This window comes from Bradyrhizobium sp. 87 (assembly GCF_023073015.1).
Lineage (GTDB): Bacteria > Pseudomonadota > Alphaproteobacteria > Rhizobiales > Xanthobacteraceae > Bradyrhizobium > Bradyrhizobium canariense_D.
The window spans coordinates 339,432-453,945 of record NZ_JADPIQ010000148.1 but is presented as its reverse complement, the minus strand read 5'-3'; the positions used below and the strand labels follow the sequence as shown (position 1 = coordinate 453,945).

The following is a 114,514-nucleotide window of genomic DNA, read 5'->3' as shown; positions in this document are numbered from 1 at the left end:
GCCACGCACCGGCAAGAGCGATATCGGTTCGATCCTGTTCGACAATGCGATGTACCAGATCGAGAGTGCGGTGCGCTTTGCCGGCAACATCCCAACCATGGTCAAGAGCGTCTCGGACGTGCTCGGCAAGATATCCGATCCAAAATCGCGCGAGAGCCTCGCCAGCATGGTCTCGCCGCCGACCATGCTCAACAAATCGATCTCGTCCGAGCGCAGCTTCGCCGGTGTCTCGATTTCGCTGTCGCGATCCAAGGCGCTGGCCAAGCAGGCCGGCGGCAAACTCAACGACGTCGTGCTGGCGCTCGCTTCCGGGGTGGTCCGGCGCTACCTGCAGCAACATGGAACGCTGCCGGCGAAGTCCTTGACCGCTGCCGTACCGATCTCGCTGCGCGAGGAGGGCAACACCGACGCCAACAACCAGGTGTTCGGCATGATCTGCTCTATCGCAACCAACATCGACGATCCCAAGGCACGCCTGGAAGCCATTATCGCGCAATCGACCAAGTCCAAGGAGATGTCGCATCCACTGCGGGCTCTGATGCCGCAGATCTCCAATATCTCGATGCTGGGCGCGCCGATTGTCGTGCAGATCATGGCGCTGCTCTACAGCCGCTCCGACTTGTCGAATGTGTTGCCGCCGGCTGCGAACATTACGGTGTCCAACGTGCCGGGGCCGCGGCAGACGCTCTACGCCGCGGGCGCGGAGCTGTTGCACATCTTCCCGGTATCGATCTCGACGCACGGACAGGCGCTCAACATCACCGTGCAGAGCTATCGCGACCAGCTCGATTTCGGCTTCATCGTCGGCGCCAACATCATTCCGCACGTGCAGGTGATGTGCGACATGCTGCCGGAAGAATTCGCCGCGCTCGAGGCTGCCTATGCTTCGCCCGCGGCGGACATAAAGGGCGCCGCTGAGTAGGAATGTTCCGATGATTGAAATGCCACCGCTCAAGTTCGTACAGACGAACGGAATCCGCATGGGCTATTACGAGGCGGGCCCGGTCACAGACAAGCCGCCGATGGTGCTGTGCCATGGCTGGCCCGAACTCGCATTTTCCTGGCGCCACCAGATCAAGGCGCTGAGCGAGGCCGGCATCCGCGTGATCGCGCCGGACCAGCGCGGCTACGGCGCGACCGACCGGCCAGAGCCGGTCGAGGACTACGACATCGAGCACCTGACCGGCGATCTGATCGGCCTGCTCGACCATCTTCAGATCGACAAGGCGATCTTCGTCGGCCATGACTGGGGCGGTTTTATCGTCTGGCAGATGCCACTCCGGCACATCGACCGGGTCGCCGGCGTGGTCGGCATCAATACGCCTCATACCAACCGCGCCTGGGCCGATCCGATCGAACTCCTGCGCGCGCGCTTCGGCGAAAAGATGTATATCGTGCAGTTCCAGGATCCCGCGCGTGAGCCCGACAAGATCTTTGGCAGTCGCGTCGAGCAGACCTTCGATGCCTTCATGCGCCAGCCCGTAGCGCGCCCGGCAGATGCTCCGGCGGAGGAAGTCGTCGCGGGTGTCGGTGCCTCCCCGCGACTGAACCTGGCATTTCCGCAGATGATCGCGGGCTACGATGCGAAGCACGATCCTCGCACGCCGATCCTGTCGCCCGAAGAGAAAAAGGTGTTCGTGGACAATTTCACCAGGACGGGCTTCACCGGCGGCATCAACTGGTACCGCAATATGTCCCGCAACTGGATGCGCGCCGAAGGGCTCGATCATACGGTGCGCGTGCCGTCGCTGATGATCATGGCCGAGAACGACGCGGTGTTGCCGCCGTCTTCCGCCGATGGCATGGACAAGCTGATCCCCGATCTGGAAAAATATCTGGTCCGCGACAGCGGCCATTGGACGCAGCAGGAGAAGCCGGAGGAAGTCAGCGCCAAGCTGATCGAATGGCGTAGAAGGCGGTTTGGCTAGCTCGCAACGACGGCGTTGAATACCGAGGCAGGGGAAGCACTTTTAATGTCATCGAAGAACCGTCTGGACCCGATCCCGCAGCCGCCGACCAAGCCGGTGGTCGGCAACATGCTGTCGCTGGATTCGGCCGCACCGGTGCAGCATCTGACCCGGCTTGCCAAGGAGCTGGGGCCGATCTTCTGGCTCGACATGATGGGCTCGCCGATCGTGGTCGTCTCCGGCCACGATCTCGTCGACGAGCTCTCCGACGAGAAGCGTTTCGACAAGACGGTGCGCGGTGCCCTGCGGCGGGTGCGCGCGGTCGGCGGCGACGGCTTGTTCACGGCCGACACCAGGGAGCCGAACTGGAGCAAGGCGCACAACATCCTGCTCCAGCCTTTCGGCAACCGCGCCATGCAGTCCTATCACCCGAGCATGGTCGACATCGCGGAGCAGCTCGTGGGCAAATGGGAACGGCTCAACGCCGACGACGAGATCGACGTCGTCCACGACATGACGGCGCTGACGCTGGATACGATCGGCCTGTGCGGCTTCGACTACCGCTTCAATTCGTTCTACCGGCGCGATTACCACCCCTTCGTCGAGTCGCTGGTGCGCTCGCTCGAAACCATCATGATGACGCGCGGCCTGCCGTTCGAGCAGCTCTGGATGCAGAAGCGGCGCAAGACCATGGCTGAAGATGTCGACTTCATGAACAGGATGGTCGACGAGATCATTGCGGAGCGCCGCAAGGGAGGCGAGGCGACCGACAAGAAGGATATGCTTGCGGCGATGATGACGGGCGTCGATCGCTCGACCGGCGAGCAGCTCGACGACGTCAACATCCGCTACCAGATCAACACGTTCCTGATCGCAGGCCACGAGACCACCAGCGGCCTGTTGTCCTGCGCGCTCTATGCGTTGCTCAAGCACCCCGACATTCTCAAAAAAGCCTATGACGAGGTCGACCGCGTCCTCGGTCCCAATGTCGACGTGCGTCCGACCTATCAACAGGTCACGCAGCTCACTTATATCACGCAGATCCTCAAGGAGGCGCTGCGGCTATGGCCGCCGGCGCCGGCCTATGGCATCTCCCCACTGAACGACGAGGCTATCGGCGGCGGCAAGTACAAGCTCAGGAAGGGCACGTTCACCACCATCCTGGTGACCGCGCTGCATCGCGATCCCTCTGTCTGGGGTCCCAACCCGGATGCGTTCGATCCGGAGAATTTCAGCCGGGAGGCGGAAGCCAAACGGCCGATCAATGCCTGGAAGCCGTTCGGCAACGGCCAGCGCGCCTGCATCGGCCGCGGCTTCGCCATGCACGAGGCCGCGCTCGCGCTCGGCATGATCCTCCAGCGCTTCAAGCTGGTCGACCACCAGCGCTACCAGATGCATCTGAAGGAAACGCTCACGATGAAGCCGGAAGGCTTCAAGATCAAGGTCCGTCCGCGCGCCGATCGCGAGCGCGGCGCCTATGGTGGACCTGTAGCGGTGTCGTCGGCGCCGAAGGCACCGCGCCAGCCCACCGCGCGCCCCGGCCACAACACGCCGATGCTCGTACTTTACGGCTCCAATCTCGGCACCGCCGAAGAGCTGGCGACGCGGATGGCCGACCTTGCCGAGATCAACGGCTTTGCCGTGCATTTGGGGCCGCTCGACGATTACGTCGGCAAGCTGCCGCGGGAGGGCGGCGTCCTGATCATCTGCGCCTCCTATAACGGCGCGCCGCCGGACAATGCGACACAATTTGTCAAATGGCTCGGCGACGAGCTGCCGAAGGATGCGTTTGCCGATGTGCGCTACGCCGTGTTCGGCTGCGGCAACAGCGACTGGGCCGCGACCTATCAATCGGTACCGCGCTTCATCGATGAACAATTATTGGCGCATGGTGCGCGCGCGGTCTATCCGCGTGGCGAAGGCGATGCGCGCAGCGATCTCGACGGCCAGTTTCAGAAATGGTTCCCGGCGGCCGCCCAGGTCGCGACCAAGGAATTCGGCATCGACTGGAATTTCACCCGTACCGCGGAGGATGATCCGCTCTACGCGATCGAGCCGGTCGCGGTGACCGCCGTCAACACCATCGTCGCCCAGGGCGGCGCGGTGGCCATGAAGGTGCTGGTCAATGACGAGCTTCAGAACAAGGCCGGTTCCAATCCGTCGGAGCGCTCGACGCGCCACATCGAGGTGCAGCTGCCGTCCAACATCACGTATCGCGTCGGCGATCATCTGAGTGTGGTCCCGCGCAACGATCCGACGCTGGTGGATTCGGTTGCCCGTCGCTTCGGCTTCCTGCCGGCCGACCAGATCAGGCTTCAGGTCGCCGAAGGCCGCCGCGCGCAATTGCCGGTCGGCGATGCCGTGTCAGTGGGCCGCCTGCTCAGCGAGTTCGTCGAGCTCCAGCAAGTGGCGACACGAAAGCAGATTCAGATCATGACCGAGCATACGCGTTGTCCGGTCACGAAACCAAAACTGCTGGCCTTCGTTGGCGAGGAGCCTGAAACACTCGAGCGTTATCGCAGCGAGATTCTGGCCAGGCGAAAATCGGTGTTCGATCTGCTGCTCGAATATCCGGCCTGCGAATTGCCGTTCCACGTCTATCTGGAAATGCTCTCGCTGCTGGCGCCGCGCTATTACTCGATCTCGTCTTCGCCGTCGGTCGACCCGGTTCGTTGCAGCGTCACGGTCGGCGTGGTTGAAGGACCGGCCGCCTCCGGCCGCGGCACGTACAAGGGTATCTGCTCGAACTATCTCGCCAATCGACGCGCGGGCGACGTTATCCATGCAATCGTGCGTGAGACCAAGGCCGGCTTCCGGCTCCCGGACGATCCATCCGTGCCGATCGTCATGATCGGCCCGGGCACGGGACTGGCGCCGTTCCGCGGCTTCCTCCAGGAGCGCGCCGCGCGCAAGGCCAACGGCGCCGCGCTCGGCCCGGCCATGCTGTTTTTCGGCTGCCGTCATCCCGGTCAGGATTTTCTCTACGCGGACGAGCTGAAGGCGCTGGCGGGGAGCGGCATCACCGAGCTGTTCACGGCGTTCTCGCGCGCGGAGGGGCCAAAGACCTACGTGCAGCACGTCCTCGCTGCGCAGAAGGACAATATCTGGCCGCTGATAGAGCAGGGCGCGATCGTCTATGTCTGTGGCGACGGCAGCAAGATGGAGCCCGACGTGAAGGCGGCGCTGGTCGCGATCCATCGCGAGAAGAGCGGCAGCGATGCCGCCACGGCTGCCCGCTGGATCGAGGAGATGGGTGCAAAGAACCGGTATGTTCTGGACGTATGGGCGGGTGGATAACCCGGCAGCCGGACGTGCTAAAGCTCTCGCATGATTCCCTGGGAAAAGATCGATACCGCCAAAATCCCCGGCTCCGATGAAGAGCTTCGCCTGATGCGGCGAGGCAAGGAGTTCTCCATCAAGCTCGGCACCAACGAGCTGATGAACAACCGCCTGTCGGGCTCGGAGGCCGCGCTCGCCACGCTTGCGGCGAAGCAGATCGAGACGGTCGCAAAACCTGTCGTCCTCATCGGGGGCCTGGGCATGGGTTTTACGCTGCGTGCTGCGCTGACCGTGCTCGGAAGCAAGGCGAAGATCGTGGTTTGCGAGCTCGTGCCGGCGGTGGTCGCCTGGGCGCGGGGTCCGATGGCGCAGGTGTTCGGCGACAGCCTCGATGACTCCAGGGTGAGCATTCGGGAAACCGACGTTGGCGAAATCATCCGGGCGCAGCGGTCGGCATTCGATGCCATCCTCCTCGACGTCGATAACGGGCCGGAAGGGTTGACCCGGAAGGGCAATGATGCGCTCTACAATGCGAGCGGGTTGAAGGCGGCGAAGACGGCGCTGCGGACGGGCGGCGTGCTCGCGGTCTGGTCCTCGGGGCCCAACCCGGCCTTCACCAAGCGGCTCGGGAGCGCCGGATTCGACGTCAACGAAGTCAATATCCGCGCCACCGGAAGAGGCGGTGGCGCACGTCACGTGATCTGGATGGCGAGGAAGAGCTAGGCCGCTTGCCCAGCAACCGGTTCGATCGTCAGAACATCGTGTTGTTGTTCGCCGGATTTTCCGGGATCGGTTGCACGACGTCCCAGTGTTCGACAACCTTGCCGTTCTCCAGCTTGAAGATGTCGACGATCGCATTGCCCCTGCTGCCGGGCTCGCGTACCGCGTGAACGTGCAGGATGACGTAGTCGCCATCCACGAAGCTGCGCTTGATCTCGCTGTGCGAGTTCGGGAATTTATCCCGGAGGAAGCCGATGAACTTTCGGAATCCGTCCGGACCATCGGCCGCGTTTGGATTGTGCTGGACGTAGCGGTCGCCGACATAGGCGAGGGCTGCATCGGCGTCCTTTTGGTTGAGCCCCTTCTCGTAGAACGCAAGGACAGTTTTGCGATTGGCTTCTTCTTGCGCGCCACCCGCCATCGCGGCGCCGCTGGCGAGGGACAGCGTGAGGACTGAAGCAGCGACGATTGCGGCCGACCGGACGATGAGATGCATGTGAACTCCGAGAGGCCGCGGCCTCTTTGTTGGCGATTGAGGTTCTCAGCGATTGAAGGAGGCCTGTATAGCTTTCGCACCGGCACGCGTTAAGAGAGTAACCGGCAGCTCACATGGTCACCGTGAGGAGACTGTCTGCGTCGGTCAATCTACGCCGCCTGCACCTCCGCGCCATGGGCGTGCTTGGCGATGGCGTCGATGATGTCCGGCCAGAACCGCATCGGCAGCGCGTGGCCCATGCCGTCGATCATCAGCAGCTTGGCCCCCGGAATTGACTCTGCCGTGTCCCTGCCGCCCTGGGGGCGGACCAGCGGATCGACGGTGCCGTGGATGACGAGTGTCGGCGTCTTGACGCCATGCAGCCGCTCCTTGCGGCTACCCGAGGCGAGCACCGCGCGGAGCTGCCGGCCGACACCGGCCGGATTGAGCCCGCGCGCGAACACGCGCTCGGCACGACCGGGATCGAGCGCCTCTTCCTCCGGGAAGGACCCGGCCCGCAACACGTTCCAGGTCTGGCCGTAGCGGACGATGAACTCCTCCTTGCTGCGCGGCGGCGGCGCCATCAGCATCGCGGCGGCCTCGCGTGTCGGGGGCGGCAGGCGCGGATTGCCGGTCGTCGACATGATCGAGGTGAGCGAGCGCACCCGCTCGGGAAACGACAACGTCACTTCCTGCGCAATCATGCCGCCCATGGACGCCCCGACCAGGTGCGCCGACTTGACGCCGAGCGCATCCATCAGCCCGACAGTGTCTTTTGCCATGTCGATCAGCTTGTAGGTTGCGGCCACGGGAATCCTGAGAAACCGGAGCTTCAACAGCTCGAGCGGCGTCAGACGCTTGCCGCCTGTGAGATGGCTCGACTTGCCGATGTCGCGATTGTCGAACCGGATGACGCGAAAGCCGTGCGCGGCGAGCTGCTCACAGAACGCATCGTCCCAGTGGATCATCTGGGCGCCTAACCCCATGATCAGAAGCAGCGGCTCGGCACTGTCGTTGCCGAAAGTCTCGTAACAGATGTCGATGCCGTTGGCGTGGACGGTTTGCGGCGGATGATAGGCGTTCACGGGTGCGTTCCCTCGGCTTTTGATTAATGCTGTATCGCACGGTTTCCCCTCGCAATGAAGCCGCGTCCGCGACACCGGACCCGCTGCTTGCTGGTTGACCGGCACCGCGCAACGGTGTGGTATGGCGAAAAAGGAAGGGCATCGAAGCTCTCGCTTTCAGGAGGACGCCGATGACCGACAAAAGCAACGACCCCATTGCCATGTGGCAGAAGATGGTTGGCGAGATGGAGAAGGGGTTCAACTCCTTCGCCAATCAGGCCATGTCGTCGCCCGAGTTTTCGCAAGCCGTGAACCGGGCCGGCGGCGTTGCTGCAGGTGCTCAGAAGCAGCTCGGCGACCTCATGGAGAAATATCTGGTCTCCATGAATCTGCCGAGCCGGGACCAGGTCACCGGCCTTGCGGAACGGCTACAGTCCATCGAAGGACAGATCGGTGAGATCAAGTCGATGCTGAGCCAGATGGCGGCAAGTTCCGGAATTTCTCAGGGCTCCGATACTGCATTGCGCCCGCCGCGCACCAAGCGCCCGCCGTCTGAAGGCGGAGAGAAGACATGAATGCACCCGCCGGATTAGACTTCGCAGGGATCCCGGAGCGCATCCAGTCCGAGGTGCAACGCGCCATCCAGAGAAGCATCAAGGGCGTCGAATATTTCTCGACGTCCGGCCCCACGCTCGGGTCGACGCCGAAGGACGTGCTGCATTCACGCGGCACGATGAGCCTCTACCACTATCGACCGATGTCCGACGAGATCTATCGAATTCCGATTTTGATCGTGATGGCGACCACCAATCGCGGTTACATTCTCGACCTCGTGCCCGGCCAGAGTTTCATCGAGTTCCTGTTGAAGCGCGGCTACGACGTCTACATGCTCGACTGGAGCGCGCCACGGCCGGAGGAGAAGAGCCTCCGCATGGAGGATTATGTCCTCGACTTCATCCCGGACTGCATCCGCCGCGTGCAGCAGGATTCCGGCGAACAGGACGTCTCCGTCATCGGCTATTGCTTCGGCGGCGTGCTGTCGCTGCTCTACGGCTCGATCCACAAGGATGGGCCGATGAAGAATTTGATCTGCTTCACCACGCCGATCGACTTTCGCGAGATGAAGCTGTTCTCGAACTTCTCCGACCGTCGCTATTTCGACGTCGATCGCCTCGTCGACAGCGTCGGCAACGTGCCGCCCGAGATGATCCTGTCGTCGTTCGAGATGCTGCGCCCGGCCTCCCGCACCGTCAGCCAGATCCAGCTCTGGGAAAACATCTGGAACGACGAGTTCGTCAAATCCTACCGGATGTTCGACCGCTGGGCGACCGACACGCTGCCGCTGGCCGGCGAATATTTCCGCACCATCACCAAGGACCTGATGTGGGACAACAAGCTGTTCAACGACACCATGTCGGTCGGCGGCCGTGCGGCGAAGCTCGAGGACATCAAGGTGCCGTTCCTGCATGCGGTCGCCGAGCATGACCACATCGTGCCGTATGAGGCGGCAAAGCACCTGATCGCCAAGATCGGATCGGAGGACAAGGAGGAGGTGATGCTGAAGGGCGGTCACGTCTCGCTGGTCGCCGGCGCCAATGCGGTGAAGCGGCTGTGGCCGAAACTGGATTCCTGGCTGGGGAAGAGATCGACATGAGTGAGCAGCGTTCCTATCCGCGCCATGTGAAGACGGACGCGGGCGATATCGAGATCCGCCTGATGTCCCCGGCGGACGAAGCCGCGGTGCTCGCCTTCGGCAAGGGCCTGCCGACCCACGACCTGTTGTTCCTGCCGCGCAACATCAGTGAGCCGAAGGTGCTCTCCGCCTGGGTCAAGGAGATCGCGCGCGGCGCGATCACGAGCCTGCTCGCGGTCAGGGACGGCACGGTCGTCGGCTGCGGCACGCTGGTGCGCGATCCGCACTCCTGGTCGCCTCATGTCGGCGAGATCCGGATGGTGGTTTCGCTCGACGTGCGCGGGAAGGGGGTGGGAAGGACGCTGTCGCAGGAGACCTTCGCCCTCGCGCTCGGGGCCGGCCTCGAGAAGCTCTCGGTCCAAATGACGGTCGATCAGCAGGCGGCGATCACCCTGTTCGAGAGCCTTGGCTTCAAGGCCGAGGCACTGCTGCGCGACCATGTTCGCGACGTCGACGGAAAGACCCACGATATCGTCGTGCTCGGGCACAACATCGCGCAGGTCCAGGCCCAGATGGAGGCCTATGGGCTGCCTGGCGCCGTCCAGCATTGAGAACCGCTGGACGGTGTTCGGGAACCCGGATGGTCAGGGAGGCGCCAGATGCCTCTCAACATGGCTATTCACGGTTTCGTGATATCGCACTGCAATATGGATATTGCGTCGCACAATTAACTATGGCATATAAGCCGTGCCCCGGGCCAAAACCGGACGGGGTGAGCCCATAGCTCAACCAATGAGGATGGAGAGACCCCCAATGACCACCGAAACCAACACCGTTTTCGAAGGCTTCAAGGACGCGTTCAAGAACATCCAGAACCTGGAAGTTCCCGAGGCCGCCCGCGAGTTCGTCAAGAAGTCCGCCAACACTGCCAAGGATCGTGCTGCCGAGGTGTTCGCTGGCTCCGAGCGCGTGACCGCCGCCGTCGAAAACGCGGTGACCGAGACCGTCACCGAAGCCGGCAAGATCAGCCGCAACATCCAGCAGGCGATCTACGAGGACGCCGAGGCATTCTTCGCGGGCATCGACAAGCTCGCGTCCGCCAAGTCGTTCAGCGAAGCTGTCGAGATCCAGTCCGGCCTGCTCCGCGCCCGCGGCGAAGCGTTCGTCTCGCGCGCCAAGGCGACCACCGACTATTTCGGCAAGCTCGCCGCTAACGGTGCGAAGTCCGCTCAGGACAATTTTGCCAAGGTCTACAACAAGACCGCCTGATACGGCCCCCTGAGTAAAAACTGAATTTGAGGCCCGCTTCGGCGGGCCTTTTGTTATTCCGCCGTAGCTGTCATTGCGAGCGAAGCGAAGCAATCCAGTCTGCCTCCTTGGAAAGACTCTGGATTGCTTCGCTTCGTTCGCAATGACGGATAGGGTGATGCTGTGATGACTCCATCAGGCGCCTTCTCTTTCGACACTCCCGGCGATGCCGAACGCGCAGCCGAATTGCGCCGCGTGAAAGCGCTGGCGACGCTGGTGCTGGGCTCGACGCTTGTCCTGTTCGTCGTTGCGAAATGGCTGCTGCCCGTACATCCCGTGTTCGGATTCATCGCGGCCTTCGCCGAAGCCGCGACCATCGGCGGGCTCGCCGACTGGTATGCGGTGGTCGCGCTGTTCAAGCGTCCACTCGGCCTGCCGATCCCACACACCGCGATCATCCAGAGCAACCAGGCCCGTATCGCCGACAAGCTCGGCGAGTTCATCCAGGTGCATTTCCTCGAGGCCGCTCCCGTCGAGGCCAAGCTGAAGGAGATCGATTTCGGCTCCTTCGTCGCCGACTGGCTGCGCGATCGCAAGCGCAGCGATGACCTCGCGCGCTTTGCGCTGCGCCTGCTGCCGGAGGCTGTCTCCGCGACCGAGAGCTCCGGTCTGATGACCTTCATCATCCGCCGCATGTCCTCGCAGCTCCAGGCCGTCGATCTGGCGCCGCTCGCGGCCGGCACGTTGCGCGGCTTCGTCGCGGAAGGGCGGCACCAGATCCTGTTCGACGATCTTCTGCGCGTGATGCACGAGACGCTGAACCAGACCGAGACGATGGCGATCATCCGCGAGAAGGTGCGCGCGGAATTGCCGACCTTGCTCAGGCTCTATCGCGCCGACAAGTTTCTGGTGAACAAGATCGTGGCCTCCGCCACCGCGTTCTTCAATGAAGTGCGCAGCGATCCCAAACATCCTTTTCGCGGCGAGTTCGATCGCATGGTGCTGAGCTTCGTCGACCGGCTCGGCACCGACCAGGCCTATATCGACCGCATCGACGGCTTGAAGCGCGATCTGCTCGCGCGTCCCGAGCTTGCCGATCTCGCCCGCACCGTCTGGGCCAATACGCGGTCCTTCATCGAACGTAGTGCAAGCGGCGAGACGCAGGTGCTGCAGCATCATCTCGCGGGCATGTGTGTCGCGGCGGGCGAAGCGCTTGCGGGCGATGCCGAGCTGCGCGGCGAGATCAACAAGGGGCTGGTCGCGGTGCTGCGCAGTTTCGTCGCGGACCAGAAGAGCGGCGTCTCGACCTTCATCTCCGACCAGGTCAAATCGTGGGATATGGCGCAGCTGATTTCGCTGATCGAAATCAACATTGGCCGCGACCTGCAATACATCCGCTTCAACGGCTCGCTGATCGGCGGGCTGGCGGGTCTTGCGCTTTACTCCGTAGAATTCCTGCTTCGATTGTTGTGACTTTTGCGTCACGGACGTCAGCATTAACGCGCGGGCCTATTGTGGCCCGGAGTGTCTCCCGCTTGAATGTCGGGAACCCGCTGCCTAGCTGATTCATGTTGCGTTGCGGAACGATCAAGAAGCCGGCGTGTTGGAATCCCATACCCATTTGCCGGCAAACAACCGGTGGCCTTTTCAGCAATTTTCCCAAGGGGACCATTGATGACCGCTACTGCCCAGACGCTGAGCCCGCCGTCTCGCACCCTGATGTTCCTGGAAGGGCGAGCGATCCACGAGTTCGGCGCCTTCCTCGGCGCGCTGCCGCTGCTCAGCCTCGCGCCGCGCGGCGATGGGCATCCGGTGCTGGTTCTGCCGGGCCTCGTGGCCTCCGACGGGTCCACGCGTGCACTGCGCACCTTTCTGTCCGGCAAGGGCTATGCGGTGAGCGGCTGGCGCCAAGGCCGCAACTATGGCCTGCGCGAGGGCGTGCAGCACGCGATGGTGGATCTGGTTCAGGAGCTCAGCGACAGGCACGGCCGCAAGATCAGCCTGGTCGGCTGGAGCCTCGGCGGTCTCTATGCGCGCCAGCTCGCCAAGATGATGCCCGACCGCGTACGCCAGGTGATCACGCTCGGCAGCCCCTTTGCCGGCGATCCGCATTCGACCAATGCCTGGCGAGTCTATGAATGGGCGAGCGGCCGGAAGTCCAACGAGGTCGACCCGCAGTTCGGCGGCGATCTCGCCGTTCCGCCGCCGGTGCCGACCACGGCGATCTTCAGCCGCACCGACGGCGTCTGCGCCTGGCAGGGCTGCATGGAGAAGACGGGCGCGCAGACCGAGAGCATCGAGATCGAGAGCAGCCATTGCGGCATGGGCCATCATCCCGCCGCTGTCTTCGCGGTGGCTGATCGCCTTGCGCAGAAGGAAGGCAGCTGGCGGCCCTTCGACCGCAGCGGCTGGCGCAGCGTGGTCTATCCCGATCCGCATCGGTAATTCTTTGCCTCTCTCCGTAAGAACGGGGCAAGGGAGAAGAGCGTCGCACCCGTCCATTGTCGTGCCCGCACCAAACGCGCTATGCCTCGCGCATGGCGCATCCGTTGTCCCGCATCATCGATCAGCTCAAGCGCGAGCCGTCGCGCACCGGCTCTATCGTCATCACGGTATTCGGTGATGCCATCGTGCCGCGTGGCGGTTCGGTATGGCTCGGCACGCTGCTGGAATTCTTCGAGACCCTGGACATCGACAGCGGCGTGGTGCGTACCGCGATGTCGCGGCTTGCTGCCGATGGCTGGCTGACGCGCGAAAAGGTCGGCCGCAATAGTTTTTACCGCTTGGCCGACAAGGGCCGCCAGATCTTCGAGGCCGCGACACGCCATATCTACGATCCGCCGCCATCCGACTGGACCGGGCGCTTCGAGCTGCTTCTGATCGGCAATGGCGAGGATCGCGATGCCTCGCGCGAGGCGCTCCGCAATGCCGGCTTCGGCAGCCCGCTGCCGGGCGTGTGGGTCGCCCCGTCAGGCGTGCCAGTGCCCGGCGAGGCCGCGGGCGCCATCCGTCTGGAGGTCTCGGCCGAGGATGACAGTGGTCGCCGGCTGCTCAGTGCGAGCTGGCCACTGGATCGCACCGCGGACGCCTATCTCAAGTTCATGAAGACGTTCGAGCCGCTGCGCGCCGCGATCGCGCGCGGCAGCGACTTGTCCGAGGCCGACGCCTTCACGGCGCGCATCCTCCTGATCCACCATTATCGCCGAGTCGTGCTGCGCGATCCGCTGCTGCCCGAAAGCCTGCTTCCGGCGAACTGGCCAGGCAAGGCCGCCCGTGCGTTGTGCGGCGACATCTATCGCGCGCTGCTTGTCCCATCGGAACAATGGCTTGATGGTCGTGGGACCAATGAAAAGGGGCCATTGCCGCTGGCGCGGAAACTCCTGGAGAGGAGATTCGAGACTTGATTGTTATGTTACAGAAATATCTTGCGTGATCTGATTCTTGTTATATATTGCTCAATAAAATGGGAGGATGCGCATGTATACCCAGGCGCTGAACACGGCCGAGACCGATGATCGCGGCCTCGAGGATGCGGCCAAGGCTGCGCAGTTCCAGACGCGCATCGATGCCGAGGAGCGCATCGAGCCGAACGACTGGATGCCGGCGGCTTATCGCAAGACGCTGACCCGCCAGATCTCCCAGCACGCTCATTCCGAAATCGTCGGCATGCTGCCCGAAGGCAACTGGATCACCCGCGCGCCGTCCTTGCGCCGCAAGGCCGCGCTGCTCGCCAAGGTGCAGGACGAGTGCGGCCACGGGCTCTATCTCTATGCCGCGGCCGAGACGCTCGGCACTTCGCGCGAAGAGCTGGTCGACGCCATGCTCGCGGGCAAGGCCAAATATTCCTCGATCTTCAACTACCCGACCCTCACCTGGGCCGACATCGGCACCATCGGCTGGCTGGTCGACGGCGCCGCGATCATGAACCAGATTCCGCTGTGTCGCTGCTCCTATGGTCCTTACGCGCGCGCGATGATCCGCGTCTGCAAGGAGGAGTCGTTCCATCAGCGCCAGGGCTATGAGATCATGCTGACGCTGTGCCGTGGCTCGGACGAGCAGAAGGCGATGGCGCAGGATGCCTTGAATAGGTGGTGGTGGCCGGTGCTGATGATGTTTGGCCCGCCCGATGCCACCAGCCAGCACAGCGACACCTCGACGAAGTGGAAGATCAAGCGCTTCTCCAATGACGAGCTGCGGCAGAAGTTCGTCGACGCCACCGTGCCGCAGGCGCAATATCTCGGCCTGACCATTCCCGATCCCGGCATGATTCAGGACGCCGATGGGCACTGGCGCTACAGCGAGATCGACTGGACCGAGTTCAAGCAGGTGCTCGCCGGCAACGGCCCATGCAACCGGGATCGCATCGCGGCACGCCGCAAGGCGCACGATGAGGGCGCCTGGGTGCGCGAGGCGGCAGCTAGCTATGCCGCAAAGCGCACGCAGCGTCGAACTGCACAAGCGGCAGAGTAGGGAGATTGCGATGGCCACGCCGAACACGCCGCTGTGGGAAGTCTTCATTCGCAGCCGCAACGGGCTCGCGCACAAGCATGTCGGCTCGCTGCATGCGAGCGACGCCACGATGGCCTTGCAAGCCGCCCGCGATATCTACACGCGTCGCGGTGAGGGCCTTTCGATCTGGGTGGTGCCGTCGACGGCGATCACCGCAAGCGATCCCGCCGAGAAGGGCATGATGTTCGAGCCGGCGGAATCAAAGATCTACCGCCACCCGACGTTTTACGAGGTGCCTGAGGAAGTAGGACACATGTGATGGCGAACATCGAGGTCTCCGAAACACCGCTGGTGCTCTACGCATTACGCCGCGCCGACGACGCGCTGATCCTCGGCCACCGCCTGTCGGAATGGTGCGGGCATGCGCCGATGATGGAAGAGGACATGGCGCTCTCCAACATCGCGCTCGACCTCATCGGCCAGGCCCGCGAGCTCTACACCTACGCAGCCAAAGCCGAAGGCAAGGACAACGACGAAGACAAGCTCGCCTACCTTCGCGATGTCAGGCAGTATCGCAATCTGCTGCTCCTCGAGCAGCCGAACGGCGACTTTGCCCAGACGATGGTGCGGCAGTTCTTCTATTCCGCCTTCGCCGATCTCTACTGGCGCGCCATGATGACCTCGCGCGATACGACGCTCGCTGCGATTGCCGCGAAGTCGGAGAAGGAGAGTGCCTATCATTTGCGGCATTCCTCGGAGTGGATGATCCGGCTCGGCGACGGCACCGACGAGAGCCATGCCCGCGCGCAAGCTGCGATCGATCATCTCTGGGCGTTCACCGGCGAGATGTTTGCCGTCGACGACGGCGAGCGCGCCTTGATCCATGCCGGTATCGCCGTAGACCCAGGGACCTTGCGGGGTCGCTGGCTGACGACACTTTCGGATGTGATCGGCGAAGCAACGCTCAAGCTGCCGCAGAACGACTGGATGCAGCAGGGCGGTCGCGTGGGCCGGCACAGCGAGCATCTCGGCCATCTCCTCTCAGAGCTGCAATCGATACAGCGTACCTTCCCGGGGCAGACATGGTGACGGTGCTGGAGCCCCATAGCGACCTGCGCCGACGGGCCTGGGATGCCGCGGCGAGCGTGGTCGATCCCGAAATCCCGGTTTTGACCATCGCCGATCTCGGGGTGCTGCGTGATGTCGTCCTCGACGGCGATCAGGTCGAGGTCGCGATCACCCCGACCTATTCGGGCTGTCCGGCCATGAACATGATCGCGCTGGAAATCGAGGTCGCGCTGGAGCGCGCCGGTTTCCGCAGTCCAAAGGTCCGCACCGTGCTGTCGCCGGCCTGGACCACCGACTGGATGAGCGAAGAGGGCCGCCGGAAGCTTCATGCCTACGGCATCGCACCGCCGCAGGCCTCGAATTCACGCCGCGCGCTGTTCGGCGAGCAAGCCGTTGTGTGCCCGCAATGCGGCTCGGCGAATACCGAGCTGCTGTCCGAATTCGGCTCCACCTCCTGCAAGGCACTCTGGCGCTGCATGGCGTGCCGCGAACCCTTCGACTACTTCAAGTGTCATTGACCATGTCAGCAGTCGCACCACGCTTTCATCGCCTGGCCGTCAACGACCTCCGCCGCGAGGCGTCGGACGCCATATCGCTGACATTCGCCATCCCGACGGAGCTTGCGACCGACTACGCTTTCATGCCCGGCCAATACCTCACACTCCGCACCATGCTGGATGGCGAGGAAGTGCGCCGCTCCTATTCGATCTGCTCCGGCCCCGACGACGGCGAGATACGGATCGCCGTCAAGAAGGTTGATGGAGGCGCGTTTTCGAGCTGGGCAGCGGACGATTTGAAGTGTGGCGACGCGCTGGACGTGATGACGCCCACGGGACGCTTCGGCGTGATCCCGCCGGCCGGCGGCGGCCGCATCCATGTCGGCTTTGCCGCTGGGTCCGGCATCACGCCGATCCTGTCGATCGTCAAGGGCGTCCTCGCGCGCGAAGCCGACAGCCGCTTCTTCCTGTTCTACGGCAATCGCACGACCGACAACATCATGTTCCTCGAGGCGCTCGAAGAGCTCAAGGATCGCTTCATCGACCGCCTCTCGATCTTCCACGTCATCTCGGGCGAGGAACAGGACATTCCGATCCTGCACGGCCGGCTCGACGGCGACAAGGTGAGGGTGCTGCTGCGCTCGCTGGTACCGGCGGAAAGCGTCGATCACGTCTTCATCTGCGGTCCGTCCGGCATGAGCGAGGACATCGAGGCGACCTGTCGCGATCTCGGCATCGCGGAGGAGCGTATCCATGTCGAGCGGTTTGTCTCGGAGTTCGGTGGCAAGCCGCGGCCGAAGAAGATCGTTGCGCCGGACGCGCCGCCGAAAGCGATCGCGTCGCTGATCATCGACGGCAAGCGCCGCGACGTGCCGGTGGCAGAGGACGAGGCGATCCTCGATGCCGCGCTACGCGCCGGTGTCGATCTGCCCTTCGCCTGTAAGGGCGGCATGTGCTCGACCTGCCGTGCCAAACTGGTGGAGGGCGAGGCGCCGATGGAGATCAACTACTCGCTGGAACCCTGGGAGCTGAAGGCCGGCTTTGTCCTGACCTGTCAGGCCAAGCCATCGTCGGAGCGGGTCGTGGTCGACTACGACCACGTTTGACAGTTTTAGCCAGGCAGCAGAACATCGTGTCCAAACAATCGGACGGGAGAAGCGCGTGAACGTCAAAGCCGCCTTGTCGCCCGAGGATATTGCCCGCGCCTGCGGCGATGCGATGTGGGCGGAGGACGATGCCTCCAAAGGACTCGGCATGGAGATCGTCGAGATCGGCCCGGGGTTCGCGACGCTGGCGATGAATGTGCGGCCGGATATGGTCAACGGTCAGCGCATCGTCCATGGCGGCTTCATCTTCACGCTGGCCGATTCCGCCTTCGCTTTCGCGTGCAACTCGCACAACGACCGCGTCGTGGCGGCGCAGGGACAGATCACCTTCATCAAGCCGGGCAAGCTCGGCGATCGCCTCGTCGCAAAGGCCCGCGAGGTCACGCGTGGCGGCCGCTCCGGCATCTATGACGTGCGCGTCACCGCTGGCGATACAGTCATCGCCGAATTCCGCGGGCATTCGCGGGTCATTCCCGGAAACTGGCTGCCGGCGCAGGATCAATAAAGGAAAGCAATGATACGGGGAAACGAGGATGGCTCTGACGAGGCTCAAGGAAGGTGGCAACACCTATAAGGCCGAGCTGGATGCGCACGAGCGTGCATCGCGCGACGAGATCATGGCACTCCAGGTGCAGCGGCTGGCCTGGTCGCTGAAGCACGCTTACCACAACGTCGCGCACTATCGCAAGGCCTTCGACGCGGCCGGCGTGCACCCGTCCGACTTTCGCGAGCTCTCGGATCTTGCGAAATTTCCGTTCACCGTAAAAACGGACCTGCGCGACAATTATCCCTTCAACATGTTTGCCGTGCCCCGTGAGAAACTGGTGCGCGTGCATGCGTCCTCCGGCACGACGGGCAAGCCGATCGTGGTGGGCTATACGCAACGCGACATCGACACCTGGTCGGACGTGATGGCACGCTCGATCCGCGCCGCGGGCGGCCGCACCGGCATGATCATCCACAATGCTTATGGCTACGGTCTTTTCACAGGCGGGCTTGGCGTGCACTACGGCGCCGAAAAACTCGGCTGCACTGTGGTGCCGATCTCCGGGGGCATGACCGAGCGGCAGGTGCAGCTCATCAACGATTTTCGGCCCGACATCATTACGGTGACGCCGAGCTATATGCTGGCGATCCTCGACGAGTTCAAGCGTCAGAAGCTCGATCCGCGCCAATGCTCGCTCAAGGTCGGCATCTTCGGCGCGGAGCCGTGGACCAATGCGATGCGCGGCGAGATCGAAGATGCCTTCGACATGGATGCGACCGACATCTACGGTCTCTCCGAGGTGATCGGCCCCGGCGTCGCGCAGGAATGCATCGAGACCAAGGACGGCCTGCATATCTGGGAGGATCATTTCTATCCCGAAGTGATCGATCCCGACACCGGTGCGGTGCTGCCCGACGGGGAGAAGGGCGAACTGGTGTTTACATCGCTCACCAAGGAAGCCTTTCCGGTGATCCGCTATCGCACCCGCGACCTGACGCGGCTTCTGCCGGGCACGGCGCGGCCCGGCATGCGGCGGATGGAGAAGGTCACGGGGCGCTCGGACGACATGATCATCCTGCGCGGCGTCAACCTGTTCCCGACCCAGATCGAGGAGGTTCTGCTCGCCACCGACTGGTGCGGCGGGCATTTCATTCTGGAATTGACTCGGGAAGGACGCATGGACGAGTTGACCATCATCGCCGAGGCGCGGCCGGAGAGTTGGGATGGCCGGGGTCTCCTCGACCATGCCGATCGGATCTCAACCCATATCAAGAACACGATCGGGATCAGCTCCAACGTGCGGGTGGTTGCGCCTGCGACGCTGGAACGCTCGCTCGGCAAGGCGAAGCGGCTCTACGACAAGCGGCCGAAGGATTAAGTTGACGGGATTGACTTGACGGATTGACTTGACTGCCCTCAGAGGCGACAAGGCCCGCGAGAAATCGCGGATCTTTTCCATGTCGTCAGCCAATCCCAAAGCCGTCGAGGCGCGCTGCGTCCGCGTCAATGCCAAGGCCGAGAACGCCGCTGGGATTGCACCTCGCGTCGAGCCTCATACGCTCGCGCGCGGTCCGAACGATCTCCTGATCGAGATCAAGGCCGCCGCCGTCAATCCGTCCGACGTCAAGGCCGCGACTGGGCTAATGGCCTATGCCATCTTCCCGCGCACGCCGGGGCGCGATTACGCCGGCGTGGTGATCGACGGGCCGGCCGGTACGATGGGCCGCGAGGTGTTCGGCTCCTCCGGCGATCTCGGCATCCGCCGCGACGGCACTCACGCCAGCCATCTCGTCGTTGAATCCGACGCGGTGGTGGAGAAGCCGAAGACCGTGTCTTGGGAGGAGGCCGCCGGCATCGGCGTGCCCTTTGTCACCGCCATGGAGGGTTTTCGCCGCGCCGGCATTCCAAAGCCCGGGGAAACGGTGCTGGTGTTCGGCGCCAACGGCAAGGTTGGTCAAGCGGCGGTGCAGATCGCGACGTGGCAGGGTGCGCATGTCATCGGCGTGGTGCGCAAGGCGGAACCTTATGAGGGCCACACCAATGCATCCATCGAGGTGATCGACGCTTCCGCGACCGACGTCGCCACACGCGTGCGCGAGTTGACCGATGGCAAAGGCGCCGACATCGTCTTCAACACGGTCGGCGATCCCTATTTCCAGGCGGCGCACAAGTCGCTCGCGCTTCGCGGCCGCCAGATCCTGATCGCCGCCATCGACCGCATCGTGCAGTTCAACATTCTCGAATTCTACCGCGGGCAACACACCTATGTCGGCGTCGACACGCTCGGCCTGTCGTCGATCGCGACAGGCGCTGTGCTGCGTGACCTCGGCCCGGGCTTCGCGAGCGGGCACCTGAAACCGTTTCCGATCAAGGCGAACGCCGTCTATCCGCTCGAACGCGCGAAGGAGGCCTATGTCGCCGTTGCAGGCTCCTCGCGGGATCGCGTGATCCTGAAACCTTGATCATGGATTCGTCTCCACAACTCATCATCCTCGCCGGCCTCGTCGTCGGCCTGGTCTACGGCGCTGTCGGCCTGCTCAGCGGCTTCTGCCTGATGAGCAGCATGCGCGGCTGGTTGTCGGAGGGGGATGGGCGGTTGGTCCGAACCTATGCGCTGGCGATCGCGGTTGCGACCACAGCGAGCCAGTTCCTCGCCGGCACCGGCATGGTCAATCTCGGCAAGTCGATTTACCTGCAACAGTCCTTCTCGATGCCGGTGCTGTTTCTCGGCGGACTTCTGTTCGGATACGGCATGGTACTGTCCAACGGCTGCGGTTCGCGCGCGCTGGTGCTGCTCGGTCGTGGCAATCTCCGCTCCTTCGTCGTGGTGGTCGTGCTCGCCATCGCCGCGCAGATGACGCTCAAGGGCCTGATCGCGCCGGCGCGCATCGCCGTGGTCCAGGCCTCGCAAACCACGGTCAACGTGAATTCGCTGCCGTCATTGTTCGCCATGTTCGGTCCGGCTGAAGCGCTTTCGCGCGCAATGGCTGCTGCTGTCGTTGTCGTCACGCTGATCCTGTTTGCTTTCGCGCACCCAGCGTTCCGACGTTCGCCCGGCCAGATTGCAGCCGGTGTCGTCGTCGGTCTCCTCGTCGCCGGGGGCTGGTTCGTCACCGGCTATCTCGGCGCGGATGATTTCAACCCCGTCCCCGTGACCTCGCTTACCTTCGTCGCGCCGATCGCGGACAGCCTGCAATATGCCATGCTCTCGACGGGCCTGACGCTGAATTTCGGCATCGCGACGGTTGCAGGTGTCTTCGCCGGCAGTCTGGTCACCGCGCTTGCGACGGGCCGTTTCCATCTCGAAGGCTATTCCTCGCCACGCCATATGCTGCGATCGGCGGCTGGCGCCGCACTGATGGGCATCGGCGGCGTGATGGCGTTCGGCTGTTCGATCGGCCAAGGGCTCACCGGCGTGTCGACGCTCGCGCTCGGCTCATTCGTCGCCGTCGCCGGCATCCTGCTCGGCACGACGGCGGGATTGCGCGGGATGCTGCGCGTTCAGCCCTTCGCGGTAGCCTGACCACGCAGCAGGCGATCGCCGAGCGTTGCGAGACCGATGCCGGTGATGATCAGCGCGGCCGCTGTCACCAGACTCATGTCGATCGGCTCGCCCAGCAGGATCGCGGCGCTGGCGATGCCGACGAGCGGCGTTGCGGTGGTGCCGAGCGAGGTCGTCAGGGCCGAGATGCTCTTATTCACCATCGACATCGCCCAATAGGCGAGCACCGTCCCGATCAGCCCGGAATACAGGAACAGCAACACGAGTCTCCACGACCACTCCACATGCGGCAGGCCATCCGCGATGGTCGCGCTCACCGATAGCACGATGGTTGCCACGAGCACTTGCCAGATCAGAAGCTGGAGCGGCGAGGCAATCCAGCGATGGGCGCGGATATAGATAATGTTCGCGGCCCATGAGATCGCGGCCAGGATCACCATGCCGGCGCCGAGCACGACATTGGTGTTGGTCCAGTCGATCGAGGCCGGGTTCAGGATGACGATCAGGCCGATCAGGCCCAGCAGCGCGCCGGCGAGCTTCGGCGCCGTCAAAGTGTCCTTCCCGAGTAGCGGCGCGGCGATCGCGACCCAGAGTGGCGTGGTGTAGCCGAGCACAACGGCCTTGCTCGCGGGTAGGAAGCGCACACCGGCCGCAACCAGGACCGAGAACACGGTCATGTGCAGCAGTGCAACGCTCAGGACCACCGGGATGTCGCGACGCTCCGGAATCATCAGATTGTTGCTGAGCCCGAGGATCACGAACAATCCAGCCAGCGCGATCCAACTCCGGATCGCTGAAGCCCACAGTGGTGGAAGGAATTGGACGAGTTGCTTCGTCACCGACCAGTTTATGCCCCAAGCCAGCACGACGATGAGAAACAGGCCAACGGCTGCGCGGGGGGATAGGGAGTTCATTTCGGAGGTCCTTGAAGCAGTCCAGTCCAGCGGATAGCATCTCGTCTGGCACCTGAAACAGTGCCAGATCGGAAAGGAATAGGGTGCCAGTTCCGGACAGCATGATCTCCGCCCTGATCGACCTGAACCGGGCCGACGACGAGGGGCTGGTGGCTCAACTGACGAGCCAGCTCCGAAGCTTGATCGCGACCGGGCGTCTCGTCAAAGGCCGCACGCTGCCGTCGAGCCGTGGGCTTGCGAGCGATCTCGGCGTCTCGCGCAACACCGTCAGCTATGCGTTCGAGCAACTCGCCGCCGAGGGATATCTCGAAGCCTCGCACGGCCGCCGTCCGATGGTTGCGGTCGACGGCGGCGAGCGCGTCACAGAGGCTGGCGCCGTCGCATCTCGCATACGCCCTGGCAAGCCGCGGCTTTCGCCCTGGGCGTCGAGCCTCACGCAGACCGACTGGCCGATGTCTTATCAGGCGCGACTGAGACCCTTGCGTCCCGGACATGGCGATTTCAGGGAGTTTCCCAACGAGGTCTGGGCGCGCTGCCTGCGCCGCAGCGCTGTGCGCGCGGCGAGGCGCGAGCTCGGACCGGTCAATCGGCCGCGCCTGCGCGAGGCACTGGCGCATTATCTTGCGACCAGCAGGGGCGTGCGCGCGACGGCGGATCAGATCCTGATTCTGCCGAGCGCGCAGGCTGCGCTGACCCTGATCGCGGCCGCCGTCATCACCCCCGGCGACGATGTCTGGGTCGAGGATCCCGGCTATCCCGGCGCCGCGGCCGCCTTCCGCGCATCCGGTGCGCGCGTGATCGGGATGAGTTTGGACGAGCAGGGCATGCAGCGGATTCGTGGCTTGGCGGCCCCGACCTTGATCTTCATGACGCCGTCGCATCAGCACCCGACCGGCCGCCTGATGTCGCTCTCGCGCCGCACGGAGTTTCTTGGCCTGAGCAGGCCCGGCAAGACCTGGATCGTGGAGGACGATTACGACGGCGAATTCCACTATGATAGCCGGCCGGTGCCGGCCTTGCAGGGACTCGATGCCCACGGCCGCGTGTTCTATGTCGGCACGTTCTCCAAGGTCATGACCTCGGATATCCGGCTTGGCTACCTCGTCGTACCGCCGGCCATGGTCGGTACTCTCGAGATCGTACAGCGGCACATCGGACTGATCGCCGCGAGCCACATCCAGGAGGCGCTGGCCGAGTTCATTGCCGACGGGCATTTCCTGGCGCATCTGCGCCGGGTGCGCCGGATCTATCACGCCCGCCGCGATCACCTCGTGGAGGGATTGGAGCGCCATTTGGGCGATGTGCTCTCTGCCGAAGTGCCCCCCGGTGGCATTCAGCTCGTCGCGCGTCTCAAGCGCGGTCGCGCTGATCAGGTGGCGGTCAAGCGGCTGGTCGAAGCGGGCGTTGAAACGCGTGCCCTGTCCGGCTTGGCACTGGGCAGGCCGCGCGACCACGGCCTGCTGCTCGGCTTCGCGGCCTGGCGCGAGAGCGAGATCACCGCGGCGGTGCGAACAATGGCGTCGTGCTTCTAGCGCAGTCGCGCTAATCCACGGCCTTGGTCACGATGCGGATTTCCGACGTCAGCGTCCGGTGCACCGGGCACTTGTCGGCGATCTCCATCAATTTCTTGCGCTGCTCGGGATCGAGCGCGCCGTCCATCGCGATGTCGCGCTCGATCTGGTCGAGCATGCCATCGCGCGTCTCGCATTCCGCGCAGTCTTTTGCATAGATCTTGGAATGCTTCAGTGAGACGGTGACACGATCGAGCGGCAACGACTTGCGGTTGGCATAGAGGCGCATGGTCATCGAGGTACAGGCCCCGAGGCCAGCGAGCAGGAGATCGTAAGGACCAGGGCCGGCATCCTCGCCGCCGGCGGCGACCGGCTCGTCCGCGACGAGCTGATGCGGACCGACGGAGATGGTCTGGTTGAACTTGCTCTTGCGGGTCTCCTGCACCACGACCCGGCGCGGCGCCTCGGGGAGATCCATCGCCTTCGCAGGTTTGGCCGCGTCGATGTACCGGCTCGCCCAGGCCGCGATCACGTCGGCTGCATAGAGCGCGTCGGCCGGCTTGGTCAGGAGATGATCGGCATGGTCGAGCGAGACGAAGCTCTTGGGATGCCTGGCGGAGACGAAGAGCTTCGTCGCATTGTCGATACCGACGGTATCGTCGACCGGAGAATGCATCACCAACAGCGCCTTGTGCAGGCCGGCGACGTCTTTCATCAGCTCGTGCTCGGCGACGTCGTCGAGGAATTCGCGCTTGATCCGGAACGGGCGTCCCGCAAGCGAGACTTCGACCTCACCTTGCGTGCGAATGTCGCCGAGATGCTCTTTGAAAAGGCCGGTGACGTGGGCGGGATCGGATGGTGCCGCAATGGTCACAACCGCCTTGGCTTCCGGGATTCGTCCTGCTGCCGCAAGGATCGCGGCGCCGCCGAGGCTGTGACCGATCAGAATCGACGGCGCCTTGCGGACGCTACGCAGATGATCGGCGGCGCGCACGAGATCGGCAACGTTGGAGGAAAACGTCGAATTGGCAAAATCCCCCTCGCTGGAGCCGAGCCCGGTGAAGTCGAAGCGCAGCACCGCGATGCCCTTGGCGGCCAGCGCGACCGAGATGCGTTTGGCGGCCAGCGTGTCCTTGCCGCAGGTGAAGCAATGCGCGAACAGCGCGAAGGCCCCGGGCTCGCCGTCGGGTAGCTCCAGCGCGGCCGAAAGCTGATGGCCGCCTTCGCCGGTGAATTGAAAGCGCTCTGTCGGCATGGGTTTCCCCCGTTCCTTGCTGAACCTAGTCGCCCGAATAGCGTTGCTCTGCCCAGGGATCGCCGCGGTTATGGTAGCCACGGACTTCCCAGAAGCCCGGCGCGTCCTCGGTCAGGAATTCGATCGACTGAACCCATTTGGCGTCTTCCAGAAATACAGATGCGGCACGACCAGCCGTACCGGGCCGCCATGTTCGGCCGACAATGGCTCACCGGACCAGCTATGGGCGAGCAATGCGTCCTCGGCGGCAAAGTCGTCCAGCGCGAGGTTGGTGGTGTAGCCATCATGGGAATGCAACACGACGAAGCGCGCGTCCGGGCGCGGCTGGCAGGCCGCGAGCAGCTCGCGCGTGGCGAGCCCCTCCCACTCATTGTCGTAGCGCGACCAGGTGGTGACGCAGTGGATGTCGGAGATGAACTGCGCCTGCTTCTGGGCGGCGAACTCGGCAAAGGTCCAGAACACGGGGTTCTCGATCGCGCCGTAGACGTCGAGGCGCCAGTGCTCGCGCGAAATCGGCGGTACGACTCCGAGATCGAGCACCGGCCAGTCCTTTGTCAGATGCTGACCGGGCGGCAGGCGCTGATCTTCCGGGCGCGTGATCTTGCCTGTCAAAAAGCGGCCCTCGCGCGCCCATTTTTCCTTGGTGCGCGTCAGCTTGCTGTCGGGCGGCTCGTTGTCTTCGGCCATCGGCTACTCGTGGCGGTGCAAGTCCGGCCTCTCCGTATCACTGTTTGGAGAGGTCTACATCGCCTTTCCAAGCAAAAATGGCAACTGGCGGGGGCCTCTGACGGTTCCTTGGGACCAGGTCACCGTGCCTGCCGGATCGAGGGCGAAGTCCGGAATGCGCTTCAGCCATTCCTCCAGCGCAACCTGCATCTCCATGCGCGCAAGGTTCGAGCCGACGCAGCGGTGGATGCCGAGGCCGAAGGCGGCGTGGCGGTTCTCGCGGCGGTCAATTACGACCTTGTCAGCATCCGGAAACATTTTCGGATCCCGGTTGGCGGCCGGGAAGGACAGCAGCACCATGTTGCCTGCCTTGACCGGGCAGCCCGAAATCGTGGTCTCCTTGACCACTTCGCGCGCCATCGTCACCGGCGAATAGGCGCGCAGCAGCTCCTCCACCGCGGTCGGGATCAGCTCGGGCTCTGCAACCAGGCGCTCGCGGTCGGCGGGCGTCCGGGCAAGGTGCCAGAGCGAGGAGCCGATCGCGCTCCAGGTGGTGTCGATGCCGGCAATCAGGAGCAGGCGCAACGAGCCCAGCACATGCGAATCCTCGAGCGGATTGCCGTCCTTGTCCCTGGCATTCATCAGGTAGGAAATCAGATCGTCGGTTGGCTTGTTCTTGCGCGCTTCGATATGGGCGCTGAAATAGGCGCTCATCTCGTGCACCGCCTGGAGCAACGTGTTTTCGTCCTTGATGCCAAGTTCCAGGATCATGTGGATCCATCGGATGAAGAGATCGCTGTCCGTCTCGGGGATGCCGAGCATGTGTGCGATCGCGCGAACCGGAATGTGCTTGGTGTAGCGCTCTGCCGCGTCAAGTCGGCCTTCAGTGATGAAGCCGTCGATCAACTCGTTGCAGATCGCGCGCACCCGCGGCTCCAGCTTCTTCATCGCGTCCGGCGTGAACGGCGGCAGCAGCAATTGCTTGGCTGGCTTGTGCACCGGCGGATCGGACGTGATCGGCGGGGCGGAGTTTCTGCTGGTGATCTCCGGCCGAACGTCCCGGACGATGATGCGGCGCGAGGAGAAATGCTCGCTGTCGTTGGCGATCTCGCGCACTGCCTCATAGGTCGTCGGCATGTAACAGCCGAGGAAGCGTTCGGTATGCACGACCGGGCTTGCGGCGCGCAGCTCGTCCCAAATCGGGAAGGGATCTTCCGTCCATTGCGGATCGGTGTGGTCGAAATCATGGACCCAGTCGGTCACGGGCGGATGGGCGGTGGGCTGGCTGATGTCGGACATCTCGAAATCCCTTGAAATCCCTTGGGGGCTCGTGGTCGCGGAAGGCACGCGGGCAGAAGCGGGCGCGCTACTCCTCGATCACGTCGATCGCGATTTCCGGGCAATTGGACTTGGCGAGCCAGGCCTTGTCTTCGAGGCCGGGCGGGACCGTGCCGTCGCCGGCTTCGTGGGCGTTGCCGTATTCGTCCAGCTCGAACAGCTCCGGCGCCAGCGCCTTGCAGCGCGCGTGCCCCTGGCATTTGTCGGGATCAACGTGAACCCTCAGTCGCTCTGTCATGGCGGCTTCCTCGATCGTGTGCACTCCGGCCCGAAGGCGGCGCGCGCTCCCATTTGAGTTTTTGTTCAAGTTATAGGCTATTACATTCGCCGGCAGGCTTCCCCTGTCAAGCGCAAACTTATAGGCTCTGCGCAACATGCGTTCACAACTTGCCCGCAAGCCCGAGAATACCTACCACCACGGCGATCTCCGCGACGCCTTGATCAAGGCCGCGCTGCGCGAAGCCGAGCAGGGCGGGACGGAGGCGATCAGCATCAAGGCGCTGGCAAAGCAGCTGGGTGTTTCGCAGCCGGCGCCCTACCGGCATTTCGCCGATCGCGAGGCGCTGCTTGCGGCGGTGACGGCGGAGGCGTTCCGGCAGCTCAACGGGATATTGCGGGCGGCGATGGCAAAGCCGTCGAAGCGGTCGAAGCTGTCGCTGCTGGCGCAGGCGACGCTGGATTTCGGCTTACGCCGCAATGGCATCTACCGCTTGATGTTCGCCTCGCGCACGGTGTCGTGTGCGGCGAAAGGCAGCGAGCTGCACGAAGCGACCCGCGAAACCTTTGCGCTCGTGGTCGACGCATTGGAAGCCCCGGCCGTTGATTATCTGCGCGAGCGGCAGGCGCTCAAGATCTGGGCGGCGGTGCACGGCGTGGTGATGCTGGCTGAGCAGGGACTGTTCACCGGCGAGGCGGCCCATGCCACGCGCGAAGACCTGGTCGAGGATTTTGTCAGTGAAACCAAGGCCGCGCTTGCGGCGGCGATCAAAGGCGCGCGGCGCCGGAAACAGGCTGGCGCTTAAGCCCTCGCCGCCAACAGCTTCATCAGCTTCTCGACGGCGCTGTCGGGCGTGGTCACGACAGGGCGGCCGGTGGCTTCTGCCACGAGAGGCGCGGTTGCCGCGATGCTGAACTGCGCGAGCGCGACGACGTCGCAATCGCGCAAATCGCGTGCGGCTTCCACGATCAGCCGGTCATGCGTAGCGCGGTCGCCACGGTCGAGCGCGGCCAGCGCGCCTTCGGCGAGTTTCGGCACGATCTGGACGGAGGCCGGAAATTCCGGCGGCATCGAAGCCAGCGTCGGCGGGAAGGTCGAGAGCAGGCCGATCCGCCGGCCCATCGTCATCGCGCGCTCGATCATGGCTTCGTTCGGCTTGAGCACCGGCATCGGCGCATGTGCGCGCGCAACCGCCTCGATGCAGGAACCGAAGGCCGAGCAGGTGAACAGGATCGCGTCCGCGCCTGTCGCCGCGGCGTAGTGGCCGAGCGCAAGAAAGCGTTCGGTCATGGCATCGTTGAGCTTGCCGTCACGCGCCAGATCCGACGACAGGCTGTCGTCGAGCAGGTTCATCAGCCGCGCTTCCGGCCACACCTTCGCGAACGCAGCTTCGATCGGGGCGATGGAATGCTTGAGGGCGTGGATCAGCGCGATGCGAGGAGACTTCGTCATTGAACGTTACCTGATGGAAGGTCGCGAGCCCCGGACGCAACGCGTCCGGGACACGCAAAACGTTTACTTGAACGGCACCGCGTACATCAAGCCGCCCTTGCTCCAGAGACCGTTGAGGCCGCGCTCGAGCTTGAGCGGGCTCGCCTTGCCGACATTGCGCTCGTAGATCTCGCCGTAATTGCCGGTGGCCTTGATGGCCGTGACCAGCCATTTGTTGTCGAGCCCGAGCCGCGAGCCGAGATCGCCGGAGGCACCGAGCAGGCGTTGGATCGCGGGCGTCTGCGACTTCGCCATCTCATCGACATTGCCTTGTGTGACGCCGAGCTCTTCGGCCTCGATCAAGCCGTAGTGCAGCCAGGTGATGATGTCGCTCCAGACCTCGTCGCCATTGCGGGTGAAGGGGCCGAGCGGCTCCTTGCTGATGGTCTGCGGCAGCACGACGTAGTCGGCCGCGTTCGGCGCCGCGGTCGTCACGGCGCCAGCAAGCGCGGAAGCGTCCTGGGTCATGGCATCGCAGCGGCCGCCGAAGAAGGTCTGGTACATGGTGTCGACGCGGTCGAACACCAACGGCTTCCAATCGATGCCGTTGGCGCGGCCGTAATCGCCGAGCGTGACCTCATGCGTGGTACCCTGCGCGACGCAGACGGTGGCGCCCTTGAGGTCCTTGATCTCCTTCACGCCGAGGTCTTTCTTCACGACAAAGCCCTGACCGTCGTAGAAGTTGATTGGACCTTGCCGCAGGCCCAGCGTGACACCGCGCAGATAGGTCTGCGTCGAGTTGCGGTAGAGCACGTCGATCTCGCCGGACTGGAGCGCGGTGAAGCGGTTCTGCGCGGTCAGCGAGACGTAACGCACCTTGCTGGCATCGCCGAGCACGCCGGCGGCGAGCGCGCGGCAATAATCGACGTCGAGACCCTTGTAGTTGCCTTGCGAATCCGGTGCGGAGAAGCCGGCGAAACCGGCGCTGACGCCGCATATCAGCGTGCCGCGGCTCTTCACCGTGTCGAGCGTTGCCGCCGACGCCACCACCGTCGACGCCGCGAGCACGCCGGCTATGATAACCACTTTCCTCATCATGCTTTTCTCCCCTCAGTGATTGACACGACGCAATACGCTGTCGACGGCCGTGCCGAGCTTGTCGACGATCAGATCGATCTCCTCCGCGGAGGTGATATAGGGCGGCGCCAGCAGCACGTGGTCGCCACGGATGCCGTCTGCGGTGCCGCCGCCGGGATAGCAGCCGAGGCCGTTGGCGAAGGCCTCCGCCTTGATCTTCTGATTCAGCTTCAGCGCGGGATCAAACGAGGTTCGGCTGGCGCGATCGGCGACGAGCTCGATGGCCCAGAACAGGCCGCGGCCCCTGATGTCGCCGATATGGCGGTGATTGCCGAAGCGCTCGGTGAGCCGCTGCTCGAGCTGCTTGCCGCGCTCCTTGACCCGGTCGAGCAGGCCGTCCTCGCGGATCACGTCCTGCACCGCGAGCGCGGCGGCGCAAGCGAGAGGGTGCGCCAGATACGTGTGGCCGTGCAGGAAGGCGCCCGAACCTGAGCGGATTGTGTCGATGATCCTGCCGCTCGCGAGCATTGCACCGATCGGCTGGTAGCCGCCGCCGAGACCCTTGGCGATCGCCTGGATGTCGGGTGCCACGCCTTCCTGCTCCCAGGCGTGCGTGGTGCCGGTGCGGCCCATGCCGCTCATGACCTCGTCGAGGATGAGCAGCGCGCCGTGTCGGTCGCAGATCTCGCGCACCGCCCTGAAGTAGCCGTCCGGCGCCGTGACGGCACCTGCGGTGGCGCCGACGACGGGCTCTGCGAGGAACGCGGCGACGGTGTCGGGGCCAAGCCGCTGAAACTCGGCTTCGAGTTCGGCGGCGAGCCGCGCCACGAACTGCGCGTCCGATTCACCATCGTGCTTCTCGTGATAAGCGAAGGCCGGGGTCACATGGCTGAAGGCGTCGGAGAGCAGCGGCGCATAGGGCGCACGCCGCCAGGCATTGCCGCCGGCGGCCAGTGCGCCAAGCGTGTTGCCGTGATAGCTCTGGCGCCGAGCGATGAAATGCTGCCGCTGCGGCTCGCCGCGTTCGATGAAAAATTGCCGCGCGAGCTTGATGCTGGCCTCGATCGCTTCCGATCCGCCGCTGACGAAATAGGCGTAGGCGAGGCCACCGGGCTCGTGGCCGACCAGCGTCTCGGCAAGCGCCTCCGCCGGCTCCGACGAGAAGAAGGCTGTGTGGGCATAAGCGAGGGTCGAAGCCTGCTTCGTGATCGCTGCGATCACGCGTGGATGCTGGTGGCCGAGGCAAGAGACCGCCGCGCCGCCGGAGGCGTCGATCACGCGGCGTCCGTCCTCGGCAAAGAGATAGACGCCTTCGCCGCCGATTGCCTTGGGCGGCGTTTCGCGCAGCGAGCGATGCAGCACGCGGCTGGTGCGGGCGGCCATGGGTCAACCTTTCTCTGATACGTAAGTTGAAGCCGCGGCCAGCCGGGCCTCGGTATTCTCCAGGCGCTTTTTCGCGGCCGTGCCGCCGAGCGAAAACGTCACGGCGGCGAGCGATTGCGCGATCGCGATGGCGCCGGTGAGGCTCGGGAAAAAGCCGGGAGAGGAGGCCGCCTCGAACAGCAGCACGTGGTCGGCACCTTCAGCCATCGGCGCCGATGGGCTATCGGCGATCGCGATCAGGGCCGCGCCGGCGCGATAGGCGGCCTGCGCGACCCGGACGCTCGCGTGGGTGTAGGGCATGAAGCCGATGACGATGACGGCCTCGCCGGGCCGGAACGCGCCCATATCGAGATCGTCGGGGCCGGACGCGCCGACGAGCTGCACCTGTTCGGGACGAAACAGCCGGAGCTCGTAGTTCAGCAATTCCGCGACGCTGCGGCAGCTTCGGTAGCCGGTGATCCAGATCCGCTTGGCGTGGTGGAGTGCGCGCGCCGCCTCCGCGATCGGCCGGGCCGGGATGCGCGGAAGGCCGGCGGCCTCGGCCTCCAGCTTGTCGGTGATGAGCGCGACATCGGCGTTCGGGCCGTGGCAGCGGCCCTTGGCGCGGCCGGAGAAAGGCGCTAGCTGCGAGGGCCGCCGCGCCTCCGTCAACGCCGCGCGCAATTCATCCCAACCCGAATAGCCGATCGCCTTGGCAAGCCGCGTGAACGCGGCGGGATCGGCGCCGGCAACCGCTGCGAGATCGCGCATCGAACGCGTGGTGGCGTCGTAATCGTTGGCTGCGACGAAACGCCCGACCTCCTGCAACCGCATCGGAAGCGATGGCAATGCAATGCGCAGTTCGCTCAGTGGCGAGGATTTCGCGGGCTCGGCCATGAAACATTTGTTGCACGAAGCTGAGTTTGGTGCAACAGTTGACGTGCGCTGCCGGAAATCGCCGTCTTGAGAAGGATTTTTGTGCTGTGACGTCAGACGGTCCGAGACCGCCGCCGCGCCGTCGCTTCTTCGGCGCCTTCGGGCAGCGCGAGCTGAAAGGCCTGTTCTGGCAGGTTCTGGTGGTGGGGATCGTAGTCGCGGTCATCGTGTTCCTCTGGTCCAACACGGTCACCAATCTCTCCGTGCGCCGCATCACGACCGGTTTTGCCTTCCTCGGCCGTGAGGCCGGCATGCCCATCGCCGACAGCCTGCTCGCCTACAATCCGAGGGACTCATATCTCTGGGCCTTTGTCGTCGGCATCGCCAATACCCTGCGCGTCGCCGTGATCGGAATCGTGCTTGCAACGATCCTGGGCACGGTGATCGGCATCTCGCGGCTGTCGGCCAATTGGCTGCTGTCGCGGCTCGCCGCGGTGTACGTCGAGACGCTCCGCGACATCCCGCTGCTGCTCCAGCTCCTGTTCTGGTACGTGCTGATGCAGGCGCTCCCGGCCGCGCGCGCGGCATGGCGGCCGATTGAGGGCGTGTTCCTGTCCAATCGCGGGTTGATCCTGCCGGCGATTCCCATCGGGACGCCGCAGCTTTGGGTGCTCGGCACGGCAGTGCTCGGACTTGTCGTGTTCTATGTGATCCGGCGGCGGCTCATCGCGCAGCAAATGCGCGACGGCAAGCCGCGGCCGGCCTGGCCTTTTGCACTCGGCTTGCTCGTTGTGCTGCCTGCGGCGGTGTCCGTGCTGCTGGGCGTGGCCTGGACGATCGAATGGCCTGAGTTGCGCGGCTTCAACTTCGTCGGCGGACTGACGCTCGCGCCGGAATATTTCGCGCTGCTGATCGCGCTCGTCACCTACACCTCGGCCTTCATCGCCGAGATTGTGCGCAGCGGCATCCAGTCGGTGCCGCGCGGCCAGTGGGATGCCGCCAACGCGCTGGGACTGCGCCGCAGCTTCATGCTGCGGCAGATCATCCTGCCACAGGCGCTACGCGTCATCGTGCCGCCAATGACGAGCCAGTACCTCAATCTGACCAAGAACTCTTCGCTCGCGGTGGCGATCGGCTATCAGGACGTGGTCTCGATCGCCAACACGACATTGAACCAGACCGGGCAGGCGATCGAGGCCATTGCCTTGATCATGGCGGTGTTTCTCACCATCAGCCTCGGCATCAGCTTTTTCATGAACTGGTACAATTCGCGCATCGCGCTGGTGGAGCGCTGACCATGACGGCGATCGCCGACATTCCGGAAGCACCGCGCGCCGCCCGCCGCCCGCAGATTGGTAACCCGGTGCTGCGCTGGCTGCGCACCAATCTGTTCTCGTCGATCCCGAACGGCATCCTCTCGGTTGTGTTGCTGGCGGTGCTCGCAAAGGGCCTTTTCAGCTTCGTGCAATGGGGTATCGCCAATGCGGTCTGGGTCACCCCGGCGAACGATTCCAGCGCCTGCCGCGCGGTACGCGGACTCGGTGCATGCTGGGCAATCATCCCCGAAAAATACCGCTTCATCCTGTTTGGCACCTATCCGTTCGACGAGCAGTGGCGGCCGGCACTGGCGGTGCTGCTGTTCATCGCCCTGTTCTATCTCTCCAGCCGCCGCGCCTTATGGCGACGCGAACTGGCCTATCTCTGGATCGGAGCGCTCGCGCTGATCAGTATGCTGATGTGGGGTGGCATACTCGGTCTGTCGTTCGTGTCGCAGGACCGTTGGGGTGGTTTGCCGGTGACGCTGATCCTGGCGACCTTTGGTCTGGCCTTCGGCTTCCCGCTCGGCATCCTCGTCGCACTAGGCCGGCGCTCAAAACTGCCGGCGATCCGCTCGCTCAGCGTGCTCTATGTCGAGCTGATCCGCGGCGTGCCGCTGGTCAGTCTGCTGTTCATGGCGAGCGTGATGTTTCCGCTGTTCATGCCGAACGGATTCAACATCGACAAGCTCTTGCGCGCGCAGGTCGCGATCATCCTGTTCGCGGGTGCCTATCTTGCCGAAGTCATCCGCGGCGGCCTCCAGGCCGTGCCCCGCGGGCAATACGAGGCCGCCGAGGCGCTCGGCCTGTCCTACTGGCGCAAGAACCGGCTGATCGTCCTGCCGCAGGCGATCCGTCACGTCATCCCGCCGCTGGTCAACACCTTCATCGCCTTCTTCAAGGACACCAGCCTCGTTCTGATCATCGGTATCTTCGACCTGCTCACCACGGCCAAGACCGCGATCATCGATCCGGCGTGGCAGCAATTCTCCGTCGAAGTCTACATCTTCGTCGCCGTGATCTATTTTGTCTTCTGCTTCGCGATGTCGCGGTATAGCCGGAGCCTGGAGGCGACGAGCGGAAGGTGAAGGCCGCGCGTGTTCCGGACAAGGTGCGGCGCAAAGCGCTGCACCGCAGAGCCGGGACCCAGGGATACACGGGAAGTCCTGGAGACTTGGGCCCCGGCTCTGCAGCGCACCGCCGAAGAGGCGCTGCGCCGCGTGCGGGGCACGAGAGCGGGAACCTAGTTCTTCACCCGCGGATCAATCGGCGTCGTGCCACGCACGCCCAAAATATCCTCCAGCGTCTTCGCGCCGGCGATCACCTGCGCATCCGCGCGCGGAGCCCCGACGACCTGCAGGCCGACCGGAAGTCCCGATGCGGTGAAGCCGCACGGCAACGACAGCGCGGGACAGCAGGCGAGCGTGATGGCATAGACGATGCCGAGCCACTCGACGTAATTGTCGAACTTCTTGCCGGCGCATTCGGCGACATAACGGTGCTCGATCGGGAAGGGCGGCACGATCGTGGTCGGTACCAGCAGCAGATCGTAGCGCTTGAAGAACTCGATCGCACGCGCTGTCATGCCGACGCGCTGCGCCTCGGCGCGTTCGAGCTGCTCGGTCGTGAGCTTGAGGCCTTCCTCGATGTTCCAGATCACCTCGGGCTTGAGCAGGTCGCGCTTGGTGCGCAGCAGCTGCGCCTTGCTGATCGCGAAGTCGAACGCGCGCAGCACGTGGAAGCACTCATGCGCATCGCGCCAATCCGGATGCGCCTCCTCGACGATGGCGCCGGCTTCGGCAAAGCGTTCCGCCGCTTTCCGCGTGATCGCTTTGACTTCGGGATCGACCGGTGTGATGCCGAGATCCGCCGAATAGGCGATGCGCTTCGGTTTGCTGCCTGACTGCGCCGCCGAGAGAAACGACGTCAAGGGCGTCGGCAGCGACAGCGGGTCGGCGGCATAGTCGCCGCTCATGGCGTCGAGCAGCAGCGCGAGATCCTCGACGTTGCGTGCCATCGGACCGACGACGCCGAGGTTACGATCGATGGCCGCTTTCGGCGTGTGCGCGACGCGGCCGATGCTCGGCCGCATGCCCACGACGCCGCAGAAAGCTGCCGGACTGCGCAGACTGCCGCCCATGTCGGAGCCTTGCGCGAGCCAGGCCATGCCGGTGGCGAGCGCAACGGCCGCGCCGCCTGACGAGCCGGCTGCCGATTTGGACGTATCCCAGGGATTGAGGGTTGCACCGAACACCTCGTTGAAGGTGTTGGCGCCCGCACCGAATTCCGGCGTGTTCGACTTGGCATAGACGACCGCGCCGTTGGCCTCGAGATTTTCGACCAGGATGTCGGACGTCGCCGGGATGTTGTCCTTGAAGATCGGCGAGCCCTGTGTGTTCAGCACACCTGCAACATCGGTCAGATCCTTGATCGGCACCGGCAGGCCTGCGAGCAATCCGCGCGCACCGGCCGGCTTCCGCATCAGCGCCTTTGCGCTATCCCGCGCGCGATCGAAGCACAGCGTCGGCAGCGCGTTGACCTTGCCATCGACTTCGGTGATGCGCTTCTCCAGCACATCCAAGAGCTCCAGCGGCGAGACGTCGCCGGAGCGCAGCTTGTCGACGACGGCGCAAGCGGATTCGCGGATCAGGTCCTGAGACAACTATTCTACTCCTGTGCTTATTTTAGGCGTTATTGCGAGGAGCGAAGCGACGAAACAATCCAGACTTTTGCCGCAGATACATTCCTGGATTGCTTCCGCCTTCGCTAAAGCTTCGGCGGACAAGTCGCTGCGCTCGCAATGACGAGGATAAGTTAACCCCATCCTGCGCTGATTCCGCCATCCACCGTATAGATGACCCCCGACGTATAGCCCGCGCGATCCGACGCCAGGAACGCCATGAGATCGCCGATCTCGCGCGCATGCGCAGGCCTGCCGAGCGGCAGGCTCTTCTGGAATTCCTTGTAGCGGCTCTCGTCGCCGAACTGGTGGTTTGCCCGCATCTTCAGCAGGGTGACGTGACGGTCAGTGCCAACCGGGCCGGGATTGATGCCGACCACACGGATGTTGTCGGCGAGGCTCTTGCCCCCGAGCGCGCGGGTGAAGGCCATCAGCGCGGCATTGCCGGCGCTGCCGCAGATGTAGTTGGCGTCGAATTTCTCGCCGGCGGCGCCGATGTCGTTGACGATCACGCCGCCGCCCTTCGCCTTCATCTGCGCATAGATCATACGCGTGAGGTTGATGTAGCCGAACACTTTCAATTCCCAGGCGTGCCGCCAGGTGGCCTCGTCGATCTTGTCAATGGAGCCGGCGGGAATGTCGCCGGCATTGTTGACGAGCACGTCGATGTCGGCGGCTTCCTTGGCGAGGCGCGTCAAATCCTCGCTCCTGCGCAAATCCACAATGCTCGTGGCGGCATCGATCTGGTGCGCCGAGCGCAAGCGCTCGGCCAAAGCCTTGAGCTGATCGCCATTGCGGGCGGCGAGGAGGAGATGACAGCCTTCCTCGGCAAAGGCCTCGGCGGCGGCTGCGCCGATACCCTTGGACGCGCCCGTGATCAGGACGCGCTTGCCACGCAGGTGCAGATCCATGGGAGTTACTCGCAGGAGAGGAACGGGAATAAAATCAGTAGGCGGTCGGCCGCGCCATGGTCAACATTGCAGTGCAGCGTTGCACTGCCGTCGCGTTTGGTCCATTGCAGTGCGGTCAAAAAGACGGCGGCTGCCGGACCAATCAAGGACGTTCTCGATGAGCAAGAAACAATACCGGATCGCGGTCATTCCCGGCGACGGCATCGGCAAGGAAGTGATGCCCGAGGGCCTGCGCGTTCTGGAGACCGCGGCGAAGAAGCACGGCGTGTCCCTTCATTTCGATCATTTCGACTTCTCGTCGTGGGACTATTACGAGAAGCACGGCCAGATGATGCCGGACGATTGGAAGGATCAGATCGGCAAGCACGATGCGATCTATTTCGGCGCGGTCGGCTGGCCGGCCAAGATTCCGGATCACGTCTCGCTCTGGGGTTCACTGATCAAATTCCGCCGCGAGTTCGACCAATATGTGAATTTGCGCCCGGTGCGGCTGATGCCGGGCGTGCCGTCGCCGCTGGCCAACCGCAAGCCCGGCGACATTGATTTCTGGGTCGTGCGCGAGAACACCGAAGGCGAATATTCCTCCGTCGGCGGCCGCATGTTCCCGGACACCGACCGTGAATTCGTGACGCAGCAGACGGTGATGACCCGCATCGGCGTCGATCGCATCCTGAAGTTCGCATTCGAGCTCGCGCAGTCGCGGCCGAAGAAGCACCTGACCTCGGCGACCAAGTCGAACGGCATCTCCATCACCATGCCCTATTGGGACGAGCGCGTGGAGGCGATGGCGAAGAAGTATCCAAGCGTGAAGTGGGACAAGTATCACATCGACATCCTGACCGCGAACTTCGTGCTGCATCCGGATTGGTTCGACGTCGTGGTCGGCTCCAATTTGTTCGGTGACATCCTGTCGGATCTCGGCCCGGCCTGCACCGGCACCATCGGCATCGCGCCGTCCGGCAACATCAACCCCGACGGCAATTTCCCGTCGGTGTTCGAGCCGGTGCACGGCTCGGCGCCCGACATCGCGGGGCAGGGCATCGCCAATCCGATCGGCGCAATCTGGTCCGGCTCGATGATGCTCGAGCATCTCGGCGAGAAGAAAGCCGGCAAGTCGATCGTCGATGCGATCGAGCGCACGCTGGCAGAGCGCACGCTCCGCACCAAGGATCTCGGCGGCAATGCCGACACTACGGCTTGCGGCAAGGCGGTCGCGGATATGGTGGATTAGAGCGCTGCTTTCCCTCCCCCCTTGTGGGGGAGGGTGGCTTCGATGCGAAGCATCGAAGACGGGTGAGGGGTTGTCTCCGCGGAGACAGACCTCTCAATTGTGCATTTCCCTTCGCGGACAGAACCCCTCATCCGGCGCTTCGCGCCACCTTCTCCCACAAGGGGAGAAGGGAAGAGCACCGTGCTCCGCCTCACTACCCCGCGATCTTCTCGATCGCCGCCTGATCCAGCCCGAACTTCTTTCCGGCCTCCAGAATCTCCTGCCAGGTGGTCGGATCGACAGGGATGCCTTCCGCGAGCCGCTTCTTCTTCGTCGCGCGCTCGGGCTCACCCGCGATCTTCACCTTGTCGACGCCTGGGGCCGGAGGTGAGCCGGTGTGCCAGGCGACGAAGCTCTCGACTTCGCGCGCGAGATTCTCCGCGGTGCCGAGCTTGCCGGGGTCGATGATGATCGAGAGCATGCCGTTGAGGACGTTGTGCTTGCCATCGGACGGACCCTTGACCACCTGCCCGCCGGAGAGCGCGCCGCCGAGGATTTCGCAAACCAGCGCGAGCCCTGAACCCTTGTGCTCGCCGAACGGCAGGATGGCGCCGTATGGCGGGATCACGGTGTAGCGCGGGTTGGTGGTCGGCTTGCCCTCATTGTCGATGATCGTGCCGGGCTCCAGCTCGACGCCCTTGTTGTGGGCGACGCGGGTCTTGCCCTGCGCGATCCTGCTGGTGGCGAAGTCGAGCACGATGGGGTCCTTGCCCGCGCGCGGGATGCCGACGCAGAACGGGTTGGTGCCGTGGCGCGCATCGCTGCCGCCCCAGGGCGCCACGATGGGACGCGAGATCACGTTGACGAAGTGGATCGAGACCAGCCCATGGTCGATGCACTGCTCGGCCCAGTGGCCGATGCGGCCGATATGGTGCGAGTTTGAGAGGCCGACGAGACACACGCCGTTGCGCTTGGCGCGCTCGGCTGCCAGCTCCATCGCTTCATGGCCGATCACTTGGCCGTAGCCGGTGAGCCCGTCGAGGGTGAGAAGCGGACCGGTGTCGAGCACGACCTTGACGTGCTGGTTCACGGCGAGGCCGCCCGTGGTGACGCTCTGGACATAGCGCGGGATCATGCCGACGCCGTGCGAATCGTGTCCCTTGAGGTTGGCCTCGACCAGATTGGTGGACACGAGCTCGGCCTCGCGGTCCGTAGACCCGCCGGCCTTGACGATGGCGCTGATAGCTTCGATGAGCGGCTGTGCCTTGATGGTGCGGTAATCGGCCATTGTTGTTGCTCTTATTCCTTCACGATCCGGCGGCAGTGCTCCCATGCCGCGCCAATCAGGTTCTCGCTCGCCTCCGGGGTCCGGAACGCCGAATGCGCCGACAACGTCACGTTCGGCAGTTTTGTCAGCGGATGATCGCCGGGCAATGGCTCGATATTGAACACGTCGAGGCCGGCATGGCGGATGTGGCCCGACTTCAGGGCATCGATCATGGCGGCCTCGTCGACGACGGCGGCGCGGGCGGTGTTGATGAGGATGACGCCCGGCTTCATCTTCGCGATCATCTCGCGGGTGATCATGCCGCGCGTCTCGTCGTTGAGCAGCAGATGCAGCGATACGACGTCTGCTCTCGCCAACACCGTGTCGAGATCGGCGAATTCCACGCCCGGATAGCTCTTCGGCGAGCGGTTCCACGCGATCACCTTCATGCCGCTGCCCAAGGCAATGCGCGCGACCTCCGCGGCAATACCGCCGAAGCCGATCAGGCCGAGCGTCTTGCCAGTGAGTTGCATGCCGTCTTCGCGGAGCCAGTTTCCGCCGCGCATCTCGCGGTCCATCATCGCGATGACGCGGGCCGAAGCCCACATCAGCGTGATCGCGCATTCCGCGACCGCCGTGTCGCCATAGCCCTTGATCAGGTGCACGGAGATGCCGAGCTCAGCGAGCTCCTCCGGGTTCATGTAGCTGCGCGCGCCGGTGCCGAGGAACACGACATGCTTCAACCCTGTGCACTTCTTTGCGACGTCGGTAGGCAGCGCGGTGTGGTCGACGATCGCGATCTCGGCGCCGTCGAGGATTTCAGGATATTGTTCGGGTTTGATGTCGGGATCCCTGTGGATCCGCACCTTGGGATCGCCGGGCTGCTCCAGCCGCTCCATGATCACGGCGAGAGTTTCATTGGCGTCGACGAAAACTCCGCGCATGGTTCTCTCCGGTCAGGATGCGACGCCGGCGATCGCCAGCACCGTGTGCATGAGGACGTTGGTGCCCGCGGCGCAATCGGGCTGCGTGGCGTCTTCCAGCTCGTTGTGGCTGATGCCGTCCTTGCAGGGCACGAACACCATTGCGGCCGGCATGATTGTGTTGAGATTGCAGGCGTCGTGGCCGGCGCCGGAGGTGATGCGGCGAGAGGAGTAGCCGAGCGTCTTCGCCGCGTTCTCGACTGCGGCAATCAATTTGGGATCGAAATGCGTCGGCGGCTTGCGCCAGACCAGGTCGATCTTCACCTCGACCTTGCGGCGTGCGGCGATCTCGGCAATCGCGCTGCGCAGATCGCGATCTAGCGCATCCATGATCGCGCCATCCGCACTGCGGCAATCCATCGTGAAGGCGATCTCGCCGGGAATGACGTTGCGCGAGGGGTTTGCGATCACGGCCTCGCCGATGGTACCGACGGCCTTCGGCCCGTACTTCCTCGCAATGGCCTCCATCGCCAGCACGATCTCGGACAGCGTCGCCAACGCGTCGCGCCGCAGCGGCATCGGCGTCGATCCGGCATGGCTCTCGAAGCCGGAAATCTTGCCGTCGTACCAAAGCACGCCCTGGCCGGAATCGACCACGCCGATGGTCTTGCCTTCGGCCTCCAGGATCGGGCCCTGCTCGATGTGCAATTCGACGAAGGAACCGAGCTTCTGGAACCCGACCGGCTTGTCGCCGCGATAACCGATGCCATCGAGCGCCTGGCCGACGGTGGTGCCATCAGCGTCCTTGCGCGACAAGATGTCATCGGTGGTGAAGTCGCCGACATAGGCAGCGGAGGCCATCATCGCGGGAGCGAAGCGCGAACCCTCTTCGTTGGTCCAGTTGACGACGCAGATCGGCGCCTCGGTTTCGATCCCGGCATCGTTCAGCGTGCGGATCACTTCGAGCGCACCGAGCGTTCCCAGAATGCCGTCATACTTGCCGCCGGTCGGTTGCGTGTCGAGATGCGAGCCGATGCCGACGGGCGGCTTCGACATGTCGCGTCCCTTGCGCAGCCCGAACTGCGAGCCGAGCGCATCGGTGTGCACCTCCAAGCCGGCGTCCTCGCAGGCCTTGCGGAACCAGTCGCGTACCAGCTTGTCCTCCGCGCTCAGCGTCAGCCGCCGCACGCCGCCCTTGGCCGTCGCGCCGAACTGCGCGGTCTCGTGGATGGAGCCCCAGAGGCGGGCGGAATCGATTTGCAAATTGGTGGCGGCTCGGCTCATGCGGTCAGTCTCTCAATTGTCCGGCGCCTGTTTCAATGACGCGCCGGCGCGGGCGCGTCAACTGCGAGGCTGCTCTGCGCAATCTGACATGCAAGCTCTGCGACCCGCTCCACCGCCACGACATCGGGCGAGGCGAGCCAGCTCGCGGTGAATGTCAGCGGCGCGATTTTGAGATCGGTGTCGAGCAGTTGCAACCGCCCGTCTGCGAGCTCGTTCTCGACGATGGCGTCGGGGATCACGGCGATGCCGAGGCCCTCGACCGCCATGTGGATGACGGTCGCAAGCGAGGCGGAGGCGTGCAGCCGGATCGGAGGCAGCTCCGGCCGGTCGAACACTTCGCGCACGACCTCGTAGGGACGCGTCTTCCGCGGGAAGGTAATGATCGGAAACCGCGCGAGCTCAGCCCGCGTCACCGGTCCATCGCCGAGGCCGAGCGAGGGGCTGGCGAGAAAACCGATCGGATAGTCGGCGAGGACGCGATTGTGCACCCCGGAGGCCGAGAGCGGACCGACGACGAAGGCAAGCTCGATCTCCTGCGCAAGCAGGCGCGCGGTCAGGTTCGGCGTGATGTCGACCTCGATCTCCAGCGACAGGTTTGGGTAGACCTCGTTCATGCTCTTCACCAGCCGCGGCAGCCAAGTGTGCACGATGGTTTCGGCGACGCCGAGTCGCATCACGCCGCGCATCGCCGAGCGGTCGCCGATCTCGGCGATCATCGCGGCGCGCAGGCCGATCAGCTTCTCCGCATAGACCATCATCTGTCGGCCGCTCGGTGTCGGCGAGGCCACGCGGTGGTCGCGATTTAGGAGCTTCACCCCCATCTCGCGCTCGAGCTGGGCGATGCGCTGGGAGATCGCCGGCTGAGTCGTGTTGAGGCGTGCTGCGGCGCCGCGAAAGCTGCCGAGCTTCACAACCCAAAGGAACGTCTCGATCGATCTGAAGTCCAGCATTGGAAGGATTTTCCCGTCCGATAAATGAAATTTATCGATATTGATTAGAAAGGAAGATTAGACTTTATAGCACGCGTGGTGTTGGCTTGTCTTTGTCGAGTTTATAGGCAGGTCGATCCCATGACTGTTTTGGTGGCAGTGCAGCAAACTGAAACGCCCGACACGCTCCCGAGCCGCAAGGCGCGGCTTGCCTACCGCGAGGGGCTGGTCGCCTCCACCGCCGGCGTTGCCCCCGGCTTCGTCCAGGGCAATCTGGCAATCTTGCCGGCGGAATATGCCGGGGCGTTCCATCGCTTCTGCCAGCTCAATCCCAAGCCGTGCCCGATCATCGGCATGTCCGATGTGGGCAGTCCGCACATCCCGGCGCTGGGCGCCGATCTCGACATTCGCACCGACGTGCCGCGCTATCGCGTCTGGCGCGACGGCGAAGTCGTGGACGAGCCGACCGATGTCACCAAATACTGGCGCGACGATCTCGTGACCTTCGTGCTCGGCTGCTCGTTCTCGTTCGAAGAGGCGCTGCTCGACGAGGGCATGCCGATCCGCCACATCGAGCACAATGTGCGCGTGCCGATGTATCGCACCAACATCGCTTGCGGCGAGTCCGGTCCCTTTGCCGGTCCCATGGTGGTGTCGATGCGTCCGTTCAAGCCGGCGGATGCGATCCGTGCGGTGCAGATCACCTCGCGCTATCCGGCCGTGCACGGCGCGCCCGTGCATCTCGGCCATCCGCACCTGATCGGCATCAAGGACATCGCCAAGCCCGATTACGGCGATCCGGTGCCGGTCGCCGACGACGAGATCCCGGTGTTCTGGGGCTGCGGCGTGACACCGCAATCGGTCATCAACGCTGCCAAGCTGCCGTTTGCGATCACGCATTCGCCCGGCCTGATGCTGGTGACGGATCTCAAGAACAGGACCATGGCCGTGATTTAGTGGGCAGCGTTTGCTGCTTCTTCGAGCTTTACCGCATCCATCAATCGCTTCATTCGATCGGCTGAAATTCAGTAACAGGGGACTTTGCCATGACGATCACTCGCCGCGACGTATTGTTGGGAGCCACCGCTACGGCCGCGCTAGTGCCGCTGGCAGCGCGCGCACAGACTTCGGAAGTCGTGATCGGCGTGATCTATCCGTTCTCCGGCGGCAGCGCACAGCAGGGCGTCGACGCGCAGAAGGCCTATGAAACCGCGCTCGAGGTCATCAACAAGGACACCGATTTCGACCTGCCACTGGCGAAGGGCGAGGGCCTGCCGGGTCTCGGCGGCGCAAAGGTCCGCCTCGTTTTCGCCGACCACCAGGCCGATCCGCAGAAGGGCCGCGCCGAGGCCGAGCGCCTGATCACGCAGGAGAAGGTCTCCGCCATCATCGGCACCTATCAGAGCGCGGTCGCCGTCACCGTCAGCCAGATCTGCGAGCGCTACCAGATCCCGTTCGTCTCGGCCGACAACTCCTCGCCCAGCCTGCATCGCCGTGGCCTGAAATATTACTTCCGCGCCGCGCCGCATGACGAGATGTACTCGGCCGCCATGTTCGACTTCTTCGATGCCTTGAAGAAGAAGGGCACCAAGATCGAGACGCTATCGCTGTTCCACGAGGACACCATCTTCGGCACCGATTCCGGCAACGCCCAGGCCAAGATCGCCGGCGAGCGCGGCTACAAGATCGTCTCCGACATCAAGTATCGCGCCAACTCGCCCTCGCTCTCGGCCGAGGTGCAGCAGCTCAAGAGCGCCAACGCCGACGTGCTGATGCCCTCGAGCTACACCACTGATGGCATCTTGCTGGTGAAGACCATGGGCGAGCTTGGTTACAAGCCGAACGCGATCGTGGCGCAGGACGCCGGTTTCTCCGAGAAGGCGCTCTACGACGCTGTCGGCGACAAGCTGGAAGGCGTGATCTCGCGCGGCACCTTCTCGCTCGACCTCGCGCAGAAGCGTCCGATGGTTGGCAAGATCAACGAGATGTTCAAGACGCGGTCGGGCAAGGATTTCAACGACCTCACCTCGCGTCAGTTCATGGGCCTGATCATCCTCGCCGACGCCATCAGCCGCGCCAAGTCGACTGACGGCGAGAAGATCCGCGACGCGCTGGCCGCCACCGACATCCCGGGCGAGCAGACCATCATGCCCTGGAAGCGTGTCAAGTTCGACGAGATGGGCCAGAACAACGACGCCGACCCGGTGCTGCTGCAATATGTCGGCGGCAAGTTCGTCACCATCTTCCCGCCGCAGGCCGCGATCGCCGAGGCGATCTGGCCGATGAAGTAAGACACGGCGAGCGGGAGCACAGATCGTAGCTCCCGCCCTCATCCTGAGGAGCGGGCGCAGCCCGCGTCTCGAAGGACGAGGGCTGGGCCATCCTTCGAGACGCGCGGTGCGCGCTCCTCAGGATGAGGACGTAGTTCGGGGGACAGACTTTTGACAGCCCAAACCATTATCCAAAGTCTCGCGAGCGGCCTCCTCATGGGCCTGCTCTACGGACTGATCGCCGTCGGCCTCGCGCTGATCTTCGGCCTGATGGACGTCGTGAACTTCGCTCACGGGGAGTTCCTGATGATCGCGATGTATGTGAGCTTCTTCCTGTTCACGTTCTTCGCCATCGACCCCTTGCTGTCGGCGCCGCTCGTGGCCGCCGCGCTGTTCGTATTCGGAGCGGTCGTCTATCTGTTGATCGTGCGCTTCGCCATGCGGGCCAAGGCCAACGCGGGCATGGTGCAGATCTTCTCCACCTTTGGCCTCGCCATCGTGATGCGCGGCCTCGCGCAGTTCTTCTTCACGCCTGACTATCGCAGCGTTCCGCAGTCCTGGCTCGGCGGCAAGACGATCTCGATCGCCGGCGTCTTCCTGCCGGAGCCGCAGCTCATGGGTGCGCTGGTTTCGATCCTGGCCTTTGCTGGCCTCTACTTCTTCATCCATCGCACCGATTTCGGTCGCGCGCTGGAGGCCACCCGTGAAGATCCCGGCGCGGTGGCCCTCGTCGGCATCGACAAGAACCGCGTGTTCGCGCTCGGCTGGGGGCTTGGTGCCGCGCTGGTCGGCCTCGCCGGAGCGATCATGGCAAGCTTCTTCTATATCTATCCCGACGTCGGCGCGTCCTTTGCGCTGATCGCCTACGTCACGGTCGCGCTCGGCGGCTTCGGCAGCGTGTTCGGCGCGTTCGCCGGCGGGATCATCGTGGGCCTCGTCGAGGCCACCACCGCGCTGGTGCTGCCGCCGTCGCTGAAATCGGTCGGCATCTACGCCGTCTACCTGCTGGTCGTCTTCATCCGGCCGCGTGGCCTGTTCGGATCGATGTGATGGACAAGGATTTTGCCGCGCGGCGCCGCCGCGACCTCATCATCGCCGCGGTGCTGACCGCCCTGGCGGCGCTCGCTCCGCTGTTCATCAAGGACGTCTACGTCCAGAACATCCTGATCCTGACCTTGATGTATGCGGCGCTGTCGCAGAGCTGGAACATTCTCTCTGGCTATTGCGGGCAGATCTCGCTGGGACATGCGCTCTATTTCGGCATCGGCGCCTACACCACCGAACTCCTGTTCACCAAGTTCGGCGTGCTGCCATGGTTCGGTATGCTCGCCGGCGGCGCGGTCGCGGCCGCGATTGCGATGGGGCTCGGCTATCCCTTCTTTCGGTTGCGCGGCCATTACTTCGTGATCGCGACCATCGTTATCGCCGAGATCGGGCTGCTGTTGTTCCAGAATTGGGAATGGGCGGGGGCTGCGATGGGAATCACCATTCCGGTGCGCGGCGACAGCTGGCTGAAGTTCCAGTTCATGCGCAGCAAGCTGCCTTACTTTTATTTCGCGCTGGTGCTGTGCAGCCTCGCCTGGTTCGTCACCTGGTGGCTGGAGGACTCCAAATGGGGCTTCTGGTGGCGCGCGGTAAAGGACAATGCGGAAGCGGCCGAGAGCCTCGGTGTCGTCGTGTTCAACTCCAAGATGGGCGCGGCCGCCGTCTCCGCTTTCCTCGTCGCCATCGGCGGCGCCTTCTATGCCCAGTTTCTCGCCTATATCGATCCTGAAAGCGTGATGGGCTTCCAGTTCTCGCTGCTGATGGCGTTGCCCGCCGTGCTTGGCGGCATCGGCACCCTGTGGGGACCCGTGTTAGGGGCGGCCATCCTGATCCCGATGACGGAGCTGACGCGCTCCTATATCGGCGGCTCCGGCCGCGGCGTCGACCTCATTGTCTACGGCACGCTGATCGTGCTGATTTCGCTCGCCCTGCCGCAGGGTCTGGTGAGCCTGTTCTCTCGTGCGAAGCGGAAGGGAGCCACGCGATGACCCCGCTGCTTGAAACCCGCGGCGTCTGGCAGCGTTTCGGCGGCCTCGTCGCCAACAGCGACGTCTCGATCTCTGTGGGTCGCGGCGAGATCGTCGGCCTGATCGGCCCGAATGGTGCCGGCAAGTCGACGCTGTTCAATCTCATCGCCGGCGTGCTGCCGCCGACGCAAGGCTCGATCTGGTTCGACGGCGAGGATGTCACCAGCATGCCGGCCGCCGAGCGCTGCCAGCGCGGCATCGGGCGCACCTTCCAGGTCGTCAAGAGCTTCGAGACCATGACGGTGATCGACAACGTCATCGTCGGTGCGCTGGTGCGCAACACCGTGATGCGCGAGGCACGCCGCAAGGCGCATGAGGTGCTCGAATTCACCGGCCTTGCTGCGCGCGCCAACGTGCTCGCGAGCGACCTCGTGCCGGCCGAAAAGCGCCGCCTCGAAGTCGCGCGCGCGCTTGCGACTGAACCAAAGCTGCTGCTGCTCGACGAAGTCCTCACTGGTCTTACGCCGACCGAGGCGCAGACCGGTGTCGCGCTGGTGCGCAAGGTGCGTGACGCCGGCATCACCGTGCTGATGGTCGAGCACGTCATGGAGATCGTGATGCCGCTGGTCGATCGTGCCATCGTGCTCGACCTCGGCAAGGTGCTGGTCGAGGGCAAGCCCACTGAAATCGTCCGCGATCCCAAGGTGATCAGCGCATATCTGGGAGATCGTCATGCTGTCGGTGCGTGAAGTCACGACCGCCTATCAGGGCCTGGTCGCGATCTTCGCGGTCAGCATCGAAGTCGCCAAGGGCGAGATCGTCTGCGTCGCCGGCGCCAACGGCGCGGGCAAGTCGACGCTGCTGAAATCCATCGCCGGCGCCGAGCGCCCGCGCTCGGGCACGGTGACGTTCGACGGCAAGCGCCTCGACGGCATGGCGCAGCACCACATCACGGCGACCGGCATCGCCTATGTGCCGGAGAACCGACGCTTGTTTCCGCGCCTCTCCGTGCGCGACAATCTGCGCCTCGGCAGCTATCTCTACCGCGGCGAGGCCGACCGCGAGAGCCCGCTCGATCTCGTGTTCCAGCTATTTCCGCGCCTCTCCGAACGCCTCGAGCAGCGCGCCGAGACGCTAAGCGGCGGCGAGCAGCAGATGCTCGCGATCGGCCGTGCGCTGATGACGCGCCCGCGGCTGTTGATGCTGGACGAGCCCTCGCAGGGCATCATGCCGAAGCTGGTCGACGAGATCTTCCAGGCCGTCAAGCGCATCCGCGACGCCGGCATGACCGTGCTGATCGTGGAGCAACGCATGGCGGAGTGCCTGGAGATCGCCGACCGCGCCTACATCCTGCAAACCGGCCGCGTGCTGATGCAGGGCGCCGCAAGCGAGATCAAGGGCAATCCCGACGTGCGCAAGGCGTATCTGGGGCTGTAGCCGCGAAGCGTTGGGCACGTCGCGCAACACACTCGGCGTCATCGCCCGCGAAGGCGGGCGATCCAGTATTCCAGAAGCCGCTGTGATTGAGCCGAGAAGCCGCGGCGTCTGGATTCCCCGCCTTCGCGGGGAATGACAGCGGTGAGTAGGGCGGTGTTAGTTCGCCCACGGCTGCACGAGGCTCAATGCCCATGCTCCGGCAGCGATACCCCAAACACCTTCACCAGATCATTCACCTGCGCCGGCGACAGGTAGCGCGGGTTCATCCCGCGCAGCAGCAGGTACAGCCTCGCCGTCTCCTCCAACTCCTCGGTCGCGAACACCGCTGCTTCCAGCGTGTCGCCAGCGACGACCGGGCCGTGATTGGCGAGCAGCACGGATGAGTATTTTCCCGCCAGCCCTTTGATCGCATCGGCGACCGCGGGATCGCCGGGGCGATAATAGGGGACGAGCGCGGTGGCGCCGCATTTCATCAGATAATAGGCCGTCATCGGCGGCAGCGCGGCGCGCGGGTCGATCTCCGGGAGCATCGACAGCGCGACCGAATGGGTGGAATGCAGGTGCACGATCGCCCTTGCGCTCCCGCGCGTGGCGTAGAGTGCATTGTGCAGCGGAACTTCCTTGGTCGGCGCATCGCCCGAAACCAGTCGGCCCTGATCGTCCAGCCGCGACAGTTTTGCGGGATCGAGGAAGCCGAGCGAGGCATTGGTCGGCGTCACCAGCCAGCCGCCGCCGTCCAGCCTGGCGCTGATATTGCCGGAGGAGCCGGGCGTCAGCCCACGCTCGAACAGGGACCGTCCGAAGCGGCAAATGTCTTCGCGCAGCAATGTCTCGTTGCTCATGGCCGTCATGTCCGTTTGTCTCACGCTTTGGCAGCGCGGCCAAGCCGTGTTATTCGGTTGCCAAGCTGCCGCAAAAGGCGGCCGTCCGGGAAACGTTGCAAGGATCAGTTGTATGTCCGCCTCCACGTCACAGAATCAGCGCATCGCCGTCATCGGGCTCGGCTCGATGGGGTTCGGCATGGCGAGCTCGCTGAAGCGCGCCGGTCATGTCGTCACCGGCTGCGACGTCTCGGCTGATGCGGTCGCGCGCTTCGTGACGGAGGGCGGCGCCGGCGCCAAGACGCCGGCCGAAGCTGCCAAGGGCGCCGACATCGTCGTCAGCGTCGTCGTCAATGCCGCGCAGACCGAGACGATCCTGTTCGGCAAGGATGGCGTCGCCGAAACCATGGCGAAGGACAGCGTCTTCCTGTCGTCGGCGACTATGGATCCCGACGTGGCTCGGCGTCTCGCCAAGCAGCTGGAGGCGACCGGCCGGCACTATCTGGATGCACCGATCTCCGGCGGGGCGCAGCGCGCAGCGCAGGGCGAGCTGACGATCCTTGCCTCCGGCAGTCCGGCTGCGTTTGAGAAAGCGCGGCCCGCGCTCGATGCCATGGCCGCGAAGCTCTACGAGCTTGGCGATGCCGCAGGCCAGGGCGCCGCCTTCAAGATGATCAACCAGCTGCTCGCCGGCGTGCATATCGCCGCTGCCAGCGAGGCGATCGCGTTCGCGGCCAAGCAGGGTCTCGACATCCGCAAGGTCTATGAGGTGATCACGGCGTCCGCCGGAAACTCCTGGATGTTCGAGAACCGCATGCCGCACGTGCTCGACGGCGATTACACGCCGCGCAGTGCGGTCGAGATCTTCGTCAAGGATCTCGGCATCATCCAGGATATGGCGCGCAGTGCCAGATTCCCGGTTCCGGTCTCCGCCGCAGCACTTCAGATGTTCTTGATGACGGCAGCCTCCGGCATGGGCCGCGACGATGATGCGTCGGTGGCGCGGATGTATGCGCGGGTCACCGGCGTGAAACTGCCCGGCGACAAGTAAAGGATAAGAGGATTCCGATGCCCCGTTTTGCCGCCAATCTCTCGATGATGTTCACCGAGGTGCCGTTCCTCGACCGCTTCGACGCCGCTGCCGCAGCCGGCTTCACCGCAGTCGAGTTTCTCTTTCCCTATGAGCATTCGGCCGAGGCGGTCGGCGAGCGGCTCAAGCGCAACGGCTTGACTCAGGCGCTGTTCAACCTGCCACCGGGCGACTGGAATGCCGGCGAGAAGGGCTTTGCGGCGCTCCCGTCGCGATTCCCCGAGCTGAAGGCGAGCCTGGAAACTGCGCTGCCCTACGCCAAGGCGACCGGCGTCAAGCGGCTGCATTTGATGGCGGGCATCGCCAACCGCGGCGAGCGGGTTGCTATCGAGGCGTTCTACAAATCGGTGGCGTGGGCCGCCGAGTTCTTTGCGCCGCACGGCATCGACATCGTGCTCGAGCCGATCAATGCACGCAACGTGCCCGGCTATTTCCTCAACGATTTCGGCTTCGCGCGCGACCTGATCCAGGAGCTGCGGCTTCCGAACCTGAAACTCCAGTTCGACATCTATCACTGCCAGATCATCCATGGCGACGTTACGATGCGGCTGCGTGAGATGATGCCGGTCATCGGCCACATCCAGATCGCCAGCATCCCCTCGCGCAACGAGCCTGATGGCGAGGAGCTGAACTATCCGTTCCTGTTCGACGAACTCGACCGGCTCGGTTATGCCGGTTTCGTCGGCTGCGAATATAATCCGCGCGGCAAGACCACCGACGGCCTTGCCTGGTTCAAGCCTTATGCGGGAGTGAAGCCGTGACAGTTGCAGCGAAAATATCCCTTGGCTGCATTGCCGACGACTACACCGGCGCCTCCGACCTCGCCAACACGCTGACGCGCGCCGGCCTGCGCACGGTGCAGACTATCGGCGTGCCCGCGGACGATCTCGCGCTGCCCGAGGTCGACGCCGTCGTGGTGTCCTTGAAGAGCCGTTCGATCGAAGCCGGTCTTGCCGTATCGCGCTCGCGCGCGGCGGACAAATGGCTGCGCAGCCGTGGCGCCGGCCACGTGCTGTTCAAGATCTGCTCGACCTTCGATTCCACCGATGCCGGCAATATCGGCCCGGTGATGGACGCGCTGCGCGCCGATTGCGGCGAGACGGCCGTGCTGGTGACGCCGGCCTTTCCGGAGACCGGCCGCACCGTCTACCAGGGCAATCTGTTCGTCGGCGCCGTGCCGCTGAACGAGAGCCCGCTGAAGGACCATCCGCTCAACCCGATGCACGATTCCAACCTGGTCCGCGTGCTGGCGCGCCAGAGCAAGGCGCAAATCGGCCTGGTCGACCTCGCCATCGTCACGCGCGGCGCGGATGCCGTGCGGGCGCGGCTGGCCGAACTCGCGGGCAAGGGCATTGGCGCGGCGATCATCGACGCCGTGTTCGATCGCGACCTCGAGACCATCGGCCTCGTCGCTGCCCAGCATCGGCTGTCGGTTGGCGCGTCCGGCATGGGTCTTGGGCTGGCACGAGCGCTGGTGTCGACAGGGAAGGTCAAATCGACAGCGGCGAGCAGCGAGGCGGGGGCGGCGGTCGGCGGACCGGCGGCGTGCCTGGCCGGAAGCTGCTCGCAGGCGACGCTTCAGCAGATCGCCAATGCCGAGCGCGTCATGCCGGTGCTGCATCTCGATCCGGACCGTATTACTACGGGCGAGGACGAGGCGCAGCGCGCGCTGGCCTGGGCGAAACCGCGACTGGCCGACGGTCCGGTCCTGATCGCATCGAGCTCGACGCCCGATCAGGTCGCCGCGGTCCAGGCGCGCCACGGCCGCGACGCGGCCGGCCACGCCATCGAGCAGGCGATGGCCGACATCGCCGAGGGTCTGGTGCAGGCCGGCGTCAAGCGCCTGGTCGTTGCCGGCGGGGAAACATCCGGTGCCGTGGTCGACCGGCTGAAGATTCCCGGATTTCTCGTGGGAGTAGAGATCGCAGTCGGCGTCCCGGTGCTGCGCGCGGTCGGTGTCAAAAATGGCGACATGCTGCTCGCCTTGAAGTCCGGAAACTTTGGCGGCCCGGAGTTTTTCTCCGACGCGCTTGGGCTCATGCGCTGAGCGCAGGGCATTTTTAGCGCCCTGTTCATTTGTTTCGGGCTTCGTACTCGTACGGAGTCGTCGTTAACATCTGCTCAGGTGCTCTCGTGTTGGATGTCGGTTCTGCTCCCTTAGGTTGATTCGTAAAAGTTCCGGACGCCGCCGCGCCAACGCAAAGAGACCGATTATGCTCGCCACCATTTCCATTCGTGCCAAGATCATCAGTGTCGTGGCGTTCCTGCTGGTCGCGATGGCCGGCATGGGCCTGCTCGCCGTCATGAAGATGCGGTCGATGAATGCCAACACCGTCGACATCACCACGAGCTGGATGCCCAGCGTGCGCGTGCTCGGCGACCTGCGTGCCGGCGTGATCACTTACCGCAACGTCATTCGAGAGCACATGCTGTCGGAAACGCTGGACGAGAAGCTCGCGATGGAAAAGACGCTCGCGACCGTGATCGAGGCCAATGCCAAATTCCGCAAGGCCTACGAGCCGATGATCACCTCTCCGGAGGAACGGAAGCTCTACAACGATTGGGCCACGCTCTGGGAGGACTACAAGAAGGGCACCGAAGTTGTCATGGCGCTCTCGCGCAAGGAGGCCGGCAAGGTTCCGCATGAGGCCCAGGAGCTGAACACCAAGACGGTCAACAAGATCGGCCTTGAGGCCGACGCGATCCTGACCAAGGACATCGAGCTCAACACCAAGGGCGGAGACCAGGCCGCGCAGGATGCCGCCGACAGCTACTACTATGCCTTCATGCTGGTCTCGATCATCCTCGGCGCGGCCGTCGTCGTCGGCATCGGCGTCGGCTTCTACCTCGTCCAGGACGTCTCCAGCGGCATCAATTCGATCATCGAGCCGATGCAGGCGCTGGGCAAGGGCGAGCTTTCCGCCGAAGTCCCTCATCGCGGCGAGAAGACCGAGATCGGCGCCATGGCCGACGTGCTCCAGATCTTCAAGGAAGCGCTGATCGCCAAAAAGGCCGCCGACGAGGCTGCCGCCGCCGATGCCGAAGCCAAGATCGAGCGCGGCCGCCGCGTCGACAACATTACCCGCGAATTCGAAACGATGATCGGCGAGATCGTCCAGACCGTGTCGTCGGCCTCGACCCAGCTGGAAGCCTCGGCCTCGACGCTGACCTCGACCGCCGACCGCTCCCAGCGGCTGGCGACCACCGTTGCCGGAGCGTCGGAGGAAGCCTCGACCAACGTGCAGTCGGTGGCCTCGGCGACCGAGGAGATGGCCTCGTCCGTCGGCGAGATCAGCCGCCAGGTCCAGGAATCGGCGCGCATGGCGGGCGATGCCGTCGGCCAGGCCCGCGCCACCACCGAACGCGTCAGCGAGCTCTCGAAGGCGGCCTCGCGCATCGGCGACGTCGTCGAGCTCATCAACACCATCGCCGGCCAGACCAACCTTCTGGCGCTGAACGCGACCATCGAAGCCGCACGTGCCGGCGAAGCCGGCCGCGGCTTTGCGGTCGTCGCCTCCGAGGTGAAGGCGCTCGCCGAGCAGACCGCGAAGGCGACCGGTGAGATCGGCCAGCAGATCTCCGGCATCCAGGCGGCGACCAACGACTCGGTCGGCGCCATCAAGGAGATCTCCTCGACCATCGAGCGTCTGTCGGAGATCTCGTCGGCGATCGCCGCGGCCGTGGAAGAGCAGGGCGCGGCAACCCAGGAGATTGCCCGCAATGTCCAGCAGGCGGCGCAGGGCACCCAGCAGGTCTCCTCCAACATCACCGACGTGCAGCGCGGCGCAACCGAGACCGGCACGGCCTCCTCGCAGGTGCTGTCGGCGGCACAGATGCTCTCCAACGACTCCGGCCGGCTCAAGACCGAGGTCAGCAAGTTCCTGACCAACGTTCGCGCGGCGTAACTGCGTCCGCGCGGCGTAAGCTGAAAATCACGGCATTGTTCGAAAGCGGCGCCTTTGGGCGCCGCTTTTTTTGCGCACATGAAAGCTGTCTCCCGTCATCTTTCGGCGCGAGGTGCATATCTGGAATGCTATTTCGCAGTGCGATAGCAGGGAATTGACCGCTCGTGACGCAGTGCCGTTGGCCATTCGGGCGGTCTTCAGGTAAATCAGCCGAGGAACCCGCGGGGGCGGTGTTTCCTGTCCCTGATCTGGAATTGCCCAACGAATGATTGCTCTGGTCCGTATTGCCCTGAGCCGGCCCTACACGTTTGTCGTGCTCGCGCTCCTGCTCCTGATCATCGGACCGCTGGCGGCGCTGCGGACGCCGACCGACATCTTCCCGGACATCCGCATCCCTGTGATCGGCGTGGTCTGGCAATACACCGGCCTGCCGCCCGATCAGATGTCGGGCCGCATCACCACGCCGTTCCAGCGCGCGCTGACGACAACGGTCAACGACATCGAGCACATCACCGCCAATTCCTATAACGGCTTTGGCATCATCAAGATCTTCTTCCAGCCGAACGTCGACATCCGCACCGCCAACGCGCAGGTCACCGCGATCTCGCAGACGCTGATCAAGCAGATGCCGCCGGGCGCGACGCCCCCTCTGATCCTGAACTACTCCGCCTCCACCGTGCCGATCGTCCAGGTGGCGCTCTCGGGCGATGGCCTCACCGAGCAGAACCTCGCCGATATCGGCATCAACCAGCTCCGTACGCCGTTGGTCACCGTGCCCGGCGCCGCGATCCCGTACCCGTTCGGCGGCAAGCAGCGCCAGGTCCAGATCGACCTCGACCCGACCGCGCTCCAGGCCCGCGGCCTGTCCGGCCAGGACGTCGCCAACGCGCTCGCGGCCCAGAACCTGATCACGCCGGTCGGCACCCAGAAGATCGGGCAGTTCGAATACATCATCCAGCTCAACAACTCGCCGCTGAAGATCGAGGAGCTCGGCAATCTGCCGATCAAGACCGTCAACGGCGCGATGGTCTATGTGCGCGACGTCGCGACCGTCAGGGACGGCAACCCGCCGCAGACCAACATCGTCCATGTCGACGGCAACCGCTCGGTGCTGATGATGGTGCTGAAGGCGGGCGCGACCTCGACGCTCGACATCATCGCGGGCATCAAGCAGAAGGTGATCGACGTCAAGGACCAGCTGCCGGACGCGCTCAAGATCGGCTTCATCGGCGATCAGTCGGTGTTCGTCCGCGGCGCCATCGAAGGCGTCGCGTTCGAGGGCGTGATCGCGGCGCTGCTCACCAGCGTCATGATCCTGCTGTTCCTCGGCAGCTGGCGCTCGACTGTGATCATTGCGGTCTCGATCCCGCTCTCGGTGCTCGGCGCCATCATCATGCTGTCGGCGATCGGGGAGACGCTGAACATCATGACGCTCGGCGGCCTGGCGCTCGCGGTCGGCATCCTCGTCGACGATGCCACGGTCACGATCGAGAACATCAACTACCATCTGGAGCAGGGCAAGCCGGTCGAGCAGTCGATCCTCGACGGCGCCAACCAGATCGTGACGCCGGCCTTCGTCTCGCTGCTCTGCATCTGCATCGTGTTCGTGCCGATGTTCTTCCTCACCGGCGTGGCGCGCTTCCTGTTCGTGCCGATGGCGGAAGCGGTGATGTTCGCGATGATCTGGTCGTTCCTGCTGTCGCGCACGCTGGTGCCGACCATGGCGAACTATTTATTGCAGGCGCATGTGCATCACGAGAACGGTCCGCCGAAGTCGCGCAATCCACTGGTCTGGTTCCAGCGCGGTTTCGAGGCTCGCTTCGAGCGCATTCGCGGCGGCTACCACAATTTCCTCGGGCTCGCGCTCGCGCACCGTCCGGTGTTCGTGATCGGCTTCCTCTGCGTGGTCGGCGCGTCCTTCGCGCTGGTCCCGTTCCTCGGACGCAACTTCTTCCCCGCGGTCGATGCCGGCAACATCCTGATGCACGTCCGCACCCAGGTCGGCACCCGCGTCGAGGAGACAGCGAACCAGCTCGCCGACGTGCAGAAGGCGATCCGCAAGCTGATCCCGGGTGAGATCGAAACGCTGACCGACAACATCGGCATGCCGATCTCCGGCATCAACATGACCTACAACAACACCGGCGTGATCGGCCCGCAGGATGGCGACATCCAGATCAAGCTGAAGGAAGGCCACAAGCCGACCGAAGAGCATGTGCGCGTGCTGCGTGAGCAATTGCCGCGGCTGTTCCCCGGCGTCAGCTTTGCCTTCCTGCCGGCCGACATCGTCAGCCAGATCCTGAACTTCGGCGCGCCGGCGCCGATCGACCTGCAGATCCGCGGCGCCAATATCAGCGCCAACTTCGTTTATGCCAACAATCTGCTGGCCAAGGTTCGCAGGATTCCCGGCGTCGCCGATGCGCGCATCCAGCAGTCACCGAACAATCCGACCTTCAATATCGATGTCGACCGCACCCGCGCGCAGTATGTCGGGCTGACCGAGCGTGACGTCACCAACAGTCTCGTGGTCAACCTTGCCGGCTCCTCGCAGGTGGCGCCGACCTACTACCTCAATCCGGACAACGGCGTATCCTATTCGATCGTGATGCAGACGCCGCAATACCAGATGGATTCGCTCAGCGCGCTTCAGACGTTGCCGATCACGGCGGCCGGCAATTCGCAGTCGCCGATCCTCGGCGGCATCGCCGATATCAAGCGATCGACTTCGAGCGCGGTGGTCTCGCAATACGACATCCAGTCGATGGTGCAGATCTTCGCCACGACCTCGGGCCGCGATCTCGGTGCGGTCGCGACCGACATCCGCCAGGTGATCGCCGACACCGCCAAGGAGGTGCCGAAAGGCTCTTCCGTGGTGCTGCTCGGCCAGGTGCAGACCATGAACAGCGCCTTCACCGGCTTGTTGTTCGGCCTGCTTGGCGCGGTCGTCCTGATCTATTTCCTGATCGTCGTGAACTTCCAGTCCTGGTCCGATCCCTTCGTGATCATCACGGCGTTGCCCGCAGCACTCGCCGGCATCGTCTGGATGCTGTTCGCCACCGAGACGACGCTGTCGGTGCCGGCGCTGACCGGCGCGATCATGTGCATGGGCGTTGCCACCGCCAACAGCGTGCTCGTGATCTCGTTCGCCCGCGAGCGCTACGAAGAGCTCGGCGATCCCATCGCCGCGGCGCTCGAAGCCGGCTTCGTCCGGTTCCGCCCGGTGCTGATGACCGCGCTCGCCATGATCATCGGCATGGCGCCCATGGCGCTGGGGCTCGGCGAGGGCGGCGAGCAGAATGCGCCGCTCGGCCGTGCCGTGATCGGCGGCCTGATCTTTGCAACCTTCGCCACGCTGATGTTCGTTCCCGTGGTGTTCAGTATGGTACACAAGAAGCAAGGCGCCAAAGGCGCCGCCTCCCTGGAGCCCCCGCATGTCGCCCCATGAACCCCGCTCCCCGGTGTCGCACCGGAAACTGGGCATTTTCGGCGTGGTGGCGCTAATCGCGGCCGGCTTGGTCGTGGGCACCGGCATCCGCGCCCGCGAGGAGCAGGGCTCCAAATCGAAGGCATGGACCGATGATCAGGCTGTTCCCAGCGTCGCGGTGACGCTGCCTAATGCCAAGGCTCTCAATGCGACCATCGACTTGCCGGGCCGTCTCGAAGCCTATTATCGCGCGCCGATCTTTGCCCGTGTTCCCGGCTATCTCAAAAGCTGGAGCGCTGACATCGGTGCGCGGGTGAAGGCCGGTCAGGTGATCGCCGAGATCGAGGCGCCCGACCTCGACCAGCAACTGCTTCAGGCCCGCGCCGACCTCGCCAGCCAGCAGTCCAGCGCCAGGCTGTCGGAAGCCACCCTCAACCGCCGCAAGACGCTGGTCGCCTCCAACTTCGTCTCCGCGCAGGAGATCGACGAGCGTACCGCCGATCTCTCCAACAAGAACGCGGCGGTTCGCTCGGGCCAGGCCAACGTCGAGCGCCTCGAAGCGCTGGCCGGTTACAAGAAGATCACCGCTCCGTTTGACGGTGTGGTCACGGCGCGCGACACCGACGTCGGTGCGCTGATCAATTCAGGCGGCGGCTCGGGCCCGGCAATGTTCGTGGTCTCCGACATCACCAAGCTGCGCGTCTACATCAACGTGCCCCAGAACTACGTGCCCGCGATCAAGATCGGCGCCAAGGCCGCCATCGTGCTGCCGGAGTATCCGAACCGGACCTTCCAGGCGACGGTGGAGGCCTCCTCGCAGGCGGTTGACGTCGCCTCCGGCACGACGCGCATGCAGCTCGGTCTCGACAATTCCTCAGGCGAGCTGATGCCCGGCGGCTATGCTAGCGTGAAGCTCAGCCTGCAGCGCGACGCCGCGCCGCTCAGCATTCCCGCCAGTGCGCTGATCTTCAACGGCAGCGGCCTGCGCGTCGCAACCGTCGGTCCGGACGACAAGGTCCTGTTCAAGCCCGTGACCATCGCCCGCGATCTTGGCAAGGAGATCGAGCTCGCCTCGGGAATTGCAGCGGATGACCGCGTCATCACGGCACCACCGGACGGCCTCTCCGACGGCGACCAGGTCCGCGTGACCGGCGCCGGCGCCAAGGGCAAGCCCGCGACGGCGTCGGAGAAGCAGGCGCCGAAGGGGTAGCCTCGGTTTCGTAGGGTGGGCAAAGCGAAGCGTGCCCACCATCTCTCTGCGATCCTAAAAAAGATTGGTGGGCACGGCGCAAGAGCGCCTTTGCCCACCCTACGAGAGCTACGCCACCCTCCATTCCGGCACGCCATCTACCGTCATCGTGATCTCGCCGAGCGAACCCACCGGCGTGCGATCCATGTCGAGCAGATGCGCCAGCGTTGCCGCATCGCTCGCGGGAATTCGCGCCAGCGTGCGCCTATCGTTTTCCGTCCGCAGCATCACCACGCCATGCTCGACCTCGCCGCCGCGGCCGTAGAGCACCGTAAAGCTCTCCACCTTGCCCTTGCCTGAGACATCCGTGACGAACTCCGGCACCGCGCGCTTGTTGCTGTCCGCCGCCGCCTGCACGCTCGTCTCCTGTGCCAATGCTTCGCGCGGCGGCACCTTCGACACCACCAGCGCATGATGCTTGGTGACGAAACCGCCCTGGCCGTAGAGCAGGCCGAGCTTTGCGCCGTCGCGCACGCGCCGGACCGTCGCGCAGGCCGCGTGCGTCATGTAGGTGTTGAGCGGCGCGCCGAAGAAGGTGAGGCCGCCAGTCACGGTCGGCTGCACGTCCGCACCTAGACCCAGCGTCCGCCGCGCCATCTTGGGCACGCACGGAAAGCAGCTATAGAGCTCGATCGCGTCGAACTTCCTGCCGTCGCCGCCGGCGAGATCCATCACGGCCTTCAAAACGGCGTTCTGCGGATGGCTCTCGTAAAACTGGTCGCGCAAGAGATAGTCGCGCGGCTCCTCGGCCGAGGCGCCGCCGAGCGGATAGACCAGTCTGTCATCGGCGATGCCGGCCGCACGCGCTTTGGCGAGGCTGGTCAGCAGCAGCGCGCCGCCCATGTTGACGCTCGGGTTGGCAACCATGAGCTTGTTGTAAGGCCACGCGATGAGACGGTTGTCCGCGGTGGGCGTCGTGATTTCGTCAGGCGTATAGCGCCGCTTCAGCCAGGCGTTGGGATTCTGCGCGGCGGCCTCGGAATAGCGTGACCATAGTGTACCCGACTCTGCCATCGCCTCGCGCGGCGTCTGTCCCCAATGGGCGGACGATGCCGCTTCGTAGAACGGATAGACGGTGACGGGGCGGAACACGCCGAGCTTCACGGCCAGCGGCTTCTGGAATGCCGCGCCGCGCTTCGGCTCCTCGACGTCATGGGCGAACGGGGTCCATGGCAGCTTTGCCCCGGCGCGCTCCGCCTTGGTCGCCGTCGACTGTGCCTCCGCGCCGCAAACCGCGGCGACGCTGCATTCGCCGCGCGCAATGCGCTTTGCTGCCTCGTGGATGTAGCGGATCGGGCTCTCGCCGCCGACCGGGCCGTAATAGCAATGCGAAGGCGTGATGCCGAGCCGTTGCGCCAGCAGCTGCTCCGGATCGCGATAGCGCCAGCTCAGGAAGTTGACGATATCGAGCGATTGCACCTCGTCGAGCAGCTTTGCGCCGGCATCTGCTTCCGCGCGCCGCAGCGCCTGTTCGAGCAGGTCGAGCGGCTCGAGGCCATCGGTGACCTCCTTGGGACGGTCGACGATCTCGCCGACGCCGACGATGACGGGGATGCGGTCTTCGGGGGTATGCTTCTTATCTGTCATGCTTCAATTCACGATGTCAGTTTTTTGTCATTGCGCGCGTAGCGAAGCAATCCAGGGTCTTTCCGCGATGGTAGTCTGGATTGCTTCGCTGCGCTCGCAATGACGGTGTGTGGCAATCACTCCGCCACCAGCGCATTCATGTGCTCGACGGCTTCGGCAAACTCTTCCTTGAACTCCTGCACCACCGCACCGGCCGACTTCACGCTGTCGATCAGCCCGACGCCCTGGCCGACGAAGTAACTCACGAGATCGCGCGCCTTGGCGTTGCCGCCCGCCGCGGCGCGGTCGATCGAGTTGAAGGCGTCGCGGCTGACGATACTTTGCAGCGGCATCGGCAATGCGCCGGGGCTCTCGGCTGCGCGGTCCCAGGCGTCGGTCCAGACCGAACGAAGTTGCCGTGCCGGCTTTCCAGTGCGGCCCTTAGAGCGCACCGCATCGCGCGACGATGCCGCGATCATCTTCTCGCGAAAGATCTCCGTGGTCTCGGACTCGACGGTCGCAAGCCACACCGAGCCGGTCCAGGCGCCCGCGGCACCCATCGCCATGCAGGCCGCCATCTGTCGTCCCGTCATGATACCGCCGGCCGCCAGCACCGGCACGTCGCGGATATTCTTGATCGCCTTGATCACCTCGGGCACCAGCACCATGGTCGAGACCTCGCCGCAATGGCCGCCAGCTTCGGTGCCCTGGACCACGAGGATATCGACGCCGGCCGCGACCTGGCGCAGCGCGTGCTCCTTGGCGCCGACCAGGGCCGCGACCGGCACGCCGTGCTTCCTGCCCATCTCGATCATGGCCTTCGGCGGCACGCCGAGCGCATTGGCGATCAGGCGGATCGGGTGGTTGAACGAGACCTCCAGCAGCTCCAGCGCGGTCCTGCCATCGAACGGCTGCGGCTGGTTGTCGGCGACCTCGGTGGTCGTGAGTTCGATGTCGTATTTCTTCAGGAGATTGCGCGTGTAGTTGCGGTGCTCCTGTGGCACGCGCGCCTCAAGGCTCTTCCAGGTGACGTCCTTCTCGCCCGCAGTCGAGATGTTTTCGGGGATCAGCACGTCGACGCCGTAAGGCTTGCCGTCAACGTGCTTGTCGATCCATCTCAGCTCGCGTTCGAGCGTATCCGGCGTGTGCACGGTCGCACCTAACACGCCAAACCCACCGGCGCGGCTGACAGCCGCGACGACATCGCGGCAATGGCTGAAGGCGAGCAGCGGGAAATCGATGCCCAGCATGTCGCAGATCGGCGATTTCATCGTTCTCTCCCGGCGGCCTCGCGTTGCTGTTGTCGCAATCTTGAGCGAAGGCTCATCGACGCTAGACCATCGTCTTGCGCTATGCCAATCCGGATTTGGCGGCGCATCTTGCGTGCACACGCCGTGTTGCGCGAAGCCGTACGCCCGGCTCGACAGATGCGGCTTCTCGTGATGGCCGTCCTCGGCAACGTCGGACGCATGACGCGGTCGCGAGGCCCGCGCCGGACGCAGGGCCGGCAGGGCTTGCCATCCGCCGTCCGCGGGCTAATTAATGCAGACGCATCTTTTTGCCGGAGCCCTCGCATGACCGACACCCCCGCCTACGTGCCGCCCAAGGTCTGGACCTGGAACAAGGAGAACGGCGGACAGTTCGCCAGCATCAACCGCCCGATCGCCGGTCCCACCCATGACAAGGAGCTGCCGGTCGGCAAGCATCCCTTCCAGCTCTATTCGCTGGCGACGCCGAACGGCGTCAAGGTCACCGTGATGCTGGAGGAGCTTCTGGCCCTCGGCCACAAGGGCGCGGAATACGACGCTTGGCTGATCAGAATCGGTAACGGCGACCAGTTCGGCAGCGGCTTTGTCGACATCAATCCGAATTCCAAGATCCCGGCGCTGATGGACCGCTCCGGCCCGGAGCCGATCCGGGTGTTCGAGTCCGGCTCTATCCTGTTCTACCTCGCCGAAAAGTTCGGCGCCTTCCTGCCGAAGGACATCAAGAGCCGCACTGAAGCGACGTCGTGGCTGTTCTGGCAGATGGGCAGCGCGCCCTATCTCGGCGGCGGCTTCGGCCATTTCTACGCTTACGCGCCGACCAAGATCGAATATGCCATCGACCGTTTCGCGATGGAAACCAAGCGCCAGCTCGACGTGCTCGACCGCCGGCTCGCCGACAACGAATATCTCGCCGGCAGCGAATACACCATCGCCGACATGGCGGTGTGGCCCTGGTACGGCGCGCTCGCCAAGGGGCTGGTCTACGGCGCCGGCGAATTCCTGTCCGTGCAGGACTACAAGCACGTGCAGCGCTGGACCGACCAGATCGCCAAGCGCCCGGCCGTCAAGCGCGGCCGCATGGTCAACCGTGTCTCCGGAGATCCCGCCAGCCAGCTTCACGAGCGGCATGACGCTAGCGATTTCGAGACCAAGACGCAGGACAAGACCGGCGAGGTGGCCGCGTCGTAGCCCCTTCCCCTCTCCCCGCGTGCGGGGAGAGGGGAAGAGAGGCAGTTGATCACGCCATGCTCAGCTCGTGGCGTCCCACCACCATCCAGTGCACCTCGTCCGGACCATCCGCGAAGCGGAGATGGCGCACGTCCTGATACATCTCCGCGAGCGGGGTCCAGTGCGAGATGCCCGTGGCGCCGTGCATCTGGATCGACTGGTCGATGATCTTGCAGGCTCGCTCCGGCACCATGGCCTTGACCATGGAGACCCAGACGCGGGCCTCCTTGTTGCCGAGCACGTCCATGGCCTTGGCGGCCTTCAGCACCATCAGCCGCATCGCCTCGATCTCGCAGCGCGCCTGCGCGATGATCTGCATGTTGCCGCCGAGATGGGCGATCTTCTTGCCGAAGGCTTCACGGGTGAGGCCACGCTGCACCATCAAATCGAGCGCCTTCTCGGCCTTGCCGATAGTGCGCATGCAGTGATGGATGCGGCCCGGGCCTAGCCGAAGCTGCGAGATCTCGAAGCCGCGGCCTTCGCCGAGCAGAATGTTCTCCTTGGGCACGCGCACGTTGTTGAAGCGCATGTGCATGTGGCCGCGCGGCGCGTGGTCCTGGCCGAACACGTACATGGGACCGAGCACCTCGACGCCGGGCGTGTCGCGCGGCACCAGAATCTGCGACTGCTGCTTGCTCGGCGCCGCATCCGGGTTGGTCTTCACCATCACGATGAGGATCTTGCAGCGGGGATCGCCGACGCCGGAGATGTAATATTTCTCGCCGTTGATGACCCATTCGTCGCCGACGAGCTTGGCGCTGGTCGAGATGTTCTTGGCATCGGAGGAGGCGACGTTCGGCTCGGTCATGACATAGGCGGAGCGGATCTCGCCGTTCATCAGCGGCTTCAGCCACTTCTCCTTCTGCTCCTTGGTGCCGACGCGCTCCAGCACCTCCATGTTGCCGGTATCAGGCGCCGAGCAGTTCATGCTCTCCGATGCCAGTGGGCTCTTGCCGAGCTCGGATGCGATATAGGCGTAGTCGAGATTCTTCAGGCCCTGGCCGGTCTCGTCGTCGGGCAGGAAGAAGTTCCAGAGGCCTTCCTGCTTGGCCTTGTTCTTGGCCTTCTCCAGCACCTCGAGCTGCTTCGGCGTGAAGCTCCAGCGATCCTCTTTGCCTTCGCCGGCCTTGGCGAATTCGGTCGACATCGGCTCGACGGTGTCGCGGATGAACTTCCTGACGTGATCGTAGAGCGGCCGGACCTGGTCCGACATCCTGAGGTCGTTGAGCTCGTCGCCGGGATTGAGGGTGTAGTTGGTGGTGCGGGGAATATAGGTGTGTTTTGTCATTGTTCCTCCCGGGGTCGCTGAGATCGCGTTGCGCCGGAGAATAGTCGCAGCGTCGCCAAAGTGCGAGCGCGCATTTTTTCCAACGCGAGCCATGCCATGCGATGGAATATCGCGGACGTTTGAAATGTTGTTTGAATGGGCGGCATTCTCGCTGTCATCGCCCGACTTGATCGGGCGATCCAGTACTCCGAGGCGTATGTGATCTATCGAGAAGCTGCGGCGTACTGGATGCCCCGGTCAAGCCGGGGCATGACAGCGGTGGTTGCGGCCGGCCTAGCTTGCCATCCGGTGCATCGCGCAGATCTTGTTGCCGTCGAGGTCACGCAAATAGGCAATATAGAGGTTGACGCCCGGGCCTTGACGGATACCAGGAGGATCTTCGCAAGGAACGCCGCCGGCGGCGATGCCGGCCGTATGCCATGCATTGACCTGTTCCGGCGAGTTGGCGGCAAAGCCGATGGTGCCGCCATTCGCAGGCGTCGCCGCTTCGCCGTTGATCGGCTTTGTGACCGAGAACACGCCGGTCTTGGTAATGTAGAAGATGCGATGGCCGTCGACCCGCGCCGGCCGCACCTCGAGCGTGGACAGCAAATTGTCGTAGAAGGCCTTGGCCTTGTCGAGGTCGTTGGTGCCGATCATGACGTGTGAAAACATGTGCCCGTTCCCCTCATTATGAAAATCAAAACGCCGTATAACCGCCGTCGATCACGAACGTATCCGCCGTGTGGTACGACGAGGCCTTGCTCATCAGATACACCGCGATGCCGCCGAAGTCGCTGGCCTCGCCGAAGCGCCGCACCGGAATTCGCGGCATCACGTTGGCGACGAATTTCTCGTTGGCCATCAGGCCCGAGGTCATGTCGCTCTTGATCCAGCCCGGCAGGATCGCGTTCGCGGTGACGCCGTGACGCGCCAGCTCGACGCCGAGCGCACGCACCAGCGCGTTGATCGCGGCCTTGGTCGCGGCATAGTGCTCGTTGCGCGCGGTGCCGAAGATCGAGGCGAGGCTCGAAGTCGCCACCAGCCGGCCGAAGCGATCGCCGGCCTCGGCGCGCGCGGTCATGTGTTTTGCGGCAGCCTGGAACGCGTGGAACACGCCGTCGAGATTGGTCGCAAACATCGTGCGCCATTCTTCCTCGGTGCGTTCGATAAAGGAGCGCCGGCCGCCGCCGCCGATGCCGGCATTGGCGAAGCAGCCGTCGACCCGGCCGAATGTGTCGAGCGTGGCCTTCATCGCGGCATTGACCGAGGCCGGGTCGGTGACGTCGCAGACCCGCGTGTCGACCTTGCCTGATAGCCCGGCCAGGCTCGCGGCAGCGGCCTTGTTCTTGTCAGCATTCCGGCCCCAGATCGAGACGTTGCAGCCCTGGCCGGCGAGCGCCTGCGCGATGCCCAGCCCGATGCCGCCATTGCCGCCGGTGATCACGGCGACGCGTTCCGAAAGGTCGAAAAGGTTCATGGCGCGTTTCCTGTTTTTGCTTCGTGCGCATCAGCCGCTGCGCGCAAGATTGCTTGCTATGCTCCGATCACCATGGACAAGACCGCGCCAAAAATCAAATATGCGCCCCGGCAAAAGCAATTCCGGTCTGCGAAACTGGTGCAGGCCGCAACTCACGAGGAAACCATGCAGTTCAAACACGTCACGCTCGATCTCGATGGTTCGGTCGCGATCCTCAAGCTCGACCATCAGGAGGTGATGAACGCGGTCTCCGTGGACATGCTGGGCGGTCTCTCAGAAGCGCTCGACACGATCGAGGAGAAGAAGGACGAGGTGCGCTGCGTGGTGCTGACGGGCGCAGGGCGGGCGTTCTGCACCGGGGCGAATCTCCAGGGCCGCAACAACCAGTCGAAGAAGACCAAGGCCGGCCTGACGCTCGAGACCGGCTTCCATCCCTTCCTGCGCCGCATCCGCAATCTGCATTGCCCGATCGTGACCGCGGTCAACGGCCCGGCGGCCGGCGCCGGCATGAGCTTCGCGCTGCTCGGCGACATGATCCTGTGCGCGCGCTCGTCCTATTTCCTGCAAGCGTTCCGCCGCATCGGTCTGGTGCCGGATTGCGGCTCGACCTGGCTCTTGCCGCGGCTGATCGGCAAGGCACGCTCGATCGAATTGTCGTTGATGGGCGAGCGGCTCCCGGCCGATAAGGCGCTGGAATGGGGCCTTGTGAATCGCGTCTATGATGACGGCGTGCTGATGGAGGAGGCGATGAAGCTTGCGCGCGACCTCGCCAGCGGCCCGACGGTCGCGCTGTCGCTGATCCGCAAGCTGTACTGGGACAGCCCGGAGAATTCCTTCGAGGATCAGCTCAATCTCGAATTTCAGTGCCAGCTCCATGCCGGCGACACGGATGATTTCCGCGAAGGTGTTGGCGCCTTCCTAGAGAAGCGTCCGGCGCAGTTCAAGGGCAAATGATCGAGGCTGAGCTTTCCCGCAGCGTTGCGCGCTGGTGCGAGGGGGCGACCGGCGTGACCGGCGCGGCCAAGCTGTCCGGCGGCGCCAGCCAGGAGACCTGGCGCTTCGACATCGTGCATCCCGACGGGCCGATCGGTGCGATCCTGCGCCGCTCGCCGAAGGGGTATGGCGCGGCGCCGACGCGCGCGGCAGGTCTCGGCGCGGAGGCGCAGCTGATGCAGCTTGCCTATGAGGCCGGCGTGCCGTCGCCGCGCGTGATGCATGTGCTCACGCCGGACGACGATCTCGGCACCGGCTTCATCATGCAGCGGGTCGAGGGCGAAACCATCGCGCGCAAGATTCTGCGCGACGACGAGTTTGCGGCGGCGCGGCCGCGTCTCGCACGGCAGATCGGCGGCGTGCTCGCGAAGCTGCACGGGCTGCCGCGGGACAAATTGCCCGAGCTGCGCAGCCGGTCCGCGACGGAGGAGATCTCTGAGTTCGAACGCGATTATCGCAGCCTGGACTGGCCCAAACCCGTCTTCGAGCTGGCGCTGCGCTGGCTCCGCGACCACGATCCGGGCCCTTCGGCCGAGACGACGCTGGTGCATGGCGATTTCCGCAACGGCAATCTCATCATTGGCGCCGACGGCCTGCGCGCGGTGCTGGACTGGGAGCTCGCCCATCTCGGCGATCCCATGGAGGATCTCGGCTGGGTCTGCGTCAACTCCTGGCGCTTTGGCGAGATCGACAAGCCGGTCGGCGGCTTTGGCTCGCGTCAGGAGCTGTTTGCCGGCTATGAGGCGGCTGGGCGCAAGGTCGATCCATCGCGTGTCAAATTCTGGGAAGTGATGGGCACGCTGCGCTGGGGCATCATGTGCGGCGGCATGATGCAGCGCTTTCGCGAGGGCCCGGACCATTCGATGGAACGCGCCATGATCGGCCGCCGCGCTTCCGAGACCGAGATCGATCTGTTGCGGCTGCTGGCGCCGCGGGGGAGTTGACCATGCAGGACGAGCCGACCCCGATCGAGCTGACGAAGTCAGTCGCCGATTTCCTCCGCAACGACATCGCGCCGCTGATCTCCGGCCACCAGGCCTTCAAGCTGCGCGTCGCCATCAACATCCTCGACCTCGTGACGCGGCAATTGACGCTGGAGGAGGGGAGCGACGCCGCTGAGGCGGAGCGGCTGCGTGCTCTGCTCGGCATGGACGGCTCGGTGACCGATCTCAACCGCACGCTGGCCGAGCGCATCGCCAAGGGCGAGGTCGATCTAGCGACGCCCGGCCTTGCCGAGCATCTGTGGCAAACGACCATGGACAAGCTTGCGGTGGACCAGCCGAATTACGCGTCGTACAAACGCGAACTCTCGCGAAGCGGGTAGGCGGTACTACACTCTCTGCTGTCATCGCCCGCGAAGGCGGGCGATCCATGTATCCAGAGGCGGCATTGATTGAGCCGAGAAGCCGCGGCGTACTGGATGCCCCGGTCAAGCCGGGGCATGACGGCGGTGATGAGCCGAGCGACCCTTCACTTCCCCACCCATTTCGGCGGCCGCTTCTCCGCAAACGCCTTCGGACCCTCGATGTAGTCCTGGGACGCAACCATCGCCTTCACGGCCGGATATTCCCGCTGCTCCTCGATCGCCTGCTCCAGCGACACGCCGAGGCCCTTCTGGATCGCCTGTTTTGACGCGCGGATCGACATCGGCGAATTCTTGGTGATCATCTCGGCCCAGCGCAGCGCGGCCGTCAGCGCTTCGCCCTGCGGCACCACCTCGTTGACGAAGCCGAGTTCGAGACCCTCCTTGGCGCTGACATGGCGCGCGGTGAGGATCATGCCCATGGCGCGCTTGAGTCCGATCTGCCGCGGCAGCCGATGCAGCCCTCCGGCGAGTGCGGCCAGCCCCACGCGGGGCTCGGGCAGGGCGAAGGTCGCGTTCTCCGAGGCGATGATGAGGTCGCAGGCGAGCGCGATCTCGAAACCGCCGCCCATGGCGACGCCGTTGACCGCGGCGATGATCGGCTTGTCGCAGTCGAAGCGCGCAGTGAGGCCGGCAAAGCCGCCCTTGTCCCAGCCGCGCTTGCCGCCGGCCGCCTGCCACTTCAGATCGTTGCCGGCGCAGAACGCCTTATCGCCGCTACCGGTGACGACCGCGATCCATTGCTCGGGGTCGGCGGAGAAATCGTCAAATACCTTTTGCAGCTCGAAATGCGCGTCGGTGTGCAGCGCGTTGTAGACCTCGGGCCGCGACAGCGTCACGATCGTGATCGGCCCCTTGCGTTCCACCTTGGAAAATTTCAGCTCCATCGTGCGCTCCCGCAGTTTCTCGTGAAGGAATATTGCCGGAATACTACCGCGCCTCCGCGCTGGAGCACCATCGAATTGCGCAATGCGCCTTGCGCATCTCACACGTCTCCCATTGCTTGACTTGGCGGCGCTCTTCTCACCTTAATCGTGCGAAGCAAAGCTGCGCCCAGCGCCTTAACGCAAAACGAAAAAATCATCCGGGAGAGAGCCGTGGATTTCTCGCTGCCTGCCGATCTCGTCGCCTATCTCACAGAGCTCGACCTTTTCATCGAACGCGAGATCAAGCCGCTGGAGGCGGTCGACGATAACATCCGCTTCTTCGATCACCGCCGCGAATGGGCGCGCACCGATTTCGAGAATGGCGGCCTGCCGCGCCACGAATGGGAGGCGCTGCTGCGCAAGGCCAAGGATCTCGCAGACGCCGCCGGTCATTTGCGTTTTGCGGTGCCGAAGCAATATGGCGGCAAGAATGGCTCCAACCTCTGGATGGCGGTCATCCGCGAGCACTTTGCCGCCAAGGGGCTCGGCCTGCACAACGACCTCCAGAACGAGCATTCCATCGTCGGCAACTTCCCCGTCGCCACCATGCTCGATCGCTACGGACGCGACGACCAGAAGGCGATGATCGACGGCTCGATCAAGGGCAAGTACCGCATCACCTTCGGCCTGACCGAGCCAAATCACGGCTCCGACGCCACCCATATGGAAGCGCGCGCGGTGCCCGCGACCCGTGACAACGTCAAGGGCTGGATCATCAACGGCGAGAAGATGTGGACGACCGGCATGCACGTCGCCACGCATTGCGCGCTGTTCGCGCGCACGTCAGGCAATGACGGCGATGCCCGCGGCATCACCTGCTTCCTGGTGCCGGCCACGAGCCATGGCGTGAAGATCGAAGAGTATATGTGGACCTTCAACATGCCGACCGATCATCCCCGCGTCAGCTTTACGGACGTGTTCGTGCCGGAGGATGCGCTGTTCGGCGAGGACGGTCGCGGCCTGTCGCTGGCGCAATGTTTTGTCCATCAAAACCGCATCCGGCAGGCAGCGAGTTCGTTGGGGGCAGCGGTCTACTGCATCAACGAGAGCGTGAAGTATGCGCGCGAGCGAAAACCGTTCGGCAAGGCGCTGGCCGAGAACCAGGCGATCCAATTCCCGCTGGTCGAGCTTGCGACGCAGGCCGAGATGCTGCGCCTGTTGATCCGCAAGACCGCCTGGGAAATGGACAAGCTCACCGAGGAGCAGATCGAGCGCACGCTCTCCGACCGCGTCTCGATGTGCAACTACTGGGCAAACCGCCTGTGTTGCGAGTCTGCCGACCGCGCCATGCAGGTTCACGGCGGCATGGGCTATTCACGCCACAAGCCGTTCGAGCACATTTACCGCCATCACCGCCGCTATCGCATCACCGAGGGCAGCGAGGAGATCCAGATCCGCAAGGTAGCGGGATTTTTGTTCGGCTATATGGGGCCGGGGAAGCATTGAGGGATTGTTGCGCGCAGTCTCTCCCCGGAGTCGTCCCGGCGAAGGCCGGGACCCATTACCCCACGGAGAAGTCGTTGCGCGAGACGGCAACTCCGAGTTTTCGCAAAACCCAATCCTGTGGCTATGGGTCCCGGCCTTCGCCGGGACGACGATGTGGCTGGAGTGGTGCTAATTCACCCTTCTATCCTTCCCCGCCCAATACGGCTCCCGCAACTGCCGTCGCAAAATCTTGCCTGAGGGATTGCGCGGCAGCGCCGGCAAAAACTCCACGCTCTTCGGCGTCTTGAAGCCGGCGATGCGCTCGCGCGTGAAGTTGATGATGTCGGTGGCGGTCGCCTGCTTGCCGGGCTTCATCACCACAACGGCCTTCACCGCCTCGCCCCATTTGTCGTCGGGTATGCCGATCACGGCAGCTTCCGCGACGTCGGGATGATCGCACAGCGCGCTCTCGACCTCGGCCGGGTAGATGTTTTCGCCCCCGGAGATGATCATGTCCTTGATGCGGTCGTGGATGTAGAGATAACCGTCTTCGTCCATGTAGCCGGCATCACCCGTGCGCAGCCAGCCGTCGCCGCGCAGCGTCGCGGCGGTCGCTTCCGGCAGGTTCCAGTAGCCGGCCATGTTGGAGCCCGAGCGCGTCGCGATCTCGCCGACCTCGCGCGGCGGCAGCGGCTTGCCGTCAACGTCTAGGATCGCGATCTCGACGCCCGGCAGCGCCTTGCCGGCCGAGCGCATCCGCTCCAAGCCCTCGATATGATCCTCCGGCGGCAGCGCGACGATGGTGCCGGTGGTCTCGGTCATGCCGTACATTTGCACGAACCCGCATTTGAAGATCTCGATGCATTCTTTCAGCAGCGCCGCCGGTATCGGCGAGGCGCCGTACAGCATGTATTTCAACCGGGAGAAATCGATTGTCTTCGCGCGCGGCTGCCGCACCACGAACTGCATCGCCGCCGGCACCATGAACAGCTTTGTGATGCCGGACTGCTCGAAGAAATCCAGCACCTTGGTCGGATCGAACTCGCGCGCGATCACGCCGCGGGCGCCGTGGTAGAGCCCCATCACGCCCCAGCCGGAGCCGCCGATATGGAAGATCGGCATCGCGACCAGCGACACGTCGTCGGTCGACCATCGGTTCCACTCCGGCTTGTCCTCGGCATTGCCTGTTTGCACCAGGTTGAGGAAGTTCGCATGCGACAGCATCGCGCCCTTCGGCTTGCCTGTCGTACCCGAGGTATAGAGCTGGATCGCGATGTCCTTAGTGTCGATCGGCACCTTGGGATCGTCGCCACTCTGTGCATCGCGCCAAGCTGTAAAATCCTGCCATTCCGGCGCGCCGCCTTCGGTGGTGATGACGCTGCGCACGCCCGGCAACTGGTCCTTGATCTGGCGGACCTGGGTGATGAACTCAGGTCCCACGAACAGCACCGGCGCTTTGCAGTCGCTCACGATGAAGGCGACCTCGGGGCCCGCGAGCCGCCAGTTCACCGGCGCCATCACCACGCCGGCCTTCATGGCACCCATCAGCAGCTCGAAATAGTTGTCGCTGTTCTTGCCGAGATAGGCGATGCGCTCGCCCTTGTTCACACCCATCGCGATCAGCGCATTGGCGACGCGATTCGTCTTGATGTCGAACTCGGCGAAGCTGGTGACACGACCTTCGAACTCGAAGGCGATGGCATTGCCGCGGCTCTTGGCGCGCTCGCGCACCATGTCGGCGAGGTCAGCCAATGGCTGTGTGGTGGACATGTCTCTCCCGTGACGTCTTGTTCTTATGCCGCGGAGTGTGGCGTCATCCGCGGGCGAAGACAAGATGGGAGAGGGTACGCCATGGCTTCAGCGTCGTCGTCTTGGCGAAAGCCAGGACCCATAGCCACAAAACGCAATTCGGCGAAGACTGGCCATGGCCAATCTTCGCCAAAGAACATTCGGTGATAATGGGTCCTGGCTTTCGCCAGGACGACTACGGAGAGAGCCTCAGCCCCGCTTCGCACGGTCCTTTTCATTCTGCGCCATGATGCTCTCGCGTGCGGTTTTCCAGTCGTCGTCGCTCCAGTCGCGGAGCTGGTAGAAATTGCCGCCCATCGCGAGCGCCTGCGCGCCGTCCATGGCGATGGTCTCGCCGCTGATCCAGTCGCAACCGCCGGAGATCAGGAACACGGCGACGTTCTGCAATTCCTCCATGGTGCCGACGCGGCCCATCGGGTTCATCGCCTTGGTGCGCGCGCCGGCTTCGTCACCGGGCTTGATGCGCTTGCTCATGCCCTCGGTCGGGATCTCACCCGGCGCGATCGTGTTCAGCCGGATGCCGTAGCGGCCCCATTCGGTGGCGAGCGACATCGTCATGGCATGGATCGCCGACTTGCTCATCGCCGACGGCACCACGTAAGGCGATCCGTTGCGCACCCAGGTCGTGGTGATCGAGACGACGTTGCCGGGCTGCTTCAACGCGATCCAGCGCTTGCCGACCGCCTGCGTCACGTAGAACGTGCCGTGCATGACGATGTTGGCGACGGCGTCAAAGCCGCGCGGCGACAGCTCCTCGCTGCGCGAGATGAAATTGCCGGCGGCGTTGTTGATGAGGTCGGTGAGGGGGCCGTCGCGAAAGATGGTCTCGATCATCTCCTCGACCGCGAGCGCGTTGCGGATGTCGACGCCGTGGCTGGTGACGCGGCCGCCATGCTCGGCCATCAGCTCGGTCGCGGTCTCGTCGCAGACGATCTTGCGCCGGCCGCAGATGTGGACTTCCGCGCCGAGCTGGAGAAAGCGCGCCGCCATCGACTTGCCGAGCCCGGTGCCGCCGCCGGTCACGAGGATGCGCCGCCCCGCCAGAAGATTTTCCTTGAACATGGCTGTTTCCCCCGTCGCGATTGTCGGTTAATTGATCGATTGACTAAATCCGGCCGCCGGCTTCCTGTAAAGCGGCACCGAACAAGAACAGCCGGGAACCAGGGGAGAATTCATCCATGGAAGAGCGCGTCTCGATCTCGATCTCGGAAGGCGTCGCCGACGTGCGGCTGGTGCGCGCGGACAAGATGAATGCGCTGGATCAGGCCATGTTCGAGGCCCTTGTGGCCGCAACGGATCGGCTTTCGAAGGAAAAAGGCGTGCGCGTCGTGGTGCTGTCCGGCGAGGGCCGCGCCTTCTGTGCCGGTCTCGACATGGGGCGTTTTGCCGCCATGAAGGAAAAGGGGGGCAATGGAATTCCGGGTGGCGAAAATCGCGACCTCACCAAACGCACGCACGGCCAGGCGAATTTTGCGCAACAGGCCGTGTGGGGCTGGCGCCAGCTTCCGGTCCCCGTGATCGCGGCGATCCAGGGCGTCGCCTTCGGCGGCGGCTTCCAGCTCGCACTCGGCGCCGACATGCGCTTCCTCACGCCCGATGCGCGAATGTCGGTGATGGAAATCAAATGGGGTCTGGTACCCGACATGGCGGGCACGCCGATCCTGGCTTCGCTCGTGCGCGACGACATCTTGCGCGATCTCACCTACACCGGCCGCATCTTCTCCGCGCAGGAGGCGATGGCTTACGGTCTCGCCACGCGCATCTGCGACGACCCGCGCGCTGCCGCGCTCGACGTCGCGCGCGAGATCGCGGGAAAAAGCCCCGATGCGATCCGCGCCGCGAAACGCATGCTCAACAATCTCTCGGTCGATCCGGGCCCCGCGCTACTCGCCGAGTCCGTCGAGCAGCAGAAGTTGATCGGCAGCGCGAACCAGACCGAGGCGGTGCGTGCCAATCTGGAGAAGCGCGCGCCGAAGTTTGCGGATTAGCGCAGACCTCATCCCGAGGAGCCGCGAAGCGGCGTCTCGAGGGATGGGCCACGGGCTCTCATGGTTCGAGACGGCGCCTTGCGCCTCCTCACCATGAGGGGCAACTTCAACAACAAAGAAAAACAACAATGAGCGAAACCTCAAATTTCCTCGGCATCGTCTCCGGCGGGCGCAGCCGCTCCCATGCCGAGGTCGCTGATCGTGCCGACCGCATCGCGAGCGGTCTCAGCCAGATCGGCGTCAGGCAGGGCGATTGCGTCTGCATGCTGATGCGCAACGACATCGCCTTCATCGAAGCCGCCTATGCCGCCATGCGGCTGGGCGCCTACGGCGTGCCGATCAACTGGCACTTCAAGCCGGAGGAGATCAACTACATCCTGAACGACACCGGCACCTCCGTGCTGATCGGCCATGCCGACATGCTGCATGCCTTGCGCGATGCGATTCCCCAAGGCGTCACCGTGCTCAGCGTGCCGACGCCCCCGGAGATCCTGTCCAGCTACAAGATCGATCCCGATCATCTGAAGACGCCGGACTTCGCGATCGATTTCGAATCCTGGCTCGCAGAGCACCAGCCCTATGACGGCCCGGTCGGGCCGCAGCCCATGAACATGATCTACACCTCGGGCACGACAGGCCACCCCAAGGGCGTACGGCGCAACGCGCCGACGCCGGAGCAGGCGGCTGCCGGCGAGCGCATGCGCGCGATGATCTACGGGCTCAAGCCCGGCGCCCGCACGATCCTGCCGGGCCCGCTCTATCACTCCGCGCCGAACTCGTTCGGCATTCGCGCGGGAAAACTCGGCGGCGCACTGGTGCTGATTCCCCGCTTCGAGCCCGAGGAATTTCTCGAGCTGATCGAGCGCTACAAGATCGACACCATCTTCATGGTGCCGACCATGTTCATCCGCCTGATGAAGCTGCCGGAGGAGGTGCGCAAGCAATACGACGTCTCCTCGCTCCGCCACATCATTCACGCCGCAGCACCCTGTCCGGCGGACGTCAAGCGTGCCATGATCGAATGGTGGGGGCCGGTGATCTATGAATTCTACGGCTCGACCGAATCCAGCGCCGTCACCTTCGCGACCTCCGAGGACGCGCTGAGGAAGCCCGGCACCGTCGGCAGGATTTCGCCCGGCGCCGAGCTGCGCTTCATCGGTGAGGACGGACGCGTGCTGGGTGTAGGCGAGATCGGCGAGATCTACTCGCGCATGGCCGGGATGGCCGATTTCACCTACCACAACAAGCCGGAGAAGCGCGCCGAAATCGATCGCGACGGCTTCATCACCTCCGGCGACGTCGGCTATATCGACGAAGAGGGCTACGTCTTCATCTGCGACCGCAAGCGCGACATGGTGATCTCGGGCGGCGTCAACATCTATCCGGCCGAGATCGAGTCCGTGCTGCACGCGGTGCCCGGCGTGCATGATTGCGCGGTGTTCGGCATCCCCGATGCCGAGTTCGGCGAAGCGCTGATGGCGGTGGTCGAGCCGCAAGCCGGCGTTACGCTGGATGCCGCCGAAATCCGCACCCGCCTGAAGGCCTCGCTTGCCGACTACAAGGTCCCAAAGCACATCGAGATCCGCACCGGGCTGCCGCGCGAAGACTCCGGCAAGATCTTCAAGCGGCGCCTGCGCGATCCCTATTGGGAGCAGGCGGGGCGGAAGATCTAGCGGTGCGTAGCCCGGGTGAGCGAAGCGATACCCGGGATAACAACCAGTAAGACCCGGATGTCGCTTCGCTCATCCGGGCTACACGAGCACGCGAATACGTGAGCGGCTTTATCGATCGCAACCTCGCGCATCGTGCTATACTCACGGGATCATTGACCTTCGGATCATCCCATGGCTCCCGTTTCCATCCTGCTAAACCTGCTCTGGATTCTCATTGGCGGCGCCTGGATGGCGCTCGGCTGGCTGGTCGCTGCGGTCATCATGGCGGTCACCATCATCGGCCTGCCCTGGGCGCGGGCGGCGTTCAATATCGCCGTCTACACGCTGATGCCGTTCGGCTCGCGGGCGGTCAGCCGCTATGAGGTCACCGGTGTCGAGGATGTCGGCACCGGCCCGCTCGGGGTGATCGGCAACATCATCTGGTTCGTGCTCGCCGGCTGGTGGTTGGCGCTCGGCCACCTCTTCACCGCCGTGGCCCTCGCGATCACCATCATCGGCATTCCCTTCGCCTGGGCCCACCTCAAGCTCGCCGGCATCGCGCTCTGGCCGATCGGCAAGGTGATCGTGCCGGCTTAAGGCAAACTCGTAGGATGGTAGAGCGCCAGCGAAACCCATCAAACCGTCCGCTGATGACGAAGCATGATGGGTTTCGCAAGCGCTCAACCGATCCTGCGCTGATTCGAAGTGGACCACGACTGCTTTCAACGCGGCATAAGTATCCTGCCCCTCCGCAATGCGTCACATTTCATTGCAACTTTTTCCCGACTTCATTGTTGACGAGCGGGAGCGAACGCGGGCGCAATGTGCCGCGGCTGGCCCTTGGTTCATTCTTATCGGGAGGCGATTGCATGAAGTGGCTTTGCTTGGTGGGCTTTGTGGCGGGGGCCGTTGCTTTGACACCCACACCTTCTGCTTCGGCGATGCCCGTTGCCAAGCCGGACACACTGGGCGCGTCTCAGACTGACACCATCGAGGTCAAGGGCGGCCACGGACATGGCGGTGGCCACGGGTGGGGTCATCGCGGCGGCCGTGGTCATCATTACGGCTGGGGCAGAGGCCGAGGCCATCACTATGGCTGGCGGCACCATCACCACTGGTAAGCGTCACTATTGTCCCGAGATTGGAGTCGGGTGGCCGCTCAATGCTTCCGACCCACAATCCCTCGCGTTGCCCGACGGGCAAAACCCGCCACATGCAGGTCAATCGATCGGTTCTCCAATATTCTGATTGACCGAATTCGCTCCTTCGGGTAAACCGCAAACTATTGCGGCCCGCTAAAAAGGGCGTTTCGCGATCGTCACGATACGTGAGCCGGGATGCGATGGACGCGGCAGCGCCGGCGCGTGACGAGATGGCAGGGCGGGCTACGCCTGTGAGTCATCGCGATCCGCGCGAACGACCCGGCGCGGTCACAGCGGTTCTTTTCGGCTTCGGTGGCGAGCACGCGCGAGCTTCCGGATGTCCGGGGAGGGACGTCCGCGGACGGCAAAAGCGTGTGGTCCTGACGCCCGGGGTCTGTGCGTGAAGGCTTGCGGTGATGTGCGGCCCGACCGGGTGGGCGCATCGATCATCTGCGAGGCGACGGGGGCAATAGTGCATCGCTGCCCGGGGAGAGCGCGCCATAAGCCGTAAAACCATTGCGCAGGGAAGGCCGGGATGTTCCGGCATCACCTGTGGTTACCCCCGCGTGGTTTTTCGCGTGTGCGGACCCTGGGTGCCAGCCGGCGCCCGGCCTTCCCTGCGCCCTTTTTTATCGATGAGGGCGAAACGACAGCAAAACTCGGGCCCCGCGCCGCGAGACCGCGGACGTGTGCGCGCGTCCGTCGGCAAGGCGCATTTCTCCCATGATAGGTGATGTTGCCGCGCCGCCCCCAACTTCATCTTGCGCTGCGGCAAAAAACTTGCACACTCGGCTGAGCCGGGCAGCCAAGCGAGCTCGAACAGCGGAGCGAGCCATGTCCCTCCAGACCATATCGTCCGACACCGCCGACCAACGCCCCAACCGCCCCGAGGACGTCCAGGCGCTGGAGGCAGATGCGCGGCTGCGGGATGACATCCGCCTGCTCGGGCGCATCCTCGGCGACACGGTGCGCGACCAGGAGGGCGCCGAGTTGTTCGACCTGGTCGAGCGCATCCGGCAGACCTCGATCCGATTCCATCGCGATGAGGACCGGCTCGCCCGCCGCGAGCTCGAGCAGATCCTCGACAGCATGTCGACCTCCGAGACGGTGCGGATCGTCCGCGCCTTCAGCTATTTCTCCCACCTCGCCAACATCGCGGAGGATCAGAACAACATCCGCCAGATGCGGGCCCGCAGTGCCGCCAAGGAAGCCGGAACCCGTGGCGGCTCCGGGGAGCTGGCGGAGACGCTGGCCAAGGCCCGGGCCGCAGGGATCGGCTCCGAGGCCTTGCGCAACTTCTTCAAGACCGCGCTCGTCAGTCCGGTGCTGACGGCGCACCCGACCGAGGTGCGGCGCAAGAGCACGATGGACCGCGAGATGGAGGTCGCAGCCCTGCTCGACCGCCGCGAGCGGGTTGTGCTGACGGAGGACGAACTCGCGGCGAGCGACGAGCAGCTTCGCCGCGAGGTGCTGACGCTGTGGCAGACCAACCTGCTGCGGCGAACCAAGCTGACCGTGCTCGACGAGGTCGCCAACGGCCTGTCATTTTATGACTACACGTTCCTGCGCGAGGTGCCACGGCTGATCAACGCGCTGGAGGACCGGCTGGAGGAGGGCGGCGAGCAGGCGGCCGGCGCACTCGCCTCGTTCCTGCGCATGGGGAGTTGGATCGGCGGCGACCGCGACGGCAATCCCTTCGTTACCGCCGACGTGATGCGTGGCACGCTGCGGCTGCAGTCGAGCCGGGTGATGCAGTTCTATCTCGAGGAGCTGCATGTGCTCGGCTCCGAGCTCTCGATCGCAGCGCATCTCGCCGACGTGTCCGAGGAGTTGCGCACGCTGGCGGAGCGCTCGCCCGACACCTCGCCGCACCGGAGCGGCGAGCCTTACCGCCTCGCGGTCTCCGGCATCTATGCGCGCCTCACCGCCACGGCCGAGGTGCTCCAGGTCGAGATCACACGCCGTCCGGTCGGCAAGGGAAAGCCTTACGCGAGCGTCAGCGAGCTGCAGGCCGATCTTGACGTGCTGCACCGCTCGCTGATCTCCAACAATGCCCGCGTCATCGCCCGGGGCCGGCTGCGGCTGCTGCGGCGCGCGGTGGACTGCTTCGGCTTCCATCTGGCCCGGCTCGACATCCGCCAGAATTCGGCGGTGCACGAGCGCACCATCGCCGAGCTGATGGATGCCGCCAACCCCGGCATGTCCTATCTCGCGCTCGGCGAGGACGCGCGCATCTCCCTGCTCACCAACGAGCTGCGCTCGACGCGCTCGCTGGTGTCGCCGTTCGTCAAGTACAGCGACGAGACCATGGGCGAGCTCAACGTCTTCCATGCCGCAGCAGAAGCGCATGCGAAGTTCGGCTCGGACGCCATCCCCCAATGCATCATCTCGATGTGCAAGAGCATGTCCGACATGCTCGAGGTCGCGGTGCTGCTCAAGGAGGTCGGCCTCGTTCATCCCTCCGGGCGTAGTGCCGTCAACATCGTGCCGCTGTTCGAGACCATCGAAGATTTGCAGGCGTCTTCCACCATCATGGACCGCATGCTGTCGCTGCATGATTACCGCCGGCTGGTCGACAGCCGCGGCAGCGTGCAGGAGGTCATGCTGGGCTATTCCGACAGCAACAAAGATGGCGGTTTCGTCACCTCGGGCTGGGAGCTGTACAAGGCCGAGATCGGCCTCGTCGACGTGTTCGAGCGCCATGGCGTGCGGCTGCGATTATTCCATGGCCGCGGCGGTTCGGTCGGCCGCGGCGGCGGACCGAGCTACGATGCCATCATCGCCCAGCCGGGCGGCGCGGTGAACGGCCAGATCCGCATCACCGAGCAGGGCGAGATCATCTCGTCGAAATATTCCAACGCCGAAGTCGGCCGCAACAATCTGGAGATCCTTGCCGCCGCGACGCTGGAGGCGAGCCTGCTGCATCCGCGCCAGAGCGCGCCGCGGCCCGAATATCTGACCGCGATGGACGAGCTTTCAAGTCTCGCCTTCAAGGCCTATCGCGGCCTCGTCTACGAGACTGACGGCTTCGTCGATTATTTCTGGGCGTCCACCGTCATCAACGAGATCGCGACGCTCAACATCGGCAGCCGTCCGGCCTCGCGCAAGAAGACCCGCGCGATCGAGGACCTTCGCGCCATCCCCTGGGTGTTCTCCTGGGCGCAATGCCGCCTGATGCTGCCGGGCTGGTACGGCTTTGGCAGCGCGGTCGAGCAATGGATCGCGGAGCATCCCGACAAAGGCATGCCGTTTCTCAAAGAACTCTACAAGGAATGGCCGTTCTTCCGCATGCTGCTGTCGAACATGGACATGGTGCTGGCCAAGAGCTCGATCGCGATCGCCTCGCGCTATGCCGAGCTCGTGCCCGACGAGGCGCTGCGCGAAAAAATCTTCGGCCGCATCCGCCGCGAATGGCATTCCTGCATCGAGACGCTGTTGGACATCATGGGCCAGGACCGTCTGCTGCAAGGCAACCCGCTGCTGGAACGCTCGGTGCGCCACCGCTTTCCCTATCTCGACCCGCTCAACCACGTGCAGGTCGAACTGCTGAAGGAGCACCGCGCGCAGAACCCGGACGAGCAGGTGCTGCGCGGGATTCAGCTCACGATCAACGGGATTTCGGCGGGGCTGAGGAATACGGGGTAGGGCGCGTGCCCGCTGCACACTCAGCCGTCATGCCCGGGCTTGTCCCGGGCATCCACGTTCTCAGCGCCGCCCCTTAAGTCGTGGATGGACGGGACAAGCCCGGCCATGACGCGTGGAGAGAGCACAGCCTCAACAGAAATGCGCGCCCTGCGTCTCCACATACACCGCATAGAGCGACTGGCTCGCGGTCATGAACAGACGGTTGCGCTTCTTGCCGCCGAAGCAGACATTGGCGCAGGTCTCGGGCAACAGGATCTGCCCGATGCGCGCGCCGTCGTTTGGCGCGAACACCTGCACGCCGTCGTAGCCGGGACCGACCCAGCCGGCGCCGACCCAGATATTGCCCTCGGTGTCGACGCGCAACCCGTCGGGGAAGCCTGACTTGCCGTCGAGCGTCATGTCGATCAGCTTCTTCGGGTTCGACAGCTTCGCCCCATCGATGTCGTACGACCACACCACGTTTTTGGCTTCGGGATAATGCGTGATGCCGGTGTCGCAGACATAAAGCTTCTTGTAGTCGTGACTGAAAGCGATGCCGTTCGGCTTGAACGGCTCGTCGGCCACCTTCGCGACCTGACCGCTCTGCGGATCAATGCGATAAACCGCTTCCTTCTGATACGGCTGCAGTGAGCCGGTATTGGCAAGCTTGCCCTCGTAGATGCTGATCGCGCCATAGCCGGGATCGGTGAACCAGATCGCCTTGTCGTTGGGATGCACCACCATGTCGTTCGGCCCGTTGAGCGGCTTGCCACCCGCTTGCTCTGCCAGCGTCGTCACCGAACCGTCGTGCTCGTAGCGGACGAGCCGGGTGCGCTCGGCGCTGAGCTGGCGCCCCTCGGTGTCGAACGAGTTGCCGTTGGCTTCGTTCGACGGCTTGTGGAATTGCTCGGAGATGTGGCCGTCGTCGTCGAGGTAGCGCAGCTGCCGGTTGGCGGGGATGTCGCTCCAGACGAGATATTGCCCTTGCGCATTCCACGCCGGCCCTTCCGCCCACAGGCAGCCGGTATAGAGCCGCTTGATTGCGGTGTTGCCGACCTTGGCCTTGAAGCGCTTGGGATCAATGGCGAGGATATCAGGATCGGGATAGCGCTGCGGCTCGGCATTGGCGCCGAAGTCACGAGCGTCGGCGTTCGGGGCGAGCAGGGCAGACGCGGCGATGGTCGCGGCGCCCTTGAGCAGCGTGCGGCGGGCGAGGCCTCTGCTTGCAGTCGTGTCGTCGGAGTCGGTCAGTATTCTTGTCATGGTTTCCTCCCAAAGTTGTGTTGGGAGGAAACCATCCGCCAGCAATCGGGCGTAAAACGGTGCGGTCTCCGGACTCAGACAACTGGAGATCGCAGGGCAGGAATGCCGGAAATGCGGCTCGACAGGACTCCTTACACGGGATCCCAGGGGAAGATGTCGGCCGAGCGGTCGAGCTTGTAGAACGATCCCTTCAGCGCCGGCATGCCATGTTCCGCGATCGATTGCGGCGTCCAGCCTTCGCTCCGGTGCACCGAGCGCAGCGGGCGGTTCTGGCTGAACAGGAAGAGCTCGTTCATACGCGCGCCGAAGATCTGCCCGGACACATCCTTGGCGGCATCGGAGAGCAGATAGGCGCAGACCGGCGCGATCTTCTCCGGCCCCATCTGCTTGATCTTCTCGACGCGCGCCTTCTCGGCTTCGGTCTCGGTCGGGATGGTGCCGATCATGCGGGTCCAGGCGAATGGCGAGACGCAGTTGGAACGGACGTTGAAGCGGCCCATGTCCAGCGCAATCGACTTCGACAGGCCGACGATGCCGAGCTTGGCGGCGGCGTAGTTGGCTTGGCCAAAGTTGCCGATCAGGCCGGAGGTCGAGGTGAAATGCACGAAGGAGCCGCTCTCCTGTTCGCGGAAGATCCGCGCCGCGGCATGGCTGACGTAGAACGAGCCCATCAAATGCACCTTGATGACGGCCTCGAAGGCATCCACGCTCATCTTGTGGAAGATCATGTCGCGCAGGATGCCGGCATTGTTGACGACGCCGTCGAGCCGGCCGAAATGATCGGTCGCGGTCTTGACGATCTTGCTGGCGGGGATGGCTTCGGCCACCGACTCGAAATTGGCGAGGGCGGTGCCGCCGCGCTTCTTGATCTCCTCGACCACTTCCTCGGCGGGTGCGGCGCTCGTGCCGGCGCCGTCGGCGGCGACGCCGGGATCGTTGACGACGACCTTGGCGCCTTCGCCAGCGCAGAGCAGCGCGATCTCCCGCCCGATGCCGCGGCCTGCGCCGGTGACGATGATGACCTTGTCTTGCAGTGATTTCGTCATGTGGATTACCTCTCGTTCGTAAACACGATCGTGCCCGACGCGGCGAACATGCCGCCGACGCCGTGGCACACCGAAATCTTCGCGTTGGCGACCTGTGCCGGCGCAATGCCGCGCATCTGTCGGACGCTCTCCTGAAGCGCGTACATGCCGTACATGCCGGAATGCATGTAGCTCAAGCCGCCGCCATTGGTGTTGAGCGGCAGCTTGCCGCCCGGGCGCGTGTTGCCGTCGGCGATGAACTTGCCGGTCTCCTCATGCGGCATAAAGCCGAGATCGCCGAGGCCGAACAGCGGCAGATGCGCAAACGCGTCGTAGATCATGAGATGGTCGACGTCTTTGTGTGCGATGCCGGCCTCCTTGAAAGCGAGAGGACCGGCGGTCTTGAACGCGCGTGAGGAGTTGAAGGTCTCCATCTGGCTGACCATCGGCGTCTCCACGCTCTCGCCGGTGCCCATGATGTAGACCGGCTTGCGCGGAAAATCCTTGGCACGGTCTGCCGAGGTCAGGATCAGCGCGCCGCCGCCGTCGGTGACGAGGCAGCATTGCAGCAGGCGGAACGGATAGGCGATCATGCGCGAGTTGAGGACGTCTGCGACCGTGATGGGATCCTTCATCATCGCGCGCGGATTCTTCGCCGCCCATTCCCGCTGCACCACTGCGACCGAGGCGAGCTGTTCGTGCGTGATGCCGTAGGTCTTCATGAAGCGCAGCACGGGAATTGGGAACATGCTGGGCGGGCCGTAGACGCCGAACGGCGCCTCGAACTGGCCTTGCAGGCTGTCGGCGGGAATCGAGCGCGGCGCCTTGCCGATCATCGACTTGCCGCTCTCGGCATGGGTGATCAGCACGGTCTTGCACAGGCCAGCCTCGATCGCCGCGGCGGCATGGCGGACGTGCAGCATGAAGGAGCAGCCGCCGACCGAGGTGCCGTCCACCCAGGTAGGCCTAATGCCGAGATAGTGGCAGACCTGCTGCGGCGTCTCGACCGCGGTGGCGAAGCCGTCGATGTCCGACAGCTTCAGCCCGGCATCGGCAATGGCATTGAGCGCCGCGTCCGCGTGAAGCTGGAGCTGCGACACGTTGGGGATGACACCGAGTTGGGTGGTCTCGGCCGCGCCGACGACGGCAACCTGGTTGCTGCGCATGGTCTATCCCTTCGCCGGACGGAATACGGGGAGGGTGATCTTGTCGTCGAGTGCCTCGAAGGCGACCTCGAGCTTCATGTCGAGCTCGAGCGCCTCCGGCGTCTGCGGGCAGTCGATGATGTTGCCCATCATCCGCGGTCCCTCGGCAAGTTCAACCACGGCGATCGCGTAAGGCGGCGTGAAGCCGGGCGCGGCGGGACGATGGTTGATCACGTAGCTATAGAGGAAGCCCTTGCCGCTCGCCTTGAAGATGCTGACCTTGCGCGAGGCGCAGGACGGGCAGAACGGGCGCGGCGGGAAATAGACATACGCGCAGGCGTCGCAGCGCTGCAGGCGCAACTCGCCCGCCTTGGTGCCGTCCCAGAAATGCCGGGTCTCCGGCGTCGGTTTCGGTCGCGCGCGCTGCGGTTCGGCCATTTCGGCAGGTCCTCCCAAGGCCAAGCTTAGCCCGGCTGTTGCGATCTTGATGCGACAATCGACCATGGCGCGTCAACGGTCCAGCAATGCGCATGCATGCCATCATGCGCACAATGCTTGTGTCGAAGTGAGGCAGCGCTATACATTGCGCGCAAATATTCCGTGAGACAGACATGCCCGATTTTTCGACACTGACGAAGCTCGCCGAAGACCTCGAAAGCGGCCGCACCACCTCCCGCAAGCTGGTCGAGGCTTGCATCGCCAAAATCGCCGATCCGGCCGGCGAGGGGCAGCGTGCCTTCATCCATGTCGACAAGGACGCCGCGCTTGGGGCGGCGGATGCGATGGACGGCTTGCGCAAGGTGAAGGCGGCGCCGTCGCGCTATGCCGGTATCCCGGTCTCGATCAAGGATCTCTTCGACATCAAGGGCCAGGTGACGCGCGCCGGCTCCCGCGCGCTCGACGATTCCTCGCCGGCCGAGCAGGATGCCCCCACGGTGGCGCGGCTGCGCAAGGCCGGCTTCGTCGTGATCGGGCGCACCAACATGACCGAGTTCGCCTATTCCGGCATCGGCATCAATCCGCACTACGGCACGCCAAAGGGCGCCTGGAACCGGGCCGAGGGCCACGTGCCCGGCGGTTCGTCCTCGGGCGCCGCGGTGTCCGTGCTCGACGGCATGGCGCACGGCGCGCTCGGCACCGACACCGGCGGCTCCTGCCGGATTCCGGCGGCCTATAACGGCATCGTCGGCTACAAGCCGACGCAGCGGCGCGTGCCGCTCGATGGGGCCGTGCCGCTGTCGTTCTCGCTCGACAGCATCGGGCCGCTGGCACGATCGGTCAGTTGCTGTGCCATTCTCGATGCCGTGCTCGCGAACGAGCCCACCGTTCCGCTGAAGCCTCGCCCGGTCAAGGGCATGCGGCTGGCGGTCCCGACCACAATCGCGCTCGACGACCTCGACGCGGCTGTGGCCGCGACATTCGAGCGTGCGCTCAAAAGCCTTGCCGATCACGGTGCGATCATCGAGCGCGTCGAGATGGCCGAATTCCACGACATCGGGCCGATGAACGCCAAGGGCGGCTTTGCGGCTTCCGAAAGCTATGCCTGGCACCGCTACCTCCTCACGTCCAAGGGCGACGTCTACGATCCCCGAGTCTCCGTGCGCATCATGCGTGGTGAGGCGCAGAGCGCAGCGGACTACATCGATCTTCTCCATGAGCGCCGCTCGCTGATCGCCCGCGTCAATGCGCGCATCGCGCCCTATGACGCGCTGGTGCTGCCGACCACCGCCAACACGCCGCCGAAAATTTCGGACCTTGCCGACGATAAGGCGTTCACCAGGGAAAACCTGCGGGCGCTCCGCAACTGCACCCTGATCAACATGATCGACGGCTGCGCCATCTCGCTGCCGGCGCATCGCGAGGGCGAGATTCCCGTCGGCCTGATGCTGGCGGGCGCGGGCGGATCGGACCGCCGTATCTTCGAGCTTGCTGCCGGCATGGAGGTCGTAATTCGTGTTTGACCTGACTTTCACCGTTGACGCCCAGGACACCACCACGCCGCTGACGCTGGCGATCGACCAGATGGTCATCGCCGGCTGGACCGGCCGTGATCCGGTCGCACGCGACAAGCACATTGCCGAGCTGCAGGAGATGGGCATCGCCCCGCCGGCCTCGACGCCGATCTATTATCGCGCCTCGGCGCGACGGCTGACGCAGGAAGACAGCATCGAGTGCACCGGCGGCGATTCCTCCGGCGAGGTCGAGTTCGTGCTGATCGGCTGGCAGGGCCGCATCTTCGTTGGCTGCGGCTCCGACCACACCGACCGCAAGGTCGAGGCCTACAGCGTCACGGTCTCCAAGCAGATGTGCGACAAGCCGATCGCCTCGACGCTGTGGGAACTCGAGGACGTCATCGGCCATTGGGACAGGATGATCCTGCGCTCCTGGGCCACCATCAAGGGCGAGCGCGTGCTCTACCAGGAGGGCACGCTGGACGCGATGCTGCCCGTTGGCGACCTCATCGCGCGTGGCTTTGAGGGTGGAAAATTCCCCGACGGCTGCGCCATGTTCGGCGGCACCTTTGCCGCCAAGGGTGGCATCCGCCCCGCCGACCGGTTCGAATTCGAGCTCGAAGACCCCGTGCTGAAGCGGACGATCAAGCATGGCTATGATGTGGTGACGCTGCCGGTGAGGGGCTAGCTCCCTCCCCACCTCATTGCGAGCGAAGCTTTTCCGCCGTCATTGCGAGGAGCTCTTGCGACGAAGCAATCCAGACTGGTTCCGCGGAGGGATTCTGGATTGCTTCGCTCCGCTCGCAATGACGGGGAGAGAGACGGAAATCGGGTGGTAGAGGACGGGGCGGTCTTGCGAAGGTCAGAGCCATGACAGCAACAGCACGCAAATCGCCTCATAAGCCAGCCACGGACCCCGCCGCCCGCGTCGATGCCCTCGACTGGTCCCAGATCACCGCCGAACTCGACACCCAGGGCTGCGCGCTCCTGAAGAGCCTGCTCACGCCGGAGCAATGCCGCGCCGTCGCCGCGCTCTATCCCAACGACGCCAACTTTCGCAGCCGCATCGTCATGGGCCGCCACGGCTTTGGCCGCGGCGAGTACAAATATTTCTCCTATCCGCTGCCTGACCTGATCGCGCAGTTGCGCCCGGCGCTCTACGCGCATCTCCAGGACGTCGCCAATCGCTGGAACGAGGCGATGGGGATCGACATCCGCTATCCCGCCGAACACGCCGCGTTCCTAAAGCGCTGCCACGAGGCAGGTCAGGCGCGGCCGACGCCGCTGCTGCTTCAATACGAGGCGGGCGATTTCAACTGCCTGCATCAGGACCTCTATGGCGAGCACGTGTTCCCGTTGCAGGTGGCGATCCTCTTGTCCGAACCGGGCCGCGATTTCACCGGCGGCGAGTTCGTACTGACCGAGCAGCGCCCGCGCATGCAGTCCCGCGCCGAAGTGGTTCCACTCGCGCAGGGCGACGCCGTGGCCTTCGCTGTGCATCACCGCCCGGTGCAGGGGACACGCGGCACCTACCGCGTTAATCTCCGCCATGGTGTCAGCCGGATTCGCTCCGGCCAGCGCCACACACTAGGTGTGATCTTTCACGATGCGAAATAAACGCTGCCGCTGATGGCGGATTTGTTCGACAATGTCGCCGAAGCCCAGCCGTCGCGCGAGGAGATCGCCGACGGCGCCGTGCTGTTGCGCGGCTTCGTCAAGCCGATCGAGAGCGAGCTGATCGAAGCCGTGCGCGCCATGGTGGCGCAGTCGCCGTTCCGGCGCATGACCACGCCCGGCGGGCATCTGATGTCGGTCGCCATGACCAATTGCGGCGAGCGCGGCTGGATCACCGATCATACCGGCTATCGCTATGATCCCATCGATCCGCGGACCGGGGCGCCGTGGCCGGCGATGCCGCCGGTGCTCCGCGATCTGGCGTTGCGCGCCGCGGAGCAGGGCGGCTTTGCCGGCTTCGCGCCCGACGCGTGCCTCGTCAACCGCTACGAGCCCGGCACGCGGCTGTCATTGCATCAGGACAAGGACGAGCTGGATTATTCGGCGCCGATCGTCTCGGTCTCGCTCGGGCTGCCTGCGACGTTCCTGTTCGGCGGCCTGGCACGCAGCGACAAGCCGCGCCGCTTCCGCCTGATCCATGGCGACGTCGTGGTCTGGGGCGGGCCCAGCAGGCTCGCCTATCACGGCGTCGCGCCGCTCGCCGACGGCGAACATGCGCTGCTCGGGCGCAAGCGGGTGAACTTGACTTTCCGCAGGACGCGGTGAGGATCAAGGCTTCGGCGGGTGGATGAACGCCCACGGGCTGACTTCCGAATCCCGCGTCACTTCGACCGAGATCAGATACGGCCCGCCATGGGCGAGCGCCTTCTCCATCGCCGCCTTGAACTGGTCCGGTGCAGTGACGCGCGCGGATGCGACGCCAAAGGACTCCGCGAGCTTGACGAAATCCGGGTTGACCAGATCCGAGGCCACCACCCGGCCGTCGAAGCGTTCGCGCTGGTCGCGGCGGACATTGCCGTAGGCGTTGTTGTTGAACACCAGCGTCACCACGCCGATGTTGAACTGGACGGCGGTGGCGAGCTCCTGCACGCCGAACATGAAGCCGCCGTCGCCGGTGATCGCCACCACCGGCTTGTCGGGATTGGCGACCTTGGCACCGAGCGCGGTCGGGAAGCCCGAGCCGAGCGTCCCCTGATAGCCGGATGTGATGAAGGTGCGGGGCTCGTAGATCGGAAAGCCGTACCAGGAGGCGAAACCGAACTGGGACAATTCATCCGTCACGATCGCGTTCGCCGGCAGCACCTCGCGCAGGATGTTGAGATACGCCATCTGCGGCTGAATGCGCTGGATCTCGGCGTGCGCTGTCGCAGTGGCCTCGCGGATCGCTCCCCGCCGGCCGCTGGTCCTGGCATAGCCGGCCTTCTTCACGGCTGCGACCAGATCGGCGGTGCCGGCTTTGGCATCGGCGACGATAGCGACATCGGAGGCGAGCCGGCGCATCTCGGCCGGATCGATATCGACACGAATGGATTTCAGTCCCTTCGGCTGATACGGCCAGCGGAAGCCCGATGCTGGCAGTTCGGCGCGCGTGCCGATCGCGATCATCAAATCGGTCGTCGGCCACACCTTGTAGGCCGCCGCCATGGTCAGGCCGAGCTCATGCGCATTGGAGACGATGCCGCGGCCGCTGCGGAAGGCGACGACAGGCGCGTCGATCATCTCGGCGAGTTCGAGAATCTCCTCGCGCGCTTCGATTGCGCCGCTACCGACGAAGATCATCGGCGCCTTGCTGTTCTTGATCAGCGCGGCCGCCTGCTTGATCATATCAGGGTCGGGCTGCGGCGCCGGCAAAGGTTCCAGCACCTGTGCTGCAGCCGTGTCCGCGCGTTGTGTGAAGACGTCCCAGGGCATCTCGACCGAAGCGGGGCCACGCCGTCCGGACGTCATCTCCTGGAAGGCGCGCGCGACGGTGGTCGGCGCGTTGCCGGGATATTCGATCCGGTCCGCCCATTTCACATAGGTGCGTAAGGTCGCGAGCTGGTCCGGCATCTCATGCAGATGGCCGCGGCCCTTGCCCAGAAACTGCATCGGCACCTGGCCGGTGACGCATAGCACCGGCTCGTTGCAGCCGAACGCGGTGAGCAGCGCGGCGCTAGCGTTGAGCACGCCGGGGCCGGGCACCACGCTGAACACGCCGGGCCTGCCGCTGGAGCGCGCATAGCCGAACGCCATGTAGCCGCAGGCCTGCTCGTGCCGCGCGCCGATCACCTTGAGCTGCGCCTGGTGGAAGGCGTCGAACAGGCCGTAGACCTGCGCGCCGGGCAGGCCGAACACGGTGTCGACGCCGTGGGCGACGAGGCCGCTTACGATTGCTTCGCCGCCGGTGAGGGTGGTCATGGCACTATTCCATTTCAATCGGTGTTCAGGCTTCGTCGACGACGCCGTTGCGTAAGGTTCCGATGCCCTCGGCTTCGACCTCGACGACATCGCCAGGCTTCAAGTAGCGCGGCGGATCGAACCGTGCCCCGGCGCCGGTCGGCGTGCCCGTGACGATGATATCGCCGGGAACGAGCGTCGCGAAGGTCGAGATATAGCTGATGAGATAGCGGAACGGGAACATCAATCGGCTGGTGCGGTCGTCCTGGCGCAGCTCGCCATTGACATGCGTGGTGAGGCGGATGTCGGCAATCTGCGATTCCTGCGTGTAGGGCACCAGCCACGGGCCAAGGCTGCCGCTGGAATCGAAGTTCTTGCCCTGCGTGACGTTGAACTTGGCATGGCGCAGCCAGTCGCGCACCGAGCCTTCGTTGCAGAGCGTCAGCGCGGCGATGTGATCGAGCGCAGAACTTTCCGGAATGTGTCGGCCTTGCTTGCCGATCACCAGCACGATCTCGCCTTCATAGTCGAGCTGCGCGGAGGCGCGCGGGCGCACCAGCGGCGTGTCGTGGCCGACGAAGGAGCGCGGCGAGCGCATGAACATGCTCGGATATTTCGGCGCGTCCTGGCCGTCCTTGTACTCGGCATTGCGGTCGGGGTAGTTGACGCCGATGCAGATGATCTTTTCCGGCGCGGGCACCGGCGGCAGCCAGATGATGTCGCCGAGTGTATGATCGGGCGTGCGGCCGGCAGCCTCTTCGGCGAGGCTCGCGAGCTGTCCTGCCGCGATCACCTCGCGCAGCGTCGGATAATCCTTGGCGTGGCGCGCGGAGAGATCGACAATGCCGCCGTCGACGACGGCGCCGTAGCTGACGGCGCCGTTGACGGAATAGGTGGCGAGGCGAGGGAGATTCATTGCTTAATCCGCCACCAGCACGTCGGCCACGAACTTCGGCTCGCGCACGGCTTGCCCGGCGAACGGCGAGCCCTGCTCGAACCACGAGCGCGGGGCCGGCGCGCCCCACAATGTCTGGCGGCGCGGATCGCGCAGCGACCAGCGCAGCGGCTCGTGGTCGTGATCGCCGGTGAAATAGTCGCTGGTGTAGAGCTCCAGCCGGTGGCCATCGGGGTCGCGAACATAAAGGAAGAACGCATTCGAGATGCCGTGGCGGCCGGGGCCCCGCTCGATGTTCTTCACGAAGCCCTGCGAGGCCATGACATCGCAGAGATGGATGATGTTCATCGCCGTCGGCGTCCAGTACGCGAAGTGGTGCAGCCGCGGGCCCTTGCCGTTGGTGATGGCAAAGTCGTGGACATTGCCCTTGCGATGCATCCAGGCGGCGGCGATGCGCCCGTTCGGTCCGTCCTCCTCCGCGTATTCGGTGAGGCGAAAGCCGAGCCGGGCGTAGAATTCGACGGTGTCCTGCACCTCGGCGGCGAACACGTTGAAATGGTCGAGCCGCTGCGGATGGCAGCCCCTGTAGAGATCGTAGCGGCGCAGCAGATGCGGCCGCCGGTCCATCGACGCATATAGCTCGATCTGGAAGCCGAACGGATCGGTGAACTGCAGCGTGCGGCCCTGGAACGGCTGATCGACGAAGGCGTAGCCAAGGCCGTTCTCGGACAGGAACTTCGCAGCCTTGTCCAGATCCCCGTCGTTGCCGACCTTGAAGCCGAGGCGGTTGCAGGCAGGCGCGGCCGCCTTGCGCAACACCAGCGAGTGATGCTGATGCTCCTCGGCGGCGCGCAAGTAGACGACCTTGTCGTCGGCGTCCTCGACATGCAGGCCGACAACGCTTTCATAGAACTCGCGGCTGAGCTTCAGGTCGGTGACGTCCAGCACGGCGTGGCTGGAGCGGATGATGTTGAACGGCGGCTCGAAGATATGTTGCGGTACGGGCATTGCGTTTCCCCTCTCTAGACCCAGCCATTCCTCGTTGGCGCTCCGCGCGCCGAGGAACCGCGGGCGTTAGATTCCCAGCTTCTGAATCTTATGCGTGCCCCGCGCCAGCGAGACGTGCTTGGTTTCCATGTAGAAATCGAACGAGTAATCGCCGCCGTCGCGGCCGATGCCGGAGGCCTTCATGCCGCCGAACGGCGTCGGCAGATGGCGGACGTTTTCCGAGTTCAGCCAGATCATGCCGGCTTCCAGCGCATCCGCGACACGCAACGCGCGGCCGACATCGTTGGTCCAGACATAGCCGGTCAGGCCGTAGCGGATGTCGTTGGCGATCTCGATCGCGTCTGCTTCGTCCTTGAAGGGCAGCACGGTGAGGAAGGGGCCGAACACCTCTTCCTGCGCCACGCGCATCTTGCCGTGTGCGCCGGTCACCAGGGTCGGCTCGACATAATATCCGCCGCCCGGGCCATCATAGGCCTTGCCGCCGACGGCAATCGTCGCGCCGTCCTGGCGTGCGACGTCGAAATAGGAGCAGACCTTCGCGAGATGACGTTCGTGGATCAGCGGCCCGATCTCGGTGGCGGGATCGAGGGGATGGCCGACCTTCAGCGCTTTCACCCGTGCGGTCAGCTTTTCGACGAATTTTTCGGCGATGCCGGCCTGGATCAGCAAGCGGCTCGACGACGTGCAGCGCTCGCCGTTGAGCGAGTAGATCATGAACACGACCGCATCGAGCGCGCGGTCGAGATCGGCGTCGTCGAACACGATCACCGGGTTCTTGCCGCCGAGTTCGAAATGCACGCGCTTCAAGGTCGGCGCGCCCTGAACCATGATCGCCGAGCCCGTCGAACTTTCGCCGACGAAGCCGATCGCCTTGATGGCGGGATGCTCGGTCAATGCCTTGCCGGCCTCTTCGCCAAAGCCATGTACGGTATTGAGCACGCCGTCGGGCACGCCGGCTTCCTTGACGAGCTTCGCAAGAATGGCCGCCGTGACCGGCGACCACTCCGCCGGCTTGTGCACGACGGTGCAGCCGGCCGCGAGGGCAGGGGCGATCTTCCAGGTCGAGAGCATGAACGGCGTATTCCACGGCGTGATCACGCCGACCGGGCCGATCGGCACGCGCGTCGAGACGTTCCAATGCTCGTCGCTCGGTGTGTTCTGGCCGTCGCGCGCCTCGCCGCATCGATCGGCAAAGAAGCGGAAATTCTCGGCGGCGCGGATCGCGGCCTTGGCCATGAAGCGATAGGCCTGGCCGGTGTCGATGCATTCGAGCACCGCGATGTCCTCGGCATTGTCCTCGATGGCGTCGGCGACCCGATGCAGCAGCTTCTTCCGCATCGCCGGTCCCATGTCGCGCCAGGACTTGAAGGCCAGCGCGGCAGCGGTGGCGGCGCGATCGACATCCTCGGCATTGCCGCGGGCGACGCTCGCCAGCGTCGCGCCGTCGACCGGCGATTTCGTCTCGAACGTCTCGCCGGAGATCGACGGCACGATCTTGCCGTCGATCATGTGGCCGATACCGTCGGCACGCAGCGTCTTCAGCAGCGGTGCGATGCGGTCGCGATTGGCCTGGAATACGTCGGTTTTCGGCGTGGGCTTATCCATGGGCGGCCTCCGCTTTCAGGGCGTCGTGGATGTTGTTGCGCTTCCAGCTCGTATCCTTGTCGTTGATCTGCATGTCGAACGAGAGCGCGAATTTCGAGCTTGCGAAGACGGGATCAAGATGGCGGGAGAGCGCATGGAAGATTTGTTCGCCGGCTTTCTTGCGGGTTGGCAGATCGCGGCCTTCGCCGATGCGCAGCACCATGTCGAGAAAGCCGTAGTCCTGCCGCGCGTCCGCAATCGCATAATGCTCGCATTTGACAGCGCGGACGCGGATGCCGCCGAGCGGGAAGATGCCGGTCTCGACCGCAGCCTTGCGCACCACCTCGCACGCCGCGCCGATGTCGAGGCGGTCGTCGAGATTGGCCGAATATTCGATCGTGAAATGCGGCATCGCGGTTTCACTCCCTGTCTTTTTGGTCGTCTAAGCGAAGTAGCAGCTCACCGAGCCGTAGGCGCCATAATCGGCTTGAATTGTGTCGCCCTTGCGGGTCTCGATCGGACGGATGAAAGAGCCGGCGAGCACGATTTGCCCGGGCTCAAGCGCAAGGCCGAGCGGTGCGATCTTGTTGGCGAGCCAGGCGACTGCAGTCGCGGGATGATTGAGCACGCCGGCGGCAAGGCCGGTCTCTTCCAGCTGGCCGTTCTTGAAACAGAGCGCGCCGATCCAGCGCAGGTCCGCGTCCAGCGGGCGGATCGGCCGTCCGCCGAGCACGATGCCGGCATTGGCCGCGTTGTCGGCAATGGTGTCGAAGATCTTTCGGGTCGCCTTGGTCTGGGGATCGACGCGCTCGATCCGCGTGTCCAGAATCTCCAGCGCCGGCACCACGAAGTCGGTGGCGTTGAGCACGTCGAACAGTGTGCAGTCGGGGCCCGCGAGGCGCTTGCTCATGACGAAGGCGAGCTCGGCTTCCACGCGCGTCGCGATGAAGCGCTCCGTCGGGACGAGGCCACCATCGGCGAAGAACATGTCGTCGAGCAATACGCCGGAATCCGGCTCGTTGATGCCAAGCGCGCTCTGCATCGCCTTCGAGGTCAGGCCGATCTTGTGTCCCCGGACGATGCGCCCCTCGGCGACCTTGACGTCGACCCAGGCCTTCTGAATCGCGTAGGCGTCAGCGATGCTGATGTCGGGAAAGTCCTGCGAGAGCTGCCGGATCTGCGTACGGGTCTTTTCCGCGTGGTGCAGACGGTTCGCGCAAGCTCGGATATCGTCGTTTGAAAGCGCCATGTGTAATCTTACAAATCGTCGTGCCGGAAGATACTTAACATGTTAAGTGAATGCGTCAATCGCAAATTGGCTTGCTGCACTGCAAACGTTTCGCGGCTTGAAAGGGCGTCATGACGAAGAGACCGGCTGATCCTGCGAACGGAAGTGAGCCCGCCGTGCGGCAGGTGCCGATGCGCGACTTCTCGCGTTCGCTGCCGATGTCGTTGCTGCGGGCACGCGAGGCGGTGATGCGGCAATTCCGTCCCTCGCTGCGCACGCATGGCCTGACCGAGCAGCAATGGCGCATCCTGCGCGCGCTCGCGGCGATCGACACGGTCGAGGTCACGGAACTCGCGCGCACCGCGTTCCTGCTCGGCCCGAGCCTGTCGCGCATCCTGCGTGATCTCGAGGCGCGCAATCTGATCGAGCGCAAGACCGCCAAGGCGGACCAGCGCCGCAGCATGGTCTCGATCTCGGAAAAGGGCGTGAAGCTGATGGCTTCCGTCGCGCCGTCCTCCGAAGCGATTTATGCCGAGATCACGCGCCGCTTTGGCGCACGCAAGCTCGTCGAATTGCAGGAGATGCTCAGCGAGCTCGAACAAAGTCTCGCAGGGCTCGGCGCGGGCGAGGAGGCAAGTGCCGAGGAGTGAAAGCAGATATGCGCGAGCGCGCGGCAACAATCATGGACATCGCCGCATTTTTTCGCTCAAAGTGCCCCGCAGCCGATGCGCAAAAATCGGCGCGCCGGGACGGATTGCGCCGCCTTTGCCAGTGACAGCTTGCGTCATCGCGAGCGTAGCGCGGCGGTCGGGTTCGCGCTAATAACGGCATCGTGCTGTCGCGGCGCTCGTCATGGTGACGAAGGTCCAAAACAAAGAAGGAAGGCAACGTGGCGAACAAGGTCAAGGAAATCTGGAAGTCGGGCAAGGCCGTGGTCAACGCGTGGCTCGCGATTCCCTCCGGCTTCTCGGCCGAGATGATCGCGCAATGCGGCTTCGACAGCGTCACCGTCGACATGCAGCACGGCGTGCAGGATTATCTGTCGATGGTGCAGTGCTTCCAGGCGATGGACAAGCATCCGATCACGCCGATGGTCCGCGTGCCCTGGAACGAGCCCGGCATCATCGGCAAGGTGCTCGATGGCGGCGCCTATGGCGTGATCTGCCCGATGGTCAACACGCCGCAGGAAGCCAGGAACCTCGTCTCCTATGCCAAGTACCCGCCGAAGGGCGTCCGCTCCAACGGCCCGATCCGCGCCGGCATGTACGGCACCGCGGGCTCCTACCAGAAGACGGCCAACGACGACATCGTGCTGCTGCCGATGATGGAGACCAAAACCGCGGTCGAGAACATGGAAGCGATCTTCGACGTCGAAGGCATCGACGGCGTCTATATCGGCCCGTCCGACCTCGGCTTCTCCTACGGCCTCGAACCGAAGCTCGATCGCACCGAGCCCGAGATCCTTGCGATCTACGAGAAGATCATCAAGGAGTGCGGCAAGCGCGGCCTCAATCCGGGCATCCATTGCAGCGGCGCCGAAGGTGCCGCGCGCGCCATCAACATGGGCTTCAAGCTGGTGACGCTCTCGAACGAGGTCGGCCTGATGACGACCTACGCCAAGATGCAGGTCAACGCCACCCGGAAGGATTCCGGTGGCAAGGCCTGAGAACTCGCGAATGGCGATGGGGAGTAGCGAATGAGCTGCTCCCCTTTTCCATTCGCCACTCGCTACTCACTATTCGTCTGAAGGAGACCTCCCATGACCATCAGCCCCGTCATTCGCCTGCATCCCGATGATGGCGTGCTGATCGCGCGCGCGAGCTTGCCGCCGGGAACATTGGTGGCCGACGGCGTGACGACGGTCGAGCGCATTCCTTCCGGCCACAAGGTCGCGATCAAGCCGATCGCATTGGGCGAGCCGGTGATACGCTACGGCCAGATCATCGGCTTTGCGACGGTGCCGATCGCGCCGGGCCAGCACGTGCACGTGCAGAACTGCGGCATGGGCGATTTCGCCAAGGACTATGCCTATTGCGTCGACGTCAAGCCGACGCCGAATTTCGATCTGCCGGCGAGTTTCGAAGGCATCCGCCGTCCGGACGGCCGCGTCGCCACGCGCAACTACATCGGCATCCTCACCTCGGTGAATTGCAGCGCGCATGTCGCAAGCCTCGTCGCCGACGTCTTCAAGAAGAATCCGTTCACCGGCGACAATCCGCTGGCCGACTTCCCCAATGTCGACGGCGTGGTCGCGCTGACCCACAAGACCGGCTGCGGCATGACGCAGAACGAGCCCTTAGCGCTGCTCCGCCGCACGCTCGGTGGTTATGCACGGCACGTGAACTTCTCTCATGTGATCGTGCTCGGCCTCGGCTGCGAGGTGAACCAGATCGGCGGCCTGATGGAGGAGCAGAAGCTCGCGGGACGTCTGCGTGCGATGGACATCCAGGAGGTCGGCGGCACCCGCAAGACGGTGGAAGCCGGAATTGCCTTCGTGCGCGAGGCACTCGCGGAGTCCAACAAGGTCAAGCGCGAGTCCGTTCCGGTGAGCGAATTGACCGTGGCGCTGCAATGCGGCGGTTCGGACGGCTATTCCGGTGTTTCCGCCAATCCGGCGCTGGGTGCGGCCAGCGATCTCATCGTACGTCACGGCGGCACCGTGATCCTGTCGGAGACGCCGGAGACCTATGGCGCCGAACATTTGCTCACGCGCCGCGCCGTCAGCCGCGAGGTCGGCGAGAAGCTGGTCGATCTCATGCGCTGGTGGGACGAATACACGACGCGCGAAGGCGCCGAGATGAACGCCAATCCCAGCCCGGGCAACAAGGCCGGCGGCCTCACCACCATTCTGGAGAAGTCGCTCGGCGCGATGGCGAAGGCCGGCACAACCAACCTCGTCGAGGTGCTGCGCTACGCCGAACCCATCACCAAGAAGGGTTTCGTGTTCATGGACACCCCCGGCTACGATCCGGTCGCCGCGACCGGGCAGGTCGCCGGCGGCGCCAATCTGGTCTGCTTCACCACGGGCCGTGGCAGCGTGTTCGGCTGCAAGCCGGCGCCCTCGATCAAGCTCGCCACCAACACGCCCATGTACAAGCGCATGGAAGAGGACATGGACGTCAATTGCGGCACCATCCTCGAAGGCGAGGAGAGCGTCCAGCAATGCGGCCAGCGCATTTTCGATCTCATCCTCAAGACCGCGTCGGGCCAGCCCACCAAGAGCGAGAGTTTTGATTTCGGCGGCGCCGAGTTCGCGCCCTGGGTGCTGGGCGCGACGATGTAAGGGGACTTCGTAGCCCGGATGGAGCGAAGCGCAATCCGGGACAAGTCAGTCTGCGGGTGAAGAACCCCGGATTACGCTTCGCTCCATCCAGGCTACGGGTGGGCTATGGCGGATACTTCCTAGGCACCCTCTGCCCGTTGTTAATGCTTGATCGAGGTCACCAGCGGTGTTCTGCTCAAAAAAGCTGCTGGAGTACCGCACCCCGTGTCGATCTACGTCGCACTACACCACGTCACGCACTACAAATACGACCGTCCGATCGATCTCGGCCCGCAGACCATCCGTCTGCGGCCGGCGCCGCATACCCGCACGCCGATCCTGAGTTATTCGCTCAAGGTCACTCCGGCCAATCATTTCGTGAACTGGCAGCAGGATCCGCTAGGCAATTGGATCGCGCGCTACGTCTTCCCGGAGAAGACGACCGAGCTCAAGATCGAGGTCGATTTCACGGCGCAGATGACCACGGTCAATCCGTTCGACTTCTTCGTCGAGCCCTATGCCGACAGCTTTCCGTTCGAATATACGCAAGATCTCAAGACCGAACTCGCGCCTTATCTCGAGACCGTCAAGCCCGATCGGCTGTTCGCGAAATATCTCGACACGATCCCGCACGAAGCCCCGAACACCGTCAACTTCCTGGTCGATCTCAACAGGGAGCTGCAGAAAAAGATCGGCTACGTCATCCGCATGGAAGCGGGCGTGCAGACGCCGGAGGAGACGCTCTCCTCCGCGGCCGGCTCGTGCCGCGACTCCGCCTGGCTCCTGATCCAGACCTTCCGGCACCTCGGTCTCGCCGCCCGTTTCGTCTCCGGCTATCTGATCCAGGTCCGTCCCGACATCGATCCGATCGAGGGGCCGCCGGAGGTCGAGAACGATTTCACCGATTTGCACGCCTGGGCCGAGGTCTACCTGCCGGGTGCAGGCTGGATCGGCTTCGACGCGACCTCGGGCATGCTCGCGGGCGAGGGCCACATCCCGGTCGCCGCGACACCGCACTACCGCTCGGCCGCGCCGATCTCCGGCGGCGCGGGCTTTGCCGAGGTCGAATTCGCCTTCGACATGAGCGTCAAGCGCATTCGCGAGGCGCCGCGCATCACAAAACCGTTCTCGGACGAATCCTGGATACGGCTCAACGATCTCGGCGAGCAGGTCGACGGCGATCTTGCGGCCCAGGACGTGCGTCTGACCATGGGTGGCGAGCCGACCTTCGTCTCCGTCGATGATCTCGAAGGCGCCGAGTGGAACACGGACGCCGTCGGCCCGACCAAGCGCGGGCTCGCCGACGATCTGATCCGCCGCCTGCGCGCGCGTTTCGGACCCGGCGGCCTGCTGCACTTCGGGCAAGGCAAATGGTATCCCGGCGAAAGCCTGCCGCGTTGGGCGTTTGGCCTGTACTGGCGCAAGGACGGCGTGCCGATCTGGAAGAATGCCGACCTCATCGCCAGCATCGAAAATCCGCGGTCGGCGCAGGCCAAGGACGTCCAGGCGTTCGTGGAGGGCACGGCGCTGCGGCTCGGGCTCGATCCCGGCTACATCATGCCAGCCTATGAGGACACCGCGTACTGGCTGCAGAAGGAATCCGAGCTTCCCGTCAACGTCGATCCTTCCGATTCCAAATTGTCCGATCCGGAGGCCCGCGCGCGGATGGCGCGGGTGTTCGAACAGGGGCTCAACAACCCTCGCGGCTTCGTGCTGCCGGTGCAGCGCTGGAATGCGGCGCCACGCTGGCGCAGCGAGCGCTGGCAGCTCCGGCGCAGTCATCTGTTCCTGATGCCGGGCGATTCGCCGCTCGGCCTGCGCTTGCCGCTGGACTCGCTCGGCTATGTCCCGCCCGATCAGTATCCCTACATCGTCGAGCGGGATCCGATGGAGGCCCGCGGCAAGCTGCCGGTGTTCAGCCTTCCGGCGCGTCCGGACGCGCCGGAGCGGCTCGAGCCCGAACAGCTCAACACCTCGGTCCCCGTCCGCACCGCGATGTCGGTCGAGGTCCGCGACGGCGTGCTCTGCGCCTTCATGCCGCCGGTCGAGCAGATCGAGGATTATCTCGAGATGATCGCGGCGCTCGAAGCGACTGCCGAGGAGATGCAGCTCCAGGTCCATGTCGAGGGTTATCCGCCGCCATTCGATCCGCGTGTCGACGTCATCAAGGTGACGCCCGATCCCGGCGTGATCGAGGTCAACGTCCAGCCGGCAAAGAACTGGCGCGAGGCGGTCGACATCACCGTCGGGCTCTATGAGGATGCCGGCAAGACACGCCTCGGTGCCAATCGCTTCCTGGTCGATGGTCGCCACACCGGCACCGGCGGCGGCAATCACGTCGTGGTCGGCGGCTCGAGCCCGCAGGACTCGCCGTTCCTGCGCCGGCCTGATCTGTTGAAGAGCCTGGTGCTGCACTGGCAGCGGCATCCGTCGCTGTCCTATTTCTTCTCCGGCCTGTTCATCGGCCCGACCAGCCAGGCGCCGCGCATCGACGAAGCCCGCCACGACAGCATTTACGAGCTCGAGGTCGCGCTCACGCACGTGCCGCCGCCGGGCACTCAGGCGCCGCTGTGGCTGGTAGATCGCTTGTTCCGGCATCTCCTCGTCGACATCACCGGCAACACCCATCGCGCCGAGATCTGCATCGACAAGCTCTATTCACCGGACGGCACGACCGGCCGCCTCGGTCTCGTTGAATTCCGCGCGCTCGAAATGCCGCCGGATCCACGCATGTCGCTGGCGCAGCAGCTGCTGATCCGCGCGCTGATCGCAAAATTCTGGCGCGAGCCGCAACAAGGCAAGTTCGTGCGATGGGGCACCGCGCTGCACGACCGCTTCATGCTGCCGCACTTCATCTGGGAGGATTTCCTCGAAGTGCTCACCGAGTTGAAGCAGTCCGGGTATCCGTTCGAGCCTGAATGGTATCTGGCCCAGCTCGAATTCCGCTTCCCCGCGTTCGGCCGCATCCATCATGGCGGCGTGACGCTGGAGCTGCGGCAGGCGGTGGAGCCTTGGCACGTCCTCGGCGAGGAGGGCTCGGCCGGCGGCACCGTGCGCTATGTCGACTCGTCGGTCGAGCGGCTTCAGGTCAAGGCGGAAGGCTTCGTCGCGGGCCGCCATATCGTCGCCTGCAACGGCCGCCGCCTGCCGATGACCGCCACCGGCCGCTCTGGTGAAGCCGTGGCCGGCGTCCGCTTCAAGGCCTGGCAGCCGGCCTCAGGCCTGCACCCGACCATTCCCGTTCATGCGCCCCTGACCTTTGACCTCATCGACACCTGGAACGGCCGCTCGCTCGGCGGCTGCGTCTATCATGTCGCCCATCCGGGCGGCCGCAGCTACGACACCAAGCCCGTCAACACCTACGAGGCCGAGGCGCGGCGGCTGGCGCGCTTCCAGGACCATGGCCATACGCCGGGTCCGATGCAGCCGCCGCCCGAGGAACGCACAAATGAGTTTCCGCTGACCCTCGACTTGCGGACCCCGCTCCTGCAATGAGTATGATGCCGGGGCAGGGAGTGGCGCATGGCCGAGGGCGCAGCCGAAGAGGACGACAAGGCGGGTCAGGCGCAAGGTCAACGTGATGGCCAGCGCGAAGGCCAGCGCCGCTTCGCGCAATGGGTCCGCGACTACAGGCGCCTGCCCGACATCCCCGACGAGTTTCTCGGCCCGGACGGCAAGCCCCGCGCGGTCTGGAGCCGCTTCTTCGATGCCTTCGGTGCGCTCGCGCCCGATGAGGTTGAGCGGCGGTTTGGCATGGCCGACCGTCATCTCCGCGAGGCCGGCGTCACCTATCGCGCGCCCGGCGAGAGCGCCGACCGGCCCTGGTCGATCAGCCATCTGCCGCTGCTGATTGACGAGGCCGACTGGAAGCAGCTGTCCGACGGCATCACCCAGCGCGCCGAGTTGCTCGAGCTCGTGCTGCGTGACATCTATGGCGAGGGCCGCCTCGTCGCCGAAGGCGCGCTGCCGGCGGCCGCGATCGCGGGGAGCCCCGAATATCTCCGTCCCGCCTGCGGCGTGCCGCCGCCGGGCGGGCGCTATCTCTCGCTCTATGCCGCCGATGTCGGCCGCGGGCCCGACGGACGCTGGTGGGTGCTCGGCGATCGCACGCAGGCGCCGTCGGGTGCGGGCTATGCGCTGGAGAACCGCCTGGTGCTCTCGCGCGCCTTCTCGGACCTCTACAAGTCGATGAACGTGCCGCGCGTCGCGCCGTTCTTCGAGGCGTTTCGCGACAGTCTTCGGGCGCGCGCCGACCGCGACGAGCCGCGGATTGGCGTGCTCACGCCGGGCAGCTTCAGCGAGACCTATTTCGAGCACGCGACGTTGGCGCGCTATCTCGGCTTCCTGCTGGTCGAGGGCGACGATCTCGCCGTCAGCGACAATCATATCCACATCCGCACGGTTGCAGGCCTCAAGCGCCTCGACGTGCTGCTGCGCCGTGTCGATTCCAATTCGCTCGATCCGCTCGAGCTCGATGCCTCGTCACGGCTGGGCGTCCCCGGCCTGATCGACGTGCTGCGCAAGGACGGCGTCGTCGTCGCCAACATGCCGGGCTCGGGTGTCCTCGAGGCGCGCGCGATGCTCGGCTTCCTGCCGGCGCTCAGCCGCCGGCTGCTCGGCGAAGAGCTGAAGATGCCGCACATCGCGACCTGGTGGTGCGGCCAGCGCTCGGCGCGCGACGAAGTGTTGTCGCGGCTCGACGAGGTCGCGATCGAAGGCGCGTATCGGCGCGGCGTTCCCGGTTTCGACAGCAACGGTCCGGTGCTCGCGAGCGAACTCGACGCCGCCGGGCGCCGGCGCCTGAGCGACGCCATCGCTGCGCGCGGCATGGACTATGTCGGCCAGGAGGTGGTGCGGCTCTCGACCATGCCGGTGTGGGAACAGGGGCAAATCACGCCGCGTCCCTTCGTGCTGCGCGTGTTCGCAGCCGCGACGCCGGACGGCTGGGCCATCATGCCCGGCGGCTTCTGCCGGATCGCCGAGCAGCCGGATGCGCGCGCGGTGTCGATGGGCGACGGCGCGCGCTCCGCCGACGTCTGGGTGGTCTCGGACAAGCAGGTCTCGACCGCGACGCTGCTGCCTGCGGTCGACAAGGTGCGCATCCGCCGGATCGCCGGCGTGCTGCCGAGTCGCGCCGCCGACAATCTGTTCTGGCTCGGCCGCTATCTCGAACGCGCCGAGGCGACGCTGCGGCTGGTGCGGGCGCTGGGCTCGCCGAGCGGGCCCAACAAGGGCACCGCGGCCTCGCTGCAATCGGCGGAGCGTATCCAGCGCCTGCTGGTGACCTGGGGCGCGATCTCGCAGACCTCGCGCGCGGCGCCCGGCCGCATCGTTGCCGAAGCGCTGCAGAGCCCGGAGCGTTTCGGCTCGGCACTGTCGCTGGTCCGCGCGGCCCAGCGCACGGCGACCTCCTTGCGCGAGCGGCTGTCGCCCGATGCCTGGCAAGTCATCACCGAGATGGTCGAGCGGCTGGCCGTCGAGGTCGAGGACGACGACAGCGTGCTGAGCGCGGCCGAGTTGACCTTGCAGGAGCTCGCGAGCTTTGCCGGCCTTGCGCATGAGAACATGAACCGCGCCGCCGGCTGGCGCTTCCTCGATATCGGTCGGCGCACCGAGCGCGCCATCAACACCACGCGCTTTGCCCGGCAGTTTGCCTATGACGAGGCCGGCGACGAGGATCTCGATATCCTGCTGACGCTGGTGGATTGCCAAATCACCTACCGCTCGCGCTATCTGCTGGCGCCGATCCTGGCGCCGGTGCGAGACCTCGCCGTGCTCGACAATTACAATCCGCGTTCCGTGGCGTTCCAGGTGACGACGCTGAACGAACACATCGCCGCACTGCCGAGCCTGAAGGAGCACGGCCTGATCGAGAAGCCGCAGCGGCTTGCGGTCGCGCTGCAGGCGATGCTCGCGACCGCGCAGGCCGAGAAGCTCGAGGTCAAGACGCTGTTCGCCCTGGAGCAGGATCTGCTCAGCCTCGCCGAGGCGGTCGGGCAGCACTACTTCCCGCACGGTCCCAATGCGAGCCGGCCGGAAAAGCTGACGGGGCTGGCGTGATCTACGATATCCGTCACGTCACCACCTACGAATACGAGAGCCCGGTCAGCTTCGCGCGCTGCACGCTGCGGCTGGAGCCGAGGAGCGGCCATGGCCAGGAGCTGATTTCGCATAAGGTCGAGATCCGTCCGCGCCCCGCAGAGCGTAGCGTCCGGCGCGATTTCTTCGGCACCCTGACCGAGAGTGTCGTGATCGAGGCCGCGCATCGCACCCTGCGCATCGATTCCCGCTCTCGCGTGAAGGTGTCGCGCCAGCCGCCGGCGCGCGCCGCTGTCAGCCCGGCCTGGGAGAACATTCGCGACATCGCCTTCGAGGCGACGAGCCTCGGGCCGTCCTCGCCGGTCGGCTATGTCTTTGCGAGCCCGCTAGTGCCGGTGCTGGGACCGGTCAGCGCCTATGCGGCGGAAAGCTTTGCGCCCGGCGCGGGCATCCTTGCCGGGGCGGTCGATCTGATGCGTCGCATCCGCACCGAATTTCGCTACGACCCCAAGGCGACGGTGATCTCGACGCCGCTCAACGAGGTCTTCGTCAAGCGCCATGGCGTCTGTCAGGATTTTGCCCATGTGATGATCGCGGGCTTGCGCGGGCTGGGCCTGCCCGCGGCCTATGTCAGCGGATATTTGCGCACCATTCCGCCGGCGGGCCAGCCGCGCCTGCAGGGCGCCGACGCCACCCATGCCTGGGTGTCGCTGTGGTGCGGGGACGAGCTTGGCTGGGTCGATTTCGACCCGACCAACGATCTTATGGTTGCTGGCGACCATATCGTGCTCGCAGTCGGCCGCGACTTCTCCGACGTTTCGCCGGTCGACGGCATCATCGTCGGCTCGCCGAAGCAGAAGCTCGACGTCGCCGTCGACGTGCTGTTGGTGGAATGATTGCGGGTCCTGCCCGCGACACCCATCCCGGGTGTGGCGGGTCCGCACGCAACCGCGATATCGCGGGGCACAAACCGCAACATATTTCCGAGTTTGCGCCCCCGGGTTTGGCCAGTCGGCCAAGATGGGCTATGCTGGCGCCTGCGTCGAGGACGAGAATGAGATGTCGGGAATTGGCGTGGAAAACCACCGACAGACGGGGCTGCATCCATGATGACGTTACCGAAACTGGCGGCGGACTCCCTTGAAAAATTGCTGGGCTCGTTCATGCGTCGTCGGTTCGACGAGCCCTCTGCGCGCATCGTCGAGAGCGCAACCCGCACGGCGATGGAATGCATCGGCAATAGCGACGCGCTTTATCACAATATCGAGCATACGATGCTGGTGACGCTGGCGGGTCACTCCATCCTCAGCGGCCGATATCTTCACGCCCATCTGTCGGCGGAAGACTATGTCCATGTCCTGATCGCCTGCCTGGCCCATGACATCGGCTATGTGCGCGGCCTGTTCGAGGAGGATGACACCGATGGCTTCGTCATCGATGCAGCCGGCACCAAAGTGTCACTGCCGCGCGGCGCCTCGGATGCAAGCCTGATGATGTATCATGTCGACCGTTCCAAGCTTTATGTCTCGCGGCGGCTGCGACACATTCCGGGGCTCGATCCGGAGCGCATCGCCCGCGCCATCGAGGGCACCCGGTTTCCGGCCCGGGAAGGCCAGGACTATGACGACGAGGCCTCGATCCTGCGCGCGGCCGACTTCATCGGCCAGCTCGGCGACCCCAATTATCTGCGCAAGGCCAATGCGCTCTACTACGAGTTCGAGGAAGTCGGCATCAACCGCCAGCTCGGCTACGATTCGCCGGCCGACATCGTGAACCGCTATCCGCAGTTCTATTGGAATAGCGTCGCGCCGCACATCCAGACCGAGATCGGTTACCTCAACAAGACCGAGATCGGTCGGCAGTGGATCGCCAACCTCTACAGCAACGTGTTCCGCGCCGAACGTGACATCACGTTATCCGGGCCGCAAAAATAGCTCCGCTTTCTAATGCAACAAAAAACGGTCACCACCGATATCCTCGACATCGCCTATCGCGAATACGGCGCGCCGGACGGCTGGCCCTGCATCATGGGTCATGGCTTTCCCTACGACGTGAACGCCTATGCCGAGACTGCGCCGATCATGGCGCAAGCAGGCGCGCGGGTGCTGATGCCCTGGCTGCGCGGCTACGGGCCGACGCGATTCCGCTCCGCTGCGACGTTGCGCTCCGGCGAGCAGGCGGCGCTGGGCGCCGATCTGCTGGCCTTCATGGATGCGCTTGGAATTGCGCGCGCGGTCGTCGGCGGTTACGACTGGGGCGGGCGCGCAGCCTGCGTGGTCTCGGTGCTGCATCCGGAGCGCGTGATCGCGCTCGTCTCGGGCAATTCCTACAACATCCAGAACATCGCGCGCTCGATGGAGCCGGCTTCGCCACCGGAGGAGGCGGCACTCTGGTATCAATATCTCTTCCACAACGAACGCGGCCGCCGTGCGCTGGAGCGCAACCGGCGCGGTTTTGCGCGCCAGCTCTGGTCGATGTGGTCGCCGACATGGGCCTTCGACGACGCGACGTTTGAGACCAGCGCCATCTCGTTCGACAATCCCGATTTCGTCGATGTCGTGATCCACTCCTATCGACATCGTTACGCGCTGGTCGCGGGCGATCCCGCCTATGCCGCGATCGAGGCGAAGCTCGCCGCCCTGCCCCCGGTTCGGGTACCGACCATCGCGATCGACGGTGACAGCGACGGCGTCAATTCCGGCACCGCTCACCACGCAGGCAAATTCGTGGGCTTTTTCGAGCGGCGCGTCTTTACAGGGGCCGGCCACAATTTACCGCAGGAGCGGCCGGCCGAATGGGCCCAGGCCGTGCTCGATGTGCGGAAAGCGGCCTCGTAGAGCCGGGTTTCTCGTCCCACTGTCTTGCCGCTCTCACAGCTTCCAATTTTTCCTGATTCCGGGAACCTTTTCCGATCGCAGCCGTCCAAGCTGTGGGCCGCCTTCTGTATGCGGTTCGTTGCAGGGGAGTTTTCGATGAAGACGCAAACGCGCAGGCTGGAACGTGTCGCGGTCGCGCAGGCGCCGAGCGAGCGGCCTGAGAGGGCGGAGGTCGAGCAGGCGATCCGGACCATGATCCGCTGGGCCGGCGACGATCCCGCGCGCGACGGTCTGCGCGATACGCCGGACCGGGTCGCGCGCGCCTTCGAGGAGTATTTCTCCGGCTATGCGCAGGATCCGACCGAAATCCTGCAAAAGACCTTTGAGGAGATCGAAGGCTATGACGAGATGATCGTCCTGCGCGGCGTTCGCTTCGAAAGCCATTGCGAGCACCACATGGCACCGATCGTCGGCCGCGCCTGGGTCGCTTATATCCCGCAAGGGCGCGTCGTCGGCATCTCCAAGCTCGCGCGTCTCGTCGACATCTACGCCAAGCGGCTTCAGATCCAGGAGAAGATGACCGCGCAGATCGCCAACACGATCAACGATGTGCTGAGGCCCGAAGGCGTCGGGGTCATCATCAAGGCGACGCATCACTGCATGACCACGCGTGGCGCACATAAGCCCGGGACAGATCTCGTCACCAGCCGCATGCTCGGCGTGTTCCGCGACAATGCGCTGACACGCCAGGAGCTGCTGGGGCTGGCCAATTCGGACGATTGATCCGCGACGGCTCAAGGAGGCAACGGATGACCGAAGACAAGAAGCCAAGCGGGCCCGACCTGAGCCGAAGCGTGACGCTCGCCGAATTCAAGGACGGCAAATTGCTCGGCCATGTCGGCGAGGAAGACGTCCTGCTGGTGCAGGCCGGCAGCGAGATCTTTGCGATCGAGCCGGCCTGCAGCCACTATCACGGTCCGCTCGCAGAAGGACTGGTGGTTGGCGACACCATCCGCTGTCCCTGGCATCACGCCTGCTTCTCCTTGCGGTCAGGCGAGGCGACCCGTCCGCCGGCGCTGAATGCGCTGGCGTTGTGGGAGGTCTCGCGCGATCAGGACAAGATCATCGTTCAGCGCAAGCGCGAGATGCCGAAGCCTCCGGCGCGTCACCGGACGGCGCCAACGCCGGAAAAATTCGTCATCATCGGTGGCGGCGCGGCGGGTTTCGCGGCGGCGGAGACGCTCCGTCGCGAGGGCTTTGCCGGCGCCATCACCATGCTCAGCAATGACAGCGCGATGCCGGTCGACCGGCCCAATCTTTCCAAGGATTACCTCGCGGGCAACGCGCCGGAGGATTGGCTGCCGCTGCGGGGCCAGGACTATTATCGGGACGCCGGCATCGATCTCAGGCTCAACACGAATGTTGCCGCGATCGAGGCGAAGACGCGCAGCGTGACGCTGGGCAACGGCGACAGGCTGCCGTTCGACCGGCTGCTACTCGCGACAGGCGCCGAGCCGGTCCGATTGCAGATTCCGGGTGCCGACCAGCCTCATGTCTACACCCTGCGCTCCGTCGCCGACAGCCGCGCCATCATCAAGGCGGCCGGCACCGCCAGGCGTGCACTGGTGATCGGCGCCAGCTTCATCGGCCTCGAAGTTGCGGCCTCCTTGCGGGCACGCAAGATCGAGCTCCACGTGGTCGCGCCGGACGAACGGCCGATGCAGAAGGTGCTCGGTCCCGAGATGGGCGACTTCGTGCGCGCGCTGCATGAGGAGAACGGCGTCAACTTCCATCTCGAGGACACCGTGGAAAAGCTGGACGGCACGCGCGCCACGTTGAAGAGCGGCGGCGTGATCGAGGCCGACCTGGTCGTGGTCGGGATCGGCGTCAAGCCGCGCCTTGCGCTTGCCGAGCAGGCGGGGCTTGCGGCCGATCGGGGCGTCAGCGTGAGCGAATATCTGGAGACCAGCGTATCCGGCATCTTCGCCGCCGGCGACATCGCGCGCTGGCCCGATCCGCATTCGCGGCAAACCATCCGCGTCGAGCACTGGGTGGTGGCGGAGCGGCAGGGCCAGACCGCGGCGCGCAACATGCTCGGCAAGCGCGAGCGCTTCGAGGCCGTGCCGTTCTTCTGGTCGCAGCACTATGACGTGCCGATCAACTATGTCGGCCACGCCGAGAGCTTCGACGACATCGCGATCGACGGCAGCATTTGTGGCAAGGACTGCCTGCTGAAGTATCGCAAGGGCGGCCGCGTTCTTGCGATTGCTTCAATTTATCGCGATCTCGACAATCTCAAGGCCGAGTTGGAGATGGAGCGGACACGCGGCTGAGGCGCGCATCCGTCTCGATTTGCGTCAATGGTGCTGCCCGCGAGGGCGGCTGTGCACCGGCTGATCAGCAACTCGACGCAAGACCGCCTTGCGGAACTCCGCTGATCTGACGTGCTGGCAAGAAGCAGCACGCCGCGCGCCTTCCGAGTCGCGCGGCGATCATCACCGGGGAGAAACCATGAAAGCCGCTTTGGTCCTGGCTGCAGCCTTGGCTGCCTGCCTGTCCACGCCTGTCTCCGCGCAGAAATCCTACGGTCCCGGCATCAGCGACACCGAGATCAAGATCGGCAACACCATGCCCTATAGCGGCCCCGCTTCGCCCCTCGGTATCACCGGCAGGGTGATCTCGGCCTATTTCGACGAGGTCAATGAGAAGGGCGGGATCAACGGCCGCAAGCTCAATCTCCTGTCGCTCGACGACGCCTTCTCGCCGCCGAAGACCATGGAAGCGGCGCGGCGGCTGGTCGAGGGTGACGGCGTCGCCTTCATCTTCGCGACCATGGGCACGGCGCCAAGCTCGGCGATCGCGAAATATCTCAACAGCAACAAGGTGCCGCAGCTGTTTCTGATCAGCTCGGCCTCGAAGTGGAACGATCCCGCCAACATGCCCTGGTCGATGGCGCTGCCATGGGCACCGAACTACACCAGCGAGGCCGCGATCGACGTCGCCTATGCCCGCGCCAAGAACCCGAATGCGCGCTTCGCGGTGCTCTATCAGAACGACGACGCCGGCAAGGAATATCTGCGCGGCGTCAAGGAAGCGCTTGGTGCCGACGCCGACAAGGCGATCGCGATGGCGTCGAGCTTCGAGGTCGCCGACCCCACCGTCGATTCCCAGGTGCTGACGCTCGCCAACACCAAGGCCGACGTGTTCATGATCTATTCGGTGACGCCGCGCGCCTGCGCCCAGGCGATTCGGAAAGCGCATGAGGTCGGCTGGCAGGCGACGCGCTTCCTCGCCTCGGGCTGTGCCAACAAGGCGACCGTGATGGTCCCGGCCGGCCTCGATGCCGGCAAGGGCGTGCTCTCGCTCGGCTCGCTCAAGCCGTTCGTCGAGGCGCCGAAGGACGATCCGGCGATGACGGCCTATATCGATTTCATGAAGAAGCGCCTGCCCAATGCCGACGTCAACAACGTCGCGGGTCTCTACGGCTACACCGTCGCCGAGGCATTGGTGGTCTTGCTGAAGCAGTGCAAGGACAATCTGACGCGCGAGAACATCATGGCGCAGGCGGCCAATTTGAAGAACGTGCCGCTATCGCTACTGATGCCCGGCATCACCCTCAACACCACGCCGCAGGATTTCCGCCCGATCAAGGACGGCTATATGCTCCAGTTCAATGGCAACGACTGGATCGTCGCCAGCGAGCTGCTGCGCGGCACGTGAGGGGCACGCGAGCGGCAGCATAGACAGTGCACCCTCTCCCCTTGCGGGAGAGGGTGGATCGCCGCGAAGCGGCGAGCCGGGTGAGGGGTATCTCTCCGCGAGTCGTCTCTACATTTGAACTCGCGGATACAACCCCTCATCCGGCGCTTCGCGCCACCTTCTGCCACAAGGGGAGAAGGGAACAGGAGGACCCCATGGATTTTCAACACTCCGAACGTTCGCTGGAGCTGCAGGAGCGGGTCCGCCGGTTCATGCGGACGCATGTCGAGCCGGTCGAGGAGCTCTACTACGAGCAGGTGAAGCCGGAAGCGACACGCTACAGGACGCCGCAGATCCTTCAGGACCTGAAGCGGCTGGCGCGCGAGCAGGGGCTTTGGAACCTGTTCCTCTCCGGCGAGCACGGCCAGGATCCCAACAACACTGGCTTGACCAATCTCGAATACGCGCCGGTGAAGGAGATCATGGGCCGCATCCTCTGGGCGCCGGAGGTGTTCAATTGCTCGGCGCCCGACGTCGGCAACATGGAGGTGCTGGCCAATTACGGTACGCCGGCGCAGCAGGAGCGCTGGCTGAAGCCACTGCTGGAAGGGCGCATCCGCTCCGGCTTCTCGATGACGGAGCCGCAGGTTGCCTCCAGCGATGCCACCAACATCCAGTGCGAGATCAGGCGCGACGGCGGCGACTACGTCATCAACGGCCGCAAATGGTTCACCTCGGGCGCGATGAACGAGGATTGCGAGATCCTGATCGTGATGGGCAAGACCGCGCCCGACGATCCCGATCGCCACCGCCAGCAATCCATGATCCTGGTGCCGAGAGCGACGCCTGGCGTGCGCATCGTCCGCGACATGCTGACCTACGGCTATGACGACGCGCCGGTCGGCCATCCCGAGATCGTCTACGAGAACGTTCGCGTGCCCGCGGAGAACATCCTGCTCGGCGAGGGCCGCGGCTTCGAGATCGCGCAAGGCAGGCTCGGCCCCGGCCGTATCCACCATTGTATGCGGCTGATCGGCTGCGCCCAGCGCGCGCTCGAATTGATGTGTCAGCGCGCGGTCTCCCGCACGGCCTTCGGCAAGCCGCTCGCAGAACAGGGCTCGGTGCGTGAGGACATCGCGCACTCATTCTGCGAGATCGCGCAGGCGCGGCTCTTGACGCTGCAAGCCGCCGACAGGATGGACCGCGAGGGCAACAAGATCGCGCGCGACCTGATTGCGGCCGCCAAGATCGTGGTGCCCAGCATGGCCGCCCGCGTTATCGACCGCGCCATCCAGATCCACGGCGCTGCCGGCGTCTCGCAGGACACGTTCCTGGCGCGTGCTTACGTCTACGCCCGCTTCATCCGCATCGGCGACGGACCGGATCAGGTGCATCTGGCCGCGGTGGGGAAGGAGCTGATCAAGCGTGGCGGGGTGATGGGCTAGCAAACGCCATCACTGACGGCCCCATTTCTTCTTTCCCGCGCAAAGCAAGGCGGCATGAACACCTTGCCGGCGGCGCCTTGACCACCGTCACTGGACCAGATGTGCGGGCCGAAGGGGCCTGAATGCGGCGCGCAGCTCGGCGGAGAAAAGCGCCGGCTGCTCCCAGGCAGCAAAATGACCGCCTTTGTCGACCTCGTGGAAGTAGGTCAGGTTGCGATAGGCGCGCCGGGCCCACGTCTCCGGGGCTTGATAGCTCTCGCCCGGGAAGACCGTGATGGCCACCGGCAGTGAGATCTCCGCAGTCTTCTCCGGACCTGCAAGGGCGGGACTGCGCCCGCTATATTCCCAGTAAAGTCGCGCCGAGGAGGTGGCGCTGTTCGTCAACCAGTACAGCGTGATGTCGTCCAGCACCTCGTCGCGGGATTTTTCGGAGTCGGTGTCGTCGAACTTCCAATGCGAGAAGCCGGGATGTCCGAGCATCCAGGCTGCCAGGCCCGCGGGAGAATCCGTCAAGCCATAGCCGATCGTTTGCGGCCTCGTTCCCATCATCAGCGCGTAGGACCGGTTGCCCATCTTGCCGGCCGCACTGAATGCATCGAACGCCGCGCGTTCCTTGGCGGAGAGGTCTGCCGGAGCAGGCCCGCCGGCCGCGAGGATCGCGGCGATATCGGGCGGGACGATCGCCGGCAAGTTGATATGGATGCCGAGCAAGCCTGCCGGCGCCAGCCGTGCCATCGCACTCGAGACCGGCGAGCCCCAGTCGCCGCCCTGCGCGACATAGTGGGTGTAGCCCAGGCGCTTCATCAGTTCCGCCCAGATGCGCGCTGTGTGGTCGGGACCCCAACCGGTATCGACCGGCTTGCCGGAGAAGCCATAGCCGGGCATCGAGGGGATCACGACGTCGAACGCGTCTTCGGCCCGGCCCGCATGGGCCGTCGGATCGGTGAGTGGATCGATCAGCTTGAGCTGCTCGAAAACCGATCCCGGCCAGCCATGGGTTATGACGACAGGGAGGGCATTGGGATGTTTGGAGCGGACATGAATGAAGTGGATGTCGATGCCGTCGATGTTGGTGACGAACTGCGGAAGTCGATTCATCCTCGCTTCGATCTTGCGCCAGTCGTAGGCCGTCCCCCAATAGTTGACGAGGGGCTGGAGCTTCGCCAGCGGGATACCTTGGGACTGATCGGAAACAGTCTCGCGATCAGGCCATCGCGTCGCCAAAACGCGCCGCCGAAGCTCGACAAGGTCCTCCTCCGGCACGGCAATGTGGAAGGGGTGAATTGTGCTTTCGCCCGCGGCCGCCGCTGCACGCAGCGGAAACACGCTCGCGGAAATCGCCGCTGAAACTCCAATCGCTACGGTGCTCAAAAGCGCGCGCCGGCTTCTGTCGATGGTGTTCTCGGAATTGTATGGCATCGGCATGGGACACCCTCCTGGCTTCAGGCGATCGGAGCCTGCGGAGCAGGGCAGTCCTTCGTCTGGCTCTGCAACATGGCTCGGAAGCCGGTCAATAGCTCGTTAAGGCTTGTTAGATGCTGTGAGCAGTTGCGACTGATGCAGGGGCAAGGTGAAGAAAGACAAGTTCAGCAGTTCTGTCCCTTGTCCCCCGACAAGGACGGAGTAGACAAGCTGATCGGATCTGTGCGTCGGCTCCTTGTCCATGAACGCATTCAGCAGCGGGCCTTGCTGCGCGAGGACATTGCAAACTCCCTCTGTGACATCGCGCAAGCAAGCCTTCTCACGCAGGTGGCAGCCTCCGTCGCTGCGATGATCGCTTCTGCGAAAACTCGCCGATGAGAATGAAAACACGGTCAGGCGGGCGAGCGCACCGATTATCCTGATTGGTCGCGCTATGAGAGTCATGTCGCGCTATTTCGCCGCGGCTCTCGTCGTCATGCTGTTGACGCAATGTCTGTCTTAGACGGCGACAACTAAAACACGGTGCTGGAACTATTGCGGTTCCTCCAACGGTTCCGGAGCCAGGGGTTGGCTCGACCCGCAAAACGATTTGCGGCATCGGAACTGAACAATCGAAAATCACAGGAGATATAATGGGGTTCCGATCGAGCGCCGCAATTTGCGGCGCCATGATTGCGCTTGCCGTTTCCGTTTCTGTAGCGCGATGTGAAGCTGGTGGGGTTCACTCAAACGCTGTCGACGATGCCGCTTCCGGGGAAGCGATCGTTGGCGCGGCATCCATGTACAATCCGTTCAAGCCGGGCAAAGAGGAGGGCGGCCCGAAGACGGCTTCCGGCGAGCGCTATGATCCCTCGGTGTGGTCGGCTGCCATCAAGACGAGCTTGCGTAAGAAATTCGGTGGGGTCCAATTTGGCGCGAAGCCGAAATACGCCCTCGTCGAGGCCGTCGGCAAGAAGGTCATCGTCAGGATAAATGACGTGGGACCGCTAAGGCCTGGCCGCATCATCGACTTCAATGAGCGGACGATGCGCCATTTCGATCCGAGCCTGGAGCGCGGGGTCATTCCTGACGTAAAAGTCCGACCGCTTGCCGGCGGCGATTGGACCCCCGGACCGGTTGGCTGAACGTCGCACCAGAAGGTCGCGCAGTACGACCGAAGGTCCCGACGCCATCGCCATGATGACATCACGGTTTGCTGCGCGCCCGCAGCAGCCATGTCTACGCGTCTAAACTACTAAGCGGCCGTGATCTTCGAAATCTGGCCTTCGGCTCCTGTGCCAAGGCCATCCACACCTGTCGC

At 64.5% G+C, this 114,514-nt stretch carries 100 protein-coding genes and 1 pseudogene (2 of these 101 only partly in view); 63 read left to right on the top strand and 38 right to left on the bottom strand.

All coding sequences use genetic code 11. The features are described from left to right. The 4 genes in view from IVB50_RS40545 to IVB50_RS40530 are tightly spaced (at most 45 nt apart) and all read left to right on the top strand, a layout consistent with a single transcriptional unit that may run on beyond the window. Positions 1-922, top strand: partial view of a wax ester/triacylglycerol synthase family O-acyltransferase gene (locus tag IVB50_RS40545; RefSeq protein WP_018457033.1) — the 3' portion only. It extends 629 nt beyond the left edge of the window; the window shows 922 of its 1,551 coding nt (coding positions 630-1,551); the start codon falls outside the window, past its left edge; the stop codon is at positions 920-922. A 10-nt stretch (positions 923-932) separates the two neighbouring features. After that, entirely contained in the window at positions 933-1,928 is a 996-nt protein-coding gene (locus IVB50_RS40540; RefSeq protein WP_018457032.1) for an alpha/beta hydrolase, read from the top strand. 45 nt (positions 1,929-1,973) lie between these two features. Next, positions 1,974-5,204 (top strand): cytochrome P450, encoded by a 3,231-nt coding sequence (locus tag IVB50_RS40535; protein WP_247300235.1) that lies wholly within the window; start codon positions 1,974-1,976, stop codon positions 5,202-5,204. 30 nt (positions 5,205-5,234) lie between these two features. Continuing rightward, the gene (locus tag IVB50_RS40530; RefSeq protein WP_247300233.1) at positions 5,235-5,909 is read left to right on the top strand and encodes a spermidine synthase; all 675 of its coding nucleotides are present in this window, start codon (positions 5,235-5,237) and stop codon (positions 5,907-5,909) included. 28 nt (positions 5,910-5,937) lie between these two features. Here IVB50_RS40530 and IVB50_RS40525 read toward each other — a convergent pair whose 3' ends face one another. Beyond that, on the bottom strand, positions 5,938-6,402 hold the full coding sequence (locus IVB50_RS40525) for a nuclear transport factor 2 family protein (protein WP_018457029.1): 465 nt from the start codon (positions 6,400-6,402) through the stop codon (positions 5,938-5,940). 149 nt (positions 6,403-6,551) lie between these two features. Beyond that, on the bottom strand, positions 6,552-7,466 hold the full coding sequence (locus IVB50_RS40520; RefSeq protein WP_018457028.1) for an alpha/beta hydrolase: 915 nt from the start codon (positions 7,464-7,466) through the stop codon (positions 6,552-6,554). 170 nt (positions 7,467-7,636) lie between these two features. On the opposite strand from IVB50_RS40520, the gene IVB50_RS40515 reads away from it, so the two are divergent. From IVB50_RS40515 to IVB50_RS40440, 16 genes are all read left to right on the top strand, one after another. Then, positions 7,637-8,020 (top strand): hypothetical protein, encoded by a 384-nt coding sequence (locus IVB50_RS40515; RefSeq protein ID WP_018457027.1) that lies wholly within the window; start codon positions 7,637-7,639, stop codon positions 8,018-8,020. Continuing rightward, positions 8,017-9,099, top strand: coding sequence for an alpha/beta fold hydrolase (locus tag IVB50_RS40510; protein WP_026233284.1), 1,083 nt, complete (start codon positions 8,017-8,019; stop codon positions 9,097-9,099). Before IVB50_RS40515 ends, IVB50_RS40510 begins: the two co-directional genes overlap by 4 nt. Further along, positions 9,096-9,689 (top strand): GNAT family N-acetyltransferase, encoded by a 594-nt coding sequence (locus IVB50_RS40505; RefSeq protein WP_018457025.1) that lies wholly within the window; start codon positions 9,096-9,098, stop codon positions 9,687-9,689. The genes IVB50_RS40510 and IVB50_RS40505 overlap by 4 nt, the downstream gene beginning before the upstream one ends. Positions 9,690-9,891: 202 nt before the next feature. After that, complete coding sequence (locus IVB50_RS40500; RefSeq protein ID WP_018457024.1) at positions 9,892-10,347, top strand: phasin; 456 nt, start codon at positions 9,892-9,894, stop codon at positions 10,345-10,347. A gap of 165 nt (positions 10,348-10,512) precedes the next feature. After that, positions 10,513-11,799 carry a DUF445 domain-containing protein gene (locus IVB50_RS40495; protein WP_018457023.1) on the top strand — a complete coding sequence of 429 codons (1,287 nt, stop codon included), beginning with the start codon at positions 10,513-10,515 and terminating at the stop codon, positions 11,797-11,799. Positions 11,800-12,000: 201 nt separating this feature from the next. Beyond that, positions 12,001-12,771, top strand: coding sequence for an alpha/beta hydrolase (locus tag IVB50_RS40490; RefSeq protein WP_018457022.1), 771 nt, complete (start codon positions 12,001-12,003; stop codon positions 12,769-12,771). A 92-nt stretch (positions 12,772-12,863) separates the two neighbouring features. Beyond that, positions 12,864-13,730, top strand: a complete 867-nt coding sequence (paaX, locus tag IVB50_RS40485) for a phenylacetic acid degradation operon negative regulatory protein PaaX (RefSeq protein ID WP_018457021.1) — start codon at positions 12,864-12,866, stop codon at positions 13,728-13,730. A 73-nt stretch (positions 13,731-13,803) separates the two neighbouring features. Then, on the top strand, positions 13,804-14,796 hold the full coding sequence (paaA, locus tag IVB50_RS40480; RefSeq protein ID WP_026233283.1) for a 1,2-phenylacetyl-CoA epoxidase subunit PaaA: 993 nt from the start codon (positions 13,804-13,806) through the stop codon (positions 14,794-14,796). A 10-nt stretch (positions 14,797-14,806) separates the two neighbouring features. Next, positions 14,807-15,094 (top strand): 1,2-phenylacetyl-CoA epoxidase subunit PaaB, encoded by a 288-nt coding sequence (gene paaB / locus IVB50_RS40475; protein ID WP_008136594.1) that lies wholly within the window; start codon positions 14,807-14,809, stop codon positions 15,092-15,094. Continuing rightward, the gene (gene paaC, locus IVB50_RS40470) at positions 15,094-15,864 is read left to right on the top strand and encodes a 1,2-phenylacetyl-CoA epoxidase subunit PaaC (protein ID WP_018457019.1); all 771 of its coding nucleotides are present in this window, start codon (positions 15,094-15,096) and stop codon (positions 15,862-15,864) included. The genes paaB and paaC overlap by 1 nt, the downstream gene beginning before the upstream one ends. After that, positions 15,858-16,361 (top strand): 1,2-phenylacetyl-CoA epoxidase subunit PaaD, encoded by a 504-nt coding sequence (gene paaD, locus IVB50_RS40465; protein ID WP_247300231.1) that lies wholly within the window; start codon positions 15,858-15,860, stop codon positions 16,359-16,361. Before paaC ends, paaD begins: the two co-directional genes overlap by 7 nt. A 2-nt stretch (positions 16,362-16,363) precedes the next feature. Continuing rightward, a complete protein-coding gene (gene paaE, locus IVB50_RS40460; protein WP_247300229.1) occupies positions 16,364-17,446 on the top strand; it encodes a 1,2-phenylacetyl-CoA epoxidase subunit PaaE in 1,083 nt (360 codons plus the stop codon). 55 nt (positions 17,447-17,501) lie between these two features. Continuing rightward, on the top strand, positions 17,502-17,951 hold the full coding sequence (paaI, locus tag IVB50_RS40455; RefSeq protein WP_247300227.1) for a hydroxyphenylacetyl-CoA thioesterase PaaI: 450 nt from the start codon (positions 17,502-17,504) through the stop codon (positions 17,949-17,951). Positions 17,952-17,979: 28 nt separating this feature from the next. Then, positions 17,980-19,311, top strand: a complete 1,332-nt coding sequence (gene paaK / locus IVB50_RS40450; protein ID WP_018457015.1) for a phenylacetate--CoA ligase PaaK — start codon at positions 17,980-17,982, stop codon at positions 19,309-19,311. A 79-nt stretch (positions 19,312-19,390) separates the two neighbouring features. Beyond that, the gene (locus IVB50_RS40445) at positions 19,391-20,395 is read left to right on the top strand and encodes a zinc-binding alcohol dehydrogenase family protein (RefSeq protein WP_026233282.1); all 1,005 of its coding nucleotides are present in this window, start codon (positions 19,391-19,393) and stop codon (positions 20,393-20,395) included. Between the two features lie 2 nt (positions 20,396-20,397). After that, the gene (locus IVB50_RS40440) at positions 20,398-21,456 is read left to right on the top strand and encodes a YeeE/YedE family protein (protein ID WP_026233281.1); all 1,059 of its coding nucleotides are present in this window, start codon (positions 20,398-20,400) and stop codon (positions 21,454-21,456) included. Here the strand turns inward: IVB50_RS40440 and IVB50_RS40435 are convergent. Continuing rightward, positions 21,435-22,349 carry a DMT family transporter gene (locus IVB50_RS40435; RefSeq protein WP_026233280.1) on the bottom strand — a complete coding sequence of 305 codons (915 nt, stop codon included), beginning with the start codon at positions 22,347-22,349 and terminating at the stop codon, positions 21,435-21,437. The genes IVB50_RS40440 and IVB50_RS40435 overlap by 22 nt on opposite strands. A 101-nt stretch (positions 22,350-22,450) precedes the next feature. On the opposite strand from IVB50_RS40435, the gene IVB50_RS40430 reads away from it, so the two are divergent. Then, entirely contained in the window at positions 22,451-23,881 is a 1,431-nt protein-coding gene (locus IVB50_RS40430) for a PLP-dependent aminotransferase family protein (protein WP_018457011.1), read from the top strand. Positions 23,882-23,891: 10 nt separating this feature from the next. On the opposite strand, the gene IVB50_RS40425 is transcribed toward IVB50_RS40430, so the two are convergent. The 4 genes and pseudogenes from IVB50_RS40425 to IVB50_RS40410 all read right to left on the bottom strand — a co-directional run bounded on the left by IVB50_RS40425 (position 23,892) and on the right by IVB50_RS40410 (position 27,357). Next, positions 23,892-25,115 (bottom strand): bifunctional alpha/beta hydrolase/OsmC family protein, encoded by a 1,224-nt coding sequence (locus IVB50_RS40425; RefSeq protein WP_204510620.1) that lies wholly within the window; start codon positions 25,113-25,115, stop codon positions 23,892-23,894. A 25-nt stretch (positions 25,116-25,140) separates the two neighbouring features. Further along, positions 25,141-25,802 (bottom strand): annotated as a pseudogene (locus tag IVB50_RS40420) (sulfite oxidase-like oxidoreductase). Between the two features lie 54 nt (positions 25,803-25,856). After that, positions 25,857-27,080 carry a cytochrome P450 gene (locus IVB50_RS40415; RefSeq protein WP_018457008.1) on the bottom strand — a complete coding sequence of 408 codons (1,224 nt, stop codon included), beginning with the start codon at positions 27,078-27,080 and terminating at the stop codon, positions 25,857-25,859. Positions 27,081-27,147: 67 nt separating this feature from the next. Next, positions 27,148-27,357 carry a ferredoxin gene (locus IVB50_RS40410; protein WP_007607931.1) on the bottom strand — a complete coding sequence of 70 codons (210 nt, stop codon included), beginning with the start codon at positions 27,355-27,357 and terminating at the stop codon, positions 27,148-27,150. A gap of 136 nt (positions 27,358-27,493) precedes the next feature. Here IVB50_RS40410 and IVB50_RS40405 point away from each other — a divergent pair, with 136 nt between their 5' ends. Continuing rightward, the gene (locus IVB50_RS40405) at positions 27,494-28,141 is read left to right on the top strand and encodes a TetR/AcrR family transcriptional regulator (protein WP_018457006.1); all 648 of its coding nucleotides are present in this window, start codon (positions 27,494-27,496) and stop codon (positions 28,139-28,141) included. Here IVB50_RS40405 and IVB50_RS40400 read toward each other — a convergent pair. The 4 genes from IVB50_RS40400 to IVB50_RS40385 form a co-directional block, all read right to left on the bottom strand. Next, positions 28,138-28,788: an aspartate/glutamate racemase family protein gene (locus tag IVB50_RS40400; protein WP_018457005.1), complete on the bottom strand. Its 651-nt coding sequence runs from the start codon at positions 28,786-28,788 to the stop codon at positions 28,138-28,140. The two genes, IVB50_RS40405 and IVB50_RS40400, sit on opposite strands and share 4 nt — an antisense overlap. Before the next feature lie 63 nt (positions 28,789-28,851). Next, complete coding sequence (locus tag IVB50_RS40395) at positions 28,852-29,865, bottom strand: amino acid ABC transporter substrate-binding protein (RefSeq protein WP_085352170.1); 1,014 nt, start codon at positions 29,863-29,865, stop codon at positions 28,852-28,854. Between the two features lie 12 nt (positions 29,866-29,877). After that, positions 29,878-31,227, bottom strand: a complete 1,350-nt coding sequence (locus tag IVB50_RS40390; protein WP_018457003.1) for an aspartate aminotransferase family protein — start codon at positions 31,225-31,227, stop codon at positions 29,878-29,880. Positions 31,228-31,230: 3 nt separating this feature from the next. Beyond that, positions 31,231-32,103: an SIS domain-containing protein gene (locus tag IVB50_RS40385; RefSeq protein ID WP_018457002.1), complete on the bottom strand. Its 873-nt coding sequence runs from the start codon at positions 32,101-32,103 to the stop codon at positions 31,231-31,233. Between the two features lie 86 nt (positions 32,104-32,189). Between IVB50_RS40385 and IVB50_RS40380 the strand changes: the two genes are divergently transcribed. Together IVB50_RS40380 and IVB50_RS40375 are read left to right on the top strand one after the other, a co-directional pair. Further along, on the top strand, positions 32,190-33,377 hold the full coding sequence (locus IVB50_RS40380; protein ID WP_018457001.1) for an ABC transporter permease subunit: 1,188 nt from the start codon (positions 32,190-32,192) through the stop codon (positions 33,375-33,377). A 2-nt stretch (positions 33,378-33,379) separates the two neighbouring features. Continuing rightward, on the top strand, positions 33,380-34,486 hold the full coding sequence (locus IVB50_RS40375; protein WP_018457000.1) for an amino acid ABC transporter permease: 1,107 nt from the start codon (positions 33,380-33,382) through the stop codon (positions 34,484-34,486). A 155-nt stretch (positions 34,487-34,641) separates the two neighbouring features. Here IVB50_RS40375 and IVB50_RS40370 read toward each other — a convergent pair whose 3' ends face one another. Together IVB50_RS40370 and IVB50_RS40365 are read right to left on the bottom strand one after the other, a co-directional pair. After that, a complete protein-coding gene (locus IVB50_RS40370) occupies positions 34,642-36,060 on the bottom strand; it encodes an amidase family protein (protein WP_018456999.1) in 1,419 nt (472 codons plus the stop codon). 152 nt (positions 36,061-36,212) lie between these two features. Next, positions 36,213-36,989 carry an SDR family oxidoreductase gene (locus IVB50_RS40365; RefSeq protein ID WP_018456998.1) on the bottom strand — a complete coding sequence of 259 codons (777 nt, stop codon included), beginning with the start codon at positions 36,987-36,989 and terminating at the stop codon, positions 36,213-36,215. Between the two features lie 157 nt (positions 36,990-37,146). On the opposite strand from IVB50_RS40365, the gene IVB50_RS40360 reads away from it, so the two are divergent. Beyond that, positions 37,147-38,220 carry a tartrate dehydrogenase gene (locus IVB50_RS40360; protein WP_018456997.1) on the top strand — a complete coding sequence of 358 codons (1,074 nt, stop codon included), beginning with the start codon at positions 37,147-37,149 and terminating at the stop codon, positions 38,218-38,220. Positions 38,221-38,413: 193 nt separating this feature from the next. Here IVB50_RS40360 and IVB50_RS40355 read toward each other — a convergent pair whose 3' ends face one another. Genes IVB50_RS40355 through IVB50_RS40340 form a run of 4 tightly spaced genes read right to left on the bottom strand, consistent with a single transcriptional unit; the run spans position 38,414 to position 42,623 of the window. Continuing rightward, complete coding sequence (locus IVB50_RS40355; RefSeq protein WP_018456996.1) at positions 38,414-39,487, bottom strand: malate/lactate/ureidoglycolate dehydrogenase; 1,074 nt, start codon at positions 39,485-39,487, stop codon at positions 38,414-38,416. 11 nt (positions 39,488-39,498) lie between these two features. Beyond that, positions 39,499-40,410, bottom strand: coding sequence for an NAD(P)-dependent oxidoreductase (locus tag IVB50_RS40350; protein WP_018456995.1), 912 nt, complete (start codon positions 40,408-40,410; stop codon positions 39,499-39,501). 12 nt (positions 40,411-40,422) lie between these two features. Further along, positions 40,423-41,673 carry a Zn-dependent hydrolase gene (locus IVB50_RS40345; protein WP_018456994.1) on the bottom strand — a complete coding sequence of 417 codons (1,251 nt, stop codon included), beginning with the start codon at positions 41,671-41,673 and terminating at the stop codon, positions 40,423-40,425. 32 nt (positions 41,674-41,705) lie between these two features. Further along, a complete protein-coding gene (locus IVB50_RS40340; protein ID WP_018456993.1) occupies positions 41,706-42,623 on the bottom strand; it encodes a LysR family transcriptional regulator in 918 nt (305 codons plus the stop codon). Positions 42,624-42,743: 120 nt separating this feature from the next. Between IVB50_RS40340 and IVB50_RS40335 the strand changes: the two genes are divergently transcribed. From IVB50_RS40335 to IVB50_RS40310, 6 genes are all read left to right on the top strand, one after another. After that, positions 42,744-43,559, top strand: a complete 816-nt coding sequence (locus IVB50_RS40335; protein WP_018456992.1) for a putative hydro-lyase — start codon at positions 42,744-42,746, stop codon at positions 43,557-43,559. Between the two features lie 89 nt (positions 43,560-43,648). Further along, positions 43,649-44,893, top strand: coding sequence for an ABC transporter substrate-binding protein (locus tag IVB50_RS40330; RefSeq protein WP_018456991.1), 1,245 nt, complete (start codon positions 43,649-43,651; stop codon positions 44,891-44,893). Between the two features lie 150 nt (positions 44,894-45,043). Beyond that, positions 45,044-45,922, top strand: coding sequence for a branched-chain amino acid ABC transporter permease (locus tag IVB50_RS40325; protein ID WP_026233279.1), 879 nt, complete (start codon positions 45,044-45,046; stop codon positions 45,920-45,922). Further along, the gene (locus IVB50_RS40320) at positions 45,922-46,905 is read left to right on the top strand and encodes a branched-chain amino acid ABC transporter permease (RefSeq protein WP_018456989.1); all 984 of its coding nucleotides are present in this window, start codon (positions 45,922-45,924) and stop codon (positions 46,903-46,905) included. Before IVB50_RS40325 ends, IVB50_RS40320 begins: the two co-directional genes overlap by 1 nt. Next, positions 46,902-47,633 carry an ABC transporter ATP-binding protein gene (locus IVB50_RS40315; protein ID WP_018456988.1) on the top strand — a complete coding sequence of 244 codons (732 nt, stop codon included), beginning with the start codon at positions 46,902-46,904 and terminating at the stop codon, positions 47,631-47,633. The genes IVB50_RS40320 and IVB50_RS40315 overlap by 4 nt, the downstream gene beginning before the upstream one ends. Further along, positions 47,617-48,321, top strand: a complete 705-nt coding sequence (locus IVB50_RS40310; RefSeq protein WP_018456987.1) for an ABC transporter ATP-binding protein — start codon at positions 47,617-47,619, stop codon at positions 48,319-48,321. The genes IVB50_RS40315 and IVB50_RS40310 overlap by 17 nt, the downstream gene beginning before the upstream one ends. A 182-nt stretch (positions 48,322-48,503) precedes the next feature. Here the strand turns inward: IVB50_RS40310 and IVB50_RS40305 are convergent, their stop codons facing one another. Then, on the bottom strand, positions 48,504-49,172 hold the full coding sequence (locus IVB50_RS40305; protein ID WP_026233278.1) for an aldolase: 669 nt from the start codon (positions 49,170-49,172) through the stop codon (positions 48,504-48,506). Between the two features lie 103 nt (positions 49,173-49,275). Between IVB50_RS40305 and ltnD the strand changes: the two genes are divergently transcribed. The 6 genes from ltnD to IVB50_RS40275 all read left to right on the top strand — a co-directional run bounded on the left by ltnD (position 49,276) and on the right by IVB50_RS40275 (position 58,771). After that, entirely contained in the window at positions 49,276-50,193 is a 918-nt protein-coding gene (gene ltnD / locus IVB50_RS40300) for an L-threonate dehydrogenase (RefSeq protein ID WP_018456985.1), read from the top strand. 17 nt (positions 50,194-50,210) lie between these two features. Next, the gene (gene otnI / locus IVB50_RS40295; RefSeq protein WP_018456984.1) at positions 50,211-50,993 is read left to right on the top strand and encodes a 2-oxo-tetronate isomerase; all 783 of its coding nucleotides are present in this window, start codon (positions 50,211-50,213) and stop codon (positions 50,991-50,993) included. Next, the gene (otnK, locus tag IVB50_RS40290) at positions 50,990-52,279 is read left to right on the top strand and encodes a 3-oxo-tetronate kinase (RefSeq protein ID WP_247300225.1); all 1,290 of its coding nucleotides are present in this window, start codon (positions 50,990-50,992) and stop codon (positions 52,277-52,279) included. The genes otnI and otnK overlap by 4 nt, the downstream gene beginning before the upstream one ends. A 166-nt stretch (positions 52,280-52,445) precedes the next feature. After that, positions 52,446-54,137 (top strand): methyl-accepting chemotaxis protein, encoded by a 1,692-nt coding sequence (locus tag IVB50_RS40285; RefSeq protein WP_018456982.1) that lies wholly within the window; start codon positions 52,446-52,448, stop codon positions 54,135-54,137. A 265-nt stretch (positions 54,138-54,402) separates the two neighbouring features. Further along, positions 54,403-57,582, top strand: a complete 3,180-nt coding sequence (locus tag IVB50_RS40280) for an efflux RND transporter permease subunit (RefSeq protein WP_018456981.1) — start codon at positions 54,403-54,405, stop codon at positions 57,580-57,582. Then, the gene (locus IVB50_RS40275; RefSeq protein WP_247300224.1) at positions 57,569-58,771 is read left to right on the top strand and encodes an efflux RND transporter periplasmic adaptor subunit; all 1,203 of its coding nucleotides are present in this window, start codon (positions 57,569-57,571) and stop codon (positions 58,769-58,771) included. Before IVB50_RS40280 ends, IVB50_RS40275 begins: the two co-directional genes overlap by 14 nt. Positions 58,772-58,879: 108 nt before the next feature. On the opposite strand, the gene IVB50_RS40270 is transcribed toward IVB50_RS40275, so the two are convergent. Then, positions 58,880-60,397, bottom strand: a complete 1,518-nt coding sequence (locus tag IVB50_RS40270; RefSeq protein ID WP_018456979.1) for an acetyl-CoA acetyltransferase — start codon at positions 60,395-60,397, stop codon at positions 58,880-58,882. Between the two features lie 116 nt (positions 60,398-60,513). Continuing rightward, the gene (locus IVB50_RS40265; protein WP_018456978.1) at positions 60,514-61,647 is read right to left on the bottom strand and encodes a nitronate monooxygenase; all 1,134 of its coding nucleotides are present in this window, start codon (positions 61,645-61,647) and stop codon (positions 60,514-60,516) included. 303 nt (positions 61,648-61,950) lie between these two features. Between IVB50_RS40265 and yghU the strand changes: the two genes are divergently transcribed. Continuing rightward, on the top strand, positions 61,951-62,832 hold the full coding sequence (gene yghU / locus IVB50_RS40260; RefSeq protein WP_247300221.1) for a glutathione-dependent disulfide-bond oxidoreductase: 882 nt from the start codon (positions 61,951-61,953) through the stop codon (positions 62,830-62,832). A gap of 49 nt (positions 62,833-62,881) precedes the next feature. On the opposite strand, the gene IVB50_RS40255 is transcribed toward yghU, so the two are convergent. The 3 genes from IVB50_RS40255 to IVB50_RS40245 all read right to left on the bottom strand — a co-directional run bounded on the left by IVB50_RS40255 (position 62,882) and on the right by IVB50_RS40245 (position 65,618). Then, entirely contained in the window at positions 62,882-64,159 is a 1,278-nt protein-coding gene (locus tag IVB50_RS40255; RefSeq protein ID WP_018456976.1) for an acyl-CoA dehydrogenase family protein, read from the bottom strand. A gap of 273 nt (positions 64,160-64,432) precedes the next feature. Beyond that, positions 64,433-64,813 carry a VOC family protein gene (locus tag IVB50_RS40250; RefSeq protein ID WP_007593712.1) on the bottom strand — a complete coding sequence of 127 codons (381 nt, stop codon included), beginning with the start codon at positions 64,811-64,813 and terminating at the stop codon, positions 64,433-64,435. Between the two features lie 25 nt (positions 64,814-64,838). Beyond that, positions 64,839-65,618 carry an SDR family oxidoreductase gene (locus IVB50_RS40245; RefSeq protein WP_018456975.1) on the bottom strand — a complete coding sequence of 260 codons (780 nt, stop codon included), beginning with the start codon at positions 65,616-65,618 and terminating at the stop codon, positions 64,839-64,841. Between the two features lie 165 nt (positions 65,619-65,783). On the opposite strand from IVB50_RS40245, the gene IVB50_RS40240 reads away from it, so the two are divergent. The 3 genes from IVB50_RS40240 to IVB50_RS40230 are packed head-to-tail and all read left to right on the top strand — an operon-like array spanning position 65,784 to position 67,935. Next, on the top strand, positions 65,784-66,572 hold the full coding sequence (locus tag IVB50_RS40240) for an enoyl-CoA hydratase/isomerase (RefSeq protein ID WP_026233276.1): 789 nt from the start codon (positions 65,784-65,786) through the stop codon (positions 66,570-66,572). Further along, entirely contained in the window at positions 66,569-67,555 is a 987-nt protein-coding gene (locus tag IVB50_RS40235) for a phosphotransferase family protein (protein ID WP_018456973.1), read from the top strand. The genes IVB50_RS40240 and IVB50_RS40235 overlap by 4 nt, the downstream gene beginning before the upstream one ends. A gap of 2 nt (positions 67,556-67,557) precedes the next feature. Further along, on the top strand, positions 67,558-67,935 hold the full coding sequence (locus IVB50_RS40230; RefSeq protein WP_026233275.1) for a DUF6285 domain-containing protein: 378 nt from the start codon (positions 67,558-67,560) through the stop codon (positions 67,933-67,935). A gap of 146 nt (positions 67,936-68,081) precedes the next feature. On the opposite strand, the gene IVB50_RS40225 is transcribed toward IVB50_RS40230, so the two are convergent. Then, positions 68,082-68,861: an enoyl-CoA hydratase-related protein gene (locus IVB50_RS40225; RefSeq protein WP_018456971.1), complete on the bottom strand. Its 780-nt coding sequence runs from the start codon at positions 68,859-68,861 to the stop codon at positions 68,082-68,084. Positions 68,862-69,071: 210 nt separating this feature from the next. Between IVB50_RS40225 and IVB50_RS40220 the strand changes: the two genes are divergently transcribed. Further along, on the top strand, positions 69,072-70,346 hold the full coding sequence (locus IVB50_RS40220; protein WP_018456970.1) for an acyl-CoA dehydrogenase family protein: 1,275 nt from the start codon (positions 69,072-69,074) through the stop codon (positions 70,344-70,346). 168 nt (positions 70,347-70,514) lie between these two features. Here IVB50_RS40220 and IVB50_RS40215 read toward each other — a convergent pair whose 3' ends face one another. Both IVB50_RS40215 and IVB50_RS40210 read right to left on the bottom strand, forming a co-directional pair. Beyond that, positions 70,515-72,095, bottom strand: coding sequence for a fatty acid--CoA ligase (locus IVB50_RS40215; protein ID WP_026233274.1), 1,581 nt, complete (start codon positions 72,093-72,095; stop codon positions 70,515-70,517). 228 nt (positions 72,096-72,323) lie between these two features. Continuing rightward, on the bottom strand, positions 72,324-73,196 hold the full coding sequence (locus IVB50_RS40210; protein ID WP_018456968.1) for an SDR family oxidoreductase: 873 nt from the start codon (positions 73,194-73,196) through the stop codon (positions 72,324-72,326). A 116-nt stretch (positions 73,197-73,312) separates the two neighbouring features. Here IVB50_RS40210 and IVB50_RS40205 point away from each other — a divergent pair, with 116 nt between their 5' ends. From IVB50_RS40205 to ppc, 4 genes are all read left to right on the top strand, one after another. After that, on the top strand, positions 73,313-74,122 hold the full coding sequence (locus IVB50_RS40205; RefSeq protein ID WP_018456967.1) for a crotonase/enoyl-CoA hydratase family protein: 810 nt from the start codon (positions 73,313-73,315) through the stop codon (positions 74,120-74,122). A gap of 128 nt (positions 74,123-74,250) precedes the next feature. Next, positions 74,251-75,795, top strand: coding sequence for an acyl-CoA synthetase (locus IVB50_RS40200; RefSeq protein ID WP_018456966.1), 1,545 nt, complete (start codon positions 74,251-74,253; stop codon positions 75,793-75,795). Between the two features lie 171 nt (positions 75,796-75,966). After that, entirely contained in the window at positions 75,967-76,371 is a 405-nt protein-coding gene (locus IVB50_RS40195) for a YccF domain-containing protein (protein WP_018456965.1), read from the top strand. Between the two features lie 1,379 nt (positions 76,372-77,750). Further along, the gene (gene ppc / locus IVB50_RS40190; protein WP_247300219.1) at positions 77,751-80,561 is read left to right on the top strand and encodes a phosphoenolpyruvate carboxylase; all 2,811 of its coding nucleotides are present in this window, start codon (positions 77,751-77,753) and stop codon (positions 80,559-80,561) included. Positions 80,562-80,690: 129 nt separating this feature from the next. Here ppc and IVB50_RS40185 read toward each other — a convergent pair whose 3' ends face one another. The 4 genes from IVB50_RS40185 to IVB50_RS40170 all read right to left on the bottom strand — a co-directional run bounded on the left by IVB50_RS40185 (position 80,691) and on the right by IVB50_RS40170 (position 84,411). Beyond that, positions 80,691-81,803, bottom strand: a complete 1,113-nt coding sequence (locus tag IVB50_RS40185) for an SMP-30/gluconolactonase/LRE family protein (RefSeq protein ID WP_247300217.1) — start codon at positions 81,801-81,803, stop codon at positions 80,691-80,693. A gap of 131 nt (positions 81,804-81,934) precedes the next feature. Next, positions 81,935-82,849 carry an SDR family oxidoreductase gene (locus IVB50_RS40180; RefSeq protein ID WP_247300215.1) on the bottom strand — a complete coding sequence of 305 codons (915 nt, stop codon included), beginning with the start codon at positions 82,847-82,849 and terminating at the stop codon, positions 81,935-81,937. Between the two features lie 5 nt (positions 82,850-82,854). Continuing rightward, complete coding sequence (locus IVB50_RS40175; RefSeq protein WP_247300213.1) at positions 82,855-83,994, bottom strand: thiolase; 1,140 nt, start codon at positions 83,992-83,994, stop codon at positions 82,855-82,857. 3 nt (positions 83,995-83,997) lie between these two features. Then, positions 83,998-84,411 (bottom strand): OB-fold domain-containing protein, encoded by a 414-nt coding sequence (locus IVB50_RS40170; protein WP_247300211.1) that lies wholly within the window; start codon positions 84,409-84,411, stop codon positions 83,998-84,000. A gap of 173 nt (positions 84,412-84,584) precedes the next feature. On the opposite strand from IVB50_RS40170, the gene IVB50_RS40165 reads away from it, so the two are divergent. The 4 genes from IVB50_RS40165 (at position 84,585) to alkB (ending at position 88,205) form a co-directional block, all read left to right on the top strand. After that, complete coding sequence (locus IVB50_RS40165) at positions 84,585-85,934, top strand: amidase (RefSeq protein ID WP_247300209.1); 1,350 nt, start codon at positions 84,585-84,587, stop codon at positions 85,932-85,934. Beyond that, entirely contained in the window at positions 85,927-86,613 is a 687-nt protein-coding gene (locus tag IVB50_RS40160) for a DUF2848 domain-containing protein (protein WP_247300207.1), read from the top strand. Before IVB50_RS40165 ends, IVB50_RS40160 begins: the two co-directional genes overlap by 8 nt. A 182-nt stretch (positions 86,614-86,795) precedes the next feature. Further along, entirely contained in the window at positions 86,796-87,542 is a 747-nt protein-coding gene (locus tag IVB50_RS40155; RefSeq protein WP_247300205.1) for a 2OG-Fe(II) oxygenase, read from the top strand. 9 nt (positions 87,543-87,551) lie between these two features. Further along, complete coding sequence (gene alkB / locus IVB50_RS40150) at positions 87,552-88,205, top strand: DNA oxidative demethylase AlkB (RefSeq protein ID WP_247300318.1); 654 nt, start codon at positions 87,552-87,554, stop codon at positions 88,203-88,205. 3 nt (positions 88,206-88,208) lie between these two features. On the opposite strand, the gene IVB50_RS40145 is transcribed toward alkB, so the two are convergent. From IVB50_RS40145 to hpaH, 6 genes are all read right to left on the bottom strand, one after another. Continuing rightward, positions 88,209-89,837: a thiamine pyrophosphate-dependent enzyme gene (locus IVB50_RS40145; protein ID WP_018456954.1), complete on the bottom strand. Its 1,629-nt coding sequence runs from the start codon at positions 89,835-89,837 to the stop codon at positions 88,209-88,211. A 25-nt stretch (positions 89,838-89,862) separates the two neighbouring features. Beyond that, a complete protein-coding gene (locus IVB50_RS40140; protein WP_018456953.1) occupies positions 89,863-90,732 on the bottom strand; it encodes a fumarylacetoacetate hydrolase family protein in 870 nt (289 codons plus the stop codon). A 3-nt stretch (positions 90,733-90,735) separates the two neighbouring features. Further along, positions 90,736-91,719, bottom strand: a complete 984-nt coding sequence (gene hpaD / locus IVB50_RS40135; protein ID WP_018456952.1) for a 3,4-dihydroxyphenylacetate 2,3-dioxygenase — start codon at positions 91,717-91,719, stop codon at positions 90,736-90,738. 66 nt (positions 91,720-91,785) lie between these two features. Beyond that, positions 91,786-93,324, bottom strand: a complete 1,539-nt coding sequence (gene hpaE / locus IVB50_RS40130) for a 5-carboxymethyl-2-hydroxymuconate semialdehyde dehydrogenase (RefSeq protein WP_085352200.1) — start codon at positions 93,322-93,324, stop codon at positions 91,786-91,788. Next, the gene (locus IVB50_RS40125; protein WP_018456950.1) at positions 93,317-93,715 is read right to left on the bottom strand and encodes a 5-carboxymethyl-2-hydroxymuconate Delta-isomerase; all 399 of its coding nucleotides are present in this window, start codon (positions 93,713-93,715) and stop codon (positions 93,317-93,319) included. Before IVB50_RS40125 ends, hpaE begins: the two co-directional genes overlap by 8 nt. A 30-nt stretch (positions 93,716-93,745) precedes the next feature. After that, positions 93,746-94,552 (bottom strand): 2-oxo-hept-4-ene-1,7-dioate hydratase, encoded by an 807-nt coding sequence (hpaH, locus tag IVB50_RS40120; RefSeq protein ID WP_018456949.1) that lies wholly within the window; start codon positions 94,550-94,552, stop codon positions 93,746-93,748. A 110-nt stretch (positions 94,553-94,662) separates the two neighbouring features. Between hpaH and hpaR the strand changes: the two genes are divergently transcribed. The 12 genes from hpaR to IVB50_RS40060 all read left to right on the top strand — a co-directional run bounded on the left by hpaR (position 94,663) and on the right by IVB50_RS40060 (position 111,792). Continuing rightward, a complete protein-coding gene (gene hpaR, locus IVB50_RS40115; RefSeq protein ID WP_018456948.1) occupies positions 94,663-95,181 on the top strand; it encodes a homoprotocatechuate degradation operon regulator HpaR in 519 nt (172 codons plus the stop codon). 239 nt (positions 95,182-95,420) lie between these two features. Next, entirely contained in the window at positions 95,421-96,197 is a 777-nt protein-coding gene (locus tag IVB50_RS40110) for an aldolase/citrate lyase family protein (RefSeq protein ID WP_018456947.1), read from the top strand. 93 nt (positions 96,198-96,290) lie between these two features. Continuing rightward, positions 96,291-97,814 carry an altronate dehydratase family protein gene (locus IVB50_RS40105; protein ID WP_018456946.1) on the top strand — a complete coding sequence of 508 codons (1,524 nt, stop codon included), beginning with the start codon at positions 96,291-96,293 and terminating at the stop codon, positions 97,812-97,814. Positions 97,815-98,018: 204 nt separating this feature from the next. Next, positions 98,019-101,288, top strand: a complete 3,270-nt coding sequence (locus IVB50_RS40100) for a transglutaminase family protein (RefSeq protein ID WP_247300204.1) — start codon at positions 98,019-98,021, stop codon at positions 101,286-101,288. A gap of 27 nt (positions 101,289-101,315) precedes the next feature. Then, positions 101,316-103,853, top strand: coding sequence for a circularly permuted type 2 ATP-grasp protein (locus IVB50_RS40095; RefSeq protein WP_018456944.1), 2,538 nt, complete (start codon positions 101,316-101,318; stop codon positions 103,851-103,853). Beyond that, positions 103,850-104,728: a transglutaminase family protein gene (locus IVB50_RS40090; RefSeq protein WP_018456943.1), complete on the top strand. Its 879-nt coding sequence runs from the start codon at positions 103,850-103,852 to the stop codon at positions 104,726-104,728. Before IVB50_RS40095 ends, IVB50_RS40090 begins: the two co-directional genes overlap by 4 nt. Before the next feature lie 210 nt (positions 104,729-104,938). Further along, positions 104,939-105,766 (top strand): metal-dependent phosphohydrolase, encoded by an 828-nt coding sequence (locus IVB50_RS40085; protein WP_026233269.1) that lies wholly within the window; start codon positions 104,939-104,941, stop codon positions 105,764-105,766. Positions 105,767-105,778: 12 nt separating this feature from the next. Next, complete coding sequence (locus IVB50_RS40080; protein WP_018456941.1) at positions 105,779-106,669, top strand: alpha/beta hydrolase; 891 nt, start codon at positions 105,779-105,781, stop codon at positions 106,667-106,669. A 135-nt stretch (positions 106,670-106,804) separates the two neighbouring features. Continuing rightward, positions 106,805-107,431 carry a GTP cyclohydrolase I FolE gene (gene folE / locus IVB50_RS40075; RefSeq protein ID WP_018456940.1) on the top strand — a complete coding sequence of 209 codons (627 nt, stop codon included), beginning with the start codon at positions 106,805-106,807 and terminating at the stop codon, positions 107,429-107,431. A gap of 26 nt (positions 107,432-107,457) precedes the next feature. Next, positions 107,458-108,981, top strand: a complete 1,524-nt coding sequence (locus tag IVB50_RS40070) for an FAD-dependent oxidoreductase (RefSeq protein WP_247300203.1) — start codon at positions 107,458-107,460, stop codon at positions 108,979-108,981. A 178-nt stretch (positions 108,982-109,159) separates the two neighbouring features. Beyond that, the gene (locus IVB50_RS40065; RefSeq protein WP_018456938.1) at positions 109,160-110,368 is read left to right on the top strand and encodes an ABC transporter substrate-binding protein; all 1,209 of its coding nucleotides are present in this window, start codon (positions 109,160-109,162) and stop codon (positions 110,366-110,368) included. A 194-nt stretch (positions 110,369-110,562) separates the two neighbouring features. After that, positions 110,563-111,792 (top strand): acyl-CoA dehydrogenase family protein, encoded by a 1,230-nt coding sequence (locus IVB50_RS40060; RefSeq protein WP_018456937.1) that lies wholly within the window; start codon positions 110,563-110,565, stop codon positions 111,790-111,792. An 87-nt stretch (positions 111,793-111,879) separates the two neighbouring features. On the opposite strand, the gene IVB50_RS40055 is transcribed toward IVB50_RS40060, so the two are convergent. Next, on the bottom strand, positions 111,880-113,217 hold the full coding sequence (locus IVB50_RS40055) for an epoxide hydrolase (RefSeq protein WP_018456936.1): 1,338 nt from the start codon (positions 113,215-113,217) through the stop codon (positions 111,880-111,882). Positions 113,218-113,846: 629 nt separating this feature from the next. Here IVB50_RS40055 and IVB50_RS40050 point away from each other — a divergent pair. Next, positions 113,847-114,338: a septal ring lytic transglycosylase RlpA family protein gene (locus IVB50_RS40050; RefSeq protein WP_026233268.1), complete on the top strand. Its 492-nt coding sequence runs from the start codon at positions 113,847-113,849 to the stop codon at positions 114,336-114,338. Positions 114,339-114,448: 110 nt separating this feature from the next. Here the strand turns inward: IVB50_RS40050 and IVB50_RS40045 are convergent, their stop codons facing one another. Continuing rightward, on the bottom strand, positions 114,449-114,514 hold the final stretch of the coding sequence (locus IVB50_RS40045; protein ID WP_247300316.1) for an AI-2E family transporter. The gene runs 1,839 nt beyond the window's last position; only the last 66 of its 1,905 coding nucleotides appear in the window; its start codon lies off the right edge, out of view; it ends in the stop codon at positions 114,449-114,451.

Excerpts from the sequence above, each read along its gene's own strand:
- IVB50_RS40200 (WP_018456966.1), top strand. The coding sequence starts at position 74,251 with ATGAGCGAAACCTCAAATTTCCTCGGCATCGTCTCCGGCGGGCGCAGC.
- IVB50_RS40070 (WP_247300203.1), top strand. The coding sequence starts at position 107,458 with ATGACCGAAGACAAGAAGCCAAGCGGGCCCGACCTGAGCCGAAGCGTG.
- IVB50_RS40085 (WP_026233269.1), top strand. The coding sequence starts at position 104,939 with ATGATGACGTTACCGAAACTGGCGGCGGACTCCCTTGAAAAATTGCTG.
- paaD (WP_247300231.1), top strand. The coding sequence starts at position 15,858 with ATGGTGACGGTGCTGGAGCCCCATAGCGACCTGCGCCGACGGGCCTGG.
- IVB50_RS40425 (WP_204510620.1), bottom strand. The coding sequence starts at position 25,115 with ATGCCGACAGAGCGCTTTCAATTCACCGGCGAAGGCGGCCATCAGCTT.
- hpaE (WP_085352200.1), bottom strand. The coding sequence starts at position 93,324 with ATGGATAAGCCCACGCCGAAAACCGACGTATTCCAGGCCAATCGCGAC.
- folE (WP_018456940.1), top strand. The coding sequence starts at position 106,805 with ATGAAGACGCAAACGCGCAGGCTGGAACGTGTCGCGGTCGCGCAGGCG.
- IVB50_RS40205 (WP_018456967.1), top strand. The coding sequence starts at position 73,313 with ATGGAAGAGCGCGTCTCGATCTCGATCTCGGAAGGCGTCGCCGACGTG.
- IVB50_RS40065 (WP_018456938.1), top strand. The coding sequence starts at position 109,160 with ATGAAAGCCGCTTTGGTCCTGGCTGCAGCCTTGGCTGCCTGCCTGTCC.
- IVB50_RS40350 (WP_018456995.1), bottom strand. The coding sequence starts at position 40,410 with ATGCGCGGAGTTTTCGTCGACGCCAATGAAACTCTCGCCGTGATCATG.
- IVB50_RS40105 (WP_018456946.1), top strand. The coding sequence starts at position 96,291 with ATGACCATCAGCCCCGTCATTCGCCTGCATCCCGATGATGGCGTGCTG.
- IVB50_RS40125 (WP_018456950.1), bottom strand. The coding sequence starts at position 93,715 with ATGCCGCATTTCACGATCGAATATTCGGCCAATCTCGACGACCGCCTC.
- IVB50_RS40210 (WP_018456968.1), bottom strand. The coding sequence starts at position 73,196 with ATGTTCAAGGAAAATCTTCTGGCGGGGCGGCGCATCCTCGTGACCGGC.
- IVB50_RS40415 (WP_018457008.1), bottom strand. The coding sequence starts at position 27,080 with ATGTCCGACATCAGCCAGCCCACCGCCCATCCGCCCGTGACCGACTGG.
- IVB50_RS40225 (WP_018456971.1), bottom strand. The coding sequence starts at position 68,861 with ATGGAGCTGAAATTTTCCAAGGTGGAACGCAAGGGGCCGATCACGATC.
- IVB50_RS40320 (WP_018456989.1), top strand. The coding sequence starts at position 45,922 with ATGGACAAGGATTTTGCCGCGCGGCGCCGCCGCGACCTCATCATCGCC.
- IVB50_RS40440 (WP_026233281.1), top strand. The coding sequence starts at position 20,398 with ATGGATTCGTCTCCACAACTCATCATCCTCGCCGGCCTCGTCGTCGGC.
- ppc (WP_247300219.1), top strand. The coding sequence starts at position 77,751 with ATGTCCCTCCAGACCATATCGTCCGACACCGCCGACCAACGCCCCAAC.
- IVB50_RS40360 (WP_018456997.1), top strand. The coding sequence starts at position 37,147 with ATGAGCAAGAAACAATACCGGATCGCGGTCATTCCCGGCGACGGCATC.
- IVB50_RS40505 (WP_018457025.1), top strand. The coding sequence starts at position 9,096 with ATGAGTGAGCAGCGTTCCTATCCGCGCCATGTGAAGACGGACGCGGGC.
- IVB50_RS40395 (WP_085352170.1), bottom strand. The coding sequence starts at position 29,865 with ATGATGAGGAAAGTGGTTATCATAGCCGGCGTGCTCGCGGCGTCGACG.
- IVB50_RS40430 (WP_018457011.1), top strand. The coding sequence starts at position 22,451 with ATGATCTCCGCCCTGATCGACCTGAACCGGGCCGACGACGAGGGGCTG.
- IVB50_RS40245 (WP_018456975.1), bottom strand. The coding sequence starts at position 65,618 with ATGAACCTTTTCGACCTTTCGGAACGCGTCGCCGTGATCACCGGCGGC.
- IVB50_RS40185 (WP_247300217.1), bottom strand. The coding sequence starts at position 81,803 with ATGACAAGAATACTGACCGACTCCGACGACACGACTGCAAGCAGAGGC.
- IVB50_RS40315 (WP_018456988.1), top strand. The coding sequence starts at position 46,902 with ATGACCCCGCTGCTTGAAACCCGCGGCGTCTGGCAGCGTTTCGGCGGC.
- IVB50_RS40155 (WP_247300205.1), top strand. The coding sequence starts at position 86,796 with ATGACAGCAACAGCACGCAAATCGCCTCATAAGCCAGCCACGGACCCC.
- IVB50_RS40255 (WP_018456976.1), bottom strand. The coding sequence starts at position 64,159 with ATGACAAAACACACCTATATTCCCCGCACCACCAACTACACCCTCAAT.
- IVB50_RS40215 (WP_026233274.1), bottom strand. The coding sequence starts at position 72,095 with ATGTCCACCACACAGCCATTGGCTGACCTCGCCGACATGGTGCGCGAG.
- IVB50_RS40080 (WP_018456941.1), top strand. The coding sequence starts at position 105,779 with ATGCAACAAAAAACGGTCACCACCGATATCCTCGACATCGCCTATCGC.
- IVB50_RS40375 (WP_018457000.1), top strand. The coding sequence starts at position 33,380 with ATGACGGCGATCGCCGACATTCCGGAAGCACCGCGCGCCGCCCGCCGC.
- IVB50_RS40540 (WP_018457032.1), top strand. The coding sequence starts at position 933 with ATGATTGAAATGCCACCGCTCAAGTTCGTACAGACGAACGGAATCCGC.
- paaA (WP_026233283.1), top strand. The coding sequence starts at position 13,804 with ATGTATACCCAGGCGCTGAACACGGCCGAGACCGATGATCGCGGCCTC.
- IVB50_RS40060 (WP_018456937.1), top strand. The coding sequence starts at position 110,563 with ATGGATTTTCAACACTCCGAACGTTCGCTGGAGCTGCAGGAGCGGGTC.
- hpaR (WP_018456948.1), top strand. The coding sequence starts at position 94,663 with ATGACGAAGAGACCGGCTGATCCTGCGAACGGAAGTGAGCCCGCCGTG.
- IVB50_RS40250 (WP_007593712.1), bottom strand. The coding sequence starts at position 64,813 with ATGTTTTCACACGTCATGATCGGCACCAACGACCTCGACAAGGCCAAG.
- IVB50_RS40095 (WP_018456944.1), top strand. The coding sequence starts at position 101,316 with ATGGCCGAGGGCGCAGCCGAAGAGGACGACAAGGCGGGTCAGGCGCAA.
- paaE (WP_247300229.1), top strand. The coding sequence starts at position 16,364 with ATGTCAGCAGTCGCACCACGCTTTCATCGCCTGGCCGTCAACGACCTC.
- IVB50_RS40385 (WP_018457002.1), bottom strand. The coding sequence starts at position 32,103 with ATGGCCGAGCCCGCGAAATCCTCGCCACTGAGCGAACTGCGCATTGCA.
- IVB50_RS40515 (WP_018457027.1), top strand. The coding sequence starts at position 7,637 with ATGACCGACAAAAGCAACGACCCCATTGCCATGTGGCAGAAGATGGTT.
- paaC (WP_018457019.1), top strand. The coding sequence starts at position 15,094 with ATGGCGAACATCGAGGTCTCCGAAACACCGCTGGTGCTCTACGCATTA.
- IVB50_RS40335 (WP_018456992.1), top strand. The coding sequence starts at position 42,744 with ATGACTGTTTTGGTGGCAGTGCAGCAAACTGAAACGCCCGACACGCTC.
- IVB50_RS40240 (WP_026233276.1), top strand. The coding sequence starts at position 65,784 with ATGCAGTTCAAACACGTCACGCTCGATCTCGATGGTTCGGTCGCGATC.
- IVB50_RS40310 (WP_018456987.1), top strand. The coding sequence starts at position 47,617 with ATGCTGTCGGTGCGTGAAGTCACGACCGCCTATCAGGGCCTGGTCGCG.
- IVB50_RS40525 (WP_018457029.1), bottom strand. The coding sequence starts at position 6,402 with ATGCATCTCATCGTCCGGTCGGCCGCAATCGTCGCTGCTTCAGTCCTC.
- IVB50_RS40145 (WP_018456954.1), bottom strand. The coding sequence starts at position 89,837 with ATGACCACCCTCACCGGCGGCGAAGCAATCGTAAGCGGCCTCGTCGCC.
- paaK (WP_018457015.1), top strand. The coding sequence starts at position 17,980 with ATGGCTCTGACGAGGCTCAAGGAAGGTGGCAACACCTATAAGGCCGAG.
- IVB50_RS40390 (WP_018457003.1), bottom strand. The coding sequence starts at position 31,227 with ATGGCCGCCCGCACCAGCCGCGTGCTGCATCGCTCGCTGCGCGAAACG.
- IVB50_RS40340 (WP_018456993.1), bottom strand. The coding sequence starts at position 42,623 with ATGCTGGACTTCAGATCGATCGAGACGTTCCTTTGGGTTGTGAAGCTC.
- IVB50_RS40270 (WP_018456979.1), bottom strand. The coding sequence starts at position 60,397 with ATGACAGATAAGAAGCATACCCCCGAAGACCGCATCCCCGTCATCGTC.
- IVB50_RS40500 (WP_018457024.1), top strand. The coding sequence starts at position 9,892 with ATGACCACCGAAACCAACACCGTTTTCGAAGGCTTCAAGGACGCGTTC.
- IVB50_RS40365 (WP_018456998.1), bottom strand. The coding sequence starts at position 36,989 with ATGGATCTGCACCTGCGTGGCAAGCGCGTCCTGATCACGGGCGCGTCC.
- IVB50_RS40165 (WP_247300209.1), top strand. The coding sequence starts at position 84,585 with ATGCCCGATTTTTCGACACTGACGAAGCTCGCCGAAGACCTCGAAAGC.
- IVB50_RS40495 (WP_018457023.1), top strand. The coding sequence starts at position 10,513 with ATGACTCCATCAGGCGCCTTCTCTTTCGACACTCCCGGCGATGCCGAA.
- IVB50_RS40180 (WP_247300215.1), bottom strand. The coding sequence starts at position 82,849 with ATGACGAAATCACTGCAAGACAAGGTCATCATCGTCACCGGCGCAGGC.
- IVB50_RS40355 (WP_018456996.1), bottom strand. The coding sequence starts at position 39,487 with ATGGCCGATTACCGCACCATCAAGGCACAGCCGCTCATCGAAGCTATC.
- IVB50_RS40175 (WP_247300213.1), bottom strand. The coding sequence starts at position 83,994 with ATGCGCAGCAACCAGGTTGCCGTCGTCGGCGCGGCCGAGACCACCCAA.
- IVB50_RS40280 (WP_018456981.1), top strand. The coding sequence starts at position 54,403 with ATGATTGCTCTGGTCCGTATTGCCCTGAGCCGGCCCTACACGTTTGTC.
- IVB50_RS40235 (WP_018456973.1), top strand. The coding sequence starts at position 66,569 with ATGATCGAGGCTGAGCTTTCCCGCAGCGTTGCGCGCTGGTGCGAGGGG.
- paaB (WP_008136594.1), top strand. The coding sequence starts at position 14,807 with ATGGCCACGCCGAACACGCCGCTGTGGGAAGTCTTCATTCGCAGCCGC.
- IVB50_RS40345 (WP_018456994.1), bottom strand. The coding sequence starts at position 41,673 with ATGAGCCGAGCCGCCACCAATTTGCAAATCGATTCCGCCCGCCTCTGG.
- IVB50_RS40435 (WP_026233280.1), bottom strand. The coding sequence starts at position 22,349 with ATGAACTCCCTATCCCCCCGCGCAGCCGTTGGCCTGTTTCTCATCGTC.
- IVB50_RS40535 (WP_247300235.1), top strand. The coding sequence starts at position 1,974 with ATGTCATCGAAGAACCGTCTGGACCCGATCCCGCAGCCGCCGACCAAG.
- paaX (WP_018457021.1), top strand. The coding sequence starts at position 12,864 with ATGGCGCATCCGTTGTCCCGCATCATCGATCAGCTCAAGCGCGAGCCG.
- otnI (WP_018456984.1), top strand. The coding sequence starts at position 50,211 with ATGCCCCGTTTTGCCGCCAATCTCTCGATGATGTTCACCGAGGTGCCG.
- IVB50_RS40275 (WP_247300224.1), top strand. The coding sequence starts at position 57,569 with ATGTCGCCCCATGAACCCCGCTCCCCGGTGTCGCACCGGAAACTGGGC.
- IVB50_RS40510 (WP_026233284.1), top strand. The coding sequence starts at position 8,017 with ATGAATGCACCCGCCGGATTAGACTTCGCAGGGATCCCGGAGCGCATC.
- hpaH (WP_018456949.1), bottom strand. The coding sequence starts at position 94,552 with ATGGCGCTTTCAAACGACGATATCCGAGCTTGCGCGAACCGTCTGCAC.
- IVB50_RS40445 (WP_026233282.1), top strand. The coding sequence starts at position 19,391 with ATGTCGTCAGCCAATCCCAAAGCCGTCGAGGCGCGCTGCGTCCGCGTC.
- ltnD (WP_018456985.1), top strand. The coding sequence starts at position 49,276 with ATGTCCGCCTCCACGTCACAGAATCAGCGCATCGCCGTCATCGGGCTC.
- IVB50_RS40050 (WP_026233268.1), top strand. The coding sequence starts at position 113,847 with ATGGGGTTCCGATCGAGCGCCGCAATTTGCGGCGCCATGATTGCGCTT.
- IVB50_RS40055 (WP_018456936.1), bottom strand. The coding sequence starts at position 113,217 with ATGCCGATGCCATACAATTCCGAGAACACCATCGACAGAAGCCGGCGC.
- IVB50_RS40230 (WP_026233275.1), top strand. The coding sequence starts at position 67,558 with ATGCAGGACGAGCCGACCCCGATCGAGCTGACGAAGTCAGTCGCCGAT.
- IVB50_RS40140 (WP_018456953.1), bottom strand. The coding sequence starts at position 90,732 with ATGAATCTCCCTCGCCTCGCCACCTATTCCGTCAACGGCGCCGTCAGC.
- IVB50_RS40405 (WP_018457006.1), top strand. The coding sequence starts at position 27,494 with ATGCGTTCACAACTTGCCCGCAAGCCCGAGAATACCTACCACCACGGC.
- IVB50_RS40400 (WP_018457005.1), bottom strand. The coding sequence starts at position 28,788 with ATGACGAAGTCTCCTCGCATCGCGCTGATCCACGCCCTCAAGCATTCC.
- IVB50_RS40410 (WP_007607931.1), bottom strand. The coding sequence starts at position 27,357 with ATGACAGAGCGACTGAGGGTTCACGTTGATCCCGACAAATGCCAGGGG.
- yghU (WP_247300221.1), top strand. The coding sequence starts at position 61,951 with ATGACCGACACCCCCGCCTACGTGCCGCCCAAGGTCTGGACCTGGAAC.
- IVB50_RS40195 (WP_018456965.1), top strand. The coding sequence starts at position 75,967 with ATGGCTCCCGTTTCCATCCTGCTAAACCTGCTCTGGATTCTCATTGGC.
- IVB50_RS40530 (WP_247300233.1), top strand. The coding sequence starts at position 5,235 with ATGATTCCCTGGGAAAAGATCGATACCGCCAAAATCCCCGGCTCCGAT.
- IVB50_RS40285 (WP_018456982.1), top strand. The coding sequence starts at position 52,446 with ATGCTCGCCACCATTTCCATTCGTGCCAAGATCATCAGTGTCGTGGCG.
- IVB50_RS40330 (WP_018456991.1), top strand. The coding sequence starts at position 43,649 with ATGACGATCACTCGCCGCGACGTATTGTTGGGAGCCACCGCTACGGCC.
- IVB50_RS40490 (WP_018457022.1), top strand. The coding sequence starts at position 12,001 with ATGACCGCTACTGCCCAGACGCTGAGCCCGCCGTCTCGCACCCTGATG.
- IVB50_RS40170 (WP_247300211.1), bottom strand. The coding sequence starts at position 84,411 with ATGGCCGAACCGCAGCGCGCGCGACCGAAACCGACGCCGGAGACCCGG.
- IVB50_RS40265 (WP_018456978.1), bottom strand. The coding sequence starts at position 61,647 with ATGAAATCGCCGATCTGCGACATGCTGGGCATCGATTTCCCGCTGCTC.
- IVB50_RS40305 (WP_026233278.1), bottom strand. The coding sequence starts at position 49,172 with ATGACGGCCATGAGCAACGAGACATTGCTGCGCGAAGACATTTGCCGC.
- hpaD (WP_018456952.1), bottom strand. The coding sequence starts at position 91,719 with ATGCCCGTACCGCAACATATCTTCGAGCCGCCGTTCAACATCATCCGC.